At 69.7% G+C, this 114324-nt stretch carries 93 protein-coding genes and 8 pseudogenes (1 of these 101 only partly in view); 52 read left to right on the forward strand and 49 right to left on the reverse strand.

Going from position 1 to position 114324, the window contains the following annotated elements:
* A protein-coding gene (gene rph / locus ACFY5B_RS22380; protein WP_389971814.1) for a rifamycin-inactivating phosphotransferase crosses the window boundary here: on the reverse strand, window positions 1–1268 show its beginning. The gene continues 1339 nt to the left of window position 1, outside the view; the window shows 1268 of its 2607 coding nt (coding positions 1–1268); the start codon lies at window positions 1266–1268; its stop codon lies beyond the left edge, outside the window.
* Between the two features lie 421 nt (window positions 1269–1689).
* Here rph and ACFY5B_RS22385 point away from each other — a divergent pair.
* A pseudogene (locus ACFY5B_RS22385) lies at window positions 1690–2190 on the forward strand (ATP-binding cassette domain-containing protein); the annotation flags it as partial.
* A gap of 131 nt (window positions 2191–2321) precedes the next feature.
* Here the strand turns inward: ACFY5B_RS22385 and ACFY5B_RS22390 are convergent.
* The 3 genes and pseudogenes from ACFY5B_RS22390 to msrA all read right to left on the reverse strand — a co-directional run bounded on the left by ACFY5B_RS22390 (window position 2322) and on the right by msrA (window position 4333).
* The gene (locus tag ACFY5B_RS22390) at window positions 2322–2513 is read right to left on the reverse strand and encodes a hypothetical protein (RefSeq protein ID WP_389972193.1); all 192 of its coding nucleotides are present in this window, start codon (window positions 2511–2513) and stop codon (window positions 2322–2324) included.
* A 104-nt stretch (window positions 2514–2617) separates the two neighbouring features.
* A pseudogene (locus tag ACFY5B_RS22395) lies at window positions 2618–3668 on the reverse strand (aldehyde dehydrogenase family protein).
* Window positions 3669–3823: 155 nt separating this feature from the next.
* Entirely contained in the window at window positions 3824–4333 is a 510-nt protein-coding gene (gene msrA / locus ACFY5B_RS22400) for a peptide-methionine (S)-S-oxide reductase MsrA (protein WP_389971816.1), read from the reverse strand.
* A gap of 259 nt (window positions 4334–4592) precedes the next feature.
* Between msrA and ACFY5B_RS22405 the strand changes: the two genes are divergently transcribed.
* The 11 genes from ACFY5B_RS22405 (at window position 4593) to ACFY5B_RS22455 (ending at window position 16304) form a co-directional block, all read left to right on the forward strand.
* The gene (locus ACFY5B_RS22405) at window positions 4593–5081 is read left to right on the forward strand and encodes a TetR/AcrR family transcriptional regulator (protein WP_389972195.1); all 489 of its coding nucleotides are present in this window, start codon (window positions 4593–4595) and stop codon (window positions 5079–5081) included.
* A 328-nt stretch (window positions 5082–5409) separates the two neighbouring features.
* The gene (locus ACFY5B_RS22410) at window positions 5410–5919 is read left to right on the forward strand and encodes a hypothetical protein (protein WP_389971818.1); all 510 of its coding nucleotides are present in this window, start codon (window positions 5410–5412) and stop codon (window positions 5917–5919) included.
* 399 nt (window positions 5920–6318) lie between these two features.
* On the forward strand, window positions 6319–8448 hold the full coding sequence (locus tag ACFY5B_RS22415; RefSeq protein ID WP_389971820.1) for a hypothetical protein: 2130 nt from the start codon (window positions 6319–6321) through the stop codon (window positions 8446–8448).
* A gap of 97 nt (window positions 8449–8545) precedes the next feature.
* Complete coding sequence (gene pelF, locus ACFY5B_RS22420; protein WP_389971822.1) at window positions 8546–10066, forward strand: GT4 family glycosyltransferase PelF; 1521 nt, start codon at window positions 8546–8548, stop codon at window positions 10064–10066.
* Window positions 10063–11481, forward strand: a complete 1419-nt coding sequence (locus ACFY5B_RS22425) for a hypothetical protein (protein WP_389971824.1) — start codon at window positions 10063–10065, stop codon at window positions 11479–11481. Before pelF ends, ACFY5B_RS22425 begins: the two co-directional genes overlap by 4 nt.
* Before the next feature lie 47 nt (window positions 11482–11528).
* Window positions 11529–12530 carry a GDP-mannose 4,6-dehydratase gene (locus ACFY5B_RS22430; protein WP_389971826.1) on the forward strand — a complete coding sequence of 334 codons (1002 nt, stop codon included), beginning with the start codon at window positions 11529–11531 and terminating at the stop codon, window positions 12528–12530.
* A 68-nt stretch (window positions 12531–12598) separates the two neighbouring features.
* A complete protein-coding gene (locus ACFY5B_RS22435; RefSeq protein WP_389971827.1) occupies window positions 12599–13312 on the forward strand; it encodes an NDP-sugar synthase in 714 nt (237 codons plus the stop codon).
* Window positions 13313–13319: 7 nt separating this feature from the next.
* Window positions 13320–14222: an NAD-dependent epimerase/dehydratase family protein gene (locus ACFY5B_RS22440; protein WP_389971829.1), complete on the forward strand. Its 903-nt coding sequence runs from the start codon at window positions 13320–13322 to the stop codon at window positions 14220–14222.
* Complete coding sequence (locus tag ACFY5B_RS22445; protein ID WP_389971831.1) at window positions 14219–14881, forward strand: spherulation-specific family 4 protein; 663 nt, start codon at window positions 14219–14221, stop codon at window positions 14879–14881. The genes ACFY5B_RS22440 and ACFY5B_RS22445 overlap by 4 nt, the downstream gene beginning before the upstream one ends.
* On the forward strand, window positions 14878–15699 hold the full coding sequence (locus ACFY5B_RS22450; RefSeq protein ID WP_389971833.1) for an endo alpha-1,4 polygalactosaminidase: 822 nt from the start codon (window positions 14878–14880) through the stop codon (window positions 15697–15699). Before ACFY5B_RS22445 ends, ACFY5B_RS22450 begins: the two co-directional genes overlap by 4 nt.
* A gap of 20 nt (window positions 15700–15719) precedes the next feature.
* On the forward strand, window positions 15720–16304 hold the full coding sequence (locus ACFY5B_RS22455) for a hypothetical protein (RefSeq protein ID WP_389971834.1): 585 nt from the start codon (window positions 15720–15722) through the stop codon (window positions 16302–16304).
* 77 nt (window positions 16305–16381) lie between these two features.
* On the opposite strand, the gene ACFY5B_RS22460 is transcribed toward ACFY5B_RS22455, so the two are convergent.
* Window positions 16382–16660 carry a GlsB/YeaQ/YmgE family stress response membrane protein gene (locus ACFY5B_RS22460; RefSeq protein ID WP_389971836.1) on the reverse strand — a complete coding sequence of 93 codons (279 nt, stop codon included), beginning with the start codon at window positions 16658–16660 and terminating at the stop codon, window positions 16382–16384.
* 537 nt (window positions 16661–17197) lie between these two features.
* Here ACFY5B_RS22460 and ACFY5B_RS22465 point away from each other — a divergent pair.
* Complete coding sequence (locus tag ACFY5B_RS22465; protein WP_389971838.1) at window positions 17198–18082, forward strand: NAD-dependent protein deacetylase; 885 nt, start codon at window positions 17198–17200, stop codon at window positions 18080–18082.
* Window positions 18083–18426: 344 nt separating this feature from the next.
* Window positions 18427–19614, forward strand: a complete 1188-nt coding sequence (locus tag ACFY5B_RS22470) for a type III polyketide synthase (protein WP_389971840.1) — start codon at window positions 18427–18429, stop codon at window positions 19612–19614.
* A gap of 83 nt (window positions 19615–19697) precedes the next feature.
* On the opposite strand, the gene ACFY5B_RS22475 is transcribed toward ACFY5B_RS22470, so the two are convergent.
* The 3 genes from ACFY5B_RS22475 to ACFY5B_RS22485 form a co-directional block, all read right to left on the reverse strand.
* Window positions 19698–21848: a SpoIIE family protein phosphatase gene (locus tag ACFY5B_RS22475; protein ID WP_389971842.1), complete on the reverse strand. Its 2151-nt coding sequence runs from the start codon at window positions 21846–21848 to the stop codon at window positions 19698–19700.
* Window positions 21849–22019: 171 nt separating this feature from the next.
* The gene (locus ACFY5B_RS22480) at window positions 22020–24101 is read right to left on the reverse strand and encodes a SpoIIE family protein phosphatase (protein ID WP_389971844.1); all 2082 of its coding nucleotides are present in this window, start codon (window positions 24099–24101) and stop codon (window positions 22020–22022) included.
* 122 nt (window positions 24102–24223) lie between these two features.
* A complete protein-coding gene (locus ACFY5B_RS22485; RefSeq protein ID WP_389971846.1) occupies window positions 24224–25552 on the reverse strand; it encodes an MFS transporter in 1329 nt (442 codons plus the stop codon).
* A gap of 725 nt (window positions 25553–26277) precedes the next feature.
* Here ACFY5B_RS22485 and ACFY5B_RS22490 point away from each other — a divergent pair.
* Entirely contained in the window at window positions 26278–26811 is a 534-nt protein-coding gene (locus ACFY5B_RS22490; protein ID WP_389971848.1) for a GNAT family N-acetyltransferase, read from the forward strand.
* A gap of 87 nt (window positions 26812–26898) precedes the next feature.
* Here the strand turns inward: ACFY5B_RS22490 and ACFY5B_RS22495 are convergent, their stop codons facing one another.
* The gene (locus tag ACFY5B_RS22495) at window positions 26899–27492 is read right to left on the reverse strand and encodes a TetR/AcrR family transcriptional regulator (RefSeq protein ID WP_389972197.1); all 594 of its coding nucleotides are present in this window, start codon (window positions 27490–27492) and stop codon (window positions 26899–26901) included.
* Window positions 27493–27638: 146 nt separating this feature from the next.
* On the opposite strand from ACFY5B_RS22495, the gene ACFY5B_RS22500 reads away from it, so the two are divergent.
* Window positions 27639–28523: an NAD(P)-dependent oxidoreductase gene (locus ACFY5B_RS22500; protein WP_389971850.1), complete on the forward strand. Its 885-nt coding sequence runs from the start codon at window positions 27639–27641 to the stop codon at window positions 28521–28523.
* A 12-nt stretch (window positions 28524–28535) separates the two neighbouring features.
* Here the strand turns inward: ACFY5B_RS22500 and ACFY5B_RS22505 are convergent, their stop codons facing one another.
* From ACFY5B_RS22505 to ACFY5B_RS22515, 3 genes are all read right to left on the reverse strand, one after another.
* Window positions 28536–29390: an acyltransferase gene (locus ACFY5B_RS22505; protein WP_389971852.1), complete on the reverse strand. Its 855-nt coding sequence runs from the start codon at window positions 29388–29390 to the stop codon at window positions 28536–28538.
* A gap of 98 nt (window positions 29391–29488) precedes the next feature.
* On the reverse strand, window positions 29489–30250 hold the full coding sequence (locus tag ACFY5B_RS22510) for a ZIP family metal transporter (protein ID WP_389971854.1): 762 nt from the start codon (window positions 30248–30250) through the stop codon (window positions 29489–29491).
* Window positions 30251–30336: 86 nt separating this feature from the next.
* A complete protein-coding gene (locus tag ACFY5B_RS22515) occupies window positions 30337–31035 on the reverse strand; it encodes a Type 1 glutamine amidotransferase-like domain-containing protein (protein WP_389971856.1) in 699 nt (232 codons plus the stop codon).
* A 279-nt stretch (window positions 31036–31314) separates the two neighbouring features.
* On the opposite strand from ACFY5B_RS22515, the gene ACFY5B_RS22520 reads away from it, so the two are divergent.
* Window positions 31315–31890, forward strand: coding sequence for a dihydrofolate reductase family protein (locus ACFY5B_RS22520; protein WP_389971858.1), 576 nt, complete (start codon window positions 31315–31317; stop codon window positions 31888–31890).
* A gap of 34 nt (window positions 31891–31924) precedes the next feature.
* On the opposite strand, the gene ACFY5B_RS22525 is transcribed toward ACFY5B_RS22520, so the two are convergent.
* Window positions 31925–32218 (reverse strand): hypothetical protein, encoded by a 294-nt coding sequence (locus ACFY5B_RS22525; protein WP_389971860.1) that lies wholly within the window; start codon window positions 32216–32218, stop codon window positions 31925–31927.
* A 172-nt stretch (window positions 32219–32390) separates the two neighbouring features.
* Between ACFY5B_RS22525 and ACFY5B_RS22530 the strand changes: the two genes are divergently transcribed.
* A complete protein-coding gene (locus ACFY5B_RS22530) occupies window positions 32391–34967 on the forward strand; it encodes a hypothetical protein (RefSeq protein ID WP_389971862.1) in 2577 nt (858 codons plus the stop codon).
* A 25-nt stretch (window positions 34968–34992) separates the two neighbouring features.
* On the opposite strand, the gene ACFY5B_RS22535 is transcribed toward ACFY5B_RS22530, so the two are convergent.
* The 3 genes from ACFY5B_RS22535 to ACFY5B_RS22545 all read right to left on the reverse strand — a co-directional run bounded on the left by ACFY5B_RS22535 (window position 34993) and on the right by ACFY5B_RS22545 (window position 37062).
* Window positions 34993–35574 carry a hypothetical protein gene (locus ACFY5B_RS22535; RefSeq protein WP_389971864.1) on the reverse strand — a complete coding sequence of 194 codons (582 nt, stop codon included), beginning with the start codon at window positions 35572–35574 and terminating at the stop codon, window positions 34993–34995.
* 200 nt (window positions 35575–35774) lie between these two features.
* Window positions 35775–36542 carry a class I SAM-dependent methyltransferase gene (locus tag ACFY5B_RS22540; protein ID WP_389971865.1) on the reverse strand — a complete coding sequence of 256 codons (768 nt, stop codon included), beginning with the start codon at window positions 36540–36542 and terminating at the stop codon, window positions 35775–35777.
* Window positions 36543–36765: 223 nt separating this feature from the next.
* Window positions 36766–37062, reverse strand: a complete 297-nt coding sequence (locus ACFY5B_RS22545; protein WP_389971867.1) for a hypothetical protein — start codon at window positions 37060–37062, stop codon at window positions 36766–36768.
* Between the two features lie 103 nt (window positions 37063–37165).
* Between ACFY5B_RS22545 and ACFY5B_RS22550 the strand changes: the two genes are divergently transcribed.
* Complete coding sequence (locus ACFY5B_RS22550) at window positions 37166–37564, forward strand: nuclear transport factor 2 family protein (RefSeq protein WP_389971869.1); 399 nt, start codon at window positions 37166–37168, stop codon at window positions 37562–37564.
* A 60-nt stretch (window positions 37565–37624) separates the two neighbouring features.
* On the opposite strand, the gene ACFY5B_RS22555 is transcribed toward ACFY5B_RS22550, so the two are convergent.
* The 3 genes from ACFY5B_RS22555 to ACFY5B_RS22565 all read right to left on the reverse strand — a co-directional run bounded on the left by ACFY5B_RS22555 (window position 37625) and on the right by ACFY5B_RS22565 (window position 39103).
* Window positions 37625–37972 carry an antibiotic biosynthesis monooxygenase family protein gene (locus tag ACFY5B_RS22555; RefSeq protein WP_389971871.1) on the reverse strand — a complete coding sequence of 116 codons (348 nt, stop codon included), beginning with the start codon at window positions 37970–37972 and terminating at the stop codon, window positions 37625–37627.
* 153 nt (window positions 37973–38125) lie between these two features.
* Window positions 38126–38608: a DUF488 family protein gene (locus ACFY5B_RS22560; protein WP_389971873.1), complete on the reverse strand. Its 483-nt coding sequence runs from the start codon at window positions 38606–38608 to the stop codon at window positions 38126–38128.
* 99 nt (window positions 38609–38707) lie between these two features.
* The gene (locus ACFY5B_RS22565; protein WP_389971875.1) at window positions 38708–39103 is read right to left on the reverse strand and encodes a RidA family protein; all 396 of its coding nucleotides are present in this window, start codon (window positions 39101–39103) and stop codon (window positions 38708–38710) included.
* 136 nt (window positions 39104–39239) lie between these two features.
* Here ACFY5B_RS22565 and ACFY5B_RS22570 point away from each other — a divergent pair, with 136 nt between their 5' ends.
* Both ACFY5B_RS22570 and ACFY5B_RS22575 read left to right on the forward strand, forming a co-directional pair.
* Window positions 39240–40211, forward strand: a complete 972-nt coding sequence (locus ACFY5B_RS22570; protein ID WP_389971877.1) for a helix-turn-helix transcriptional regulator — start codon at window positions 39240–39242, stop codon at window positions 40209–40211.
* Between the two features lie 236 nt (window positions 40212–40447).
* Window positions 40448–40975, forward strand: a complete 528-nt coding sequence (locus ACFY5B_RS22575) for a DUF4232 domain-containing protein (RefSeq protein WP_389971879.1) — start codon at window positions 40448–40450, stop codon at window positions 40973–40975.
* A 78-nt stretch (window positions 40976–41053) separates the two neighbouring features.
* Here ACFY5B_RS22575 and ACFY5B_RS22580 read toward each other — a convergent pair whose 3' ends face one another.
* Window positions 41054–41269 carry a hypothetical protein gene (locus tag ACFY5B_RS22580; RefSeq protein ID WP_389971881.1) on the reverse strand — a complete coding sequence of 72 codons (216 nt, stop codon included), beginning with the start codon at window positions 41267–41269 and terminating at the stop codon, window positions 41054–41056.
* A gap of 506 nt (window positions 41270–41775) precedes the next feature.
* On the opposite strand from ACFY5B_RS22580, the gene ACFY5B_RS22585 reads away from it, so the two are divergent.
* Together ACFY5B_RS22585 and ACFY5B_RS22590 are read left to right on the forward strand one after the other, a co-directional pair.
* A complete protein-coding gene (locus tag ACFY5B_RS22585) occupies window positions 41776–42570 on the forward strand; it encodes a restriction endonuclease (RefSeq protein WP_389971883.1) in 795 nt (264 codons plus the stop codon).
* A gap of 470 nt (window positions 42571–43040) precedes the next feature.
* Entirely contained in the window at window positions 43041–43463 is a 423-nt protein-coding gene (locus ACFY5B_RS22590; RefSeq protein WP_389971885.1) for a DUF6003 family protein, read from the forward strand.
* 244 nt (window positions 43464–43707) lie between these two features.
* Here ACFY5B_RS22590 and ACFY5B_RS22595 read toward each other — a convergent pair whose 3' ends face one another.
* Window positions 43708–44913, reverse strand: coding sequence for a glycoside hydrolase family 64 protein (locus tag ACFY5B_RS22595; protein ID WP_389971887.1), 1206 nt, complete (start codon window positions 44911–44913; stop codon window positions 43708–43710).
* Between the two features lie 91 nt (window positions 44914–45004).
* Window positions 45005–45604, reverse strand: a complete 600-nt coding sequence (locus ACFY5B_RS22600) for a DUF998 domain-containing protein (protein ID WP_389971889.1) — start codon at window positions 45602–45604, stop codon at window positions 45005–45007.
* Between the two features lie 139 nt (window positions 45605–45743).
* On the opposite strand from ACFY5B_RS22600, the gene ACFY5B_RS22605 reads away from it, so the two are divergent.
* The 6 genes from ACFY5B_RS22605 to ACFY5B_RS22630 all read left to right on the forward strand — a co-directional run bounded on the left by ACFY5B_RS22605 (window position 45744) and on the right by ACFY5B_RS22630 (window position 50760).
* Complete coding sequence (locus tag ACFY5B_RS22605; RefSeq protein WP_389971891.1) at window positions 45744–46742, forward strand: anion permease; 999 nt, start codon at window positions 45744–45746, stop codon at window positions 46740–46742.
* Window positions 46743–46760: 18 nt separating this feature from the next.
* On the forward strand, window positions 46761–47375 hold the full coding sequence (locus tag ACFY5B_RS22610; protein ID WP_389971893.1) for a hypothetical protein: 615 nt from the start codon (window positions 46761–46763) through the stop codon (window positions 47373–47375).
* 27 nt (window positions 47376–47402) lie between these two features.
* The gene (locus ACFY5B_RS22615; protein WP_389971895.1) at window positions 47403–48206 is read left to right on the forward strand and encodes a DUF817 domain-containing protein; all 804 of its coding nucleotides are present in this window, start codon (window positions 47403–47405) and stop codon (window positions 48204–48206) included.
* A 124-nt stretch (window positions 48207–48330) separates the two neighbouring features.
* Window positions 48331–49161, forward strand: a complete 831-nt coding sequence (locus ACFY5B_RS22620; RefSeq protein ID WP_389971897.1) for a PP2C family protein-serine/threonine phosphatase — start codon at window positions 48331–48333, stop codon at window positions 49159–49161.
* Window positions 49162–49221: 60 nt separating this feature from the next.
* Window positions 49222–50223 (forward strand): MASE1 domain-containing protein, encoded by a 1002-nt coding sequence (locus ACFY5B_RS22625; RefSeq protein ID WP_389971899.1) that lies wholly within the window; start codon window positions 49222–49224, stop codon window positions 50221–50223.
* A gap of 39 nt (window positions 50224–50262) precedes the next feature.
* Window positions 50263–50760, forward strand: a complete 498-nt coding sequence (locus tag ACFY5B_RS22630; RefSeq protein ID WP_389971901.1) for a molybdenum cofactor biosysynthesis protein — start codon at window positions 50263–50265, stop codon at window positions 50758–50760.
* Window positions 50761–50775: 15 nt separating this feature from the next.
* Here the strand turns inward: ACFY5B_RS22630 and ACFY5B_RS22635 are convergent, their stop codons facing one another.
* From ACFY5B_RS22635 to ACFY5B_RS22645, 3 genes are all read right to left on the reverse strand, one after another.
* Entirely contained in the window at window positions 50776–51432 is a 657-nt protein-coding gene (locus ACFY5B_RS22635; protein WP_389971903.1) for a YceI family protein, read from the reverse strand.
* A 190-nt stretch (window positions 51433–51622) separates the two neighbouring features.
* Window positions 51623–52573, reverse strand: a complete 951-nt coding sequence (locus tag ACFY5B_RS22640) for a transferase (protein ID WP_389971905.1) — start codon at window positions 52571–52573, stop codon at window positions 51623–51625.
* Entirely contained in the window at window positions 52570–53835 is a 1266-nt protein-coding gene (locus tag ACFY5B_RS22645) for a glycosyltransferase family 4 protein (RefSeq protein WP_389971907.1), read from the reverse strand. The genes ACFY5B_RS22640 and ACFY5B_RS22645 overlap by 4 nt, the downstream gene beginning before the upstream one ends.
* Window positions 53836–54052: 217 nt before the next feature.
* Here ACFY5B_RS22645 and ACFY5B_RS22650 point away from each other — a divergent pair, with 217 nt between their 5' ends.
* On the forward strand, window positions 54053–55771 hold the full coding sequence (locus ACFY5B_RS22650; protein WP_389971909.1) for a VanW family protein: 1719 nt from the start codon (window positions 54053–54055) through the stop codon (window positions 55769–55771).
* A 116-nt stretch (window positions 55772–55887) separates the two neighbouring features.
* Complete coding sequence (locus ACFY5B_RS22655) at window positions 55888–57285, forward strand: Tat pathway signal sequence domain protein (RefSeq protein WP_389971911.1); 1398 nt, start codon at window positions 55888–55890, stop codon at window positions 57283–57285.
* 50 nt (window positions 57286–57335) lie between these two features.
* On the opposite strand, the gene ACFY5B_RS22660 is transcribed toward ACFY5B_RS22655, so the two are convergent.
* The 4 genes from ACFY5B_RS22660 to ACFY5B_RS22675 form a co-directional block, all read right to left on the reverse strand.
* Window positions 57336–58121: a carbonic anhydrase gene (locus ACFY5B_RS22660; protein WP_389971913.1), complete on the reverse strand. Its 786-nt coding sequence runs from the start codon at window positions 58119–58121 to the stop codon at window positions 57336–57338.
* A gap of 178 nt (window positions 58122–58299) precedes the next feature.
* Entirely contained in the window at window positions 58300–60525 is a 2226-nt protein-coding gene (katG, locus tag ACFY5B_RS22665; RefSeq protein ID WP_389971915.1) for a catalase/peroxidase HPI, read from the reverse strand.
* Between the two features lie 103 nt (window positions 60526–60628).
* Window positions 60629–61066, reverse strand: coding sequence for a Fur family transcriptional regulator (locus ACFY5B_RS22670; protein WP_053668911.1), 438 nt, complete (start codon window positions 61064–61066; stop codon window positions 60629–60631).
* 211 nt (window positions 61067–61277) lie between these two features.
* Complete coding sequence (locus ACFY5B_RS22675; RefSeq protein WP_389971917.1) at window positions 61278–62144, reverse strand: hypothetical protein; 867 nt, start codon at window positions 62142–62144, stop codon at window positions 61278–61280.
* Between the two features lie 201 nt (window positions 62145–62345).
* On the opposite strand from ACFY5B_RS22675, the gene ACFY5B_RS22680 reads away from it, so the two are divergent.
* A complete protein-coding gene (locus ACFY5B_RS22680; protein WP_389971919.1) occupies window positions 62346–63791 on the forward strand; it encodes a glyceraldehyde-3-phosphate dehydrogenase in 1446 nt (481 codons plus the stop codon).
* 82 nt (window positions 63792–63873) lie between these two features.
* Here ACFY5B_RS22680 and ACFY5B_RS22685 read toward each other — a convergent pair whose 3' ends face one another.
* From ACFY5B_RS22685 to ACFY5B_RS22695, 3 genes are all read right to left on the reverse strand, one after another.
* Window positions 63874–67053, reverse strand: a complete 3180-nt coding sequence (locus ACFY5B_RS22685; RefSeq protein WP_389971921.1) for a glycoside hydrolase — start codon at window positions 67051–67053, stop codon at window positions 63874–63876.
* A 392-nt stretch (window positions 67054–67445) separates the two neighbouring features.
* The gene (locus ACFY5B_RS22690) at window positions 67446–67619 is read right to left on the reverse strand and encodes a CsbD family protein (protein ID WP_389971923.1); all 174 of its coding nucleotides are present in this window, start codon (window positions 67617–67619) and stop codon (window positions 67446–67448) included.
* Window positions 67620–67828: 209 nt separating this feature from the next.
* Window positions 67829–69511: a hypothetical protein gene (locus tag ACFY5B_RS22695; RefSeq protein ID WP_389971925.1), complete on the reverse strand. Its 1683-nt coding sequence runs from the start codon at window positions 69509–69511 to the stop codon at window positions 67829–67831.
* A 137-nt stretch (window positions 69512–69648) separates the two neighbouring features.
* Here ACFY5B_RS22695 and ACFY5B_RS22700 point away from each other — a divergent pair, with 137 nt between their 5' ends.
* Together ACFY5B_RS22700 and ACFY5B_RS22705 are read left to right on the forward strand one after the other, a co-directional pair.
* Window positions 69649–71028 (forward strand): GH1 family beta-glucosidase, encoded by a 1380-nt coding sequence (locus ACFY5B_RS22700; protein ID WP_389971926.1) that lies wholly within the window; start codon window positions 69649–69651, stop codon window positions 71026–71028.
* A gap of 252 nt (window positions 71029–71280) precedes the next feature.
* Entirely contained in the window at window positions 71281–72108 is an 828-nt protein-coding gene (locus tag ACFY5B_RS22705; protein WP_389971928.1) for an SAM-dependent methyltransferase, read from the forward strand.
* 51 nt (window positions 72109–72159) lie between these two features.
* Here the strand turns inward: ACFY5B_RS22705 and ACFY5B_RS22710 are convergent, their stop codons facing one another.
* Entirely contained in the window at window positions 72160–73074 is a 915-nt protein-coding gene (locus ACFY5B_RS22710; RefSeq protein WP_389971930.1) for a helix-turn-helix domain-containing protein, read from the reverse strand.
* Between the two features lie 152 nt (window positions 73075–73226).
* Window positions 73227–73457 carry a DUF397 domain-containing protein gene (locus tag ACFY5B_RS22715; RefSeq protein WP_362043388.1) on the reverse strand — a complete coding sequence of 77 codons (231 nt, stop codon included), beginning with the start codon at window positions 73455–73457 and terminating at the stop codon, window positions 73227–73229.
* Window positions 73458–73687: 230 nt separating this feature from the next.
* Between ACFY5B_RS22715 and ACFY5B_RS22720 the strand changes: the two genes are divergently transcribed.
* The 6 genes from ACFY5B_RS22720 (at window position 73688) to ACFY5B_RS22745 (ending at window position 80924) form a co-directional block, all read left to right on the forward strand.
* Entirely contained in the window at window positions 73688–74272 is a 585-nt protein-coding gene (locus ACFY5B_RS22720; RefSeq protein WP_389971932.1) for an ATP-binding protein, read from the forward strand.
* Between the two features lie 28 nt (window positions 74273–74300).
* Window positions 74301–74846 carry a hypothetical protein gene (locus ACFY5B_RS22725; protein WP_389971934.1) on the forward strand — a complete coding sequence of 182 codons (546 nt, stop codon included), beginning with the start codon at window positions 74301–74303 and terminating at the stop codon, window positions 74844–74846.
* A 130-nt stretch (window positions 74847–74976) separates the two neighbouring features.
* Window positions 74977–77712 carry a SpoIIE family protein phosphatase gene (locus ACFY5B_RS22730; protein ID WP_389971936.1) on the forward strand — a complete coding sequence of 912 codons (2736 nt, stop codon included), beginning with the start codon at window positions 74977–74979 and terminating at the stop codon, window positions 77710–77712.
* A 128-nt stretch (window positions 77713–77840) separates the two neighbouring features.
* Window positions 77841–79205, forward strand: coding sequence for an FAD-dependent oxidoreductase (locus ACFY5B_RS22735; RefSeq protein WP_389971938.1), 1365 nt, complete (start codon window positions 77841–77843; stop codon window positions 79203–79205).
* 156 nt (window positions 79206–79361) lie between these two features.
* Window positions 79362–79856: a lamin tail domain-containing protein gene (locus ACFY5B_RS22740; protein WP_033308899.1), complete on the forward strand. Its 495-nt coding sequence runs from the start codon at window positions 79362–79364 to the stop codon at window positions 79854–79856.
* A 93-nt stretch (window positions 79857–79949) separates the two neighbouring features.
* Window positions 79950–80924: an alpha/beta hydrolase gene (locus ACFY5B_RS22745; RefSeq protein WP_389971940.1), complete on the forward strand. Its 975-nt coding sequence runs from the start codon at window positions 79950–79952 to the stop codon at window positions 80922–80924.
* Here ACFY5B_RS22745 and ACFY5B_RS22750 read toward each other — a convergent pair.
* The 5 genes from ACFY5B_RS22750 to ACFY5B_RS22770 form a co-directional block, all read right to left on the reverse strand.
* Window positions 80921–82435: an FAD-dependent monooxygenase gene (locus tag ACFY5B_RS22750; RefSeq protein WP_389971942.1), complete on the reverse strand. Its 1515-nt coding sequence runs from the start codon at window positions 82433–82435 to the stop codon at window positions 80921–80923. The two genes, ACFY5B_RS22745 and ACFY5B_RS22750, sit on opposite strands and share 4 nt — an antisense overlap.
* 107 nt (window positions 82436–82542) lie before the next feature.
* Window positions 82543–82917: a hypothetical protein gene (locus ACFY5B_RS22755; RefSeq protein ID WP_031136637.1), complete on the reverse strand. Its 375-nt coding sequence runs from the start codon at window positions 82915–82917 to the stop codon at window positions 82543–82545.
* 160 nt (window positions 82918–83077) lie between these two features.
* Window positions 83078–83599: a roadblock/LC7 domain-containing protein gene (locus ACFY5B_RS22760; protein WP_389971945.1), complete on the reverse strand. Its 522-nt coding sequence runs from the start codon at window positions 83597–83599 to the stop codon at window positions 83078–83080.
* A 38-nt stretch (window positions 83600–83637) separates the two neighbouring features.
* Complete coding sequence (locus ACFY5B_RS22765; RefSeq protein WP_389971946.1) at window positions 83638–84474, reverse strand: hypothetical protein; 837 nt, start codon at window positions 84472–84474, stop codon at window positions 83638–83640.
* A complete protein-coding gene (locus ACFY5B_RS22770; RefSeq protein ID WP_389971947.1) occupies window positions 84471–84929 on the reverse strand; it encodes a hypothetical protein in 459 nt (152 codons plus the stop codon). The genes ACFY5B_RS22765 and ACFY5B_RS22770 overlap by 4 nt, the downstream gene beginning before the upstream one ends.
* 1020 nt (window positions 84930–85949) lie before the next feature.
* On the opposite strand from ACFY5B_RS22770, the pseudogene ACFY5B_RS22775 reads away from it, so the two are divergent.
* Window positions 85950–86800 (forward strand): annotated as a pseudogene (locus tag ACFY5B_RS22775) (IS5 family transposase).
* 711 nt (window positions 86801–87511) lie between these two features.
* On the opposite strand, the pseudogene ACFY5B_RS22780 reads toward ACFY5B_RS22775, so the two are convergent.
* Window positions 87512–87667, reverse strand: a pseudogene (locus ACFY5B_RS22780) (pirin family protein); the annotation flags it as partial.
* Window positions 87668–88587: 920 nt separating this feature from the next.
* Here ACFY5B_RS22780 and ACFY5B_RS22785 point away from each other — a divergent pair.
* Window positions 88588–88938, forward strand: coding sequence for a hypothetical protein (locus ACFY5B_RS22785; protein ID WP_389971948.1), 351 nt, complete (start codon window positions 88588–88590; stop codon window positions 88936–88938).
* A 297-nt stretch (window positions 88939–89235) separates the two neighbouring features.
* Window positions 89236–90318, forward strand: coding sequence for a hypothetical protein (locus ACFY5B_RS22790; protein WP_389971950.1), 1083 nt, complete (start codon window positions 89236–89238; stop codon window positions 90316–90318).
* Between the two features lie 1812 nt (window positions 90319–92130).
* Here ACFY5B_RS22790 and ACFY5B_RS22795 read toward each other — a convergent pair.
* From ACFY5B_RS22795 to ACFY5B_RS22805, 3 genes are read right to left on the reverse strand one after another with little or no spacing between them, the layout of a single operon-like run.
* Window positions 92131–93225: a ComEC/Rec2 family competence protein gene (locus tag ACFY5B_RS22795; protein WP_389971951.1), complete on the reverse strand. Its 1095-nt coding sequence runs from the start codon at window positions 93223–93225 to the stop codon at window positions 92131–92133.
* The gene (locus ACFY5B_RS22800; protein WP_389971953.1) at window positions 93222–93932 is read right to left on the reverse strand and encodes a response regulator; all 711 of its coding nucleotides are present in this window, start codon (window positions 93930–93932) and stop codon (window positions 93222–93224) included. Before ACFY5B_RS22800 ends, ACFY5B_RS22795 begins: the two co-directional genes overlap by 4 nt.
* Before the next feature lie 2 nt (window positions 93933–93934).
* Window positions 93935–96142 carry an ATP-binding protein gene (locus tag ACFY5B_RS22805; protein WP_389971955.1) on the reverse strand — a complete coding sequence of 736 codons (2208 nt, stop codon included), beginning with the start codon at window positions 96140–96142 and terminating at the stop codon, window positions 93935–93937.
* 141 nt (window positions 96143–96283) lie between these two features.
* On the opposite strand from ACFY5B_RS22805, the pseudogene ACFY5B_RS22810 reads away from it, so the two are divergent.
* A pseudogene (locus ACFY5B_RS22810) lies at window positions 96284–96564 on the forward strand (IS5/IS1182 family transposase); the annotation flags it as partial.
* Here the strand turns inward: ACFY5B_RS22810 and ACFY5B_RS22815 are convergent.
* Together ACFY5B_RS22815 and ACFY5B_RS22820 are read right to left on the reverse strand one after the other, a co-directional pair.
* Window positions 96533–96811, reverse strand: a complete 279-nt coding sequence (locus ACFY5B_RS22815) for an ankyrin repeat domain-containing protein (protein ID WP_389971957.1) — start codon at window positions 96809–96811, stop codon at window positions 96533–96535. The pseudogene ACFY5B_RS22810 and the gene ACFY5B_RS22815 sit on opposite strands and share 32 nt — an antisense overlap.
* 277 nt (window positions 96812–97088) lie before the next feature.
* Window positions 97089–97408 (reverse strand): annotated as a pseudogene (locus ACFY5B_RS22820) (MBL fold metallo-hydrolase); the annotation flags it as partial.
* A gap of 386 nt (window positions 97409–97794) precedes the next feature.
* Between ACFY5B_RS22820 and ACFY5B_RS22825 the strand changes: the two are divergent.
* A pseudogene (locus ACFY5B_RS22825) lies at window positions 97795–98078 on the forward strand (metallophosphoesterase); the annotation flags it as partial.
* Between the two features lie 228 nt (window positions 98079–98306).
* Here the strand turns inward: ACFY5B_RS22825 and ACFY5B_RS22830 are convergent.
* Together ACFY5B_RS22830 and ACFY5B_RS22835 are read right to left on the reverse strand one after the other, a co-directional pair.
* Window positions 98307–99443, reverse strand: a complete 1137-nt coding sequence (locus tag ACFY5B_RS22830) for a tyrosine-type recombinase/integrase (protein ID WP_389971959.1) — start codon at window positions 99441–99443, stop codon at window positions 98307–98309.
* Between the two features lie 256 nt (window positions 99444–99699).
* Window positions 99700–100140 carry a TetR family transcriptional regulator C-terminal domain-containing protein gene (locus ACFY5B_RS22835; RefSeq protein WP_389972199.1) on the reverse strand — a complete coding sequence of 147 codons (441 nt, stop codon included), beginning with the start codon at window positions 100138–100140 and terminating at the stop codon, window positions 99700–99702.
* On the opposite strand from ACFY5B_RS22835, the gene ACFY5B_RS22840 reads away from it, so the two are divergent.
* From ACFY5B_RS22840 to ACFY5B_RS22850, 3 genes and pseudogenes are all read left to right on the forward strand, one after another.
* Window positions 100024–100368, forward strand: coding sequence for a hypothetical protein (locus ACFY5B_RS22840; RefSeq protein ID WP_389972219.1), 345 nt, complete (start codon window positions 100024–100026; stop codon window positions 100366–100368). The genes ACFY5B_RS22835 and ACFY5B_RS22840 overlap by 117 nt on opposite strands.
* A gap of 96 nt (window positions 100369–100464) precedes the next feature.
* Complete coding sequence (locus tag ACFY5B_RS22845) at window positions 100465–103827, forward strand: discoidin domain-containing protein (RefSeq protein WP_389971961.1); 3363 nt, start codon at window positions 100465–100467, stop codon at window positions 103825–103827.
* 201 nt (window positions 103828–104028) lie between these two features.
* Window positions 104029–104226, forward strand: a pseudogene (locus tag ACFY5B_RS22850) (hypothetical protein); the annotation flags it as partial.
* Window positions 104227–104455: 229 nt separating this feature from the next.
* Here the strand turns inward: ACFY5B_RS22850 and ACFY5B_RS22855 are convergent.
* Window positions 104456–104830, reverse strand: coding sequence for a hypothetical protein (locus ACFY5B_RS22855; protein ID WP_389971963.1), 375 nt, complete (start codon window positions 104828–104830; stop codon window positions 104456–104458).
* A 241-nt stretch (window positions 104831–105071) separates the two neighbouring features.
* On the opposite strand from ACFY5B_RS22855, the gene ACFY5B_RS22860 reads away from it, so the two are divergent.
* Together ACFY5B_RS22860 and ACFY5B_RS22865 are read left to right on the forward strand one after the other, a co-directional pair.
* Window positions 105072–106286, forward strand: a complete 1215-nt coding sequence (locus tag ACFY5B_RS22860) for an NlpC/P60 family protein (protein ID WP_389971965.1) — start codon at window positions 105072–105074, stop codon at window positions 106284–106286.
* A 491-nt stretch (window positions 106287–106777) separates the two neighbouring features.
* Entirely contained in the window at window positions 106778–108091 is a 1314-nt protein-coding gene (locus ACFY5B_RS22865; protein WP_389971967.1) for a Gfo/Idh/MocA family protein, read from the forward strand.
* 339 nt (window positions 108092–108430) lie between these two features.
* Here ACFY5B_RS22865 and ACFY5B_RS22870 read toward each other — a convergent pair whose 3' ends face one another.
* On the reverse strand, window positions 108431–110839 hold the full coding sequence (locus ACFY5B_RS22870; protein ID WP_389971969.1) for a SpoIIE family protein phosphatase: 2409 nt from the start codon (window positions 110837–110839) through the stop codon (window positions 108431–108433).
* Window positions 110840–110991: 152 nt separating this feature from the next.
* On the opposite strand from ACFY5B_RS22870, the gene ACFY5B_RS22875 reads away from it, so the two are divergent.
* Window positions 110992–112455, forward strand: coding sequence for an aldehyde dehydrogenase family protein (locus ACFY5B_RS22875; protein WP_389971971.1), 1464 nt, complete (start codon window positions 110992–110994; stop codon window positions 112453–112455).
* A gap of 186 nt (window positions 112456–112641) precedes the next feature.
* Window positions 112642–114258 carry a glycoside hydrolase 43 family protein gene (locus ACFY5B_RS22880; RefSeq protein WP_389971973.1) on the forward strand — a complete coding sequence of 539 codons (1617 nt, stop codon included), beginning with the start codon at window positions 112642–112644 and terminating at the stop codon, window positions 114256–114258.
* Window positions 114259–114324 lie beyond the last annotated feature (66 nt).

Below are 114324 nucleotides of genomic sequence, written 5' to 3' on the forward strand. Positions count from 1 at the left end.
CGCGGTCCGCCGGGAGCTGGGTCCGGGTCGGGGAGCGAGGGGACGAAGTCGGCACGGTCGAGGACGGTTTCCAGCGCGTCCCTGGTCAGGGGATCGCCCCTCCCCACGAGGTCCAGGAGGCCGGAGCGGCTCGCGGGCGAGGACAGGGCCCGGGTGGCGTCGACGAACAGCCTGCCGCCGGCGTCGGTCATCGGGGCCATGGCCGTCAGCTTCCACACGGAGAGCCCCAGGGGCTTCATGGGGTCGGTCATCATCTGCTGATGGCCGACGGAGACGTAGACGTGGTTGCCCTGATCGTCGGTCTCGGGGATGGGGAAGAGCGTGGTGATCGGCCGGCTCTGAACCATCTGGAAGCCGTCGTCGACGAGGCACCATTCGATGTCCTGGGGGCGGCCGAAGTGCTCCTCGATCCGCCGCCCGAGCTGAACCAGCTGCACGACCTGCGCATCCGTCAGCGCCGGCTCATGCTGCCGCTGCGCATCGACCGCCACCTGCTGCGTGCCGCCGCCGTCCGGCAGGGCCTGAACGGCACGCTGTTTGGCGGCGATCGACCGCTCGACGACCTCGCCGTGGCGCACTTTGTAGACATCCGGGTTCACCAGGCCCGAGACCAGGGCCTCGCCGAGACCGAAGCCCCCGTCCACGGTGGCGACCTTCCGGTTGCCTGTGACGGGGTCGGCCGTGAACAGGATGCCGGACGCGTGCGGGAAGACCATCCGCTGCACGACCACGGCCATGTCGACCATGCGGTGGTCGATGTCGTTTCGCTGACGGTAGGTCACGGCCCGCTCGGTGAAGAGGGAGGCCCAGCACCGGCTGACATGCCGGAGGATTTCCGTCGGCCCCACGACGTTCAGGTAGGTGTCCTGCTGGCCGGCGAAGGAGGCCGTCGGCAGGTCCTCCGCCGTCGCGCTGGACCGGACAGCGCAGGCGACTCGCTCACCGAGTCGGGCGACGGCCCGGGTGATCTCTGCCGCGAGATCGTCCGGGACGGCGATCCCTTCGACGGCCCGGCGGATCTGTGCGCTGAGCGTACCGATCGCCTCCCGGTCGTCCGGGCTCGAGCGCGACAGCTGATCCAGCAGACCCTCGATCGACGGCGATTGCGCCATGATCCGCCGGAAGGCGTCCGTCGTCACGCAGAAGCCGCCCGGCACACCGATGCCCTCGATCCGCGCAAGTGCACCCAGGTGGGCACCCTTGCCGCCGACGACCGCGAGGTGCGTCTCGTCGACCTCCCGGAGATCCAGCACGTACCGCTCGGTCATCGCGATACCTCCTGCTCTGCCGAACCCATGGTCGAGCACGTCCCCATCTCCGACACACACACCTCGTGTCCCCGTTTCCGCAGGTAGTGACTTCGGTCGACGATTCTGCGGCAGAACCCGGGCCTTGCCGCAAGCCCCCCGGTGCGCTATAAGTTAGGAGAGGCAAGGAGAGATCTCCTTGCCTCCGTGCTTTTCCGGACCCCGCTGGAACGTGTCCGTTTCCGGCGAAGCGGCCGTTACGCTGCGAGTGACCTTGACGCTGTATCGAGGAGTCACAGACGTGGTGGGTGAAGACGACATCTCCGGGTGAGACCCGGATCTGACGGCCACCGGACGCGCTGAGGAAGCGCCGCCGACGTGGCCGGTTCGTCGTACCCCCCCTTTCCGCACGTCTGCCCAGGGCAGAGCTCTCTCTGTCAAAGGGGCGGGCAAGTCCACGCTGCTCGCCGTACTCGCCGGCCGCCTTGCGCCCGCGGGCGAGGTGCGCAGGCGGCCCGGACTGACGGTGGGACTGCTCACTCAGGACACCGTGTTCGAACGGCTCGACCGCACGGTCCGGGACACCTATGAGCTGTCAGTGGGCCCGGAGCGGGCGGAGAAGGTTGCCGCTCGGCTCGCTGGGTCTCCTGCACGAGATGGATTTGGACCAAGCCGTCGGGCACCTCTCGGTGGGCCGGCGCCGCCGTCTGGCCCTGGCGCTGCTCGTGGCCCGCCCGCCTCACCTGCTGCTGCTCGACGAGCCCACCAACCACCTCTCCCCTCGGCTGTGCGACGAGCTGGAGGAGGCGCAGGGCACCGACGGCCCGGGGCGGTCGTGGTCGCCGGCCACGATCGCTGGCTGCGCCGACGCTGGCAGGGCCGGGAGTTGCGCCTGGAACCGGATCATGAGTGTGACGCGAGGACGGGGCGCCGAGCCGGGTGATGATCGCGCTCAGCCGGCTCGGCACCACCTGAAGCGGTGACGCTTCCTGCCGTGCCCTGCAGAGATGCACGGCAGGAAGCGCCCGCGGTGCTCAGGTGCTGCACCGGCCCGTCACCAGGCCGAACCCCGGTCTACAGGCCCAAGTCGAGCGCGAGGCACGAGTAGTTCTTCCACGAGCCCTCGGGGTCGTAGGTATTCACCCCACTACGCGGCGCGGCCTCCACCTCTTCGGCCATGTCGGCGAAGCGGATGCGTTCGGGGAGCTTGCCGTAACGCGCCTGGCGTGCCGCTGCGGCGGTGTCGCTCGCCGGTTCCCTGCCCATGACCGGTCTCCCCTTCGGAATCACACTGTTGCCTTGAACGAACAACAGCATGACCTCCCGAGCGTCACCGGTCAAGGCGGTGACACACACGTCGGGTAAGCGTGTCAGACGGTGATGGTCTTGTGCTCGGTGTACGTCCCGAGACCCACCGCGCCGTACTCGCGCCCGATGCCGCTGGCCTTGAATCCCGCCCGTTGCGCATGGAGTTGTCGACATCGGCGAAGACCGTGGGCGTCACGTAGTTACCCTTTTCCAGGCCTTCGGGGATGTGCGGACCGCCGGTGACCAGGCGGGCGCCCTCCTCGATGCCCAGCCGGATGTAGGTGCGCACCCGCTCCTGCTGGTCGGGGCGGATCATCGGGCCGATGAAGGTGTCGGGGTCGGCGGGGTCTCCCACCTTCAGCGACTCGACCAGCTCCTTCAGTGCGGTCACGACCTCCTCGTAGCGGCTGCGCGGGGCGAGAACGCGGGCCTGCGCGATGCACGACTCGCCGTTGTTGAGCAGGGAGCCGAACTTCAGGCTCGCGACCGCCTGCTCGATATCGGCGTCCGGCAGGATGATGGCGGCGGACTTGCCTCCCAACTCCAGGCTGACGAGCTTGAGTTGCTCACCCGCGATCGAGGCGATGCGACGTCCGGACCGCGTCGAGCCGGTAAAGGCGGTCTCGTCGACCTCCCGGTGCGACACGAGGTACTCACCGGTCTCCCGGTCCGCCGGCAGGACGCTGATCACCCTCGCGGACCGGGGACGCCGGATCGGAGGGCGCCAGGGTCTCCTCCCAGCCGAACTCCGCCGCCGCCTCGAGGTAGGCCCGGGCCTGCCGGTTCAGGCCTGGCTGGCCGGCCCGCGTGAACCACCCCGCCGAGCCGTTCTCCAGCGAGATCAGGTGCGCGACGTTCTCCGCGTTCTCCTCGCGCAGGGCGTTGAACCGCCCCAGGACGGAGATGCGCTCACGCGGCGGGGCCGTACGCCACAACGGCACCCGCATCGAACGAAGCCCGCGCCGCCGCGACCGCGCGGTCCACGTCGGCCGGCTGCGCCTGGGCCGCGTGCCCTATCACCGATCGGTCGTGGGGTGACCTGACGGCGAGGAGCTCCGGGCCGCTGGGCTCCACCCAGGGCCCTCCGATGAACAGCCGATCGTACGTGATCATGCCCTGTTCGCCCTTCGGAGAGTCGGAGCACTATCGCTGCCGCCGTCATCTGTCACTTCAATGTAGCGCTTACATCGATTGAAGCCGCATAAGTGCGCCATAAAAACGTGTGGCCGGGAGGGCGACGCCCCTCCCGGCCACACTGACGTGCAAGATCAACCGCGCCTGGGCAGCCGCCAGTTCGGGCGCGGGAAGTGGCAGGTGTACCCCTCCGGGTAGCGCTGGAGGTAGTCCTGATGCTCCGGCTCGGCCTCCCAGAAGGCACCGGCCGGCACGACCTCGGTCACCACCGGGCCCGGCCACAGGCCGGACGCCTCGACATCGGCGATGGTGTCCAGCGCGACGCGCTGCTGCTCGGCGTCGAGGTAGAAGATGGCGGACCGGTAGCTCTCACCGATGTCGTTGCCCTGCCGGTTCCGGGTGGTCGGGTCGTGGATCTGAAAGAAGAACTCCAGAATCGCCCGGTAGTCGGTGGCGGTCGGGTCGAACACGATCTCGATCGACTCCGCGTGCCTGCCGTGGTCACGGTAGGTGGCGTGGGGCTTGTCGTTGTCTCCGCTGTAGCCGACCCGGGTGCGGATCACCCCGGGGAGCGACCGGATCAGCTCCTGCATACCCCAGAAGCAGCCACCCGCCAGCAGCGCCCTCTCCTCGACATCACTCATGGCGCATCACCTTTCTGACCCATAGTCGTCCACACTCGCATGTAGTCACCATCTTGACAGGTGACGAGCTCGGCTGTCACGGCCGGTTCGCTCCGCGCATGATGAGCATGACCTGACGCATTCATGTGGCAGTAAGGAAATCAAGGTGCACATGAGAGAGGCGTCAAGCCTCTCAGGCTCCACAAAGCAGGCTTAGACTCGGCGCGTGAGAGCCGACGCAGCACGCAACCTGGAAGCAGTTCTGACGACCGGAGCGCGCATGCTCGCCACCGACCCCGGCGCGAGCATCGCGAACATCGCCACCGAGGCGGGCGTGGACCGGCGCACCGTCTACCGGCGCTTCGCCTCCCGCGACGACCTCCTGGCCGCGATCTACGCATCCCGCCTCGCGGCCATCGAGCACGCCATCGCGGACGCCCGGCTGCGCGAGGCCCCGGTCACCGTCGCCTTGCACCGCTACGTCGAGAACATCATCGCCGTCAATCGCACCTGGCCGGTCGACCTCGCCCGTATGCTCGCCGACGACAGCGTCCGCGCCCGTCGGGACGCCTGTGTGCGTGAAGTCGACGCCTTTCTCGAACGCGCCACGGACGAGGGGCTTCTGCGCTCCGGCCTTCCCCACGGATGGGCGAGCGCACTGCTGCCCCAGCTCATGCACCTCGTGTCCCGGCAGCTGCCCGACCTGAGCCCCGCACAGGCGGCGGACGTCGTGGTCGACACATTGCTGCGCGGCCTCGGAGCATCCTGAGGATTTCGCCGGTGCGCGCAGGCCGGAAACCGGCGGGTGGCCGAGAATCTCAGGGCGAGCCCGGGAGAGAAAGCGGTCCGGTGGATCCGATATGCGCCAATGTCATCTTCTCGCGCCGGGAGAGCGGCCCGCCCCGTCCGGCCCGCACAGCCGGCCCGGCAAGCACCGACTGCCTGGGACAACGCGAGCCCCATGACGCCTCCATGTTTTCCACACGACTCCCTCACTCCATGAACACTTCCGGCCGAGTGGCGAGCCGCACCTTCCGGAGGGGGCAGACGGTGCGCCCGGCCCCTGCCTAGCCTCCCAGGCCATGCGATCACCCCTGATGAGACGTTTCGGCCTCGGTGCCGTCCTCGCCCTCGCCCTCGCCGTGTTCGGCCTGGCCCCCAGCGCGAGTGCGGCGGCAGCGCCGGCGGAGCTGACCTTCACCACCGACAGCGCCACCACCACGCCCGGCGGCTCGGTCAAGCTGTCGATGACCCTCACCAACAACAACACCTACGACGTCTGGTTCGTGTACCAGACGATCGAGCCGACGTGGCTGACCACCCAGCGCCCCGACCTCAAGTACAGCTTCTCCGGGTGCAGCCTGACCACGGCGAACGGCCCCGCCGCCTGCTCCGGCACCGGCCCGGCCAACCTCGGCGGCAACTACGGCGCCACCATCCCGCCCGGCCAGAGCCGCACGGTCACCCTGACCCTGGACGTCGCCGCCGACTCCGGCTGCAACGGCAACATCGGCTTCTACTCGTACTTCTACGCCGAGTTCAGCGACTCCACGAACGTCAGCGGCGGGCCGGTCTACACGCCCGTGACCCGAGTGCTCTGCTCCTGACGCTCCGTCCGGGCAGCCGGCGGCCGTGACCTGAAAGTTTCGCTGTCCAGGTACCGGCGCCGGTCTGGACCACTGGCACTCCGACCGGCGGGCCCCCCAGGCCCGCCGGTGCGCCGCACAGGGCCCGGACCAGCGCGCCGGGCCCTCGAACCCACCAGGTCCGGCGTCACGCCGGCAGCACGGAACGGCGCGTTTCGCTTTCGGAACCACCTCGTTCGACACCTGCGCTTTTCCGTCATGTTCCGCAACATGACCGCGAAATCTCCACACAGACATCACTATGTGACGCGAACGGATGCGTGACGAACTGGCTTCTGAGGGGGACGCCGGCGGCACGCAAGGGGGTGTCCGCTCCACAGGAGCCGTGCTCACCCCTGCCCGGGGAGGGGACCTCACCGCATGAAGCGGACCTTTCGCACCACCGTGCTCACGGTGAGTGCGCTCATCGCCACGCTGGGCCTTCCGGCCGGCGCGGCACACGCCGACACCACGCCCCGCATCGACCTGCGAGTGCTGGTGGTGAGCGACGGCGGCCCGTCGACCGACGCGATAGCCGCCGAACTGGCGGCGGCCGGAACGCCGTACACCCGCATCGACCTCACCCAGGCCGGCCGGGCCGTGATCGACGCCGGCTTCCTCGCGGACACCGTCGACGGCAGGCCGCGCGCCAAGTTCCAGGCCGTGGTTCTGCCCAACGACAACCCGTTCCCGGCCGGCTCCGCCGAGATGGCGGCACTCGCGGCGTACGAGCGGACGTACGACGTTCCCCAGGTCGACGCCTACACCTACGCGCGTCCCGAAGCCGGTCTGCAGTACCCGGTCTACGGGGGCTACTCCGGCAGCATGGACGGCAAGCGGGCGGAGGTGACCGCCGCCGGCAAGTCCGGCCCCTTCGGCTACCTCGACGGGGCGGTGCCCTTCGAGGACAACGACCCGGCCATCGGGGAGAGTTACGCCTACCTGTCCAGGCCGGTGGCGGGGGCCGACTTCACCCCCTACGTCGAGGCGGCGATCCCCGGGCAGACGGCCAAGGGCACGCTGGTGGGCGAGTACCGGCACGACGGTCGGCGCGAGCTGGTCGTCACCTTCGTCTACAACCAGTACCAACAGCAGTTCCGGCTTCTGGCCCGCGGCATCGTGGAGTGGATGACCGGCGGGGTGCACCTGGGCGCCTCACGGAACTACTTCTCCGTCCACGTGGACGACGTGTTCGCCGCCGACGACCGCTGGAACAGCCAGCTCAACTGCACCCCCGGCGACGTCGACTGCGAGGACCCCGACGCGACGCCCGACCCCATCCGGATGACGCCCGCCGACGTCGACCACGCCGTCGACTGGCAGAACGACGAGAACTTCACCTTCGACTTCGCCTACAACGGCGCCGGCAGCGCCGACCACCGCGAGGACAACAACGGTGCCGACTCGCTCGCCGACCGGCTGATCGCACGGCGGGGCGAGTTCCGCTGGATCAATCACACCTACTCGCACCCGTTCCTCGGCTGTGTGCAGGACACCAGCGTCGTGCCGTGGAAGTGCGCGACCGACGCCGACGGCAGCATCCGCTGGATGAGCCGCAACGACATCTCCGACGAGATCGCCACCAACCGTGTCTGGGGCGAGAGAGCCGCACTGCCCCTGGTCGACGACGAGTTGGTCACCGGCGAGCACTCGGGCATGAAGGTGCTGCCGCAGCAGCCCGAGGACAACCCCAACCTGGCGCTCGCCCTCGACGACAACGACATCGCCTGGCTCGGCTCCGACAACTCCCGTGAGCCCGCCCAGCGTCGGGTCGGTCCTGCCACGACCGTGCCCCGCTACCCGATGAACGTCTTCTACAACGCCGGCCGGGCCGCCGAGCAGGTCGACGAGTACAACTGGATCTACACCAGCCGCGCGCAGGGCGGCAGCGGCATCTGCGAGGACAACCCGGCCACCACCACCTGTCTGCCGGCGCCGCTGAACCCCGCCACCGGCTACGCCGGCCACATCGTCCCGCTGGAGACGCGGACCGCCCTCGGGCACGTCCTGGCCAACGACCCCAAGCCACACTTCATCCACCAGTCGAACCTGGCCGAGGACCGCATCGCCTACCCCGTGCTCAACGGGGTCCTGGACGGCTACAAGGCACTGTTCGCCGAGAACACGCCCGTGGTGAACCCGCGGATGAAGGACATCGGCGTCGAACTCCGGCGCCGGGCCGACTGGCAGGCCGCACTCCGGGCCGGGGAGATCACCGCCTACCGCATCGGCACCACGGTGACGGTCGACGCGCCGAACGGGCTGGCGGTCACCGCGACCCTGCCCACCGGCACCACGCTCGGCGGGGCCGCGTTCGGCGAGGCGTACGCCGGGGCCGTCTCCGGCTGGACGGCCGCCACCGGTACGCCGCTCGCCCTCACTCTGCCGGCCTCCGTCTCAGCTCCGGCCACCGGCAAGGCGGCCGAGCCCGCCCCGGCCACCGGCACCGCACCGCGAACCCGTGTCCCCGCGGGCGTCACCGACCCCGTGGGTCACACCACAGACGGCTGAACGGCGCATCCACCCCAGACCGACCGAAGGTCCCGGCCGCTCCGTAGCGGCCAGGACCGGCCCGAACCACCCCACTCCTCGGCCGTGGAGCACATCGATGCCCGTTCCCCAGGGCGCGCGACATGCCGGAGCAACGCGCGTCACCCTGCTCACCGAAGGCACCTACCCGCACAGCCACGGAGGCGTCAGCGTCTGGTGCGACCAGCTCGTCCAGGGCATGCCCGACCTCGCCTTCGACGTCATCGCCGTCACCGGCACCGGACGTGAGCCGGTCGTGTGGGACCTGCCCGCGCACGTCGCCGGCGTGCTGTCCGTCCCCATGTGGGGCGCCCCGCCCGAGGGACGCCCGCCCCGGGGCAGGTCCCGCAACCGACTCGCCGCCGCCTACGAGCGACTCCTGACCGCGCTGCTCGACCCGCACGCCGAGGACGGGTTCGCGCCCGCCCTGTACACGCTGGCACGGGCCGCCTCGGAGGGGACGCTGAGCCCCTTTCTGCGCGGAGACCGCGCGATCGCGATCCTCGCCGCACTGTGGACCCGTCCCGGCCTCGCCGTACGCGAGGCGCAGCCGACCCTGCACGACGCGCTCACCGCGACCGCCCTGCTGGAGCACGCCCTGCGCCCGCTGGCCGCCCCGGCCCCCGAGACCGGGGTCGCGCACGCGGTCAGCGGCGGGGTCGCCGTCCTGCCCGGCCTCGCCGCCCTCGAACGCCACGGCGTCCCGCTGCTGCTGACCGAGCACGGGGTCTACCTGCGGGAGCGCTACCTCGGCTACCGCACCGCGCCCTACCGCTGGCCGGTGAAGGCCGTGATCCTCGGGTTCTTCCGGCTGCTCGCCCGGGAGAGCTACCGCCGGGCAGCCCTGATCACGCCCGGCAACCGCTACAACCGGCTGTGGGAGGAGGAGGGCGGCGCCGCCCCGGAGTCGATCCGTACCGTCTACAACGGCGTCGACCCCGCCGCGTTCCCGGCCGCAGGGCCCGAACCGGACACCCCCACCCTCAGCTGGGCGGGCCGTGTCGACCCCATCAAGGACCTGGAGACCCTCATCCGGGCCTTCGCCCTGGTGCGCGCCGAGCTCCCGCACGCACGGCTGCGGCTGTTCGGCGGGACGCCACGGGGCGGAGAGGCCTACCGCGAACGCTGCGAAGCCCTGGCCGCCGAACTCGGACACGCCGACGCCGTCACCTTCGAAGGACGCGTCGACGACATCAAGGACGCCTACGCCGCCGGGAACGTCGTGATGCTCTCCAGCATCAGCGAAGGCTTCCCCTTCACTCTCATCGAAGCCATGTCCTGCGGCCGGGCGACCGTCTCCACCGACGTGGGCGGGGTACGCGAAGCCGTCGGGGACACCGGGCTCGTGGTGCCTCCGCGCGATCCGCAGGCGATGGCGACGGCAGCCCTGGAGCTGCTCGGCGACGCCGCGCGGCGCAGGGCCATGGGTGAGGCGGCCCGGCTACGGGTCATCGAGCAGTTCACCCTCCGGCAGACCATTGACACGTTTCGGTCCGTCTATCTGGAACTGGCCCACCCCGAACAGGAGTCGACGGCCATGACCACCACGGTCAGGATCTCCGCCCCGGCCGTCCACAGCACCGGAAGCCTCACCCTGTGAGCGGGCCGATATCCCTCGAACCGGGGGGCTCCGAGCAGGACACGCTGGCCATCCGGCTGGCCGGCACCCGCCCGCCGCGCCGCCGGCCACGGTGGGCCCTGGACGACGCCACGCTCGCCATCCGGCTCCCCCGGAGGGGACCCGACGAGCAGGCGGTCAGTGAGCTCGCCGCTGAGCTCGCCGACCGCATAGGGCCGGCCGTTCACCCCTACGAGGTGGCCGCGCTGCTGGAGGCGGAGGGACTGTCCGCCTCCCTGATCAACGAACGCTACGGTCACCCGAACCTGTTCTCGCTCGCCTCAGCCCTGTACGAGCGGGTGCCGCGCACCTTCCCCGAACCCGCCCCGGCGACCGACCCCTGGCGCCCCGACACCGTGCGCTGTCTGCTGCGGGGCGTGCTGTTCGCCCTGCCGGGTCTCGCCTACCTGCTGACCGCGCCCCTGTGGGACGCCGGCGGGTACGCGTCCGCCCTGATCGTGGCCGGACTCGTCTCGTGGGCGTGGGGGCAGGCACTCGGGCACCGCGCGCACCTGCGGATGGCGGCCGGACGCAGGGAGGCGGGCCGCACCCTCCTGGCCGGTGCGCCCGTGGGGGCGGCGGTGGCCACGGCGGCCGCCGCGCTGCCGGCGGGCGGCGGACCGGTGACCCTGGTGGCGGCCGCGCAGTCCGCGTACCTGGCGGCCGCCGGTGTCCTGCTGGTGCTGGGCCGGGAACGGCTGCTGCTGGCGGCGCTCAGCCCGCTCCTCGCGGGCTCGGCCGTCCTGCCATGGTTAGAGCCCGGCCCCGTGGTCCGGGCGGGTCTGCCCCTGCTGGCGCTGCTCGCGACCCTCGCCGTCACCGGCTGGGTCCTGCGGGGCGCCCTCGCCGTCCCGGCCGCCGTCGGCGCGACCCGGCCGCGTCTGCTGTGGTCACTGCCGTACGGCCTGTTCGGACTGGCCGCCGGGGTGCTGGTACTGCTGGAGGGGCGTGAGGAGCCGTACGCGGTGATCGTGCTGACGCTGAGCATGGGGCCGGCGGAGTGGCTGCTGTACCGCTACCGCGGACTGTCGGTCGCCGCGCTGCGCGCCACCGCCACGCCTGCCGGATTCCTGCTGCGTTCGGCCGGCATCCTCGGGCTCTGCCTGCTCGCCTATCTCGCGCCGCTGCTGCCCGCTGCCCTGCTCACCGGCGCCGACCCCGTCGCCCTGCTCCTGCTCGCGGCAGTCCTGTGGACCGCGCTGCTGCTCCAGGCGTTCGGGGCGGCGTGGTCGTCGGCCGGGATCTGCCTGACGGCGGCCGGCGGGGCGGGAGCGGTCGTCCTGTTCCACCTGCCACCGGGCGCCGCCCTGGCCCTGCCGCTCGGCTGCGGCGCCGCCGCCCTGTGTCTGTCGGCGTGCGCGCTGTGGCTGCTCGGCCGGCCGGCACCGCACGCCTGAGCCCCGCTTCTCCCCGCTCCGTCCATCTCATCGAAGGGACAACTCAGTTGACCTCCGCACCGCTCGCCGCCGTCACCGGGGCCGAGGGCTTCATCGGCTCGCACCTCACCGAGGCGCTGGTCGCCTCCGGACACCGGGTCAGGGCCATGGCGCAGTACAACTCCTTCTCCTCCTACGGCTGGCTGGAGACCCTGCACCCGGACGTCCTCGACCAGGTGGAGATCGTCCTCGGGGACGTCCGGGACCCCGGCTCCGTCCGCGGTCTGCTCGACGGCGCCGACACCGCCTACCACCTGGCCGCCCTCATCGCGATCCCGTACTCCTACCAGGCCCCGCACAGCTACGTGGACACCAACGTCACCGGCACCCTCAACGTGCTGGAAGCCGTGCGGGCCCTCGGCACCCCGCGGCTGGTGCACACCTCCACCAGCGAGACGTACGGCACCGCGCAGACCGTGCCCATCACCGAGGACCACCCCATCAACACCCAGTCCCCGTACGCCGCTTCGAAGGCGGGCGGCGACCGGCTGGCCGACAGCTACCACGCCAGTTTCGACACCCCGGTCGTCACGCTGCGGCCCTTCAACACGTTCGGGCCGCGCCAGTCGATGCGCGCGGTCATCCCCACCGTCATCGGGCAGGTCGCGGCGGGAGAACGCACGATCACCCTCGGCGACCTGCGCCCCACCCGGGACTTCACCTTCGTCAAGGACACCGCGCAGGCCTTCCTCGCCGTCGGTACCGCGCCCGCCGAGCGGGTCGTGGGCCGTACCTTCAACGCCGGAACCGGTGGGGAGATCTCGGTCGGCGACCTGGTCGCGCTGATCGGCAAGGTGATGGACACCGCCCTCGACGTCCGCGAGGACACCGCCCGCATCCGCCCCGCCAACTCCGAGGTGATGCGGCTGGTCGCGGACGCGAGCCGGCTCGGCGCGGCCACCGGCTGGCAGCCCGCGCACACCCTGGAGGAAGGCCTCGCGGCCACCGTGGAATTCTTCCGCGACCCGGCCAACCTGGCCCGGTACAAGACCGGCATCTACAACATCTGACACCGCACAGCGGATCTCGTCCGTCACGTCCGCGCACGTCCACGAAGCGTTCACGAAGGAGGAGCCCCATGCACGCAGTGATCCTGGCGGGAGGCAAGGGCGTCCGGCTGCGGCCGTACACCACCGCGCTGCCCAAGCCGCTCGTGCCCATCGGCGACCAGCACGCCATCCTGGAGATCGTGCTGCGCCAGCTGTCCACGGCCGGCTTCACCAGTTGCACCATCGCCATCGGCCACCTCGGCGAGATCATCCGCGCCTACGTCGGCGACGGCTCTCAGTGGGGCCTGACCGTCGACTACGCCACCGAGGACAGCCCGCTGGGCACCATGGGACCGCTGCTCAACCTGCGCCACCGGCTGCCCGACACCTTCCTGGTGATGAACGGCGACGTCCTCACCGACCTCGACTACGCCGACGTCCTGCGCCGGCACCGCGCGTCCGGTGCCCCGCTGACCATCGCCACATACGCTCGCAAGGTGCACATCGACTTCGGGGTGCTCACCACCGACTCCAGCAGGGTCGTCGCGTTCACCGAGAAGCCGAGCATGGACTACCGGGTCTCCATGGGCGTCTACGGCCTGTCCCGCAGCACCCTTGACGGTTACACGGCCGGACTCCCGCTCGGTTTCGACGAGTTGGTGCTCGACCTGCTCAAGACCGGCAACCAGCCGCACGCGTACGATTTCGACGGGTACTGGCTGGACATCGGACGCCCGGACGACTACGACCGGGCCAACGCCGAGTTCACCACCCGCAAGTCACTGCTGCTCAAGGGAGCCTGAGCACGTCATGCGCATTCTCGTCCTGGGCTTCACCGGCTATCTCGGCACTCATGTCGCCGAGCGGCTGCGCGCCCTGCCGGGCGCGCTGGTGATCGGCGGTGGCCGGTCGCCCGCCGCCGACGTCGACGTCGATCTGGCCCGTGTCCGTCCGGAGCGGCTGGCGAAGGCCCTCGCGTCGGCCGCGCCCGACACCGTCGTCAACTGCGCGGGCGCGACCGGCGGTGACGCCGTCACCCTGGCCGAGGTCAACACCCGCGGTCCCGCGGTGCTGTGCGCCGCCCTGAGTGAGGCGGCGCCCGCGGCGCGCCTGGTGCACCTCGGCTCGGCCGCCGAGTACGGCCCGGGCACGCCCGACGTCCCGGTGACGGAGTCGGCGCCGACCCGCCCGGTCGGTCCCTATGGTGCGACCAAGCTCGCGGGCACGGTCGCGGTGACCGCCTCCGGCTTGGACGCGGTGGTACTGCGGGTGGGCAATCCGGTGGGGCCCGGAGCGCCGCCCTCCGGACTGCCCGGCCGGATCGCCGCACTGCTGCGCGAGGCGGGCTCCGGCCCGGAGGCGGTGCTGCGGCTCGGCGACCTGTCCGCCTGTCGGGACTTCGTCGACGTGCGCGATGTGGCGCGGGCGGCGGTGCTCGCGGCCACGGCCCCGGGCCCGTTGCCCCCGGTGCTCAACATCGGCGGGGGCGGGGCCGTCCCGGTGCGCGACCTGGTGCGCAGGATGGCCGCGCTCGCCGGCTTCCGGGGCCGGATCGAGGAGAGCACCGCGAGTGCGGCGGGCTCGGCCCGTTCCGCGCAGGTGTCGTGGCAGTGTTCCGACATCACCGCCGCCGGGCAGGCCCTCGGCTGGCGTCCGGCGCACTCCCTCGACGACGCGCTGACCGCCCTGTGGGAAGGTGGCCGCACGCCGTGAGCCTGCTGATTCCGCTGTACGTCCATCCGGCCGAGGACCCTGGTGCCTGGCACCGGCTGATCACCGCCGCGACCCGCACCTACGGTGTCGTCCTCAACCCGGCGAGCGGGCCGGGCGAAGTGCCCGACCCGGCGTTCACCGCGGCGGCGGGTGCGCTGCGGGCCGCGGGAGCTCGTCTGCTCGGTTACGTCGACACCGACTACGGGGTGCGCGAGCCGGCGGACGTCGCCGAGGACGTGCGCCGGCACCGGGAGTGGTACGAGGCGGACGGCTGTTTCCTGGACCGGGTGACGGCGACCGCGGACGGACTGCCGGCCTGCCGCAGGCTGGTGCGGGCGGTGCGCAGGCTGGGTGCGGGGACGGTCGTCCTCAACCCCGGGGTCCATCCTGCGCCGGGGTACGCCCGCCTCGCCGACCTGACCGTCACCTTCGAGGGCCACTGGTCGACGTACGTCTCGGCCTTCAGCCGGCCGGCTTGGGCCGCACGGCACTCACCCGAGCGGCTGTGCCACCTCGTCTACGGCGTGCCCGAGGCCCTCGTTCCCCTCGCCGTTCGCACCGCGCACGAACGCGGAGCGGCGGTCTGCGGTCCGGTGACGGGTGAACCACCCAACCCCTGGGACCGGTTGACACCCGCGCTCACCGGGGCGGGGCGATGAGCAGGCCGGCGATGTGGTGCGCGGCTCTGCTGACCGCTGTGGGGGCCGCGGCGCTGACGGGCTGTTCCGGCAGCGCCGAGCGGCCCGCCGACGGGCACGGTACGGCGTCACCCGCTCGGGCCGTGTGGAAGCCCCGTCCGGGCCTCGCCTGGCAGTGGCAACTCGACGGCAGGGTGGACGCGTCGGCCGACGTGCCGGTCTACGACATCGACGGCTTCGAGAACTCCGCGGCGGACGTGGCACGGCTGCACCGCGCGGGAAGGAAGGTCATCTGTTACGTCAACGTCGGCGCATGGGAGGACTTCCGGCCGGACCGGGACGCTTTCCCTCGCTCGGTGCTCGGCGAGCCCAACGGGTGGTCGGGCGAGCGGTGGCTGGACATCCGGCAGCTGACCGTGCTGCGGCCGATCATGGAACGCCGCTTCGACATGTGCCGCGACAAGGGCTTCGACGCGGTGGAACCGGATCTGGTGGAGGGCTACGGAAATGACACCGGCTTTCCGCTGACCGCACGCGACCAGCTCAGGTACAACCGGATGATCGCGGCCCTCGCCCATGAGCGGGGGCTGTCGGTGGGGCTGAAGAACGACCTCCCCCAAATTCCGCAGCTCGTGGATGATTTCGACTTCGCGGTCAACGAGGAGTGCGCCCAGTTCGACGAGTGCGGCGAGCTCTCCCCGTTCATCGCGGCGGGCAAGGCGGTGTTCCATGTGGAGTACGCGGAGCCGCGGAGCGCTTTCTGTGCCGAGTCCCGCCGACTGGGGTTGTCGTCGATGCGGAAGAAACCGGAACTCGGGGTGTGGCGGAGCTCCTGCTGAGCATGTTGCATGATCAGAGCATGTCGAATCCTGCTGCATTCCGTGACCAGTCGAACTGGTCCGGCGGTTACTACGAACTGGCCATCGAGGTCGGATCGACTGCTGACGCCGACATACAGGCGCTGCTGAGCGCTGTGTGGTCCGCAGCGGATGTGCGGGGCTGCTACGCGTTCACCGATCGTGAGCCCGACGAGCAGGAGCCGGTGCCGTGCACGGTTGCCTCCCTCACGGAGTACGGCCACCTTCATGGTCAGGTGCGCTTGCCCACCGGCCAACTGGCCGTGTGCGGTTGCGTGTCGATACGCGGAGGTGACGACAGCAGCGACTGGCTGGACTTCTACATCCCCGATGGTGCACTGGACAACGCGGGGATCGCCCACTGGGACGGCCGGCCCTTCTTCAGGTCTGCCGTCATGGACGACTGGCTCGCGGCCATCGGGAGGGCGGTCTTCGATCGGGTGCGCTTCAGCCTCGGCGTGATCGGCTGGGAGGTTTCCGGGTGCACCGATGCGGCGAGGCTGGCGGGCAGGCTGCCCGAGGAGCGCTCGATCGGATACCTGCTTCCGCGAGAGGGAGGCCTGCAGTACGGGGCTGCCAACGACTGAGCAAAGCTCGACGGCTCCTCCCTCGTGAGAGGAAGGAGCCGTCGGAATGTGTTCAGAGGCGTTCGCCTTCTACGGGGTCAGGCGTGCCGATGCGAGTGCCGGTTGCCGGTGACGACGCGGTAGAGGGCGAGCAGGATGAGGGAGCCGACGATCGCGGCGATCCACGTGGAGAGCTCGAAGAACCCGTCGATGGAGTCCACGCCGAAGATGACCTTGCCGAGCCAGCCGCCGAGCAGACCGCCGACGATACCGATGAGCATCGTGATGATGATGCCGCCGGGGTCCTTGCCCGGCATCAGGGCCTTGGCGATGGCGCCGGCGAGGAGCCCGATGATGATCCAAGCAATGATGCCCATGGTGCGTCTCCGCTTCCTCGTATAAGGATTCTGTTAAGTCATCGGGTACGCCGATCGCGCCCGGTCAAACGTCTCCTTCTGATATCGCCTCTGTCGGCCCTGATGCGGAACGGGTTCAGCGACGGCGTACCGCACCGGGACGGTGATGCCGTCGCGCACGGGTCCCAACTCACGCTCGCGGGACCGCTTGCCGAGCTCGATGCCGCTGTTCGCCTGTTCGTCGGGAGTCATGCGCGGGGCCAGACCCGTGGGGGCCGGGTCCGCCCGAGTCGGTGACGGCCAGGGCCGTGTCCTCGACCGGCACCATCCCGGCCCAGTGCTTCTGGTTCGGGGAGGTGTTGTTGCTCTTCGGTCATCTCCTGCTCCTGCTCCTGCTCGCGTGAGGGGGTGCCGGGCCGGGATTCGCGTGTGGCTTCATTTCCAATGACGGAAAGCTCCGTTGCGTTTCGTGCCGCTTAACGCAACGGAGCCATCCACCTCGTTGCAATGAAGTGAAGGTGAACGCTTTGCCGGGCTGCCGTTCCGTACCCTGACGGCATGCGCATGCGTCCCACCTTGAGCTGGACCCCTGCCGAGGACCTGCCGCCGGGCACCACGGATCTCGAGCCGGTCGTGGATGCGCTGCGCAACGGCGGAGTACTGGTGCTCAGCGGCGCGGGCATCTCCACGGAATCGGGTATCCCCGACTACCGGGGCGAGGGAGGGAGCCTCAGCCGGCACACTCCGATGACCTACCAGGACTTCACCGCCGCCGCCCAGGCCCGGCGCCGGTACTGGGCACGCAGCCACCTCGGCTGGCGCACCTTCGGCGGTGCCCGCCCCAATGCCGGGCACCGGGCCGTGGCGGCCTTCGGACGGCACGGCCTCCTCGCGGGTGTCGTCACCCAGAACGTGGACGGCCTGCACCAAGCCGCCGGCAGCGAGGACGTCGTGGAGCTGCACGGAACCCTGGCCCGGGTGGTCTGTCTTTCCTGCGGCGCCTACGTCCCGCGCCGCGAACTCGCGGCGCGGCTCGAGGAGGCGAACCCGGGGTTCGAGCCCGTGGCCGCGGGAATCAACCCCGACGGGGACGCCGATCTCACGGACGACCAGGTCGCGGGCTTCCGCGTGGTCCCCTGCGCGGAATGCGGCGGCATCCTCAAACCGGACGTCGTGTTCTTCGGCGAATCCGTCCCGCCGCAGCGAGTCGAGCACTGCCGCGAGTTGGTCCGGGCGGCGACCTCCCTGCTGGTCCTGGGCTCCTCGCTGACCGTGATGTCCGGACTCCGCTTCGTCCGCCAAGCGGCTCTGGCCGGGAAGCCGGTACTCATCGTCAACCGGGATCAGACCCGCGGCGACCACCTCGCCCTCACCAGGGTTTCTCTCCCGTTGGGCGCAGCTCTGAGCTCCGCCTCGCTGCGGCTGGGCATTCCCGTCGACTGAGCGTCGCAGACCGTCCTCGGCCGACGCGCCCCAGGAGATTGAACAGCCCCTGCTCCTGCGCCACTTCAGCCGCAAGCCGGAGCCCGTCCGGTAGCCGGACGGCAGCTCGCGGCCCGGGGCGCGGCCGAGTACCAACTCGACGGCGTGGGCCGTGTCACACCGACCAAAGTCCGCCTTAGTTGTCTGCATCACAGCGGAAATGTCCCTTTGGCGTCCATGCTCGAAACGGATGACCCCCCGTGAAGTGGGGCTCATCCGCGATCTCTTGGGCGCGAATTCACAAAGTGACCCATGACACAGCGCTGCCCACATTCTCCCCGTAACCCCCCGGAAGGTGCCCCCTCATGGTCGCTTACCTCTGCCCGCCAGCCGTGATACACGGCGAGCACGCCGTGAAGACCAGCCAGATCGTGGCGGAGGTGAGCGACCGGCACCCGCATGCGGCGTGGGCGCCGCGGATCGAGGGCATCGCCGCCAGTACGGGCATCGAGACCCGCGGCTGGATGCTGCCGCTGGAGACCGCCGTCGCGCCCGGCGAGGGCGGCTCTCTGCACGCTGTGGGCATCGAGCCGGCCCAAGAGGCGCTTGCACGCGAGGGGTTCGCACAGCAGGACGTGGACCGCGTGATCGCCGCCCTGGAGTCCGTACCCGCCCCGCAGACCGTCCAGGAGCGCACGGCGCCTGCCTGGGAGGCCGTGCAGTCCTACGGAGAGCGTGCGGCGCGCGGGGCGCTGCAGACAGCCGGGCTGGATGCCGCGGACGTCGACTGCCTGATCACCAGTCACTCCACCACCCCGGCGCTGCCGGGCCTGGACGTCGCCCTGGCCAACAGGCTGTCGCTCCGCGGCGACACGCTGCTGCTCCCGGCGACACAGTGGGCGTGCATCGCGGGGACGCGCTCCCTGGCACTGGCGGCTGAGCTGGTCGCCGCGGACCCCGACCGGGTGGTGCTGGTCGTCATCTCGGAGGCGCTGAGCACCACCTACCAGCCCGGGGACGACACGCTCGAGTCCTTGATCGTCCGGCTGCTGTTCGCGGACACCGCGGTCGCCGCGGTGGTCACGGGCCGCCAGAGGCCCGAGTCGGTGCTGCGGCTGGACGCGGCCTGGCACCACACCCTGCCCGGCACCCAGGACCTGCACCGTCTGGAGACACGCGCGGACGGCACCCACTTCGTGATGGACCGGCGTGGGCCGCGTGCCGTACAGGAGACGGTCACCGCGATGTGGGAGTGGCTGCGCACCCGGTACCAGAACGACCCCGACTCCTGGCACCCCGACGTACTGCTCGCGCACCCCGGTGGGACCCGCGTGCTGGAGTACATGGAGCAGACGATGCCCGACGGATGGCCGTCGGGGCTGCTGGACTACAGCCGGGACAGCTACACCAGCGGCAACCGCGGAGGCGCGGCGGTGTTCGACATCCTGCGGCGGGCCCATGACGCGGGACAGCTGAAGGCGGGGCATCGCGCGGTTCTGTACGCGGCGGCACCGGGACTGACCGCGACCGCCCTGGAGGGGCAGTGGCTCTAGTGCGCCGGAGAGGGTCGTCCGCTCGGTCGGCGGGGGCCGGGGCGCACGCCTGACCTTCGCCGCACTCCCCTAGGCCGGCCGCGTCACCTCGCGACCTCCGCCCAGACGACCTTCCCGTTGTCCGTCCACCGCACCCCCCACCGGGTGGTCAGCCGGTGCACGATGCTCAGGCCACGACCGCCGTTGTCGAGCAGGTCGCCGCGCCTCAGGCGTGGCCTGCCGTTGCCGGTGTCGCCCACCTCGCACAGCAGGCCGTGACCGGACCTGATCAGCCGTACCGTGACGGGTCCGGTGGCGAAGCGCACGGCGTTCGTGACCAGCTCGCTGACCAGCAGCAGCGTCCTGTCCATGGTGTCGTCCCTGGTGCCCCACTGCCTCAGCAGCGCGGCGACCCGCTCCCGGGCATGGGCGGGGGCATCGCTGCGGGCGGGCAGCCGCCAGGTCGCCGTGTCCCCCTTGCGGTAGCCGATCATCCGTGCGAGCAGCAGGGTCACGTCGTCGCGCTGGGGCGCGGGCGCCAGCGCGGAGACGACGTCCCGTGCCGTCTGCTGCAGGGCGTCCCAGGGGTGGACCGTGGAGACGACGTCCGCCAGCCGGTCGATGCCCTCGTCGATCGAGAGTGCGGGATCCTCCACCAGCCCGTCGGTGTACAGGGCGAGCATGGAGCCCGGAGGTACGCCGATGGTGTACACGTCGAACGGCTCGCGCAGCGCGAACTCGGCGCCCAGGCCGGGGTGAGGGCGGATTGCGAGCGCCCCCGCGTGACCGTCCGGGGAGACCAGGACCGGGGGGAGATGCCCGGCGCTGGACAGCGTCACGTGGTGGCCCACCGGGTCGTACAGGGCGATGCAGCAGGTCGATCCCAGGGCGCTGTAGCCGGCCGCCAGCCCTGACTCCGCGTCGTCCAGCAGGGTCACGGTCTCGTCCAGGTGCTCCAGCACCTGGTCGGGCGCGAGCCCCGCGGACAGCAGCGCGCGGGCCTCCATGCTCAGCTGCCCCATGGTCGCGGCGGCTCCCAGTCCGTGCCCGACGACGTCGCCGACCACCAGGGCGGTACGGCCGTCGGGCAGCGGGAAACTGTTCACCCAGTCGCCGCCGACGCCGGCGCTGTCGGGGGTGGCGGGCTGGTAGACGCTGGCGATCTCGATGGTGTCGCCGCCGGACCGGGGCAGGAGCCGGCGCTGCAGGGCCAGCACCTGGGTGTGTTCGCGCTGATGCTGGCGGGCCAGGTCGACGTGGTGGGCGGTTCTGGCCACCAGTTCCTGCAGGTCGAACAGCTCGCTGTCGCGGAAGGGGCAGTCCGCCCGCCGCCACACCTCCGCCACGCCCAGTACGACGGGCGGCGCGCCGTCCAGGACCAAGGGGATGCACGCCACGCCCGCCGACCGGCCGCCGGGCACCAGGGCACGTACCACCCGGGGGCTGCCGAAGACCCGCTCGACCGCCTGGCGGTCGGGGATGACGATGGTCTGCGGAGCATCGTCCCGCAGGACCGCCTGCGCCAGCAGCCGGCTCGCGTCGCCGGGAAGATCGTCGCCCGGGGTCATGTAGCCCTCGGGCCACACCCGGTCCGGGACCAGGGCCGCGCGCCGGAGGTGGATACGCCCCTGGGCCTTGCCGGTGACTCCCTCGCCCGTCCACACGGCGAAGTCGAGGTCGACGGCGGCGACGTCTCCCCAGGCCAGCAGGGACTCCGCCAGCGACTGCGCGGTCTCTCCGATGTCCAGCGAGGTGCCGATCGCTGTCTCGGCGGCGTAGAGGTGCAGCCGCCTGGCCATGGCGATCAGGGAGACGGTCAGGCCATCCTCCGGCGACGCGGCGGGCAGGATGCTCATCGACACGACCAGCTCGGATCCGTCGCCGCGCCTCAGCCGCTGAATCCGGGCGACGTGCGCCTCACCGCTCTCCACGACCTGTCGCAGCCTGCGGGTGACCGTCGGGACGTCGCCCGGAGGGAGGAGATCGACGAACGGCTTCCCGGCGCCCGCCTCCAGGCCCGCGAACACCGGGGCGTCGAGGTTGCAGCGGGTGATGATCAGATCTGTGTCGAGGTTGACCGCGCCGAGGATCTGCTCCTGCTGTCCGGCCGCCGGAGGGTCGGGAACCCGCTGACGGGCGGCACGCTCCCCCCGCGCGTCGGCCGCCGACGCACCACCCTGGGGGATGTAGCGGCCAAGGGCGCGGCTGACCAGCTCGAACGCCGAGGAGGACGAGGGCGAGGGTGTGGAGTCCATGCGGCTCTCTCAGCAATCCCCGGCGCGGTTGCCGGGGCTTTGTCCGGACCCGTGCGGTGGGGCCCCGAGTCCCTGACCGCACACCTCATTGAATAACACCGGGGGCCGCTTCGCACATATCAGCGAGTGCTCGAGCACCCGGGGGCGGGGCGACGGGGACCCGTCCCCTGCTCAAACCGAGGTCAGTGGCCGTGCATGAGCGATGAGCAGCGCGACATCGTCATGGTCGGCGGGCTTGCGCAGTTCCCGGAGCAACCGGTCGCAGGTCTCCTCGGCGGACCGGCACGGCGGGGACAGCAGACGCAGGAGCTCGTCCAGACGCCTGTCGATGGGGTCGTCCCGGGTCTCGACCAGTCCGTCGGTGTACAGGACGAGTTGATCACCGGGGTTCATGTCGACGGTGGAGGTCTCGAAAGGACCGCTGCCCACTCCCAGCGGGGTCCCGGTGGGCAGGTCGAGCAGTTCGGGGGGCCGGCCGGCCCGCACCAGGACCGGGGGCAGGTGGCCCGCACAGGCCACCTGCAAGCGGCCGGCGTGCGGATCGTGGACGGCGTACACGCACGTGGCGATGTAGGGGTCCAGCCCCTGTGTGATCTTGTCGAGATGGGTGAGGATGCGGCTCGGCGCGAGGTCGAGGTCGGCGAGGGTGGAGGTCGCGGTGCGCAACCGGCCCATGGCGGTGGCCGCCGGGATACCGCTGCCCATGACGTCGCCCACGGCCAGAGCGGTTCGGTCGCCGCTGAGCGGGATGATGTCGTACCAGTCGCCGCCGACCTCGCTGAAGGCCTGTGCGGGCCGGTACCGGGCGGCGATCTCCAGGCCGGGGCGGCGTGGCGAGGGGCGGGGCAGCAGGCTGCGCTGCAGGGTTTCGGCGGCGCTGCGGATGTGCTGGTGCAGGACGGCGTTGTCGATGCTCAGCGCGGCGGAGGAGGCCAGCTCGCAGGCGAGGGTGAGATCGTCCTCGCCGAAGGGCTGCGGGTTGCGCGCCCGGGCCAGGCCCATCACGCCGATGATCTGTCCGCGGGCGATGAGGGGGACGGCCATGTCGGTGTGGACACCGGCCTGGGCCAGCAGTCCGGCCGCGGCGTCGTCGGCCGCGATACGGCCGAGGTCGCCGCTGTCGAGGTGGGTGATCAGCAGCGGTTTGCGGGTGCGCAGGCAGTGGGCCGCCGGATGGTCCGCGTGGTAGGTGGTGAGGTGGCCGGGCGCGATGATCGCCTCGGAGGCCCCGGTGGGGTAGGCGGTCTTCACCGCCAGCGCCCGGAACAGCGCCGGGCCGTCCCCACGGTCCGGGCGGCCCGTCCGCAGGACGGAGTCCAGGATGTCCACCGCGATCATGTCGGCCAGGTCGGGCACCAGGACGTCCGCCAGTTCCTGGGCGGTCCGCTCCACCTCCAGGGTGGTCCCGATGCGCGCCGAGCCGTCGGCCATCAGGCGCAGGCGCTGCTGGGCCCGGTCGGCCTGCCTGGCTGCCTCGTACCGGTCGGTCACGTCCACCACCACGTTGGCGATCCCCAGCACGTGCCCGCTCTGGTCCTCCAGCCGGTAGAGCGACACGGCCCAGGCGTGGTCGTGGTCCGGGTCGGCCCGGGTCCGGCCCACCACCTGCTCGTCCACCAGGGGCATGCCGGTCTCCAGGACCTCCCGCATCTGGTTCTCAGCGGTCGTGAAGGGCGCGCCGGGCAGGATCTCCCGGAAGTGGCGGCCCACGTGGTCGGCCTCGGGGACGCCGTGCATCGAGGCCAGGGCGCCGTTGACCGCCACGTACCGCAACTCGGTGTCCAGGACGGACAGTCCGATCGGCGCCTGCGTGACCAGTTGGCTGGAGAGGGCCACCTTGCGTTCCACCTGCCGCACCGTGGCCCGGTCGGTGGCGAGCCCGAGCGCGTAGTGATCGCCGAGGTTGTCCGTCAGCCGCATGTTGCGGAACTCAACCGTCCGCGTACTGCCGTCCTTGAGCCGGACGGGAAACGGCCCGGCCCAGCCCCGGCCGGTCGCCATCACCTCGGCGAACAGCCCCATCCCCGCTTCCCGGTGTTCGGGATGCAGCAGCAGGGCGGACGCGTACTGCCCGACCGCTTCGTCACCGGTGTAGCCGAACAGTTCCTCGGCCTGCGGACTCCACATGTCGATCCGGCCGCCGGCCTCCACCAGCACCGCGGCGACACCCAGCAGGTCCATCAGCCCGCTCGGGTCGGATGCCGGATCCGGCGGATCACCCGCCCGCTCCGAAGACTGGTTCGCTCGGCTCATCACATTCGCCCTTCAGGCCTGTCGACCCCACCGGCGCACCCGTCTGCCCGAGCAGATGCTCACGGCGGCCGGTCACTGGTCGGCAGCCGTTCACGATCCGGGTCCGGCTCGCAGGTCGGTTCTTACCCGTCCAGCCTTCCACAGGTCTCGGCTTCGACCGAGGAGATCGGCAGCCCGTCGTGCGGAGTGGGGAGCCGCCGCCCCAGGCGTGCGAGCGGGGACAGGGCCATGACCACGGGCGACAGCATCATGCCTGCGGCGGTCACCAACAGGCCGGTACGCAGCCCCCACTCCCCCGCGAGGAACCCGCCGGCCAGGGACCCGATCGGGGTCAGCCCCATGCCCGCACACGTGATCGTCGCCGCTGCGCGGCCCTGCATCCCGACCGGGGTGACGGCCTGCCGGACAGCCATGAGCGTGACGTTCACCAGCTGGCCGCCCAGCCCGAACACGAAGCCCACGGCGAGGAGCACGGGAACCGTGACGGCAGAGGAGCCGTCCAGGGCGGGCACGCACAGGAACACGCCGTCGCCGAGGGCCGCCGCACACATGACCACCGTGCCATGACCGAACCGGCCCGGCAGTCGGGCGGCCAGCAGCGAGCCCAGGAGCGCGCCCGGCCCCGCCGCCGCGAGCGCCAGCCCCACGACGGTGGCCGGCAGGTGCAGTTCCCGGGGCAGGAACAAGAGGTAGACGGTCATCATGGCCGCGAAGGAGAACTGGAACGCTGCCGAGGCCAGGCAAACGGCTCTGAGGAAGGTGTCGCCGACGACGAAACGCAGGCCCTCATGGATGCGCCGCCAGACCCGCGGGGGCTTCTCCTGACGCGCCGGCATCGATTCGGCTCGGCGGATGCGCCGGATCGACAGGAACGACAACGCGAAGAACAGCGCACCGGAGGCGGCGGCAAGGGGCGCCGACAGCAGGGACACCAGCGCACCCCCCAGAGCCGGACCGCCGATCTGGGCCGCGGACCGGCTGCCCTCGAGCGCGCCGTTGCCCCGCACCAGTTGATCGCGTTCCACCAGTCGCACGAGAGACGCCTGGTACGCCACGTCGAAGAACACGGACAGGGCCCCGACGGTGAAGGTGAGCGTGAGCAGGCCTGGCATTCCGAGCCCGCCGACGAGGGCGGCCAGGGCGACAGCGCCCAGAGCCAGGGCCCGGCCGGCGTCGGCGAGCACCATCGTCGTGCGGGTACGCCATCGGTCGACCCACGCACCGACGAACAGCGAGAGCAACAGGATCGGCGCCTGCCCCACCGCGCGGAGGACGCCCAGCCGGCCGGCACCGGCGTCCAGCGTCAGGACGGCAAGGAGCGGCAGGATCACCAGGGTTGCGTGCTCGCCGACTTGGGACGCTGTCTGCCCCCACCAGAGTCTGCGGAAGTCGGCGTCCCGCCACAGACCGGACGGAGCGGGTCGAGCGGAACCGGATGCAGCCGACGGCATGGGAATCCTTTGTGTTGCCGACAACGAGGCCCGCCACCGGGCCCGGGAACAGGCTCCTCGGCGGTTCGGGCGGGAGAAGGCTCGCTGTGCCGCAACATCAAAGGCAGCACGCGATGACAGGCCGTCATACGGTCTACGACGTCAACGCGCGCTCGGGAAACCGACCATGTCTCAGCTCCTCGTGAGTGACCGGCTGCGCCCACACCCTAACCGGCAGAGGGCCGGCGCAGAAGGCGGCGACCTTCGCCGTGGTGGCAGGGGCTGGACGGCACCGGCCGGTAGCCCGCCCGTAGCCATCGGTCGCGTGTCCCGGACGGGGCCCGGTGCCCGGCCGTCGGGGCTGATTCACACTGGATGACGGCGAAGCAGCGCGTGGCCAGGACGCGCTGGACAGCCACCGTGGGCGGAATCTTCACCGGCGGTGTGCTCGGCACGCTGTTGCTGGTGCCGCTGGGGCACGGGGCGAGCGCTGCTCGTCATCGCGGCGACGGTGCTGCTCCTCGCGGTGGCGGGCATGGTCGCACCGCCCGGTGGGGCGGAACCGGCCAGGGCCGGATGAGAGGAGCGGACGAAGCCGCGGCGTGGCCAAGGCCGGTTGAGAGGGGCGGACGAAGCCGCGGCGTGGCCAAGCCCGGTTGAGAGGGGCGGACGAAGCCGCGGCGTGGCATGAGTTGAAGGCGGTCCCTGATTCGCGCTCCCCCTGCCGCGTCGGCAGGATGTAGGCCATGACCGAGATCCGCACACCCCGTCTCCTGCTGCGCCGATGGCTCGACGACGACCTCGTCCCCCTGTCCGAGATCCACGCCGATCCGGTGGTGATGCAACGCATCGGCGACGGCTCGCCGCGCTCCCTGGAACAGACCGCCGAGGACATCGAGGCCTGGGAGGAGGAGTGGGACGAGGAAGGCTTCGGGATGTTCGCCGTCGAGCTCCTGGGATCCGGTGAGCTGGCGGGCGCCGTCGGCCTCTCGGTGGCTGACTCGCCGGCCGAGATCTCCGGCAGGGTCGCGATCAGCTGGCGACTCGGGCGGGTGTTCTGGGGCCAGGGATACGCCTCCGAAGCGGCGCACGCCACCCTGGAGTTCGCCGTGCAGGACCGCGGCCTCGACCGGGTGGTGGCCGTCTGCCGCACGGGCGACAGAGCTTCCGCGAACGTACTCGACAAGCTCGGCATGCAGACGGAGGGAGTCGCGCGGCATCCGGACCACGATCACGACCTCGCGGTGTACGGCATCGACCTCACGCAGTACCAGGGATAGCACCCGCGGCCGGTCCCCGGCCCGGGTCGTCGGCGACCGGGCACACAGCCGGTTCCGACGGAGCCATATGTGAACGGGTGTCGGCCGTCAGCGGGCCCGCACGGCCGCGTCGAGCAGAGGGCCCAGTTCCCGGGCCACGGTCGTCAGGGCCTGGACGTCCTGCTCGGCGCGGGCGAGCAGGATCGCCCCCTCCAGGCTGCTGATCATGAGCGTGGCCAGTGCGCCGGCCCGTTCCGCGGGCACACCCATCTCGGTCAGGGCCTCGGCGACCGCCCCGGTCCACGTCGCGAAAGCCGCGGACGCGGCCGTCCGCGTGGAGGGGACCGACTCCGCGCAGTCCACCGTGGCGGCCGCCACCGGGCATCCGCCGGCGAAGCCGGCTGTCTCGTACTCGTCGGTCCACTGACGCACCATCGCGGCGAAGAGTCCGCTCGGCGTCGGCTCGGGCAACGAGGCCAGGAAACGGGCGATACGGCCCGCCGCGTATCCGCCTGCCCAGCCCACCGCCTCGTCGACCAGCTGCGTCTTGCCGCCGGGGAAGTAGTGCTGGAGGGATCCGCGTGGTGCTGCGGCGTCGACGGCGACCTCGCGCATACCGGTGGAGTGGACGCCGTCGCGGCGAATGAGCTGGGCCGCGCTGAAGACCATCCGCTCACGCGGTCCCCGTTCGGCCTTCGCCATCTCGGCCTCCATCCGTTCGCTCGCGCCTCGTTCCCGGGCCATCAGTCTATGACCGCGGTCATAACCAGGGCTACTATGACCGTCGTCATAGTCGAGGGCCGGGGGTGGCGGCTCGACCCCGCGCCGGCCCGGGAAGGCGGTACGTCATGTACGTCGGTTTCATCGGTCTGGGGGTCATGGGGCAGCCCATGGCGCTGAACCTCGCCCGGGCCGGGACACGTCTGGTGGTCTGGAACCGCACTGCCGAGCGATGTGAAGTGCTGCGCGCCGCCGGCGCCGAGGTGGCGGCGGACACTGCCGAGGTCTTCCACCGGGCGGCGAACGTGTTCCTCATGCTGGCCGACGAGGAGGCCGTGGACGTGGTGCTGGGGCGTGGCACACCGGACTTCGCCCGGCGCGTCGCCGGCCACGCCGTCGTCCACATGGGCACGACCTCGGCTACGTACTCCCACGGCCTCCAGGAAGACATCCGGGCCGCGGGCGGGCGTTACGTCGAGGCCCCGGTCTCCGGCAGCCGTGTCCCCGCCGAGCGTGGCGAACTCGTGGGGATGCTGGCGGGCGACGACGACGCCTTGGCGACCGTACGGCCCCTGCTCACTCCGATGTGCCGTGAGACGTTCGCATGCGGAGCCGTCCCGGGCGCGCTGCTGCTGAAATTCTCGGTGAACCTGTTCCTGATCACCCTGGTCACGGGGCTTGCCGAGGCGTTCCATTTCGCCGAGCGGCACGGGCTCGACCAGCGTCTCCTCCGGGACGTCCTGGACGCCGGGCCCATGGCCAGTGCCGTCTCCAGGGGCAAGGCACCGAAGTTGCTGGAGCGTGACTTCTCCGTGCAAGCGGCCGCCGCGGACGTCCTGAAGAACAACCGCCTGATCGCCGAGGCCGCCCGCACGGCAGACCTGACGTCACCGCTCCTTGACGTGTGTCACGCCCTGTACGACGAGACCGTCCGGCAGGGCCATGGTGACGAGGACATGGTGGCCGTCCTGCGCGCCTTGGAGGCCCGGACCGCGAAAGGGCGACGCTGCTGAGCGAACGTCGATTCAGGTCCGCATCCCGAACAGGAAACGTGTCACGCGCAGCCGGCGCACCAGAAGTTCGTAGGCGAGCAGGGTCAGGGCGAGGGACATCGCCACCAGCACCACGTACTCGACCGCGATCGGCGCGGACCAACCCACGACGACATGGGCGACGGCGACGACGATCGGCTGGTGAAGAACGTAGAGCGGCAGTACGGCGGCGGCGAGGTAGCCGTAGACGTGCTGACGCCGGGTCCGATCCGCTGACGTCACCGGGGTCGTCTGCGTGAAGGGGTCGTCTGCTGTGGTGAAGCCGGCAGCAGCCGAGATGAACAGCAGCACGCCGAGGCAGGCCGCCGGGCGCGCCTCACGCCGCATGGCGGTACGGAAGCGGTCGTCGGCGGCCAGGAGAAAGCCGGCGGCGAAGAAGAGCAGGTACGACCAACGGTGCCAGCCCGCATAGTCCTCCTCCATGCCGACGAAGGCGCAGACAGCGGCGAAGAGGAGGGCCGGGACCAGCAGCACGCCCCGCCGGTGCAGCGTCGCGGCCGCCACGCGATCCACGGCGCGTCGGGCAGACTCGTGCGGCAGCCGGCGAGGGAGAGGGGCCAGCATGAGGGAGAACGTCAGCAGGAGCACGTGCCAGGCCCCCAGGCCGGAGATCAGGAACAGCAGCGGCATCGCCCAGACCACACCGAACCCGGCGATGACGGTGACGACTTCCGTGGTCTCGGAGTTCGTGACGTAGAAGTCGCCCTCGGTCGCGAACATCAGTGCCGAGTGGAAGAAGATCAGTCCGATCACCACCAGCATGCGTATCGCGTCCAGCTCCGGCCGCCGCTCCGACGATCCGGACGGTGATTCCGTGGGCGCCGCCATGCCGCGTCCTCCCCCGACTCGCGTCCGTGGCACCCATGGTGGCGGGGAAGGCCGTCGAGGACCATACCCGCACACGCGAGTCGTTCGAGGGGGTGACGTCAGGCGTGGGACAGGGCGAAGGAGACCAGGAAGCCGCTGACCGTGACCAGCCCGATCGCCAGCTGAGCCTCCCGGAACGCCTCGGGGATCATCGTGTCGGCGATCATGGCCAGGATCGCACCTGCGGCCACGGCCGTCACCCCTGCGATCACCGTGGACGAGAAGCCTCCCAGGACGGCGTAGCCGAGGACGGCGGACACGGTGCTCGCGACCGCGATGGCGCCCCACACGGCGAAGACGTATCCCTTGCCGCGTCCGGCCTTCTTCATTCCGGCCGAGCTGGACAGACCTTCCGGGATGTTGCTGATGAACACGGCCGCGACGGTCACGAGGCTGACTGCCCCACCGTCGAGCAGGCTGACGCCGATCACCGCCGACTCGGGCACTCCGTCCAGCAGTGCGCCCAGCGCCAGGGCCAGGCCCGAGCCGCTCTGCTGCTCCTCGGACGGCTGCGTCTGGTCCGTGTGATGGCCCGACCGCTTGCGATGGCGAGCGCCTCGGCCCGCCAGCCAGAGATTGCCCCCCGTGTAGGCCGCCGCTCCGGCCAGAGTCCCCACAGCCGCCGGGCCCATCCCGCCCTGTTCGTAGGCCTCGCCGACCAGTTCGAAGGAGACGGCCGAGAGAAGCACGCCGGCGCCGAAGGCCATCACCAGTGCGATGACCTTCTGCGACACGCGCATCCCGTAGCCGATCGCCGCTCCCAGCAGGAGAGCACTTCCTGCCAGCAACCCCCAACCACCTGCTTGAATCACCTCGGACATGCCGCGCGTGTACCCACGAGAGTGTGATCGGCACCTTGTGGCCGAGCCGATCCCTCGGTCGAGCAGATACACATCTCCGCTACGCGTCAGCCGGATCCGGTGAGGAGCCGGCACGGTAGCGCCCGCTCACCGGACCCGTCGCCTCCATCTGCCTCCACCCTGTACAGGCGGGCACTCGGTGTCGTACTGACCGCTTCCTCGAGACGTCCGTCGAGGAACAGGGCCCCCACCCCGTCCTCGACCGCCCACCCGGGGGGCAGCATCCCGGCAGCCACTGCCTCCCGGTAACCCGTGCGGCGCCCTGGTTCGCTGTCGTAGTGCGGGCATACCGAACCCGGCAGGAGGCCCAGTCCGTCCCGCAGGAATGTCAGCGGGCCGAAGGAGTCGGTGTGCGAGCCCTCGGCCCAGCAGTTGGCACCGGCACTGATTCCGCACAGCAGCGTTCCGCGGTCATAGGCGTCGCGCAGTATCCGGTCGACTCCGTGCGCGCGCCACACCGCCAGCAGGTTTGCGGTGTTGCCTCCCCCGACGTAGACGACGTCCTGGCTGAGCAGAGACGTCCGCAGAGAATCGTCGTCCAGTTCTCGCCGGAACAGCGGCAGGACGGAGGGCTCGCAGTCGCGCGGCTCGAACGCCCGCCAGAACTGATCGATGTACGCGGGCGCGTCGCCGCTGGCCGTGGGGACGAAGCACACCTTGGGGCGGTCACCCCTCGCGTTGTCGAGCAGCCAGTCGTCCAGCAGGCCGTCCTCGTCCGTCGAAAAGCCTCCCCCGAGGAGAGCCACCCGACGAACTGTCGTGACCACCACCAGTGCCTCCCGAAGGGTGGGTGCTGCGATACGAGTTACGCGCACAGTGCCGTGGGACGAGGACCGTCGGCAACCGGATTGCCGCCCGCCCTGTGTCTTCCGCCGTTCGAGGGATTCGAGACCACGTGTGGTGGTCGTGGCGATGAGTTCTGCGAGCGCGCCGGGTCCATGGGTGCAACGGTCGCCGCACAACAGACGGAGAAAGAGATCACCGGTTCCTGCTCACACCGGTCAACCGCTCACAAGGAGATCGACATGGCCGCCACCTACACCTTCGACGTCTTCTCCAGCCTCGACGGCTACGGCGCCGCCGGCGCCAACTGGACCGGCTACTGGGGCAAGCAAGGACCCGAGCTGCTCGACCACCGCCTCGCCCAGTACAGCGAGGAGCAGCGGATGGTCTACGGGGCCAACACCTATCGGGCCTTCGTGCAGATGCTGGCCACGAGCACCGAGGGGTCCGACGTGCGAGACCCCTGGGTGACGCGGATGAGGAACCTGCCGACGACCGTGGTGTCGAGGACGCTCGAAGGCCCCCTCGACTGGCCGGACGCGACCGTCGCGAACGGTGATGCCGTCGACGTCGTCGCCCGGCTGAAGGAGGAGTCCGATGTGCCGCTGCGTTCGCACGGCAGCCTGTCGATGAACCGGGCGCTGATGGCCGCCGGCCTGGTCGACCGCTTGCAGGTGACGCTCTTCCCCGTCATCACCGGTCGGACCGGGCTGGACCCGGTCTTCCGGGATGCGGCGGACTTCGACCTGGAGCTGGTGGAGCACCGGACGCTCGACGGTCACATCCAGGAGCTCGTCTACCGCCCCACGCTGCATTGACGCCTCGTGCGGCGGTAGCCCCCGGCGGCCTGCCTCAGGCGTTGGCGTGGCGACGCCACGCCGTCCTGCGCGGAGCGGCGTGGTGTACGGGCTCGTCCTTCTGGTCGGCCTCCTGCCGCCTCAGCCACAGGGATGTCATGGCCAGCAACGAGGCGAACACCACCAGGAGCGCCACCGACACCCACATCTGCCTGCTTCCCGGGTCGGCCCACCCCACCGTTGCGGCCGAAGCGGCCCACAGGACGGCTCCCCCGGTGTAGAAGGTGCGCATCCGGCGCAGCTGCCGCAGGGCTCGTACGGACTCAGCGTGATCAGTTTCCGAAGCCATGCCGACGCAGGTACCCCGATCCGCGCCGCCTATCAGCCTTCGGTCATACGCCCCCCCAGGGCGGCATCGAGCTCGGATCGGATCGAAAGTCTCCTGACCTGTTGGCGGGTGGGTCATAGTTAAGGGTTGCCATGGAGGGGCCGGGGCGTCCGGCCAGGGGGGCCGGGGGCCTGTGAGCGAATTTGACCGAATCTTCGAACCTCGGTACTCCGCGACCGAGTTGTTCACCAACCGGGTCGACGAGTACACGGCCTTCGCCACGGCACTTCGTGTGCACGGCGAACGCGTCCGCTCCGGCTCCGCGATCTTGAGTCATGCCGCTCGCCGGAACGTCATGTCCTTCTACGGCGTCGGCGGCATCGGAAAGACGGAGCTGTCCCGGCGCCTGGAGTCGTGGGCGCGGGACGAGCTGCCCGATCCCGGGGAGTGGTCGGGGAACGTTCCGCCTGAGGGCCCTCTGCACTCGGTGCGGATCGACTTCCACGGGAGCCGGGCCGTCAACGCGGTGGACATCGTGCTGCGTCTGCGCGCGGCGGTCGCCGCCCGGGGACGTCGTTTTCCCGCCTTCGACCTCGGTCTGGCCGCCTGGTGGTCGCTGGCGCGCCCGGGGACAGCACTGCCCGACGTGTCGGCCGGCGGATTCGACGTGCGGGGGCAGATCACCGACACCCTCAATGAGACGCTCAGTGATGCCGGGGCGAGCTTCGGGCTCGGCCCTCTGACGGTCCGCACCGGGATCCGCATCGTGGAGGCGGTACGGGAAAACCGGCTCCGCAACCGCACCCTGCGCAGGTGCGAGCCGCTCGTCCACATCGTGAACCAGACACAGCAGGACCCGTCGGACTATGTCGCGGCGACGCTCGCCGGGCTGTTGTCGTGGGACCTGGAGAACCTTGCCGCCGACAGGCGGCCCGTCGCCGTGGCCTTCGCCGACGCCGCCGAGTACGTCCAGGGCGACGACCGCACCCAGGAACGTCTGTTCAACCGCATCGTGCATCTCACGCCGGGCGTGCTGTGGGTGGTCACCTCCCGCAACCGGCTGGACTGGGATTCCCCTCATCTCAACCAGCTCCTCCCGGCGACAGGGCCGCAGACCTGGCCGGGTCTGCGGCTGGAGACGCAGGAGGACCCCCGTCAGCATCTCGTGGGCAAGCTCTCCGACTCCGATGTCGAGCAGTACCTGCGCACCGCGTCGGGCACGGCGGGCAACCCCGAGCTGTCCCCCGATGTCATCGCCCGTATCCGCAGCGGGGCACACGGCCTCCCTCTGTACCTCAGCCTGTCCCTGTCCATCGCCCGGTCCGGGCACGGAGATCCGCTCACGGCGGCGGCTTTCGGCGGCCCCCTACCGGAACTCGCCACCCGGGTCTTCGCCAACCTCCCCGAGCGGGAACGCGAAATCGCCCGTGCCGCCAGCCTCGTCCCCCGCTTCGACGAGGATCTCATCAACCAGGCCACGGACGGACTGCTCGGGGACACGCACCGATTCTGCGGGCGCACGCTGGTCACCCGGGACGACCACCCGCTGTTCCCCTACCGGTTGCACGACGCGGTCCGCGCGGCCATCGCCCACGAGCCGGTCACCGAGCCGGGAGCCTGGGCTCCCGACGACCGTACGGCCATGGCCCGGCGACTCGTGGACGCCCTGGGACGGCGCAGCAGGGCGCTGCTGGGAGACAGCAACCGACGGCTGGACGTACTGGAACTCGCAGCCGGCCTGTGTGCGGAGCACGATCTGATCGCGCCCTGGCTGGCCGACGCCCTCACGGACCTGCCGGGTTTCGCCCGGACCGCCGAACGACTGCCGCCTCCTGCGCAGGAAACCTGGATGGGGCAGCTGTCCGGCATGTTCGACGCGTGGCGTCACGGCAGAGCCGGGCTACGGCGGATCGCCTGCCTGGAAGAGTTCCTCACGAGACCCCTGCGGGCCGATGTCCGAGCCCGTGCGGAGCTCCGGCTGGCCTATCTGCACAGGAACCGCTCCGCCTTCGACCCATCCCTGCGGTTGTTGAAGGGTCTGCTGGCCGAGAACCCGCAGTCGCAGTTCTTGCGCTACCAGGTCGCGCGCGGGCTGCAGGCCAAGGGTGACTTCGCCGCCCTGCACCTGCACCTGTCCGACTACCCCCTGGTCGATCCCACCGCGGCAGTGCGCATCGAGAGCGACCTGGCCTACGTTCGTGGCCTCCTGGACGAATCCGTCGTCGGGCCGGTGACCCGCGGCGCCTACCTCCGTGAGCAGGGCAAGCACCAGCTGGCGCTGGACAACGACGCCACGGTCCTGTGGCGCAGGACTCTGATGGGCCGCAGCACGGTGGACGAATGCGATGCCGTTCTCTCCGAGGCCGACCGGTACGGCGAAACACTCACCATGCGCACCGCCCTCGCCGCCAAATTGATCTGGCAGGCGGGCGACACCGCCGCGGCCCAGGACGTCATCGCCCAGACGGACAGCGTCATCCGGACCGCCTCGGGTCTTCGCGGTTGGCGCGAATGGACGAGCAGAACGCTGTTCGGCCTCTGCCAGGGCGACCGCGCCTACCTCGATGAGCTCCATGAGACATGGCTGTCGCGGGACACCCCCTGGAGTATCAACTCACGCGTGGTCGATCGCTTCTTCGTGTTCGCCGGCTACTCCCCCCGTTACGAGCCCTTGCGGGTCACCGCCACGGAGGACCCCGCGACGGCCGATGAGCGATGGCACGCCACGATCGCCTCCCTTGTGGAGACCTCGCGGCAGGGGCCGGGCTGACGGCCTGCTCGGGTTGGTCCGTGCTTCACAGTCCAGCCGCCTGGGTCAGCCAGGCCCGTTCGTCCTCGCCCAGCCGAAGGTCGGCCAGCAGTTCACCGTCGGCCAGGAGACGCCGCACCCATACCGCGTCGGCGACAAATGCCGCGCGGCACAGGGCCCGTTCAGGATGGTCCTCCTCAAGGCCGCCGACCGCCATGTCCCACCGGCTGTCCGGATCGGTCGGTGCGGACAGGGCGGCGGCCACGAGCACGAGTCCGAACAGCTCGTTGCGGCGCGGAGTCGATGGGTCGGCGGCCAGCCGCAGCAGGTACGGGACGACCGCCGGCATCGTGGCACTGATGGACATCGGTCCTGACATCACGAGCCAGTCCAGTGCTCGTTCGGCCATCTCGGCCGCATCCGCATCGAGCAGCCCGCGCAGGACGACCGGGACGTCGACCGGGCAGCCGGGAATGGACGACCACTCCACGTCCTCGCATCCTTGCAGCGCCGGATGCGGAGCAGCCTCTCGCGTCAGATGTGGGTAGGCCGCCGTCAGAGCCGCTGTCGCGGCCACCGCCGCGGCCTCGTGATCCACCGTGCACACCAGCATGCCTCCCGCGAGCATCCATGTTCACATCAAGTGTGCCTGCTGAGACGGCGATGAGGTTCACGTCGACGGATATCGGGTTGAGGGCCCGGAGAGTTCGGCCAGGTCCTCCGCGCCGTAGCAGTGCGTGCACCCGGAGACGGGGAAGGGCTCTTGTCACGAAGGTCGCAGGCTCGGTCCCCGGTGTGCCGGCGAACCCCGGCGATCCGCGGTCGTGATCAATCCTCGGAGCGCCGACGCGCGAGATGGACGGTGATGTCGGCGGTCATCTCGACGCGCTCCGGAAGAACCCGCATGATCCGGCTGAACACCTGCTCTTGCTCCGAGGCCGGCAGGACGAGATAGGCAGAGATGGTGGAGAGGTGCCCGATGTAGTCGCGCGCGCTCGTCGTCAAGCGCCGTTCGATCGTGGACTGCCGGGTGTCGCTGAACCACTGGGACCGCTGCAGCTCGGTACCCGGCCACTGCATCTCTTGTTCCGGAGGCGTACCGTCGGGCGACGGTATCTCGTCGCTCTCCAGGAACGGTGCCCTCGCCGCGCGAACGGCTTCCTCCACGGCCGGGTCGGCCAGCCGGAACGGGCCGCCGAACGAGGCGAACACACCACCCGGCTCCAGCAGCGCGGCGATGCGTGACCACCGGCCCTCGGGGTTCGTCCAGTGCAGCGCGGCGGCGGCGTAGACCAGCCCGTACCGCTCGCCCGGTCGCAGGTCCTCGAACGCGGCCTGCAGCGTCCCGACGGTGGCCGGTACGTGCTTGCGCAGCTCGGCGAGCATGGACCCGTCGGGCTCCGTCGCGGTGACCACGACCCCCCGCCGGGCGAAGAGCCGGGTCGCTTTGCCGGTCCCGGCGCCGATCTCGAGGGCGGTCCGGACCGGATGGCCCGCGTACCCCATCACCATGTCGAACAGCTCCACGGGATACTCCGGCCTGAACCGTTCGTATGCTTCCGCCGCCACTCCGAAGCTCAACGCACGATCAGACATGCCGGGCATCCTGACACGAGCCGCACCGCCGGTGATGGTCTTTTGCACAGTCTGGACCAAGGCCGGCGGTCCAGGCTTCAGGTGCGTTGCGTGTGGTGGTCCACGCTCGTCCAGCCTGCGGTCACGGTCCACCGGCCTCGTCCCGCCCTCGCCCGGTGGACCGCGGGAGGCACCCCTCGGACGGAGGCGCACCGGCCTGTCGGCCCGCCGTGGCCGGGAGCGGTCAAGGAGCGTCCCCGCGGTAGTGGAAGCGGCACGTCACTCCGGGGCCCGGTGCGTTCGGTGCGCCGGGGCCGGGGTCGTACAGCGCGCGGCCGCCGGGGAACTGCCCGAGCTCGGTGGGCAGGGCGGCCCCGGTGCCGATCTCGTCCGGCGTCCAACCCGTGACGTCCAGGAGCAGCCCGTCCAGCGGCCCTCCGATGAGCTGGGCGTAGGTCCGCCCGGAGCGGGGGCCCGGATCGGGGTCGTCGTGGTCGTGGCCGTAGACCCGGCCGCGCAGCAGTTGCTCGTCGCCGTTCATCCGTTCAGCCTCTCAGCCGCCACTGACAACGCGGTCCGTGGAGCCACCGCGTGCCACGGGTCGAATGCGGGGGCATCTCGCGCGCCGGGGCCATGATGAGCGTATGCCCGATCGTGACGAATTCCTGGAGTGGGTCAGGACCGCCCTGTACGAGGCGGAGCTTGCACTGCACAACGGAGATGCGGCTCCCCGCCGCGCGCTCTGGTCGCGCCACGAGCCTGTGAGTGTCCTGGGTGCGTGGCGCGACGCCCACGGGCAAGAGGAGCTGGACAGCCTCTTCACGACCCTCGGGAGGAGCTTTTCCGACTGCACGTCGTACCTGTTCGAGTTGCAGGCGTACGACGTCTCAGGAGACATGGCCTACACGGCCGGCCTCGAGCACACCTCCGCCTCCGTCGACGGAGAACCACGTACCTACACGTTGCGGGCCACCCAGGTGTACCGCCGTGAAGACGGCGAGTGGAGGGTGGCCCACCGTCATGGCGACACGGTGAGCGAGTGACCGTGCCCAGTGCGGCTTTCACACCCCGCGCTGTCGGCGGGCCGGGAGGCGCGGCGCCCCTCACACGTCCGCCGGGCGGGTGAAGCCGTAGGCCCGCTCGACCTTTGCCACATGGAGCGAGAACGATGCGTACCACTGCTCGCGGCCGCGCGCACGGGCCAGTGTGTGCTCTGCGTGTTCCCGCCAAGCGGCGATCGAGCTCTCGTCCCTCCAGTACGACACCGTGATCCCCAGGCCGTTCGCACCGCGTGCGGAATCGACGCCGAGGAACCCGAGCTGGTCGGCGGCCAGTTTCATCAGCCGCTCGTCCGCCTCCGCATAGCCGTTGTCGCCGGGGATTCGCACTGCGGTGAACACCTCGGCGTAGTAGGGCGGGGCGGGCAGCGAAGCGGGCGCGGGATCGGTCACGTAGGTCCTCCAGCAGACGGCATGGCGGCATCGCCTCAAAGATCTCGCGCCCCCGCCTGCACCCCAGCCTGCCGACCGTTTCCGGACCGTCGCGATCGGCGGCCGCCCAGCGATCTTCACGGCAGTGTCACCGGGGAGTCGTGACCTGGCCCTTCACGGGCGAAGGTGCTCGATCGTGACGCCGTGCCGCTCGGCCAACCGCTGGGCGATCAACGAGCGGTGACATGCCCCGGGGTCGCGCTCGACACAGAAGAGCGCTGCCGTTCCGCTTCCCGGCAGCGCCGACACGATCGGCGTGAGGTCGGCGCGGTCGAGGATCTCGGTGGTGTAGCGGCGGCTGTACTCGGCGGCGAGCTCGTGGCGCGAGCGCTTGCCGACCCCTCGGCGGTCGTCCTCGGCGTACTGAAGCCGGCGGAGTTCGGTGGTCGGGGCGAGCTCGGGGTGGTGCTCGTAGGCGATCCGGGCGCGGGCGAGGGCCGCCTGAAGCCGAAGGGAGTTCGCCCAGGCGTACTCGGGTCCGCGGACGCCGCGGCGCTGACGGACGTCGAGCAGAAGACGGACGTCGGCCTGCCGCAGCCGTTGCAGGAAGGACTCGCCGTCGAAGCCGTAGACGCCGATCGTCACCACTCTGAGCATCGGATGTCACCGTTCTGAGCATCGGACATCACCCACCACCCGTCTGCCTGCCGCTCGTGCCGGTACGTCCGGCACGAGCAGCGAGGCGGCGAGGGCGCGTCACGCGACGGCGGTCCCCTCGAGTTCGACCATCTGGCCCGGGACGGCCAACCGTGTCACTCCGAGCAGCGTGGTGGTCGGTGCCACTCCGGCGGCGCCCAGCCGCGACGCCAGCACGCCGTAGTGCGGGAGCAGCAGATCGACGTCGGTGGTGTAGACGTTGAGCCGGACAAGGTTCGCGAGGGACATGCCGGCCTCGCCGAGCACGGCTTCCACGTTGTCGAGGCTCAGCGCCAGCTGTGCGGCCATGTCACCGTCATGGCGGGGCGTGCCGTCGCCGCTCATCGCGGTCTGTCCGGAGCAGTAGAGGGTCCGGGTGTGGCCTGAGACGATCTCGCCCTGGTTGAACCCCATCGCCATCGACCACGTCACCGGGTTGACCGCTGTTCGTTCCACTTCCACATCAGCTCCGTTCACGTCACGGGAAATCACGCGCGCCGGTCGAGGCGGCAGCCGCCCTCTCCGACTTGGTGCTGATGAGCCTGCCGGAAAATCATGACACCCTCGGTCATGTATTCGATACGGTTCTCGAATGCGCGCCGATCGGCTGGTATCGCTGGTACTGCTGCTGCGTCAGCGTGGTCGGTTGACCGCCGAGACCCTGGCCCGCGAGTTGGAGGTGTCCACCCGTACCGTGCTGCGCGACATCGAGGCGTTGTCCGCGGCCGGCGTCCCGGTCTACGCCGAACGCGGACGGCGCGGCGGATTCGCGCTGTTGCCCGGGTTCCGGACCGAGCTCACCGGGCTGAACCACGACGAGGCCCTTGCTCTACTGACCGCCGGCTCGGGGCGCGGCGAGCAGGCGTTCGGTCTCGGGCCGGCCCTCGATTCGGCGCTGCGCAAAGTGGCTGACGCACTGCCCGAGAACCATCGGGCCACCGCGAACGACGCCGCCCGGCGCCTTCTCGTCGAGCCGGAGACCGACCTGCTCTCACGCCGGCTGGTCGCGGAGGACGTGCCCGGCAGGACGATGACCGAGATCCGGCGCGCGGTGCTCGCGGGGCACAAACTGCGCATCCACTACGCCGCCACGGACCGGACGCCGCAGTGGCGCACGGTGGATCCGATCGGCCTGGTGACCGTACGCGACCGAGGTTATCTGCTGGCCACGAGATCCGGCGCGGACCGCACCTACCGGCTGTCGCGGGTGCTGGCCGCCGAAGAGCTGCCCGAACCGGCCCAGCGCCCCCGTCAGGTCGATCTGGACCGGGTCTGGCGGGAGCGCTGTGCGCGGTTTCTGTCCACTGATCACATCGCCGTACGGGTGCGGGTGCTCCCGGCGCGGCGAGAGGAACTGCTGAGCAGTGCGGTAGCCGTGCGCGCCGCGGAACGCGATGCCGACGGCTGGTTGCGGCTGGAGGTGACGTTCGAGGACCTGCGGCACGCCGAGTGGGCGCTGTGGCAGCTCGGCACGGACGCGGAAGCCCTGGCCCCGGTGGCGCTGCGCGCCTCTTTGCGCGAACGGGCCGCCGCGATGTCGACCCAGTACGCAGACCCCTTCTGACAGGTGCAGGTGGCTGCCGGCTTTTGGTCTGCTCGGTGGTGGAAGGCCGCTTCCACACGCCCTCCGCGTCCCGGTACATCGTTCCAGGCTGCCGGCGTCCGTGCTGGTCAGCACGCGTTCCCGTGTTCCAGCGTCCCGAACCGACCGCGTGTTGTGGCAGACGGGACGAAACACGGCACAGGCTGAGGCCGTCCGAGCAGCCCGCTGGACAACACCTTCGCACCATGGAGATCTCGATGCGTTCGCGCTTTGCCGCCCCCTCCACCCGCCTCGCCCTGGCCGCGGTCGCCGCGGTGGCCGTCACCGCCACCGCGACCACCACGGCGGCGGCCACGACCGACCACCGCAGCAACGCCGTGCGGGCCTGTGCAACCAAGGACCTGAGCTTCAAGGTCAGCCTCAAGACGCAGGCGGGCGGCTACTTCCTCGTCACCGCCAAGGCCAAGTCCGGCATCACCTGTTACCTGGAAGGCCTCTTCCCCGCCGCCTCCTTCGGCTCCTCCGCGGACACCGAGGTGGCGCCGGCCGAGCACAGCGTCAGCGAACGGGTCACTCTGTCCGGCTCCGCCGCCGCGTACGCCGGCATCAACCCCAAGACCACGAACGGCGATCACGGCAAGCAGTTCGACTTCCTGCACCTGTCGGTCGCCGGTGACGAGGCCAACGCCGTCACCCTCACCCTTCCGGAGACCGCCACGGTCGACCGGCCCGTCGCCACCAACTGGCACGCCGATCCCGCCGACGCCGTTCCCTTCGCGAACTGACGCCGCACCGGACTCCCCGGCAGACAGACACCGTCGGCCGGGGGGTTCGGCGCGTCTTCGGCCCCGCTGCGGCTGTGGCTATGCGTGCCACAGCGCGCTGCGCCGATGACGCGCCGGCGGGATGTCCACCGAGTCCACGGCGTCGAGGGCGAGTTCGTCGACGCAGTCATGCACCAACCCCATCAGAGTCCCCACCTGGGCTCGCAGCCGCTGCCGCGCCCGGCGTTCCTCCAGCGCGGACCACTCGGCGATGAAGCGGTCCCTCCGTCGCCGGGCGAACGCGTAGACCTCCACCGTGCGACGGACGGGGCGAGGTCGAGGCCTTCGGGACTCTCGCGCCGCGTCGGTGAAGCTGCGTGCGCTGTACCTCAGGCCGTGGAGAACCACCGAACGCCAGGGGGCTCCTGACGGGAAGTCGTGTCCACTCCGGCCGGGTGAGCCGAGTGAAGGGGGCAGATGGTGGGCGGTGCGTGTCACGGGGCTCCGATCGCAGCCACCGCCAGGCGTCTCCTGGCGGGCTACCTGAAACCCGTCGGACCGGTCGAACGTGCGTTTCCCATACGGGCAACCCTATCCCGCTGCTTGAGATTGCGGGCCTGTCACGGCGATCCCCGGCGTCGCACGGGCGGTTCATGCTGTCCCGTTCTCTTGCTCTTGCCGCGGTGTTCTGTTGCAGCGGTGTTGCGTGCCGCGGTGCCGGTGTCGACGCCTGTGCCCCCATGAAGGTGGTGATCTTGGGAAGACGGTGGGGGTGATCTTGCTGTCGGCTCCATGAGGGGGCTCCGATGAGGGGGGATGTCGTGACAACGCCTCTGCGTCGTACGCCGTTGGTGAAGCGGCGCCGTTACAGGTTCGATCTTCGGTCGACGGCCCTGTTCTTCGTTTTTCTCGCCGTGATCGTGAGCGTCCTGGGACTCGCCGCTCGCGTGGCGGCGGGCGCCGTCGAGCGGCGTCCCGCCTGGGTGTTCGTGCTGGTCGCGATAGCTGTGGCGGGCTGCCTGGGCCTGCGGCGCCGCTGGCGCTTGAGGGGGGTGGCGCGCCGGGCCGCGACAGCGCTCGACGAGGCGGCCAGGGAAGCGGCCGAGGTACTGGAAACTCCCGTGGTCCCCACCCAGCGGGAGCCGGCCTCCGCTCGCGCCGACGCCGACACCGTGGCCGTGGCCGTCGACTACGACGCCCTGACGCCGGAGGAGTTCGAGGAGGCGATCGCCGGACTCTGCGAACGCGACGGCTGCACCGAGGTCGAGGTGGTCGGCGGCGCAGGGGACTTGGGCGCCGACGTCCTGGCCGTGACACCCGACGGGCGCCGGGTCGTCGTCCAGTGCAAGCACTACGGCGAGTCGCATCGGGTCGGATCCCAGGACCTGCAGCGCTTCGGCGGGACCTGCTTCACCGTGCACGAAGCCGATGTCGCCGTACTGGTCAGCACGAGCGACTTCACTGCGCCGGCGGTGGAGTACGCCGAGCAGTGCGGCATCGTGTGCGTGAACCGGGATGCCTTGGAGGCGTGGACGGACCGCACCGGCCCGCGCCCCTGGGACGCCACCTTCGAAGGCGGGGAAGCAGGGTGGGAGACCGCCGGAGCCGGGATCTGAACGGGGGGCGGACTGGCGGGCTGGGAGGGCCCCTTGTCCGCATGCACGGTGAGGGCTGGGCGGGCCCTTGTCCGCACGCACGGAGAGGGCTGGGCGGGCCCTTGTCCGCACGCACGGAGAGGGCTGGGCGGGCCCCTTGTCCGCACGCACGGAGAGGGCTGGGCGGGCCCCTTGTCCGCACGCACGGAGGTCGGTGCGGCTCGTCGGCAATTCGCTTGATCGTGCCCGGGAGGGGTGCGGCAGGCCGGAGGGGCGATATCTGCGCCGGCCCCTGGGTTTCTGAGCTGGGACGAGGTTCACGCCGACGAACCCCGGGACGCCCTCACCCTGGCCTCGCACATCGACCTCCACACCAGCGAGACCCGGCGTCGTGCCGTCTCACTCGATTGAGTGCCTGGTGATCCGGCGGTATTCCGGGCCCGGCGGGGTAATGGGATGTCGTTCAACACCCTGTGGAGAAGGAGCCGAGGATGACCGACGACGCCTACCTGTTCCTGCTTGACGACGCGTCCGCGCAGCTCGGTGTGTCACCGGCCGCCGTCGGTGAACTGGCGTGCATGGAAACTCCCGCCGTCCGCGCCTGGCTCGACGCCCAGGGAAGCACGCCGACCTCGCCCCACCTGCGCCTGCTGCCGCCGGAGGAGACGGCGGCCGTGCCCGAGGGAGCGGAACGGCTGCCCGTCCCGCTGAGCGAGGAGGAGCTGAGCCGCCTGCGCCACCAGATGGTCCCGGAGCCGCTGGCCCGGGTCGAGCAGGAGCTGCTCGCCTACCGTGACTGCGCCGACGGGCGGGACGGCCTGATCGGTAAGGCACTCGCCGCCGGTGTGGCACCGCACCGCATCGTCGAGTTGACCGGGGTGGACCCCGCGACCGTGACCGCCGCGAGCAGGTGACACACCGCGGGCCTCCCGCCCCGCCCGCCCTCTTCCCTCGGCCCCGCCGGGCGAGAACCGTCCGGCGGGGCCGATCGGCGTGGCCCGAAGCGTAGACATGGTGAGCCCCACCACAGCAGTGCGGACGGACCCGATCAGCGGCTTCGGTGAGCGAGGTCGCGTTATCGACGGCCTTGGTCAGGCCCATGCGTAAAGCCGCTGGCCCCACGATCAGTTCGTGGCACCAGCGGCACGGGGAGGCGGGTCAGTCGAGGGGTTCGAGCGTGAGATAGGCCTGCCGGGGGTTGCCGTCGTGGACGAGCGATTCATGGTGGCCGACGTCGTCGAAGGCGAAGGCGTAAGCCTTTCCGTCCGCCATCTGCGCGTGGATCTTGCGCGCGTAGTGATTGGTGACGTCGTCCTTGTAGAAGTCGGTGGCGCCGGTATCAGGCTGGTTGGGGTTGATCAGCAGGGTGGAACGGTTGAATCCGGCGCACAGCGTGCGGGAAATCGGTCCGCGCACCTGGTCGTTCGGGGCGCCGAGCCTTCCGTGGCAGCCGAAGACGGAGGAGGCGTCCGGCTTCTGAAAGCTGGTGACGACCGCTCCGGCGCTGTTGGTGAAGTTCATGACGCCGCCGGAGACCCGGCCGTAGTACTTGATGCCGGGCCGGTCGGCGAACGGGGTGACCGTCAGGGTCGAGGTGGTGTACCTCTGCCAGACGCGGTTGATGTAGTCGTCCATGACCGTGGCCGGCAGAGCGCCGGTCTCCAGACCGTACTGCGGCGACAGGGCACGCAGTACGGTGCCGTCCGGACGGGTCTGGATCAGATCGGCCCAGCCTCCGGGCTGCCCCCTGAGGGCGTTGAAGAAGCCGTTGTACCCGCCGGCCTTGAGCCGTCCGGTGCTCGCGGTGCTGCCGTCGGCTCTCTGCACTCCCACCGCGTAGGGAGCGGAGAACATGTCGACCTGTGTGCTGTTGATCCACAGGCCCGAGTCGTTGAGTGTGTACTCCGACCAGTTGAACAGGATGTTCCGGTTGGGGTCGGTCGGATTCTGCACGGCGGGCTGGACCAGGCCTCCGGTGGTGAGCTTGAAGACCAGTTTCTGGCCGTAGGAGAAGTACACGCGTCCGGAGAACTTCGGCATGCGGATCGTGGTCGACTGCCCTGCCGCCGGGCCCGGGATCGAGGCGTCGGGGGCGGGAGTCGGCGGGTTGCCGCCGGCCGGCCAGGGGTGGAAGGTGCCGCCCGCGTCGGCCCAGCCCTGCCGTCCGGTCGAGAGGTCCGTGCCGAGGTTGTAGACGTACAACCGCTCGCCGCGGGCCGAATTGTTGGTGATCTTCAGAGGGATCGTCGCCGGGACGGCGGCATGAGCCGGCGCACCCGTTCCGGTCGCCAGCAGTGAGCCGGCGAGGACCGTGGCGAGGGACAGCCCCGCGGCCGCGGCCCGGCGCCTGAGAGTTCGCAACACGCTCTGCCTCCGTTTCGACAGTCGACCGAATCTGAGAGCGCTCTCAGAGTTGCGCTTTGGTCCGTACCTGTCAACACATCGGTGCGCTCGGTCAGCTCGGGCACCCGTCGCGCAGGGGCCCGCGCAGACAGGAGACGACCACCACGAAGGGCCAGACCGACTGAAGGGTCGTCACGGCGCGCTCGGCCACGCCGGCCACGCCATGGAGGTGCAACTCGATCAGGAACCAGGCCGCGCCGGCCGCCATGACGGCGGTCGCCCCCAGGGAGGGAAAGGGGCGCAGGGCCCACGGCACGGCGGTACCGGCCCGGGCTGCCAGCACGGGCCAGGCCGCCAGGACGGCGAAGCCCACGGCGGCGACCGAACCGTGGCTCAGCGAACCACCGCTGCTCGGCGCCGGGAACACGGCCACCGCGAGCGCCGACACACCTCCGGCCGCCAGGGCCATCCGCCCGGCCGTCGCGGCCGGGCGCAGACCCCAGGCCGTCAGCAGGTGACAGAACCCGAGGGCGACGAACGCCGCCGTCATCACCCAGGACCCCGAGTTGCCGGGAGCCGCCAGGACGCTGATCGTCTGGGCGGCGGGATCGTACGGGTGCCCCTGCAACGATGCCGCCAACAGCCAGCCCATGATCAGGAAGACCGGGGCACACCCCGACGACACCAGCGCCCAGGTAGGTACAGATCGCATCGGAACACCGTAAAGCCGGGCCCCCGTGTCCTCCGGGTTCCGTCCCGCGGGCCGCCTCACGTGGCGTAGTCGCACAGCCCGCTCCGCCCCGGAAGCGCACGATGGAACCGTGCGGCCGGGCGTCGAAAGGTGATCGGGCATGGAGCTCACTCTCGTGGTGTTGATCATCATCGTGGGTCTGACGTTCGACTTCACCAACGGCTTCCACGACGCCGCGAACGCGATCGCCACCTCCATCTCCACCAGGGCCCTGACGCCCCGCGTGGCGCTGGCCATGGCCGCGGTGATGAACTTCTGCGGCGCCTTCCTGGGAACCGGGGTCGCCCAGACCGTCGGCAGCGGCATCATCGGGGCGCCCGAGGCGACCTCCGGGCTGCTGCTCGTCCTGTGCGCGCTCCTGGGCGCCATCGGGTGGAACGTATTCACCTGGTGGCGCGGGCTGCCCACCTCGTCCTCGCACGCCCTGATCGGCGGGCTGGTCGGTGCCGCTCTCGCCGCGTCCGCGACAGTGCACTGGTCGGGCATCCTGGACAAGGTCGTCCTGCCGATGCTGCTGTCCCCGCTGGTCGGCGTGGTGCTGGGGTATTTCCTGCACACGGGCATCCTGTGGGTGTTCCGGCGTTCGGCACCCCGGCGCACCATGCGGCGCTTCCGTGCGGCGCAGACCGTCTCGGCCGCCGCGATGGGGCTCGGCCACGGGTTGCAGGACGCGCAGAAGACCATGGGGGTCATCGTGCTGGCGCTGGTCACTGCCGGCTGGCAGGACGACTTCTCGGTGCCGGTGTGGGTGATCGCCGCCGTGGCGGCCGCCATGGCGGCCGGTACCTACACCGGCGGGCGTCGCATCATCACCACCCTGGGGCGGCGCATCGTGCACCTCGATCCGCCGCGCGGTTTCGCCGCCGAGACCGCTGCCGCGGCCGTCCTCTACACGACCGCGTTCCTGGTGAAGGCGCCGATCTCCACCACCCAGACGATCACCGCGGCCATTCTCGGCGCCGGTGCCACCCGGCGCTTCTCCGCCGTACGCTGGCAGGTGGCCCGTTCGATCGGTACCGCCTGGATCCTCACCTTTCCCGGCGCGGGGATCCCGGCAGCGGCGCTCTATCTGCTCCTGCACGCCGCCACCGGTCTGTGATCACAACCGGAGGCGTCCATGACCGCTCTTCCCGGCCGTCGGTGGCCCGTGATGTCCGCTGCCGCGGCCCCGGACGGCCTTCCGTCGCCGGGGCGCTTCGCCCATCTGCACCCGGACGACGGTGCCTGTCTGATGGAGGCCGCGGCCCTGCTGGCCTCCGGCCGGTTCACCGACAGCCCGGCCGGGACGCATCCGGCGCTCGCGGCCCTGGCCCGCGTGGTCTACGACAGCGTCGGTGACGGCGCCCGGCACGCCTTGTGGCCGCTGGGCGCCGACCTCGCGGACGCCCACCCTCCGGGCCGCGACTACGCACCGCTGCTGGTCGGCACGGTGGTGGACGCGGCCCGCCTGGTGCGCCCCTCGTCGCGGCCTCTGGCGCGGTACGGCCGCGCGTGCCGCGGAAGGGCGGAGAGAGTCAGCCACGCGTCGGCGGGAGGTGCGGCGGTCCGGATCGCCGATCTGCTGTGGTGGCGCGGGCCCGGGCGTCGCCACCTGGAACACGCCCTCCGGGTGCTGTGCGCCGCCCCGGACGCCGAGCAGCGGCTGTCCAGGCTGTTGCGGCAGGCCGTGGGGCAGGCGCGGGAGCAGCCGGACGAGCGGGCTCGGGGCAGAGAGGTTCCCTGCAACCGCTAGGCACGAGGGGCCGTCCTACAGGGCACCATGATCCCTGCCGACATCACCGGCCCCTCGGCCACACCGGTTCGCCGGCTGCTCGCCTTCGCCTGGACCCAGACGCGCGCCTGCGCCTTCGCCCTCGCCCTGCTGTCCGGCGTGGCCGTCTCCGCGCTGCTGCCCGACCTGCCCGTGGCGCGCTACGACCTACTCGTCGTCTACGGCGTGCTGCTCACGCTGGTGTTCTGGGCGCGCGGCCGGGAGAGCGGGCGGGACATCGCCGTCATCACCGTCTGCCATGTCATCGGTCTGGCCTTCGAACTGGTGAAGGTGTCGCTCGGCTCGTGGAGCTACCCGGAACCGGCCGTGCTGAAGTTCGCCGGGGTCCCGCTGTACGGCGGGTTCCTGTACGCGGCGGTGGGCAGCTACGTCTGCAGGGCCTGGCACCTGTTCGACCTGGAGCTCGTGCGCTACCGGCCGCGTGCGACCGCCGTGGTCGCCGCGGCCGTGTACGTCAACTTCTTCACCCATCACTGGCTGCCCGACGTCCGCTGGGTGCTGGCCGGGCTGCTCGTCCTGGTGACCCTGGGGACGTCGGTGCGGTTCACGGTGCGCGGGGTGCGCCTGCGGATGCCGCTGGCGCTGTCGTTCGTGCTGATCGGGTTCTTCCTGTGGGTGGCGGAGAATCTGGCGACCTTGGCCGGCGCATGGCGGTACCCGCATCAGGAGCACGGCTGGGAACCGGTGGGGGTGGAGAAGTTCGGAGCGTGGGCGTTGCTCATCAGCGTGACGTTCGTGCTGGCGGCGGTGGGGCGGCGTAGGTATTCCGCGGCTTCGCCGGAAGGGAGCTGAGGGCTGCCGGAGCCCGTGGAGTCGTCGTTGCGGCGTTCGCCTGAGTATCATCCTATGGACGTAAATCGGGTGATTTGCCTTCTCGGGTCGTCACCTACCGTGGCCATCCTCGCCGGAGTGAACCATGTCCCGCACCGGCACGACGGACGACGGCGACGAGCTGCTGACCAGGCTCGGGGCCCTGACGGCTCAGGCGCGTGCGCAGGCCGAGATGCAGAGGTCCCGGGTCGAGCTGGCGATCGCGCTGCAGCGCGGCATGTTGCCGCGGGACCTGCCCATGGCCCGCCGACTGCATCTGGCCGTGCGGTACGCGCCCGCGTACCGGGGCCTCAACGTGGGCGGCGACTGGTACGACGCCTTCACCCTGGGGGACGGCCGGATCGGTCTGTCCATCGGCGACGTCCAGGGGCACAACATCGAGGCCGCTGCCTTCATGGGGCAGGTGCGGGCCGGACTGCGGGCACTGGCGTCGGTCACCAGTGACCCGGGGCAGGTGCTGGCCCGGACCAACGATCTACTGCTGTCCCTGGGCTCCGACCTCTTCGCCACCTGCACGTTCATGCGGCTCGACCCGTGTGCCGGGGTACTGGAGAGTGCCCGGGCCGGGCATCTGCCCTGCGTCTGGGCCACAGCGGACGGGAAGTCCGGCCTCACCGAGGACGAGGGCGGGCCGCCCCTCGGCGTGCAGGCCGGGACGCGCTACCCGGTGAGCCGGTACGAGCTCACGACGGGCGGCGTGTTCGTGCTGCTGACAGACGGTGTCGTGGAGGGGCCGTCCATGCGGCTGGAGGAGGGCCTCGACCAGGTGGTACGGCTCGCGGGCATCGCTGCCGTGGCCGGCATGGACGTCGACGCGCTCGCGGCCGCCGTGATCAAGGGCGCCGAGCGCGTGGGGCACGACGACGACGCCGCCGTCCTGGTGGTCGGTCTCGACGGGCCTGACGCTCAGCCATAGGGCGGCACGAGGCCCGCTCCCGCCTCGCCGAGGCGTCGGCCCCGGTGTCTCATGGCTGCTGTGGTGGGTAGCCAGGATCTGCGTACGCCGGCCGTCGTCGCTCTGCAGACGCTGGCCGTCGCCGCCTGCTACTACGTGTCCGCGCAACTGGGGCTGCTGCGGGAACTGGTCGTCGAGGGCGCGGTCGTCACGCCCATCTGGCCTCCCACCGGCGTCTCCGTGGCCTGCCTGCTGATCCTCGGACTGCGCTGCTGGCCCGGGATCGCCCTCGGTGCCTTCTTCGTCATCCTGTCCCTCACCTCCCTGACGCCCTCGGCTCTCTGTGTCCTGGCGGGCAACACGGCCGCCCCCGTGGCCGGGTACCTGCTGCTCCGGAGGGCCGGCTTCCGCACCGACCTCGCACGGCTGCGGGACGGTCTCGCCCTGGTCTTCCTGGGCGCCTTCACCGCCATGCTGATCAGCTCGACCACGGGCGCCGGCATCCTGATCGCCACGGACAAGATCGAGTGGCCCGGCTTCTGGGCGGTGTGGCTGGCCTGGTGGGTCGGTGACGCGATGGGCGTGCTCATCGTCACGCCGGTGCTGCTCCTGCTGTCCCGGGTGCGCCTCCCGCTGCCCCTGTCGCGCTGGAAGGAGGCCACGGGGCTGGCGGTCATCGCCTGCTGTCTCGTGCCGGTGGCCGCGCACAGCTCGATCAGTCTCCTGTTCCTCGTCTACCCCCTGCTGATCTGGGCGGCCCTGCGGTTCCAGCTGGCGGGCAGCCTGCTGTGCGCTCTCTTCGCCTCGGTCATGACCACGGTGGCGGCGACCGACCGGGTCGGACCGTTCGAACGGCTGACCCGGGTCGAGGTGATGATGAAACTGCAGGCCTTCAACGGGGCGATGGCACTCACCGCTCTGATCCTCTCGGCGGTGATCACCGAGCAGATCTACACACGGCGTTCCGTGGAGCGCGCCTGCCAGGAGCTCGTCGAGGTACTGGAGCACCTCACCGCGGGTGAGACGGCGGACGGCCGGGCCCCCGTGGATGAGGGCGGGCTCGGGCGACGGCCGGAGGAGTGACCGCCGACCCGCTGATCCCGAGGACCTAGGCTGGGCGTCATGACCCAGGTCGAGGTGCTGCAGCTGCTGGTCTCGCCCGCGCACCGGCTGGCCGGGCGGCCGTCCGACGGGCCCTCCCCCGGCCCGTCCGACGAGCGCGTCACCCGGGTGGAGGTACGCCGTGAGCTGGGGCTGGTCGGCGACCGCTACTACGCCCGCCCCGCCCACCGGAACGCGGCGGTGACCATCATGGCCGCCGAAAGTCTCCCGGCCGACGCCGATCTGCGACACACCCGCCGGAACATCCTGCTCAGGGGCGTCGACATCGACTCCCGCGTCGGTGCGACGATCTCACTCGACTGCGGTACCGGGCCGGTGGTGTTCGCCGTGAAGCGTCCGGCACGGCCCTGTGCCTGGATGGACGTGACCATCGGCCCCGGCGCGCAGCGCGCCCTGCGCGGGCGTGGCGGTGTGCGGTGCACGCCGCTGAGCGACGGGGTGCTCATGCTCGGCCCGGCCACGTTCCGGGTCGTGGCCGGGGCCGACGCGGGGTCCTGAGGGGTCCTGGGGCGGTCAGCCGCCCGAAGGTGGCGTGCGGATGGCAGCGATGTCGAGCTGCAGACGCACCTTCTCGCTCACCATCGCGCCGCCCTCGGCCAGCCTGCTGTTGTAGGTCAGGCCCCAGTCCGAGCGGTTGATCGTGGTCGTGCCGTCGAAGCCGACCCGGTCGTAGCCGAAGGGGTCGGTGACATTTCCGATGTACGTCATGTCGAGTACCACCGGGCGGGAGACGCCCTTGATGGTCAGCTCGCCCGACATGCTGAACAGGTCGGCGCCCGTCTGCTCCACCGCCGTGCTGGTGAAGCGCATACGCGGATAGGTCGCGGCATCGAGGAAGTCACGGCCGACCAGATGCGCATCCCGCTGTTCCACGCCGGTGTCGACGCTGGAGGTGAACAGAGTGATATCGGCCCGTGACCGTGCGGGGTCGTGCGCGTCGAAGTAGAGGCGACTTTCGTACTCCAGGAAACAACCGCGCACGGTGGTCACCATGGCATGCCGGACGGAGAAGCCGATCCTGCTGTGCGCGGGGTCGACGACCCATTCACCGGACAGATTCGCCAGGTGAGGGTCCGGCAGCACGGCAGTGGATGCCGGTGCGCCGGTGGGGCGTTGTGGGGGGAGCGGTGCCTGCCGGCGGGACGGCACAACGCGGTTGAACAGGTTCATGATTCATCTAGGTACTTGAGTTTGGTTATAGCCGCAAGTCCCCTTCCGTTTTGCGGCTGTTGAGAACGAGCCCCTGCCCCCTTTTGCCGCCGCTTCGCACAGAATCCACACACGACTGTCGCGACGCATCACCGAAACGACCATCCGAAACTCCAGGAATATCCATGTCGGGCATTTCGGCGAATCGGTCTTACGTCGCCTCTATCGCGAGGTCGTTGTCGACGGTGTAGTAAGGGCGAAGAGTGCGGCCGTCCGCCTCGACCGGCGGATAGACGTACACGTGCTTGCGGTCCGCCACGTCGTCGAGCAGCCGGCCGACTCTGACGGGCCGCGCCTCGGATGTGGGACGGACGAAGACGTCCCAGATCCGGGTCGCTCCCCCGCCGTCGCCCGTCAGGTCCCCGGGGCCGGCGGTGAAGGAGAAGCCCCTGCCGTCGCCGTCGAGCCGGGGGGCCAGGGTCCGCACGGTGTCGGTGCCTCGCAGGCACAGACGCACGGTGGCGTCCTCGTGGAGCTCGGCACCGTGCAGGCGGGCCGTGATCGTCATGGTCCGGTCCGTGAGATCGATACCGCGGGCCTCCGCGTGGGCGGTGCGCCGCCATGCCCTGAGGGCGAGGAAGCCGTCCTTCGTGGCGTACGGGATCCGGACCGCGACCGGCGAGGGGCGGTCACGCAGGTGGCCGTCGACGAGGGTGCGCAGGTCCCGCAGGCCGGGGCGCAGCCGTCGGCGTTCGGCTGCGGGTTCCGACAGCAGGTACACGTCCCAGCGGCCCTCGTCGAGGACCGGGTGCGTTTCCAGGACGGCGTGCCGGTGGCCGTCGTCCCGGCCGGTCTCCAGGTCGATGACGTGGACGGTGGTCTCGGGCAGGCCCTTCTTGGGCCGCAGCCGCAGGAGCAGTCGGGGGTGTGCGGCGGAGGTCGGCGGCAGCCGGAAGGTGATCCGGCCGTCGGTGTCGATCGTGCAGTCCGCCCGCGGGTGGGTGTCGTGCTGCGGGCTCGGCATCGTGTTCTCCGACGCGCCCTCGCGCGGCGTGCCCACGGGTGTGCCCTCGCGTGGCGCGGCCGGCATCGTGCCCCCGTGCGACGCACTCGACGTCGTGTCCTCGGGCGTGCGGGTCGGCTTGTCCTCCGGGGTGCTCATCGGCGTCCCTTCCGTATCGAGCGCAGTACGCCGGCGGCAGCGGCGTGGGCGGCGTCGCGGGCCGCGTGGCCCCGGCCGACCAGGGGGCTTGGGGTGCGGTGGTCCTGCGGGGTGGCCGTGCGGCCGGTGCTCCTGGCCACGGCGGCGGTCTCCAGCAGGCGTTCGGCCTGCGCGACGACGGGGCCGGGGGCGAAGCGGCGCGCGTTGTCCAGGGCGGCCCGGCTCATGCGGCGACGCCGCTCGTCGTCGCCGACGAGTTCCAACAGGGCCGCGGCGAGCGCGTCGCGGTCCCCGACCGGTACGAGCCGGCCGTCGGTGCCGTCCTCGATGATCTCTCCGGGACCGTAGGGGCAGTCGGTGCTGACGACGGGCAGCCCGCAGCGCATCGCCTCGACGATGGTCATGCCGAACGGCTCGAAGTCGGACGCGGCCGCACCGATCGACCCCTTGGCCCACTCGGCCTCCATGGGGGTGGCGGCCCCCATCAGGAACACGTTGTTCCACAGTCCGAGCCGCTCGATGAGCCGGCGCAGATCAGCCTGCTTCTCGCCCTTGCCGTAGATGCGCAGCTGCCAGTCCGGGTGCGCCGCGGCCACCTGGGCGAACGCCTGGATGAGGAGGTCGTAGCGCTTGACCGGAACCAGGCGGCCCGCGGCGATCACCACCTTGGCGGTGCTGTCCGCGGGAGGCAGGCCGGGGTCGGGGACGCTGTTGGGGAGGGCCTCGACGTGGACGCCGGGCAGCCACATCTTGCGCCGGTAGGCGGCGGCGTCCGCTTCCGTGACGGTGGTGATCACGTCGAGTCGGCGGTAGGCGCGGCGCAGGGCGGTGCGCAGCCGCGGCGAGTGGTTGTCCAGCGTGAGGTGCTCCTGGCCGACACGCAGGACGTGCCGCGGGGCCTGGCGGGCTATGTGCACGTTGAGGCCCGGGCGGGTGCCGATGACGACGTCGGCGTCGAGCGCCTCGAGGTACTCGCCGATACGCCGGTCGGTCAGCTCGCTGTACTGGTGGTGGCGGTACTCGGCGGGCGGGAACACCTTCGCCGGTCTCCGGTGGAGCGGGTCGTCCGCCTCCTTGCGCAGGTCCACCAGCGCCCGCAACCGCACCCGTGGGTCCAGGACGAGGTTGGGGCGTTCCCGGTGACGTAACGCGGAGACGATCTCCACGTCGTGCCGCTCGGCCAGGGCCCCGGCCAGGTTGAACGTGGTGGTGATCGTGCCTCCGATTCCGTAGGCGTTGTGGATCAGGAAAGAGATCTTCATGGTGGCCTAGACCGTGTCAACGCCCCGTTCGTTGTTCGTCGTTACCACTCTGTGGCCGTGCCGTGCCGCCGGGCCGGATTCGCCGATTCCGGAATGATCTCGGACATAAGTGGTCTGGGCCATATCGGTTTGCCCCTGATGTGTGGATAGCTTGATGTGTTTGCCCGCGCATCGTCGCGTCCTCGGGTGCACCCTCGTATCGATCTTCAGGAGACCCATGCGCCCCCGTACAGCCTTCGCCCCGCGCATCACCTCCCTCCCGCCCGTCGCCCTGGCCGGCGGCGCGCTGGCCGTGGGGGTCGGCGGCCTGTATCTCGCCGGGCTGCTCCTCACGGGCGGCCACATCGACTCCGGAACGACCGTGCGTGGGGTGGACATCGGAGGGCTGAGCCGCGCGGAGGCGGTGGCGAAGCTGGAACGAGAGCTGGGTGCGGCAGGCGCCCGGGAGCTGCCCGTGAAGGTCGGCGACCGCACCGGCGGGCTCGATCCGGAGCGTGCGGGGCTCTCCTACGACGTCCGGGAGACCGTCGACCGGGCAGCGCGCACCGGCGCCGATCCGTTCAGCGTGTTCGGCGGGTTCTTCCGCTCGGGCGGGTACATCGAACCGGTCGTGCACCTCGACGAGGGAAAAGCCCGGACGGCCCTCGGGCAGCTGGCGAAAGCGCTCGACCAGAAGGTCAGGGACGGTGCCGTGACCTTCGACGACGGGCACGTGAAGACCGTCGCTCCCCGGACGGGGTACGCGCTGGACGTGAACGCCGCGGTAGGGCCGCTGCGCGACTCCTTCCTGCGGGGCGGCACCGGCACGGCCACTCCCCTGCCCACCCGTGAGACCCGGCCGAAGGTCACTGCCGGCGAGGTACAGCGGGCGGTGCGCACCTTCGCGGAGCCGGCCATGTCGGGTCCCGTCACGCTCACCGCGGCCGGCAAGCGGTTCACCGTCGGCCCGGACGCGCTGGGCGAGCATCTGACCCTGCGGCCGGACGGCGGCGGCAGGCTCGGACCGGAACTCGACGCGAAGGGCCTGCGCGCCGAGCCCGCCGTGGCCGGCCCGCTGGCCGACATCACCACGACCGCCGAGAACGCGAAGCTGCGGCCGGAGGGCGACAAGGCGGTGGTGGTGCAGGACGCCACGGTGGGTCAGTCGGTCACGGACAAGGCCCTGGGGAAGGCCGTACTGCCCCTGCTCACCAAGTCGGGCGCCGGCCGCGCCGGTGAGGTGGAGGTACGCCGGACCCAGCCGGAGGTGACCCGCGAGAACGCCGCGCGGCTGGGGCTGACGGAGAAGATGTCCTCCTTCACCGTCCACTTCGAACCGGCCGAGTACCGCACGAAGAACATAGGCCGGGCCGTGGAGCTCATCAACGGCTCCGTCGTCGAGCCGGACGAGACCTGGAGCTTCAACCGGACCGTCGGTGAGCGCACCAAGGCCAACGGCTTCATGGACGGCATCATCATCCTCGACGACAAGTTCACCAAGGCGTCCGGCGGCGGGGTCTCGTCGGTGGCGACGACCGTGTACAACGCGCTGTTCTTCGCCGGGGTCAAGCCCGTGGAGCACGGAGCGCACTCGTTCTACATCGAGCGCTACCCGGAAGGCCGCGAGGCGACGGTCGCCTGGGGCAGCCTGGACCTGCGGTTCACCAACGACTCCGGCAAGGCCATCTACATCCAGGCCGAGTCCACCGACACCTCCGTCACCGTCTCCTTCCTCGGCACCCGCAAGTACGACGAGATCAAGTCCGTCACGGGCCCGCGCACCGAGGTGAAGCAGCCGGAGAAGAAGGTGAGAGACGACAAGGAGTGCGTGCCGCAGACACCGCTCGAAGGGTTCGACGTCACCGTGGAGCGGGTCTTCTACGACGACGGCGAGGAAGTGAAGCGGGAGCCGTACCGCACGCACTACACGCCGCGTGACGAGATCGTCTGCGAGTGATCCGCTCCCCTGTCGTCCGGATCCACAACTCTCCCTTCCGAAGCAAGCGTTGACCCGGCCCCGGAGCGCCAGCACAATGAGCGCCCATTGGTTGAGAGCGCTCTCAAGGGAGACCCATGACTGGCAGACAAGGCCCGGCGCTCAGCCGGCGTTCGCTCATCGGTGCCGGACTCGGCATCAGTGCCGCAGGGCTCACCGCCGCCGCCTCGGGACAGGCCTTCGCGGCCGGCTCCACCAGGTCCCGCCCCGCACCGGCCCCGGCCCCGGCCCGAGGGCACGCCTTTCTCGCCGCCGCCATGGACGCCTACCCCGACCACGGCCGGCTCCGCCTGACGCAGAGCTACACCGACCAGGCCGGACTGTTCAGCACCGCGTTCACCTACGACAACGCCCTGGCGCTCCTGGCCCACCTCGCGGCTTGGACCCCGGCCGGTCTGACCAGGGCCAAGGCGCTGGGCGACGCCCTGCTCCACGCCCAGGGTCACGACCCGGCGTACGACGACGGCAGGCTCCGGCAGGCGTACAACGTCGGGCCGTACACCTTCTACGACGGCTCGCTCCAGCCCGACGGCTTCGTACGGGCCGACGGCACCGCCAACGTCGGCACGCAGTTCGGCTTCACCGGAACGGCCGTGGGCGACATGGCCTGGGCGGGCATCGCCCTCGGCGCCCTGGCCCGCCGCACCGGGGCGCGCCGCTTCCTCGACGGTGCCGTGCGGATCGGCGAGTGGATCGAGCGGACCGGCCGGACCGACGAGCCCCTCGGCGGCTACAAGTTCGGGGTGGACGGGGCGAATCAGAAGCTGCCGTTCACCTCGACCGAGCACAACACCGACCTGGTCTGCCTGTTCGGCCGGCTCGCCCGGCTGACCGGCGACCGGGTGTGGCTGGAGCGGCGCGGGCGGGCCGAGGCGTTCGTGCGCCGGATGTGGGAGCCGTCAGGGGGCTTCTTCTACACCGGCACGAACGACGGTGTGACGGTCAACAAGTCCCCGATCCCGGAGGACACCCAGACCTGGACGCACCTCGCACTGGACTCCCGCCGCCACTCCCGTTCGCTGGACTGGGCCGTGGCCGAGCTGGCCGTCCTGGACCACTCCGGGCGCACGAACAGCACCGTGCCCGCGGGGCAGTCGTACGAGGGGGTCACCTTCAGTTCGGCGAGCCTGCTGGCGAACGAGGACGCCCCGATCGCCGACGGGCAGCCGAGGCCCGACCGCAACGGGGTGTGGTTCGAAGGGACGGCACATCTCGCGCTCGCCCTGCGCGATCGCGGGGCACGTGGTGACGAGGCGGGCGCCCGGCGCCTGCTCGCCTCGATCGAGCGGGCGCAGGACCTCCTGGGCGACGGCCAGACCGTCGGGGGGAAAGCCCTGCCCGAGCGCAGTGGTGTCGTGTCCGCCAGCAGTCCGCTGGACACGGGCTTCGGCTTCGGTTACTACCCGTACCGGCACACCGGGGCGACGGCCTGGTACCTGATGGCCGCGGCCCGGTTCAATCCGCTCCGGGTGTGACGGGACGGCCCGGTCCGCCGACGTGCACGGCGGACCGGGCCGGCTGTCCCTCAGGCGAGGCGGTGGACCGCCTGGGTCGTGAGCTCGTAGCGGGCGCCGATGATCGCCAGCCTGCCGTTGCCGATCATGGCGGCGAGTTCAGGTTCCGCGGCCAAGCGGGAGTGCACGAGCCGGACGTTGGCGCTCACGGTCGCGTCGATCCGGGCGTCCCCTTCCCGGCCGTGGTCTATGGCGGGACTTATCTGGTCGACGAGGTACTGCATGTGGGCGGGCAGTCGCTCTCCCGACTGCTCCGCCGACACGGCGGCACGCACCGCGCCGCACGACTGGTGGCCGAGGACGACGATCAGCGGTATGCCGAGCTCCAGGACGCCGTAGGCGACGCTGCCGAGCACGGCCTCGTCGAGGACCTCGCCGGCGGTACGCACGGTCATCAGATCGCCCAGGCCCTGGTCGAAGACCAGTTCCGGGGGGACTCGCGAGTCGATGCAGCCGAGCACGACCGCGAAGGGATGCTGCGCGGTGGCCAACGTCCGCCTCATGGCCGGGTTCTCGTGCGGGTGGCGTTCCCGGAAGGCGCGCCAGCGGCGGTTGCCCGCGGCCAGCTCCCTCCAGGCCTGCTCCGGGGTGCCGGGTCGCGGCTCCGCGGGTCGGGAGTCGGTCGGGGCGGCGGTGGCCGTGCGCGCGACGCCGAGACCCGCGCCCAGGGCCGCGGCCCCGGTCAGCGCGGTGCGCAGAAGGGTCCGGCGGACGGTGCCGCCGGCGGGGGGCCGTGAACCGGCGAAGGGGTGCGGTTCAGGGCCGGTGCCTCTGTGGGAGGTGGCATGTGAGTTCACGGGCCGAAACGTATGCCCGAATGCGCGGACGGCCGCCGTCCTTGCCGTTTCATGGTGAGAGTTGGGTAAGTGATGTTCTTACCTTGAACGGTTTTTGACGATCCCTCAGGCAACGCTGCCGGGACAACGCGGGACGCCCCGGGCCGAGGGCCCGGGGCGTCCTGTCATGCGGAGGTGATCAGACCAGGTCGAACCGGTCCAGGTTCATGACCTTGACCCACGCCGCGACGAAGTCGTTGACGAACTTCTCCTTCGCGTCGTCGCTCGCGTAGACCTCGGCCAGCGCGCGCAGCTCGGAGTTCGAGCCGAAGACCAGGTCGGCACGGGAGCCGGCCCACTTGACCTCGCCGGTGGCGGCGTCGCGGCCCTCGAACGTGGTCTGGTCCTCGGTCGTCGACTTCCACTCGATGCCCAGGTCGAGCAGGTTGACGAAGAAGTCGTTGGTCAGCGAGCCGGGCGTCTTGGTGAAGGCGCCGAGCTGGGACTGCTGGTAGTTGGCGCCCAGCACCCGCAGACCGCCGACCAGGACGGTCATCTCGGGGGCGCTCAGGGTGAGCAGGTTCGCCCGGTCCAGCAGCAGGAACTCGGCCGGCAGGCGGTTGCCCTTGCCGTGGTAGTTGCGGAACCCGTCGGCGGTCGGCTCCAGCGCCTCGAACGACTCGGCGTCGGTGTGCTCCTCCGTGGCGTCCACACGGCCCGCGGCGAAGGGAACCTGCACCTGGAAGCCGGCTTCCTTGGCGGCCTTCTCGACGGCGGCGGTGCCGCCGAGGACGATCAGGTCGGCCAGGGAGACCTTCTTGGCGCCGGCGCCGGAGTTGAACTCCTGCTGGATACCCTCCAGGACCCGCAGGACCTGGGCCAGCTCGTCGGGCTCGTTGACCTCCCAGCCGCGCTGCGGCTCCAGGCGGATACGGGCGCCGTTGGCACCGCCGCGCTTGTCGCTGCCGCGGAAGGTGGACGCCGAGGCCCACGCGGTGGACACCAGCTGCGAGACCGACAGACCCGACTCCAGGAGCTTGGTCTTGAGGGTCTCGACGTCGCCGGCGTCGATGGTCTCGCCCTCGGCCTCAGGCAGCGGGTCCTGCCACACCAGCGTCTCCGCCGGGACCTCCGGGCCGAGGTACAGGGACTTCGGGCCCATGTCACGGTGGGTCAGCTTGAACCAGGCGCGGGCGAAGGCGTCCGCGAACTCCTGCGGGTTCTCGTAGAACCGGCGGGAGATGGGCTCGTAGATCGGGTCGAAGCGCAGCGCCAGGTCCGTGGTGAGCATCTTCGGACGGTGCTTCTTCGAGGAGTCGTGCGCGTCCGGGACGATCTCCGGGGCGTCCTTCGCCACCCACTGGTTGGCGCCGGCCGGGCTCTGCTCCAGCTCGTACTCGAACTCGAAGAGGTTCTTGAAGAAGCCGTTGCTCCACTGGGTGGGCGTGCTCGTCCAGGTGACCTCCAGGCCGGAGGTGATGGCGTCGCCGCCCTTGCCGGTGCCGTAGGTGCTGCGCCAGCCCAGGCCCTGCTCCTCCATGGAGGCGGCCTCGGGGTCGGCGCCGACGTTGTCGGCCGGGCCGGCACCGTGCGTCTTGCCGAAGGTGTGGCCGCCGGCGATCAGGGCGACGGTCTCCTCGTCGTTCATCGCCATGCGGCGGAACGTCTCACGGATGTCACGGGCCGCGGCGAGCGGGTCCGGGTTGCCGTTCGGGCCCTCGGGGTTGACGTAGATGAGGCCCATCTGGACGGCGCCGAGCGGGTTCTCCAGCTCGCGGTCGCCCGTGTAGCGCTTGTCGTCGAGCCAGGTGGTCTCGGGGCCCCAGTACACGTCCTCCTCGGGCTCCCAGACGTCCTTGCGGCCGCCGGCGAAGCCGAAGGTCTCAAAGCCCATCTGCTCCAGCGCGACGTTGCCGGTGAGGATCATGAGGTCGGCCCAGGAGATGGACTGGCCGTACTTCTTCTTCACGGGCCACAGCAGCCGGCGCGCCTTGTCGAGGTTGCCGTTGTCCGGCCAGCTGTTGAGCGGGGCGAAGCGCTGCTGGCCGGCGCCGGCGCCGCCGCGGCCGTCGCTGATCCGGTACGTACCGGCGCTGTGCCAGGCCATACGGACCATCAGGGGGCCGTAGTTGCCGAAGTCGGCAGGCCACCAGTCCTGCGAGGTGGTGAGCACCTCGGCGATGTCCTGCTTGACGGCGTCGAGGTCGAGGTTCTTGAAGGCCTCGGCGTAGTCGAAGTCCTCACCGAGGGGGTTGGCGACCTCGGGGTTCTTGGCGAGGATCTTCAGGTTGAGCCGCTCGGGCCACCACTGCCGGTTGCCGCCGCCCTGGGTCGGGTGCAGGGCGCGGCCGTGCGCCACGGGGCAGCCGCCTCCCGTCTCCTCCGACTTCGAGTCGGTGACGATCGCGTCGTGGTTCTCAGTCATGGAAATCCTTCCGGACGGGGTGGATCACGGTGCTCGGGTGAATCACGTGCTCGGAACGCTCGGGTGGATCAGGTGCTCGGGAACGCTCGGGGGGATCACGTGCTCAGGTACTGCGGGCGGTGGAGCAGGCGGGGCACAGGCCCCAGTAGATGACCTCTGCCTCGTCGACGGCGAAGCCACGGTCGTCGGACGCGGTCAGGCAGGGGGCGTGGCCGACCGCGCAGTCGACGTCGGCGACGGCGCCGCACGAGCGGCACACGAGGTGGTGGTGGTTGTCGCCGACCCGCCCCTCGTAGAGCGCCGGGCTGCCGGGGGGATCGAGGCGGCGTATGAGCCCTGCCGCGGTGAGGGCGTGCAGCCCCTCGTAGACGGCTTGGACGGAGATGTGGCCCACGCGGCCGCGCACCTCGGAGGCGATCGCCTCGGCGCCGAGGTGGTCACCGTCCCGCACGGCCTCGAGCAGCGCGACACGGGCGGCCGTCACCCTCAGGCCTGCGCCTCGCAGCTCCTCGGCGGTGGTCGGGTTCCCGGTTGCGGTCATGAGATCAACCTAGCCACACAAACACGATTGATTCAAGAAAACGAACGGTTCAATTTTGGTGTCGGGAGCGTGAGGGCTTGTGGGACGGCTTACTTGAGGCCTGTGAGCTCAGTCACATCCACAGGATCGCCCCCTCGCGGATGTGAGGCGTCGCGCATCGCCGTTCCGCGTTGCGGGTCACGCGTCCGGCGAGCTCAGCCGTCCGGCGCGGTCACACGTCCGGTGACATCAGGCGTTCGAGCTGGGCGGCGGCTGTCGCGGCTTTATGGCCCGCCTCGCGGGCCCGGCGGTCGGCGGTGCGCACCCGTTCCCGGGCGGCCCGTTCGGCGAAGCGGGCCTGCTGGTGGTCGTTCCTGGCGCGTTCCAGTTCCCCGGTGAGTTCGTCCACGCGCTGTTGCGCGCCGTCGACCTGCTGTTTCGCCTCCGCCGCCGCCCGGCCCGCCGTCTCCGCCTCGTCCTGCAGCTCCCGCAGCTCGCGTTCGGCGGCTTCGGCGTCCTTGCGGGCGCGGTCCAGCCGGCGCCGCTGCTGCTCGCTCACCTTCCCGCCCGGACGGGAAAGCGCGGCTGCGGGTGCGGGGCGCTGCGGCCGGGCGCCCTCGGCGACGGCGGGGAAGCCGGCCGTCGCGCTCAGCGGCCTGGTCAGGCGACCGCCGGCCCAGGCCCGGGCGGCCTCGGGGTCGGCCAGCACGGCGTGCAGGGTGTTCTCGACCTCACGCTGCACGCTCTCGCCGATCGGATGCCCGGCCTCCTTCGCGAGCTGCCGTGCCTGCAGGGACAGGGCTCGGATGAGTGCGTGCTGCCGGCGGCTCAGCTCGCGCAGCTGTGCGCCGTCCAGGTCCTGGTGGGCCTGCCGCAGCCCCTCCCCCAGGCGCAGCAGGGGCTCGACCTCTCCGGGACTGCTGCGGACCAGGAGGTTGCCGACCCAGGCGGCGAGGCTGGGCTTGCGCAACGTGCCGACCCGCTCGGCGAGTTCCCGGTCGCCGGCGGTTCGAGCGGCGGCCATGGCGGAGGCGCGGGCGGCGGTGAACTCCTCCGGGCGCAGGGAGTACAGCTCGTCGGCCACTGAGTCGTAGTCCATGGGCACCCCTTTCGTGATCCATGGGCACCCCCTTCGCGCCATTCGCGTGGAAGACCCGCCGATGACCCGCTTTCGATCGTCTCAGGAGCCGCCCTTCGGGGCGCGCGGAGCGGCCGCTGAACACATCGGAGGCACCCCGTTCACGACCCGGAAAGTGGACGGTTTAACATATGAGCGCCGCCTAGCTCGAAAGATGGATTCGTGACTGTCAACGACGACTCGTTCACCAACTGGAAGATCCGCGAGGAGATCGCGGAGTCGATGATCCCGATCATCGGGAAGCTGCACCGGGAGCGGGACGTGACGGTCCTGCTGCACAGCCGCTCCCTGGTGAACAAGTCGGTGGTCAGCATCCTCAAAACCCACCGGTTCGCCCGGCAGATCGCCGGTGCGGAGCTCTCGGTCACCGAGACGCTGCCGTTCCTGCAGACCCTCGCCGAGCTCGACCTCGGCCCGTCGCAGATCGACATCGGCATGCTCGCCGCGACGTACCGCGAGGACGACCGCGGTCTGTCGGTGGCGGAGTTCACCGCGGAGGCCGTCGCCGGCGCCACGGGCGCCGACAAGATCGAGCGCCGTGAGGGCCGGGACGTCGTCCTGTACGGCTTCGGCCGCATCGGCCGGCTCGTGGCGCGGCTGCTCATCGAGAAGTCCGGCTCGGGCAACGGTCTGCGGCTGCGGGCCATCGTGGTGCGCGGGGGCGGCGAGCAGGACATCGTCAAGCGCGCCTCGCTGCTGCGCCGCGACTCGATCCACGGCCAGTTCCAGGGCACGATCACCGTCGACGAGGCGAGCAGCACGATCGTCGCCAACGGCAACGCCATCAAGGTGATCTACGCGAACGACCCGTCCGAGGTCGACTACACGGCGTACGGCATCAAGGACGCCATCCTGATCGACAACACCGGCAAGTGGCGCGACCGCCAGGGCCTGTCCGAGCACCTGCGCCCCGGCATCGACAAGGTCGTGCTGACCGCGCCCGGCAAGGGCGACGTCCCCAACATCGTGCACGGCGTCAACCACGACACGATCAAGCCGGACGAGCAGATCCTGTCCTGCGCGTCCTGCACCACGAACGCGATCGTGCCGCCGCTGAAGGCGATGGACGACGAGTTCGGGGTCCTGCGCGGCCACGTCGAGACGGTTCACTCGTTCACCAACGACCAGAACCTGCTGGACAACTACCACAAGGCCGACCGTCGCGGCCGGTCCGCGCCGCTCAACATGGTCATCACCGAGACCGGTGCCGCCTCCGCCGTCGCCAAGGCGCTTCCCGACCTCAAGGCGCCGATCACCGGCAGCTCGATCCGCGTCCCGGTCCCGGACGTCTCGATCGCGATCCTCAGCCTGCGGCTCGGCCGTGAGACCACCCGCGAGGAGGTCCTCGACCACCTCCGCGACGTCTCCCTGACCTCGCCGCTCAAGCGTCAGATCGACTTCACCACGGCTCCCGACGCGGTCTCCAGCGACTTCATCGGCTCGCGCCACGCCTCGATCGTCGACGCCGGAGCCACCAAGGTCGACGGCGACAACGCGATCCTCTACCTGTGGTACGACAACGAGTTCGGCTACTCGTGCCAGGTCATCCGCGTCGTGCAGCACGTGTCCGGCGTGGAGTACCCGACGTACCCGGCCCCGGCGGTCTGATCCGGTCTGATCCGGTCTGATCCGGTCCGATGACGGAAGCGCGGGGCGTGCGGGCCCCGCGCTTCCGTGTGTCTTCGGTGGGTCAGCGGCGGGTCAGCTCGATCCTGTACTCCCGGGTCTGTGAGCCGTCTTCGCCGGTCACGGAGACGATGTGGGCCGTCCTGCCCCCGGCGGTGTCCGTCCGGACCGTCACCTTCGCGTACGGGTCACGCGGCGTGGCGGTGATCCGGGCCCGGTCCGGGCGGTCGACGGCCACCCGGTAGCTCGTCCGGTCCGGGTCGAAGCCGGCCAGGGGCGCACCGTCCAGCTCGACCGAGGCGGCAGCCGCGTCCGCGGAAACGCCCGGCGCCTTCGCGTAGACCTCGATCTCGCCGAGGGTGATGTAGCCGCCCGGCCGGGCCGTCATCACGACCCGCACGCCCGTCGAGGGGCCGATCGCCCGCACCGGGACGTCGGCCACGGGAGCCCCCTCGGCGCCGACGGCGACCTGGTCGCTCGCGTCGGACCATGTGCCGTCGGAACCTCGCACCTGCACCTTGAGGGACTCCGCGAAGCTGACGTTGGCGCCGTCACGGTGGAAGTGGGTCACGACCCGGGTCAGATCGTGTGCTTCGGGCAGGGTGAAGGTGATGGTGTCGGACGGGTTCTTCGTGCCGGACCTCCAGTTCGACCAGGCCTTCTCGGACGTGGTGCCGTTGCGCAGGCCCTCGGCGGAGTAGCCGCTCTCGGTGTAGGTCGCACCGACCGCCACGCCCTCGTCGCGCGCGGCGTTGGTCTCCTCGGGCGTGGTGACCTGGACGCGTACGCTCGCCGCTGCCGTGTCTCCGCCGGGGATCCGGGCGGTGCCGCGCAGGCTCACCACACCGGTGTCGTCGAAGGCTCCCCCGGGCACGGGGTTCCACGTGACCGGAAGGTCCGCGGTTCCGCCGTGCCGTCCCACGCCGGTGACCGTGGCGGGCAGGTCGGGCAGGCCGCCGGTGTAGGTCTTGGCGCGGGCGGGCACGGTGGCGGCGATGGTGTCCACGGTGACGACCGCCTCGGCCGGGACGGTCCGGCCGAGGGCATCGGTGGCCCGGCCCTTCACGCGTACCGTCCCGGGTTTGCGCCAGCGTGAGTCGGAGGGCAGCGTCCACTCGACGGGAAGCGCGCCCCGGGCGCCGTCCGGGAACACGGGCTTCACGGTCCTGGGCAGTTCGGGGGCGCGCCCGGGGACGGTGAAGGCCTCGGCCGGCTCCGTGCTGAGCACCGTCTCATCGCTCACCCCCCAGCGCTGGTTGGCGTTGGAGGTCGGGAGGTGGGCCGAGACCCGGGCGCCGTCGGCCGTCGACTGGCCGACGACATCGAGGAGACGGCCCGTCGCGGCGTTCACGAAGGTCCAACTGCCGTCCCCGGTGGTCGACATGATCCAGTGTGCGGCCGGTGTGTCCCCGTCTTCGAGCACGGCCTCGTCGTCCCGCACGGCGAGGTGCCTGCCGTCCGCGGCGTTGACGAGGGCGTAGCGGTCACGGTTGCCGTTGCCGCGCGTCAGCCGCTCGACGGACCAGAGTTGCGACGTGGCGGCCGGGTCGGCCGTGCGCACGACGACGCCGTCGCCCTCGGCGGACGGCGTCAGGGACTTGCCGCTCTGGGTGCCCTGGAGGCGGTAGACATGACCGGCCTCGACCAGCGCGGCGCCCTTCGCGGTGCCGGACACGCCGTCGACGACGAGGGTGGTCACCGACTTGGCGGGGACCGTCACGGTGGCGGAGTGGTCCTCGACCTTCACGGGTGCCCCGCGGACCAGGGCACCGTCGTTGCTGGTCACCACGGGCGTCACGGTGGCCCCGCGGGCGACCCGCCGGAACTTCGTCAGGTCCAGGGTCACGGTACGGGGAGCGGTGCCGCTGTTGACGTGCACCACCGTCGCTCCGCGGCCGGACTTGCGTACGGCGGCGACGCTGGAGGGATCGTCGACCTTGACGAAGTGGTCGCCGGGGCGGATGTGATGGGTGAAGTTGCGCAGGGTGTGAAACTTCGTGTTGGCCTTGATCGGGCAGCTCTCCAAGGTGTCCTTGGAGGTGCAGTTGAACGGGATGTGGATACTGCCCCAGTTCTTGCCGGCCTGCGCCTGGGGGATCGAGTCCTCGACCGGCTGCCACAACACCCAGGCGGACGGCTCCAGTTCACGGATGTCCTCGACGACCCGCGTGGCGATCCCGAGCCCGGGTTCCATGCCGGTGAAGTCGGTGCCGGTCCCCCAGGTGCCCTCGACCTCGCTCATCCAGAACGGCTTGCCGGCGGCCTTGGCGCTGTCGCGGGCGCTGGTGCGCATGCCGGTGCCGTAGGTGTGCACGTTGAGCTGGTCGACGGCGGCCCGGGCTGAGCTGTCGTAGGCGTTCCAGTTGCGGACGAAGGTGTCGGGGTTGGTCTCGTCCATCGCGGAGATCGTGGCGCGCGTCCTCGCCTTGTCCAGGGCGCGTTGCAGGGCCAGGACGACTTTCTGCTGGAGCTCCGGACCGGCGTGCGCGCCTTCCTGACGGCCGCCGGTGGGCTGTCCGTCGGCGCCGATCCGGGTGCCCCAGTAGTTGGTGTTGGGCTCGTTGAGCGGGGCGATGGTGTCGAACGAGATGCGGTGCTTCTTCTCCAGCCGGTCGGTCACCTTCACCAGGTAGGTGGCGAAGTCGTCGACGCGGTCCGCCCGTATCTGGTCGGTGCCCGCGTCGAAGCCGCCCGAGACGTAGCCGCTCACGGTCTGGAACCAGGGCGGCGAGTTGCTGAACGCCTCCCAGCGGGTCACCTTGCTCTTGACGCGGTCCACCCACCAGCGCTGGCCCGCGTCGGCGGACCAGTCCCAGTGCCCGGGGTCGTCCGGGTTCCACCAGTCGGTGTCCTCCCGGGTGGTGCCCTCGGGAGCCTTCCAGAAGCCGTCCATCGTCGCGCCGGTCTTCATGTAGTCCTTGCGGACGTCGGGGGCGTTGCCGCCGCCGATGTTGTAGCGCGCGATGTTGAGGCGGAGTCCGTCCTCGCCGAACAGCATGTCGGCGAGCTTCTGCCGGATGGGCTCCGGGTAGCGGCCGGTGATGTTGGCGAACCAGACGAGGCTCGTCCCCCACCCTTCGAACTCCTGCTGCCGGTAGGACGGATCGATCCGTACCGTGACCGCGCTCGCCGGCGGATCCGCGGCAGCAGCGGTGACAGGAGGCACGGCGACGAGGCCCGCGCCGAGTGTTAAGGGGACGGTGATCGCCAGTGCCGTTCGGGCGAGGCGATGTCTGCTGGACATGGATTCCCTTCGGGAGCGAACAGAACCGCGCAGAGTCGATCGAGCTTCCCGAATGTTTTAGGACGGCAATCAACACGTCAAGAGGTGAGGCGAGTTGGGAACCCGGTGGGTGCCGCTGCGCAACGTGTGCGTGCGGGAGCGAGAACGTACGGCCCGTGCACCGAAAAGGGAGGGGGTCGGCGGCGGCGCGGCTGCCTGCTGCGCTTGTTGTGTGCGGGTGGTGCATCCCGGATTGGTGATCGCATCCCGCCGGGGCCGCTGGGCGCCGAGGGCGCACTCACGCGGAGCCGGTGCCCTGGGACCGGCCGACGGCTGACGGCTGACCGGCCGACGGCTGACCTACACGCGAAGGTGCCGCGTCCCGCCACGGGGACGCGGCACCGCATGTGACCTCAGTGCTTGAAGACGTCCTTGGTCTTCTCCTTGGCCTGACGGGCGTCACCCTTGGACTGCTCCGCCTTGCCCTCGGCCGTCAGGCGCTCGTTGCCCACCGCACGGCCGATCGCCTCCTTGGCCTTGCCCTTGGCCTGCTCGGCTTTGGCCTTGCCCTTCTGCTCTCCAGCCACGGTTCGTTCACTCCATGTCGTGTCCGACTACGGGGTCACCGCACCGAGTGACCAGGAAAGCGGCAGCTCAAACGTGCGCTGCGGTCGTCGGGCCCGGGATGCCCACGGCTGCGGGGTGCCGTGGGCGCGCTGGGCACGACGAAGGGGCTGCGTGGACGACTCCGGACGCACATGGTGGAGCCGAGAACCACCTCTGTGATTGCCCGCGGTCAGTGACAGCACCCGTCGGCCGCCTGGGGGCCTGGGGTGGTGTCGAGGCGGCAGAAGCAGGACGCCCGGACGGGCACGTCCGCCAGCGCGGTCGCGAGCTTGAGCTGGTGGGCCACGAGGGCCGCCTCGCCGGTCTTGCCACTGCGCAGCAGGCACTCGTGGAAGCCGTGCAGGGCCCAGACGTTGCCCGGGTGCTGGAGGGGGCGGGGCAGGGTGTCGTCGAGGCCGAGGTCGGCACGGTAGACGGCCTCGGCCTCCGCCACGCGGCCCTGCTCCAGCAGCAGTGCGCCGTAGGCGTGGCGGGTGGGCTGCATCCACCCCCAGGGCTCGTCGTAGGGCAGGTTGTCGTCCAGCACGATGGAGCGCTCCAGGGCCGCGAAGGCGAGGTCGTACTCGCCCCTCCGGTATGCGAGTTCGCCGTCCAGCATGGCGGAGGCGATGGCGAGGATGTCGTGGCAGGTGTTGTTGAACAGCATCCGGGTCTCGGGCACCCTGCTGACCGCCTCGCGGAAGAGTTCGCGTTCGGTCTCCGCCCGGTCGACCTGGCCGGTGGCGGAGAGGGCGACGCCCCGGGCGTAGTGCCGCATGGCGACGGTCGTCGCGTAGAGCTCCTGGTCGGCGGGGGCGGGCAGTGCCAGGATCTCGGTCCAGCGGCCGAAGCGGATCAGGACGTGGACGCGCATCGCCAGGAACGCCTCCAGCCAGTCGGCCATCGGCGGGCTCTGGACCCGGAGCAGGTCTTCGGGGATGGCGGCCTCCAGCTGGGCGGCGGTGTCCAGGGCGACCTGCGCCTGCCCGAGGAACATCGCGCCGTAGATCTTGAAGTGGTGGTTGTGCGCCCGGTAGAGGGTGTAGAAGTTCATCGCGCCGGCCTGCCGGTGGTACTTCTCGTCGGCGGCGATCGCGGCGCTGTTGGCGGAGACGACCTGGCGGTAGTCGCCGCACAGAACGTCCAGGTGTGAGGGCATGTGGAGCAGGTGTCCGGCGTCGGGCACGAGGCCGCGCAGACGGTCGGCGACGGTGAGGGCCTGCTCCGGCGTCGGGGACATCTCCATCAGGTGGATGTACAGGTGCAGGACGCCGGGATGCCGGAAGCCGCCCTCGGTGGCGAGGGCGGCTTCCAGCACGGCCCTGGCCTCGGTGGTCCGGGCACCCTCGGCCGGCCGGCCGGTCTTGAGGTCCCACAGCTGCCACGGGGTGAGGTTCATCGCTGCGTCGGCGTGCAGGGTGGCGACGTCCGGGTCGCCGGGAGCCAGTTCGTAGACGACGCGCATGGCGTCCGCGTAGGGCTCGTTCCACACCGAGCAGTCCTCGACGGCCTGCGACTGCGGATAGCGCGCCCGCAGTGCGCCGATGAGGGCCTGCTCGACCGGGGTGGCGCGGGCGGCCTTCTCATGGGCCCTTTCCACGGCCCTGTGCGTGCGCTCGACGGTTTGCGCCAGTTCTTCGCCGTCGAAGAATTCCCAGGGCTTGTTGTAGTTCGGGCCGAGCGCGTAGGCGATACCCCAATGGGCCATGGCGCAGTCCGGGTCGGCCTCGGCCGCCTTCTCGAAGCAGGCGACGGCTTCCTCATGGTGGAACGCGTACGTCCACATCAGACCGCGGTCGAACCAGAGTTGAGCATCGGGCGAGGACGTGGTGACGGGACGGCGGTGCGTGCCGAGATCGTAATAGTCGCCCATGAGTTTCTCCTGGGAAAGCGGCCGGGGCCGCGAGAATAGCGGTTGCGGACACGCCTGAAGACTTTCGATAAATTCTCGTATATCCAGATTAGCGGTTCTCATCACGGCTGCCCGCGGCCCCGGGCATGGTGGAAGCCATGACTGACTTTCCGAGTTTTCCGCCCGGCTTCGTGTTCGGGGCCGCGACCGCCTCGTACCAGATCGAGGGGGCGGCGCAGGAGGACGGACGCGGGCCGTCCATCTGGGACACCTACAGCCACACCCCGGGGCTGGTGGCGAACGGGGACACCGGCGATGTCGCCTGTGATCACTACCACCGGTACCCGGAGGATGTCGCCCTGCTGCGTGAGCTGGGCGTGGACTCGTACCGCTTCTCGATCGCCTGGCCGCGGATCGTGCCGGACGGGTCCGGCCCGGTGAACGTCAAGGGGCTGGACTTCTACTCTCGGCTGGTCGACGAGCTCCTGGACGCGGGGATCGAGCCCGCCGCCACCCTCTACCACTGGGATCTTCCGCAGGCGCTGGAGGACCGCGGCGGCTGGCGGGTACGGGAGACCGCCGAGCGGTTCGGTGAGTACGCGGCCGTCGTCGCGGAGCACCTGGGCGACCGCGTGCCGCGCTGGATCACCCTCAACGAACCCTGGTGCAGTGCCTTCCTCGGGTACTCCGTCGGCCGGCATGCCCCGGGCGCCCGCGAGGGCCGTGGCGCGCTGGCCGCCGCCCACCACCTGCTGGTCGGGCACGGCCTGGCCGTACGGGCCCTGCGGGCGGCCGGGGTGCGCGAGGTGGGCATCACCCTCAACCTCGACCACCACCTGCCCGCGACCGGCTCCCCCGCCGACCGGGCCGCCGTCACCCGCGCGGACACCCTGCACAACCTGGTGTGGACCGAGCCGCTTCTCGCAGGCCGCTACCCGGCGGCCGAGGAGGAGACGTGGGGTGAGCTGATCAGCGGTCAGGACTTCCGGCAGGACGGTGACCTCGAGCTGGTCTCCCGGCCTCTGGACTTCCTCGGCATCAACTACTACCGGCCGATCGTGGTGACCGACGCCCCCTACCGTGAGAGCGACCCGTCGCGACGCGTCGCGACCGACAACCGGTACGCGGAGGTACCCATGCCCGGCGTGCGGCGCACCGCCATGGGCTGGGCCGTCGCGCCCCACACGTTCACCGATCTGCTCGTGGGGCTCAGGGAGCGGTACGGCCAGGCCCTGCCGCCCGTCCTCATCACCGAGAACGGCTCCGCGGAGGACGACGAGGCCGGCCCGGACGGGGCCGTCCACGACCCGGACCGGATCGCCTACCTGCGCGACCATCTCACCGCGCTGCGGGCCGCGATGGACGCCGGGGTGGAGGTGCGCGGCTACTACGTGTGGTCACTCCTGGACAACTTCGAATGGGCCTTCGGATACGACAAGCGCTTCGGGATCGTTCGCGTCGACTACGCCACCCAGCAGCGGACACCGAAGGACAGCTACCACTGGTACCGGTCCATGATCGCCGCACAGCGGCGGTGACCGGGGTGGTGCCCATCGCGTCCGAGTGCAGCAGCGAGGACGACACTGTGGCCCGCGAGGGCCCGTCCGAGCGCTTGTGACACAAAGCACACAGATCGCCACATAGGGCACACGCGGCAGGGTGGACACCCATCATCTTGTCGTTCGATCGGGGGGCACCTTGCCCAGTGGGCTGGCCCGCCCAACTCCCGCTCCCTAGGATGTACTTCCTGTCCAGCCAGTCCGTTGGCGCGGCACCTTGCAGGGGGAACGATGCACTCCGAGAAGCAGCTGTCCACCGAGATCGACGCGAACGTGCCGACGGCAGCGCGCATGTACGACCACTACCTGGGCGGCAAGGACAACTACGCGGCCGACCGCGCGGCGTGCGAGGAACTCGACAAGGTCGTGCCCAGCACGCGCCGCCTGGCCCTGAACAACCGGCGCTTCCTCCAGCGGGTGGTGAAGACCCTCTCCGAGGAGTACGGCATCCGCCAGTACCTGGACCACGGGTCAGGTCTGCCGACGCAGGACAACGTGCACCAGGTCGCCCAGCGCATCGAGCCCACGACCCACGTGGTCTACGTGGACAACGACCCGATGGTGCTGGTCCACGGCCGTGCGCTGCTGGAGCAGGACGAGCGCACGACCGTCATCCACGCGGACATGCGCGAAACCGACCTGATCTTCGGCCACGCGGACACCAAGCGGCTCATCGATTTCGACGAGCCGGTGTGCGTGCTCTTCAACTCGGTGTTCCACTGCATCCCGGACAGCGACACCGACGGGCCGCTCGCGGTGGCCCGCCGCGTACGGGAGCGGCTCGCGCCCGGGAGCTTCATGGTGATGTGCCAGCTGGTCAGCGAGGACCCGGAGGTCCGCGCCTTCGTCACGAACTTCATGGACCAGGCGACCCAGGGCCACTGGGGCCGCGTGCGGGAACCGAAGGACGTGGAGACGTACTTCGAGGGTCTGGAGATTCTCCAGCCCGGGCTCGTGGAGGTGTCGACCTGGCGGCCGGACACCGAGGTGGCGCCCCGTCAGCTCACGCACGAGTGGATCGAGTTCGGCGGAGTCGGGCGGGTTCCCCTGGAGAAGTGACCGTGGTGTCCGGCGCGGGGCGGTCGTCGTCCCGCGCCCGGCATCCTCGCGTCAGGGGTAGCGCTGCTCCATCGTCTGCCGCAGCAGCTCCAACGAGTCACGGGGCTTGAGCGCCTCGTCCGCGAGCCGGTCCAGCGCGATCCGGTACTCCTCGGTCTCGTCGCGGTCCTCGAGGAAGTTCGCGCTCTTGATGTGCTCCAGGTAGACCACGTCGGGCAGATCGAGGCCGCCGAAGCGCAGATACGTGATCGGGATGGCAGGTGCCGAGGCGTTGGTGACGCTCAGCGGCACGATCTGCAGCGTCACGTTGGGACGTTCGGCCATTTCCACGAGGTGCGCGAGCTGCTCCCGCATCACCTCGGTGCTGCCCAGGACGCGCAGCAGCACGGACTCGTCGATGATCGCCCACAGCTGCGGGGCGTCCGTCCGCGACACCAACCGGGCGCGGTGTCTGCGCAGTTCGACGCGTCGCTCGACCTCACCGGCCGGCGCGTTCGGCAGGCCGCGCTCCACCACGGCCCTGGTGTAGGCGGGGGTCTGCAACAGGCCGGGCACGTACTGGATCTCGAAGGTACGGATGGTGGCGGCAGCCTCCTGCAGTCCGACCAGCCGGTCGAACCACTCGGGCATCAGCCGCTTGTCGTACCGCTGCCACCAGCCCGGCTCACCGGCCCGCTGCAGCAGTTTGAGCAGTACCGAGGCCTCGTAGTCGTCGGTGCCGTACAGCTCGAGCAGGGTGCGGACGTCGTTCTCCGTCGGCGGGCGGCGGCCCTTGCCCGACTCGATGCGGGACAACTTCGCGGCACTGAACCCGGCAGCGCGCGCCGCCTGGTCCTGGGCGAGCCCGGCGTCCTCTCGGAAGCCGGCGAGCTGTACACCGACCAGCATCTTCAACAGAGTCGGCGCCGGCTCGGGCCTGTCCAGGTAGGGTTCCAGGCGGGAGATGCGATGTGACGCGGCGGACATCCTGACTCCCAGCAGACCGGCACAAGGGCGATTTACACTATCGCACTTCACCAGGTCTTCACGCATCCACCCAAGCAGCCCGACATAAGTGGGGAGTTGGGCTCCACTTGCTCCCCCAGAGCGGGACACCGCACGCGAGACGCCACCGCCCCTCAGAGCAGGTGGTCGAACTCGCCGTCCTTCGCGCCCGCCAGGAAGGCCGCCACCTCCGCCGACGTGTAGACCAGGGCGGGACCGTCGGGGTCACGGGAGTTGCGCACGGCGATCCCGCCGTCCACGAGGGGGGCGACTTCGACGCAGTTGCCCTCGGCGTTGCTGTGCCGGCTCTTGATCCAGCAGGCGTCCAACGAGCTTGCCTGCACTCCGTTCCGCACTGGTGGCACCGCAGTCTCCTTGCTGTTCTCGTTCCCCGCCGCGCACGGTGTGCCCGGCCGTTCCCCCGAGTGCGGCCGCGTTCCTCCGACCGCACTCGTCCCGGCTTGCGTACCCACAACGGCTGGATTCTCACGCAATTTCTCGTGCAATTGCACGCGAGCGCCTTCAGCGTGGATAATAGCCGCGGCGTCAACCCCCGGGCCGACGCCGTGTCCTGACGTCGCATCGGGGAGATGCCGTGTCATCACCTGCGCAGCACGTGCTCCGGCCGCCGAGTGGGGCTGCGGCACACGCAGGCGCCCCCGGAGCGACTCCTACCGCGCCGGCCGGCCCGCACACGGTCACGCCGTACGGGATCCCGCCCTCGGTGCCGAAGACACTGCCGCAGTTCTCAGGTGCCCTGTCCGCCTCGGCCGCCCTGCGGGTCGAGTGCAGCCGGGAGGGGTTCGCTCGAGTCCGGTCCTTCACCCGCGACACCCTGCACGGCTGGTCGCTCGACCACCGCTGCGACGACGCGACCCTCGTCATCACCGAGCTCGCCGCCAACGCCGCGACACACGCGGCGCCGAGAACCCCCGGTGTGCCGGAGATTCGCCTCGGATTCCTCCTTGATCCCGGCCACCTGCTGGTCACCGTCTTCGACCTCGACGACCACCCGCCCGTGTTCGCGCCGACCGGCGTCGCCCTGGAGGAGCACGGCCGGGGGTTGTGCATCGTCGACGCCCTGTCCGAGGAGTGGGGCTGGTCCCCCGGCGCTCCGGCGGGCAAGACGGTCTGGGCCCGGTTGTCGACCCGGCCGGCCGCACCCTGTCCACCCATCTGACACGACTGCCGCGGAAAGGCCCCTCGCCATGCGCAGCGCTTCGACGGAACACCCGAGCAGCGAGCGCCCCGAGCGCCCCGACGCCCCCACCGGGACGGCCCGGAACACGCCGCTCACGGCACTGGACCGTGTGCCGTGGGGCGACATCCAGGACTCCACCGGCTCGGCGGCGGCCATTCCCCTCCTGCTCAACGGCATCGCCGCGGGTGATGCCGACACCGCCCGCTCCGCCCTCGACGATCTGCGGAAACGGATCTGCCAGTTCGGTTTCGTCGTGGAGCAGGCGACGGCGGCCACGGTTCCGTTCCTGTGGGAGCTGGCCAAGCTGCCACAGGTGACGTGCCGTGCCCAGATCATCCGGCTGCTCAAGAGCATCGCCGACGCCCGGCAGTGGGAGAGCACCGCCGCCGTCTATCCGAAACTGCTGAACCATCGGGAGAACCCGGTCGTGTGGGAGCGTGCGGCCCGCCAGGCCGTGCGGGCCCGGCGCGGCGAGCTCGGCCGGCTGCTGGCGGACGACGACCGTGAGATCGCCCGTGCCACGAACGAGCTGGCCCGCTCGCTCGGCGCCTGAAATCGTCGTACGTTGTGCGGTGGGCAGGGGGCCCCGCGCAGGTCCTCGGACGTGATGAAACGGTGAGAACCCCCTGTCACCTTGGGTGATGCCCCTCGCCTCCCGGAGCCGGGCAGTGTAGACATGGCACATGGTCCGACTCGTGGGTCGATCCGGGACTCGATCGCCCCTGCGGCCCGGCGCTGCGCCGTCGGCACGGCAGCCGCGGGAGGCGGGCCCGTCGCGGTGGCAACCGGCGGCGGGGCTGCGGTCGGTGCTGGGCGGACGCAGCGTCGCCGGACAGGTGTTCCTGCTCGTCGTGGTGATCGTGCTGCTGCTGGTCGTGGCGGCCGTCGTGGCGCTGGTGCTCCAGGTGCGGCACGACACGACGCAGGAGGCCCGCAACCGTTCGCTCGCCGTCGCGGAGACCTTCGCCAACGCGCCGGGCACCGTCGAGGCGCTGCAGGGTCCCGATCCCACCGCCGTGCTCCAGCCACGTGCCGAAGCCACCCGTGAGCGGTCGAAGGTCGACTTCGTCGTCGTCATGGACACCGACGGGATCCGCTACACCCACCCCAAGCCGGACCGGATCGGGAAGAAGTTCGTCGGGACGATCGCGCCGGCGCTGGCCGGGAAGTCGTTCACCGAGGAGGTCGACGGCACCATCGGCCCGCTCGTCCAGGCCGTCGTACCGGTCAAGGACCAGGACGGCCGGGTCGTGGGCCTGGTCTCGGCGGGGATCACGACCAAGAACGTGGGCGGGACCGCCGACCGCCAGCTGCCGCTCGTGCTCGCGGCCGCCGCCGCGGCGCTCGCCCTGGCGACGGCGGGTGCCGCGCTGGTGAGCCGGCGGCTGCTGCGCCAGACCCACGGTCTCGGGCCGCACGAGATGACCCGGATGTACGAACACCACGACGCCGTGCTGCACGCCGTGCGCGAGGGCGTGCTGATCGTCGACGACGGGGGCACCCTGCTGCTCGCCAACGACGAGGCGCACCGCCTGCTCGGGCTGCCCGCCGACGCCGAGGGCCGGCTCGTCCTCGGTCTGGGTCTCGACCCGGGCATCGCCGAGCTGTTGGCCTCGGGACGGGTCGCCACGGACGAGGTGCACCTGGTCGGGGACCGGCTCCTCGCCGTCAACCAGCGGACCACGGACCGTGCGGGTGTCCCGCCCGGCAGCGTCGCCACGCTGCGCGACTCCACGGAGCTGCGGGCCCTGTCCGGGCGGGCCGAGACCGCGCGCGAGCGGCTCAACATGCTGTACGACGCCGGAGTGGGCATCGGGACCAGCCTGGACGTGACCCGCACCGCCGAGGAGCTCACCGAGCTGGCCGTGCCCCGGTTCGCGGACTTCGTCACCGTGGACCTGTTCGACGCCGTACTGGGCGGCGGGCAGCCGAACGCCGCGGCCGCGCTCAGCCGGACCGCGGTGAGCGGGATCCGCAAGGACGCGCCGCTCTATCCGGCCGGGGAGCGGATCAGGTTCGTCGAGTCCTCTCCTCAGGGCCGCAGCCTCGCCACGGGCAGCCCCGTCCTGGAGCCCCGGCTGGGCGAGGCCCCGGGCTGGCAGGCGCAGGACCTGGAGCGCTCCGCGCAGATCGTCTCGTACGGCATCCACTCGCTGATCACGGTGCCGCTGCGGGCCGGCACCCTGATACTCGGCGTGGTCAGCTTCTGGCGCTACGAGAAGCAGGAGCCCTTCGACCCGGACGAGCTGGCCCTGGCGGAGGAGCTGGTCGCACGGGCCGCCGTCTCCATCGACAACGCCCGCCGCTACACCCGCGAGCACAGCATGGCGGTGACGCTCCAGCGCAGCCTGCTTCCCCGCAACCTGCCCGAGCAGGACGCCTTGGAGATCGCCTACCGCTATCTGCCGGCGCAGGCCGGTGTGGGCGGCGACTGGTTCGACGTGCTGCCGCTGTCGGGGGCCAGGGTCGCGCTCGTGGTCGGGGACGTCGTCGGTCACGGGCTGCACGCGGCGGCCACGATGGGGCGGCTGCGCACCGCGGTGCACAACTTCTCCGCCCTCGATCTGCCACCCGAGGAACTGATCGCCCTGCTGGACGAGTTGGTCGGCCGGATCGACCAGGACGAGACGGAGGAGGACGGCAGCGCCCCGGTCACCGGCGCGACCTGTCTGTACGCCGTCTACGACCCGGTCTCCCGGCGGTGCACCGTCGCGCGGGCCGGGCATCCCCCGCCGGCGCTGATCCACCCGGACGGCACGGTGGAGTTCCTCGACGTGCCCGCCGGTCCCCCGCTGGGGCTCGGTGGCCTGCCGTTCGAGACGGCGGAGCTGGAACTGGCGGAGGGCAGTCGGCTCGTCCTCTACACCGACGGGCTGGTCGAGGACCGGGAGCGGGACATCGACGAGGGGCTGGAGATGCTGCGCGAGGCGCTGGGCCGGGCCGGGCAGTCCCCGGAGGACACCTGCCGGGTCGTGCTCGACTCGCAGCTCACGGCCCGCTCCAGCGACGACATCGCGCTGATCGTGGCCCGTACCCGGGCGCTGACCGCCGACCACGTCGCGGAGTGGCCGGTGCCGGCCGACCCGGCCGCCGTGGGCCAGGTGCGGGCGGCGGTCAGCCGGCAGCTGGCCGAGTGGGGCCTGGAGGATCTGACGTTCAGCACGGAACTGATCCTGAGCGAGCTGGTCACCAACGCGCTGCGGTACGGCGGCGGTCCCATGCGCGTGCGGGTGCTGCGGGACCGCAACCTGATCTGCGAGGTGTTCGACAGCAGCAGCACCTCGCCGCACCTGCGGTACGCGACCATGACGGACGAGGGCGGGCGGGGCCTGTTTCTCGTGGCGCAGCTCGCGGAGCGCTGGGGGACGCGCTATCTGCCCGCGGGGAAGGTGATCTGGGCGGAGCAGCCCCTGCCATAAGGGCGACCAGGGGCTCCCCATAAAGCAGCCTTATGAGCTCATAGACCGGACCCTCGTACCGGGTTAGGCATACCTTAGTTTAAGCTTCCCGTTGAGATCGCTTGTCGCCGCTCGAAGGGAACCTGACCATGCCCCGCCCCCTGCGGGTAGCCATCGTCGGATCCGGCCCCGCCGGGATCTACGCCGCCGACGCCCTGCTCAAGTCCGAGGTGGCCGCCGAACCCGGTGTGTCCATAGACATCTTCGAGCGTATGCCGGCGCCGTTCGGACTGATCCGTTACGGCGTCGCCCCGGACCACCCGCGGATCAAGGGCATCATCACCGCCCTGCACCAGGTGCTCGACAAACCGCAGATCCGGCTCTTCGGCAACGTGGACTACGGCACGGACATCGGCCTGGACGACCTGCGCGCGTTCTACGACGGCGTGATCTTCGCCACCGGCGCGACGGCAGACCGGGCGCTCTCGCTGCCGGGCATCGACCTGGACGGCTCGTACGGCGCCGCGGACTTCGTGTCCTGGTACGACGGTCACCCGGATGTCCCGCGCACCTGGCCGCTGGAGGCGGAGAAGGTCGCCGTGCTCGGCGTCGGCAACGTCGCGCTCGACGTCGCGCGCATCCTGGCCAAGACGGCGGACGAGCTGCTGCCGACCGAGATCCCGGCCAACGTCTACGAGGGTCTGAAGGCCAACCGGGCCAAGGAGATCCACGTGTTCGGCCGACGGGGCCCGGCGCAGGCGAAGTTCAGCCCGATGGAGCTGCGGGAGCTGGACCACTCCCCCAACATCGAGGTCATCGTCGACCCCGAGGACATCGACTACGACGAGGGCTCGATCACCACGCGGCGCGGCAACAAGCAGGCCGACATGGTGGCCAAGACCCTGGAGAACTGGGCGATCCGCGACGTCGGTGACCGGCCCCACAAGCTCTTCCTGCACTTCTTCGAGTCGCCGGTTGAGGTCCTCGGCGAGGACGGCAAGGTCGTGGGCCTGCGCACCGAGCGCACGGAACTCGACGGCACCGGCAACGTCAAGGGCACCGGCACGTTCAACACCTGGGACGTCGGCGCGGTGTACCGCGCGGTCGGCTACCTGTCCGACAAGCTCCCCAAGCTGCCCTGGGACCTCGACTCCGGCACCGTTCCGGACGAGGGCGGCCGGGTCATGCAGGAGTCGGGCGAGCACCTGCAGTCCACGTACGTCACCGGCTGGATCCGGCGCGGCCCCATCGGCCTCATCGGGCACACCAAGGGCGACGCCAACGAGACGGTGAAGAACCTGCTGGAGGACTACGCGGGCGGTAAATTGCACACGCCCGCCACCCCGGACCCCGAGGCCGTGGACGCGTTCCTCGCCGAGCGCGACATCCGCTTCACCACCTGGGACGGCTGGTACAAGCTGGACGCCGCGGAGAAGGCTCTTGGCGACCCCGAGGGCCGCGAGCGCGTGAAGATCGTCGAGCGTGAGGACATGCTGCGGGCCAGCGGCGCCTGACACATCACACCTGACGTCTCACCTGCCGCGGGGCGGGTTCGGTGGCAATGTCACCGAACCCGCCCTTCTGCGTACTTGAAGCGTGTACGATCCGGATGCTTCACCGAACCATCACATCGCCTTCACCTGAAGGCCATGCAGGGGGGACGAACGTCCATGCGCATACGCCTTGTCGCCACCACGGCCCTCGCCGCCGGAGCCCTGACCGCCCTGTCGGCGGTGCCGGCCCAGGCCGCCGAGTACGACTCCGCGCTGAAGATCCGGGGCATCCAGTACGACGCTCCCGGCAGCGACTCCAACCGCTGCTCGGGCGGGAACACCGCCGAGGAGTACCTGACCATCAAGAACTACTCGCGCTCCACGACGGTGAACCTCAAGGGGTACGTCGTGAAGGACGCGGCGGGGAACAAGTTCACCTTCACCGCGAGCCACACCCTCCAGCCGGGTGACTACGTGAAGCTGCGCGGCGGCAACGGGACCGACTCCGACACCAGGAACGTCGTCTACCGCGACAACTGCAACTTCATGTGGAACAACGACAAGGACACCATCTACGTGTACAAGCCGTCCGGCAGCCGTGCCGACGTGCACTCGTACACCAAGAGCGGCTCCGACCCGGACCGCAACGGGTACATCACCTTCCACGGCTGAGCCTTTTGCCGATCCGGCAACAGGCTTGGCGTGCGGCGCGGCGGACGCTGGATGATCGGTGGACCGAACGCCCTTCGGATCGCGGGAGGATCCATGCCGCAGACGTCCGCCGCCGACCGCGCACATCGCCTGGTGCCCACACCGGCCGGCCGCACCCACCTCGTGGAGCAGGGCGCCGGACCGCTCGTCCTCCTGCTGCACGGGTTCCCCGAGTCCTGGTACTCCTGGCGCCACCAGTTGCCCGCTCTGGCAGCGGCCGGCTACCGCGCGGTCGCCTTGGACGTACGCGGTTACGGGCGCTCGTCCCGGCCCCCGGAGGTGGACGCGTACCGGATGCTCGATCTGGTGGAGGACAACGTCGCCGTGGTGGAGGCGCTGGGCGAGCCGTCCGCCGTGCTCGTCGGGCACGACTGGGGCGCGACCATCGCGGCGACCTCCGCCCTGGTCCGGCCGGAGATCTTCCGCGCGGTGGGGCTGCTGAGCGTGCCCTACACTCCGCCCGGCGGGCCGCGACCGAGTGAGGTCTTCGCGCGGATGGGGGGTGACGAGGAGTTCTACGTCTCCTACTTCCAGGAGCCGGGCCGGGCCGAGGCGGAGATCGAGCCCGACGTGCGCGGCTGGCTGGCGGGCTTCTACGCGGCCCTGTCGGCGGACACGCTGCCCGAGGCCGACCCCCATTTCGTGGCCCGCGGCGGTCGGTTGCGCGACCGGTTCCCCGCCGGGCGGCTGCCGGAGTGGCTGAGTGAGGCCGACCTCGACGTCTATGCCGCGGAGTTCGAACGCACCGGACTGACGGGGGCGCTGAACCGGTACCGGAACATGGATCGCGACTGGCGGGACCTGGCGGACTTCGCCGGTGCCCCTGTCACCCAGCCGTCGCTGTTCATCGGAGGCACCCTGGACGCGTCCACGACCTGGCTGGCCGACGCGATCGCGGCGTACCCGACCACGCTGCCCGGGCTGAGGGGCTCGCACCTTCTGGACGGCTGCGGTCACTTCGTTCAGCAGGAGCGTCCCGCCGACACCAACCGCCTCCTGACCGAGTGGCTCGCCGGCCTTCCGGCCTAGGGGGTCGGCAGCCAGCGGTGCAGGTAGGCACGCAGGCCCGTGAGGTCGGTGCCGCGTGCCACGTAACCCAGGTATCCGTCGGGCCGTACGAGGGCGTGGTGGACACCGGGCCAGGGGCTGCGCGTGCCCAGCCGGTGCACGCTCAGCAGTCCGTGCCGTTCGCCCAGCCGCGGGTCGTCGGGCCAGAGGTGGGCGGGGCCGGTGAGCAGCATGTGGTAGCCCGGCCCGGTGACGCGCCGCTGGAGGCCGGACGGAGTGTCGGGCAGACGGTCTCCCGCCCGTGGGCCCCGGCGCGGCCGGAGGGGTCCGGTGACGGAGGCGGGGCCCCGGCGGTAGTGGATGCCGAGTTCGGAGACCGTGCGGAAGAGTCGCGCCCGGGCACCGGTCGCCCGCAGGAGCAGGGGGGCCACGTGCGGGGCGAACCACGTCCGTGCCAGCCGCAGGGCCGGATGGCTGCTCGTACCCGCGGTGAACGCACGGTCGGTGAGGCGGCGCACGGAGTGCCCGACCGGGGCGCGTTCGGCCTCGTACGTCCCCAGCAGGTCCTCCGGTGCCGCGCCGCGGCAGACATGGGCGAGCTTCCAGCCCAGGTTGAGCGCGTCCTGGACGCCGGTGTTCATGCCCTGTCCCCCGGCCGGGCTGTGGATGTGCGCCGCGTCGCCGGCGAGGAAGAAGGGGCCTCTGCGGTAATGGGTGGCGCCGCGGTTGTGGATGCGGAAGCTCGTCATCCAGGCCGGATCGCGCAGGGAGAGCCTGTCGGGCGTCCAGTCGTCCGCGATCCGCTGGAGGAGGGCCAGGCTCACCTTGTCGCCGGGGGCGCCCGGCGGATGCATCGCGATCATCCGCCAGGTGGCCGGAGAGCCCAGCGGGAAGAAGAGCAACAGTCCGGCCGCGGTCATGTACGTGTGCGCGGCGCCCGGCTCGAGTCCGTCGGCCTCCAAATCCGCGAGCAGGAACGTCTGCGGGTAGGCGTACCCCTCGAAGCCGATGCCCGCCTGGGAGCGCACGGTGCTGTGTGCGCCGTCGCAGCCGACCACGTAGCGGGCCCGTACGGTCTCCTCGGTTCCGTCCCGGTGTCGCAGGCGGCAGGTGACGTGCTCGCCCCCGGTTTCGGCGCTCAGCAGTTCCGTGCCGCGCTCGACCGTCACGTCCCGCGCGGCCAGATGAGCCGTCAGGGTGGCTTCCGTCTCCGACTGCGGGAGGAAGAGCAGGAACGGGTACGGCGTGTCGTCGCAGCCGACGTCGAACAGCGGGACGCGCAGCACCCGCCGGGGCAGGTGCAGGTGCAGCCCGACCGCCGCGTTGCCCCGGCCGACGAGGTCGTCCGCCACACCGAACGCGGACAGCATCTCCAGGGTCCGGGGCTGGATCGCCGGGGCGCGCGACTCCCGGGCGCGGTCCGGTGAGCGGTCCACGACCCGGAACGGGGTGCCGTAGGCGCGCAGTTGGGTCGCGAGCGCGAGTCCGGTGGGGCCCGCGCCCACCACGAGCACGTCCAGGGGTGCCGTCATGACACACACCGTAGACGCGACCGGCTGGAGCATGTCGTCGCCGTGCGGCGTGCCGGGGCCCTCCGCGACGCGTGCGTGGCGGAGGGCTCCCGTCCGGTGGTGCCGGTTCAGACCTCCAGGTCGGCTTCGATACGGCGCAGCTGGTGCCGGGCCATGGCGAGGTTGGCCCTGCTCCCGTCGAGCACGAGGTAGAGGAAGAGTCCGCTGCCTCCGCGCCCCTTCAGGAGGCGGATGAGGTGGTACTGGGTGTTGAGCGTGATCAGGATGTCCTCGATCTCCTCCTTCAGGCCCAGGTGCTCCATGGTGCGCAGCTTCGACCGCACGACGTCGGTGTTGCCCGCGGCGGCGACTTCCAGGTTGAAGTCCTTGCCGCCGCCGAGGGTGCCGAGGGCCATGCCGCTGGTGTAGTCGACGAGGGCGACGGCCGTCGCTCCGTCGATGGAGCTCAGGCATTCCTTCAGCGCGGTCTCCGTGTTGGCCATGCGCTCGGTTCCTTTCCTTCGGTCTTCTGCTTCGGTGGGTCGGGAGGTTTGGTGGGTCGGGAGGTTTGGTGGGTCTGGAGGTTTGGTGGGTCTGGAGGTTTGGTGGGTCGGGAGGTTTGGTGGGTCGGGAGGTTCGGTGGGTCTGGTGGTCCGGGTGGGCTCAGAGGCCGGTCTGCGGGCGTGGCTGGTGCGTGGGTCGCTGCGGGGTCCGTACCGGGAGGGTGCCGATGGGGCGGTCGCCGGCCGGGGGCACGGTCGCGAGGTGCTCTTCGGGCGCCGGCCGGTCGGCGTGGCGGCCGGTGCCCGGGCCCACGCGAGTGGCCAGCAGGTCGGCGATCCGGGCGCCGCTGCGCCGGCCTTCGAGGTGGAGGCGGCCGACGTTGACGCGGTCCTCGGCGAGGAGGGTGAGTACGGCGGTGGTTCCGGCGGCGTAGGTGGCGACGTAGCCACCGGAGCCCCGCACCAGCAGTTCGCGGAAGTCGCCGCGGGCGGCGGCGTCGGTCATGCGGTAGGCGACGCCGAGGGCGGCGGCGGTGAGCGCCGCGAGTCCCTCCGGTTCGGTGTCCGGCACGTCGTGGGCGAGGACGAGTCCGTCGACGGTGGCCGCGAGGGAGCCCGTCAGCCGGGGTATGCGGGTGCGGAGCCGACGCAGTTCGTCCAGGACGTCGGTCTCGACGGCCATGAGCAGTCTCCTTTCGGCACGCTGTCTTCGCGCGCGGATCACAGTGCCTCCAAGGCGTGCAGGAGCCGTCGCAGCAGTGCGGTGTCGGGCTCGTCCGGTGCGGCGGGACGAGGAGGGGGGCCCGGCTCGGCGGGCACGGGAGCGGGGGCTGGGGTGGGGGCGGGGGTCGGGGCTGGAGTGGGGGCGGGGACCAGGGGGGCCGCGGGAGCCACCAGTCCGGCGGCGGCGAGGCGGCGGAGTTCGACGAGGGTGTGGAAGGTGCGGCAGGCGAGGGCCGTGGCGATCTGGGCGGCGGTACGGACGCCGTCGACCTGGGCGAGGGTCCGGCCGCGGCGGGCCGGCAGGTCGGCGGCGTCCGGCCCGGGCACGCGGGCGAGGGGCGCGCGGTCGACGGCTGGTTCGGGCCATATGCGGTGCAGCAGTTCGCGGCGGCGTCTGGACTCGCGCAGGACGGTGTCCACCGGTACGGACCGGACCGCGCCGAGCCAGTGTGCGGCTCCGGGGCGGAACCGGAGAGCCGGTCCGTCGTGGGCGAGGACGAAGTACGCCGCGTCGAAGAGGGCGCCCAGGTGGCACAGTTCCAGCGCGCCGACGGGGAGCTGACCGTTGTCCACCAGCTGCCGTCCGACGCGGCAGCGGCGCCCGGCCTGGTCGATCGCCTCCCACCAGCCGTCCGGGGCGAGCGCACCGCTGTGGGTGAGCAGGTCACCGAGGTCGGGTGTGACGGCGGACTCGACGTGGACGACGTGTCCTGTAGCGAGGTAGACGATCCCCGACTCGGTGGACAGGGCACCGGTCGCCCCCTGCGCGGCGAGGGTGCTCAGCAGGGCCGAGGCGGGTTCGTCCGTGCGCGGGGCCCGGGTAGGTGTGGTCATCCGAGCACCAGCCGGTCTGTCAGCTCTGCCAGACGGATGCGGGCCAGCGCCAGGTTCCCTTCGCTGCGGTCGAGCCATAAGTGCACGAACACGGTGCTGTCGAAGGTCGTCGTGACGAACCTGAGCAGGTGGTACGAGTCGGCGTTAGTGATGATCAGGTCCTGTACTGGGGGTTCCTTGCCGGACGGCCCGTCGAGGCCGCCGGGGCCGCCGGGGCCGCCGCCGGGCGATGCGCCTGCGCCGTCACCCGACGGTCCGCCGGTGAGGGCGAGGGCGCCGCTCTCGGTGGCGAGGCGGGCGAGTTCGGCGGTTTCCGCAGCCGTCGCCTCCGCGTCGCCACCGGGTGCCGCACCCACCGCACCCAGGGCAAGACCACTGATCCAGTCGACCACCGACGCCCCTCGAGCACCTGGCAAGCGCATGGCTTCCAGCAGACTCTCGTCGATTCCGGGCACGCCGAATCCCCTTCCCCCTGCACGGCCGTTCCCGCGAACGTGAGCACGACACTACGGAAAGTGGTGGGCGCAGGTGAACGCTTTGGCATTTTCCAAAGGAATGTGCAGGGAAGCGGGCGGGGGGCGAGCGGGGTTGATCGGAAGCGGGCAGGATGGATCGCGGGGCACCACAGGGCGGTTAGCCACTCACCCTGACCTGCACCTTCACGACTTAAACACGCCAGGGCACCCTCGCGGCGATTCGCAGGTTCGGCAAGCCTTCGCAGGCTTCAGCAGGACTCATGCTGACCACTTGCTGACTTTACTGACGGGTAATCAGGTTGATGTGCACGACCTCGCCTCGCGCTGTCACGCATCCGCCCCAGCGATGTCGGCCGACCAAGGCAACGGCTCCTGTGCCCCGCCTGCGGGCTCAGGCGGACGTCGTCAAGGGACCGTCGCAGCGCCACAGGGCCCAACCCACTGGCCTACGGCCGATTGCGGGCTGCAGCACATACTCATCTGCCGACGTCGGCTCCTCAGACCGGGGGAGGCGGAACATAGCCGCGAACCGCCGGTTGGCCAAACCGGCGGTTTTTCCCACCATTGGAACTAGCCCCGCCAGCCACTCTGAGGCGAGGCTCTCGCCGTTCAGGAACCCAGCCATTCACGCCACGACGAGACCTGTCCAAGTTCAAGGAGCGACCCTGACCGAAAACCAGCGCACGTCAGCAAACGAAACAGGCCTCGCGCGAATTCCTCAATCGAGCCGCCGGTCGGCTGAGTCTGTACTCATGGACACCTCCGAAGTCGCCGCAACGCTCAATATGTCCACCAGTTGGATGTACAAGGAGGCTGCAAAGCTAGGCCTACGGGGTTACAAGCTCGGACGAGGCAGGAACGCCAAGGTGCTGTACAAGAGGAGTGAGATCTTCAGGTGGCTGGAACAACAGAGAATTCACTAAGAGGGCATCTGATCTAGGTAGTTGGTGTTCTGGGATGCTTTTGTGACTGGCGGCGTTGGCGGTCGTTGCACGGTGCGTGAGTGCTCGTCGTCCGTACCGCAGTGATGTGTCCGATGCCCGCTGGGCTCTGATCGAGCCGGTCTTCGCCGCCTGGCGGGCGAGACGGACCGTCCCGGCACGGCGGCCCGCGTGCATGACTTGCGGGAGATCGTCAACGCGATCCTGTACGTCAACCGCACCGGCATCCCGTGGGAGTACCTGCCCCACGACTTCCCGCCGTACAAGACCGTCTACGACTACTACGCGAAGTGGGAAGCGGACGGCACTACCCAGCAGGTGCATGACCTGTTACGTGACAAGACCCGCCGAGCCCACGGCCGCAGAGCCGAGCCGACCGCGGCCGTGATCGACGCGCAGAGCGTGAAGACCTCGGCAAACGTGGCCGAGACCAGCCAGGGCATCGACGCCGGCAAGAAGATCAAAGGACGTAAACGGCACCTGATCACGGACACGCTCGGTCTCGTGCTGGCCGTCGTCATCACCGCCGCGAACGTGCAGGACACCACCGGCGGCAAGCTCCTGCTCAACGACGTGGCTGCGAACCACCCAAGCGTGTCCAAGGTCTGGGCCGACGGCGGATACCAGAACAGCATCTTCAACCACGGCGCCCTCCTCGGCATCGACTTGGAAGTCGTGCAGCGACCTCGAGCGAAGGGGTTCGAGCCCCTGCCAAAACGGTGGGTGATCGAGCGGACCTTCGGCTGGCTGATGCAGCACCGCCGCCTGGCCCGGGACTACGAAGCCCTGCCCCAGAGATCTCGAGCAATGATCCACTGGGCGATGGCTAACAAAATGTCCCGCGAACTGACGGGAGAATCCGCGCCAACCTGGCGAATCGAAACGGACATGACTACCACAACGGCCTGAACGTTGATCAGATGCCCTCTTAGGGCAGGCCGCGGGCCCACCACCTCACCCTCGATCCCGGATAACCAGCGTCCGGGCAGCCAATCCCCTGCCCCGTTCGGTCCCGATCGTCCCCAACCCCTCCCACTGCAGCCGCAGCAGGACCCGAACCCGCGTTGCCAGACCAAGATCCGGACCATTTCCGGACCAGCCCCTCGACGGAAGGCCGCGCCGAATACCGTTTTGCCTGGTCAGCGTGGGTGCTGTTGCTGTACCACCAGCAGACTAAGAACCTGCTAGTCACACCACGGCGCAGCACCCTTCAGATCGGACGCAAGCGGCGCTGCCGACAGACAGCGGTGGCATCGGAGTCTTGTGGAGTCTCAACAAGGCGACATTGTGAGCGACGCCGTCCCTCCGCAACGCCTGACTCAACCGCCAGCCAAGTCAGCATCGGTCCGGACATCACTGACCCTGCAAACGCCTACGCAAGCGCCGAAGCTTGGAAAAGAGCCCCTTACCCGAGCCTGACGAGGCGTCAGCAAAGTCAGCATTAGGTCAGCAAGAGTCCTGCCACAGCCGCCCACAGACAGCCACACCGTGGAATCGCCAACCGCACCAGCCTGAGCCAGCGGGCCGTTTGGACGCCTTCCGGCAAGCAAATGGAAGACCGCGAGAGTCACCCGCCCACCTTCCACCTCGCGGCCACCAACGCCGACGCGTTTCCGCAGGTCAGCGCACTCTTCCCCGCCGTTTCAACGGCACCGGCGGCAGTTCCGGTGCGGGCAGTGGAGCCCCGTCGTACCCCTTCACTTCTCCGAACCGGGAGCCTTCCATCCAATCCTGACGGGCCTGTACGATCTCTTCCTGAGTCCGCCCGATCCAGTTTAGAACAAGTGGAGCAGGCTTGGATGCACGAGCACGGCAATCTCCCAGTCCCGTACGGCGCTTTCGTGTGTGGGTCGGCACGGTCGAAACGACGTTGCCGAACCGATAGCAGCTGACGGTCACGGCACCAGAACTGTTACCAGCCCCAGTGAGGGCGGCAGGCTGTTTCAATCACGCCCCCCGTACGGCGATAGCCCGTGGGGCCTCGCACCGTCCTGAAGAACGCGGCCATCATCCACCTCGCCCACATCTCCGGGCTCAACTCCGCGCAGGACCAGAAGGCAACCTCTGCCCGATCAGTCCCAGATGACGGGGTTCAACGGAGCGTAGTCAGCACCAAGTCAGCACGGGAGGGGGTGAGAACGGGTGATGACGTGGGCCTTTAGTCAGCACCAAACCAGCACGGGAGTCAGCACCGTACCGTCAAATCACCCCGAACTACGCGTCCCGGACAGCGCTCATTTCGCCCATCTTCGAGCCCCTGAACCGCCCTTCTGTGAGCTGACATGGTGGGCACAGGCATAGCCAGCCCCCGAACTATGTTGCCCCGCCACATGTGCGCCTGACCTGCATGTTTCTACCGTGTGCCGACACGTACCCGTCCCCACCGCACATGAGGAAGTGGCGCCCATGGCCTCCGGAACCACCGCTCCCCCACCCCCCGCCAACCTCAAACGCATCGTCACCGCCAGCCTCATCGGCACCACCATCGAGTGGTACGACAACTCATTCGATCGGGGCTAGGACCTGTGGGTTTCCTTGATTCGGGCCATCGAAGTCAGCACGTAACCAGCACGGGGTTGGTGGCGTGCTGACTCGGCACTGGCAGACCAGCGGCACGGCACGTTCCAACGAGCTCAGGGACATTGAGGCGCGGTTACACAACGTTGCGAAAGGTGTCGGCCTACACACTCCTTGGTGTGGCTTCGTCAGACGTCGGCAAGGCAGCGGCGATGAGCACGGTGCTGGTACGTGAACTCAGCCATGACACGCTTTGCCAACTGGTCGGCTACGGCGCGCTCGATATTGAGGATGGCCAGCGGCTCGGATTCACCGGTACCCAGCTCAGCGCAGGCCTCTCCTTCAACCGAGCCCAGCAGTACGCCCGCGAACACGCCGAACAGGAAGCCATCGGCACGGATATAACTGCTACCGCCGAGGGTCTCGTTCCAATGGGGACCATCCCCGCGCGTGCGGGGAGGACGCGTGGATGTCCACCGCTTTCTGCGGTGTACTGCTGCCCTCCAAAGGCCGCATCGAACCAGCCTTAGGCCAGCTCGCCCACGTGCCGCTCGGAAATATCGAGAATGACGCCGAGCGACGTCGCACTGTTGCCGATCTTGTGCGCCGCCCGGAAAGTCTCCAGCGCATCGGGAACCAGCTCGTAACTTCGGCCCCGTCACCCACTTCTGGTTCCGTCGCCGCCGCACGTCGTACAGCCCTGCGGTGAGGCCCGCTGCCCCGCCCGCAAACGCTCGCGTCCTTCCAAACTGATCCGCCTTACCGGGCTACTCGACCCCCGCGTCTTCCGCCGAGTTGCACCCCGCCTGGATCCGTACCGTTCCCTCATGCCACGAACCGCACCGAGCCGTGCAGATCAGCATCTGATGACCGCGGCAGCCGCCGCCGGACACCCGGTCAGCGCCGCCCAACTCGAACGCTGGAGACAGCACGGCCTCCTCCCCCGGCCTCGGGTCGACTACCTGGGCCGGGCCGGCACCAGGACGGAGTACCCGCCCGGCACCGAGGAACTGGTGCTCTCACTCGCCCGACATGCCGGTCCACGCCGCAGCATGGACGACTTGGCCCTGATGGCATTCTTCGACGGCGCTGCCGTACCCGAGCTCGCGCTCAAACTCGCCCTGGCCCGCACCTACTTCACCAGCCGCTTCTCCCAGGAGGATGGGGTCGCGAAAGTCGCGGCATCCGTGCCTCAAGAATGGCGAGGCGAACTGACGCCGCAATACGAAGAAGCTGAAGCCGAGGCCCGCCTCGACCTCGAACGCGGAGGCAGAGCCATCCGGCAGATGCGCATCAACCTGCGTCGCCTTCCCGAACTCTCCCGCGCGCCCCGAGCGGAAGTCGACGAGCGCCTCCTCGGAGTACTCACCGGCCTCAACCTCCCGGAGTTACCCGAAGACGACCTCGCGTTCATGGCCGACCTGGAAGCGGCCCTGGCCCTTGACTCGGATGTGGAGAGCGACGACTCCTTACCGGTCTGGGAAATGGCCGCCATCAGCCATGCGTCCCAGATGGCGCGTCGGGAAGAGACCTCGCCTGAGGAGCGACTGGATCGCCTCGTCCACGCAAGCATGGACGAACTCGACGCTCTGCGTCACGAGGTTCGAACGGCGCTCGACCAGACCTGGACGCGGGCAACCGGCGGCCGAGAGGACCAGGCCCGTCTCGACCGGCCCCGGACCGCACGTGGGGCAGGCTCCACTCTGGTGGAGTGGATGAGCGCGAGGCTCACACACCCACCGGGGTCGTCGCTCTCCGACCGGTACTTCATCGAAAGTCTGGCCGACCTGGGGCTGCGCTGCTTCATCGCCACTGCCCGTCGCATGTCAGACGGCTCAGCCACGGGAGAGGGGAGAGCAGTGTTCATTGCCCGCACGTCCGGGGCAACCGGCAGACACCGACGACAATGACCGTCGTCTGTCTGACTGCCTTCGCTTCACGCCTTGCTGGGACAGGCGCCTTGGAGGTGGACAGCGCAGATCAGCAATGCGCAACTACCTGTGCCAACACCGCTCCCCGGCGTGCGGTTTGCCCGTCAAGGGGAGGTACCAGCTGGCGACCTTTCGGGTGCAGGGAACGCCTGTACCCGGACGTCCAGTTGCGCTGTACCAACCCCGGCAGCACGCGCCTGAACTGCTTGCCCACCGACAGCAGACTGCCGCTGCTCCAGTGGGCCCTGTGCATCATGAAAAATGCACGTCAGATGGCCTGGTGTGCGTAGGCGTCGGGAGGCTGGGGTGGGTCCGGAGCGGTAGTCCACCGACAAGGTCATCCGTCCGCGATGCCCCGCTGTCAGTGCCCGCCCGTAGCCTCGCAGAGGCAATCGTGCTGAAGGGGGCCCCATGGCAGTCCGACCCTGTTCCAGGTGTGGCAAGAATGAGAGCGCCAATCGCAAAGGCAAGCCAGGACGCTGTGTTGAGTGTATCGATGCGATCTACCGTGCACTCAAGGTAGATCCAGAGGGGACGTTTGTATCTCCTGGGGCCCCGAGGAACTACCGGTGCCAGACCTGTGGCAGGCCCGGGGCGATTCCGTACAAGGAGATCCAGTCGCGAAGTATTGAACTCTGCAACTGGTGCGTCAGTCGCCGCATGTATGAGGACGGCCTGGCGCGGGACCCAGAGCACTGGCTGATGGACCAGAGCGACGTGGCCCGAATGGCCCGCGAAGCGGGTTTTGAAATGGTGGATGGGGCTGGGAGGACGCTTCCCGAGAGTCAAATGGTCTGCCGTATCGGGGAAGTTTGGGAGTCGATCGATGTCGTGTGCATACTCTGTGCTGCCCCGAACACCTTCAACGCCGTCCATATACTTTCGAGTTCGAGTAAGCCATGGACGCATTGCTATGCATGCTTCACATCAAAGTTCGCTGGTTGGCAAAACGAGTTCTATGGCAAGTTCGGATTGATTCGAGAGCACGATGGGTATGCGAAGCTATCGGACCCAGTCTCTGCGCACTGTGCTGAGCCCGACTGTGGTGCGAGCAGGAAAGTCTCCATCTGTGCGCTCGCTGCTGGCGCCCCTCCTTGCTTGCGATGCGCAGAGGGGGTCGACCCGGATCTCCCTCACTGGGTATATCTGATCCACTTTCTACCCCTTGGGCTGATCAAGGTCGGAATCACGCATAGCGAGCCGAGGGTGTATGACCGCGTCGCTGCCCACATCTCTCGGGGCGGTGTCCTGATTGATCGGTGCCTCGTTCCGAATCGGGAGGCTGCTCGTACTGTCGAGGATTGGGTATTGGAGTCGATGCGCCAGCACCTACGGTCTGGGGATCCGAGAGACTTCCCTCAAGGAGGGTGGACTGAGACCTGGGTCGACAGTGCCCCCTCTTTAGACCTCGGCGCGGTGATTGATGAAATCGCTACCCAGAAGGCCCCTGGATTCGATCGAGGGTCAAGGGTGGAAGCCTTCCCTTCTTCGCCGGCAGTGGACAGCAGCATGCACGGTAGGTTCGTGTTCTCCGAGGAGGTGTCGGAGAGTGGAGAGGTCACTCATACCGTGACCTTTGTTCATCCACTGCTTGAGTAATCAATTTCTGAACGGTCACGTGACCTGTTCTACGCCTGCTACGCGCGAGCCCAGAAGGGCCGCTGACCGGGCGCGTTCGGTCAGCGGCCCCAGCGGCTGGAGGGAGCTACGCGGCCTCCACCACCGCTTCGAACTGGAGCGGCAGATTGAAACGGTCTGGGCCGAGACATAACTGACTTCGTCCACCTGCTGTTATCTAACGCTGTTGTCAGTCGAAGGGTTCGGGATCGGCGACGCTCCCACGCGACATAACGGCAACGTTCTTGTCTCCGTCCCTGACGCCAGTGCGAGCACGAATTCGCCATGACGAGGCAGCGGCGGCGCGTACTGGAAGCCGTTCTCGGTGCGAGTGATCACGATGCTGCCTGCGCAGCAGCGATTCGCGGAGCGGCCACGGGCCATGGCCTTGGAGAGGTGTCCTTCGGGTGGCGGCGGAGAGCCCACCTCGTGGCAGTGGACCGACAGCTGCGTGCAGGCGATGTGTGCGTCGGGTGCCGCCGCCCGTACCCCTTGGATGATTTCTGGTCGCGGATTGGCTGTCCGGCCGCTCGTCCCCATCGAGAAGATCACCATGCGCGGGTCAACCGCGGACGTGAGCGAGCGCGCGAACTCCACCGGATTCATAGCCCCGGGAAGGCCACCGTGATGCGGGAAGACGAGAACATCTGCGCAGAGTTGCTTACTCCGGCGGTCCAAGATGTCCCTCAAGCCGACGCCGTCGATGTCGCTGGCGAGGAGCACGGCAGCCGCGCCGTCGAGATGAATCCGGATGACGGCGGACATGGTGTTGCTCGTCACCGTGCCGAACCGGGCATCGCGCGTGCGTGGACCTGAGAGCGCCATCAACGGCCGAGGATGACACACTTCGAGCTCCGCCCGGCCCACCCGGATGGGCAGGCCCGTATCCGTGTACACCGGCAGGATGCCCGTGATGCGCTCGTCGTCCGACACGAGCTGCAGAGTTTCCTGCAGGTGCCGCCACGCCCGACTGTCTTTGGACGCGTCAGCGTTGACCCGGACGCGGCCGAGCGACCACCGCGGGTCCAGGAGGAGTCTGTTCATTCCCGCGATGTGATCGTTGTCGACGTGCGAGACGATGACCTCTTCAAGGTCCGTGCAGCCGAGTCTTTCGAGTTCGGCGTGTGTGGTGTCGTCCGCGGCGTCGACAACCGCGCACCGTTTTCCGTCGCGCACGATGGCGGAGTTGCCATGACCGACATCCAGGATCGTGACCGCTAGATCGCCCTCGGGGGATGCGCTCTGACGGGGGACAAAAGCAGCGGTCACAGGGCGCTGACTTCCTCGGACAGTTGGGGGGCCAGGGAGATGTGTGCGAAGCAGAGGTCCTCAGCCCGAGGGGCGTAGCAGTTGACCTCGGCCCGTAACCAGGTGCCTGGCAGCAGGGCGTCGGCCGGGATCCCGGTGTCCTCCTCGAAGCGTAGGAGTGGCAGGTGCGCCACCTGCGTCAGACTCCAGCCGCTGACCAGCACCTCGGCATACGGCGTTGCGCCTGCCGGGTACACGGCGAGGACCTCGACCGGGGTGCGGAACCGGCTCCGCTCTCGTGACCACTTGCCGGCCGCCTCTTCGAGGGCGTATCGGACGGCGCCGAGGACTTCTTCTTCGTCGGCCTGCTTGGGGACGACCGCGGGGATGTCGGCCCGCCAACGGTGGATGGAGGATGCCTCGTGGGTGCCTACATGCGAACTCATAACGATGGCTGGAAGCTTGTGAGGGCTGCTGTTGGCCCTGGCAGCGAGCTCCGCTCCCGTGAACGCGACCGGCCAGCTGTTGCTCAGCTGGTGGTCGCAGACGAGTACGTCTAGAGGGGGGAGCGTCGACAGATACTCCTCCGCCGTGGCCCGGGGCTGCGGCCGGGGCATGATCAGAGCCTGCATGTCGAAGTCTTCGAAGAGCCGACCAAGGGCTTCCGCGTCGGCCTTCACATCGTCCACGATGCCGACCTTGCGGACACCCTCAAGGTACAGAGCCATCGTCACTCCTCCCGTTCGTCGTTCGCGGTCTTGGCGGCGAGGGTTGCCGTCGAGGCAGGCAACTCGACCAGGAGCCGGGCGCCTCCCAAAGGACCGTTTTTGAGCGCCTCCTGACGGCCCAGCATGTCGCCGACAGTGTCACGGACGATGGTCAGCCCCAAGCCTGTCCCGCCGTCTCGCGTCGTGAATCCGGGAACCCAGATCTCTTCGATTGAGGCATCCTGGATACCTGGGCCCGAGTCATCCACGATGAGGCGAATCCATGGGGTGTCCTTGTCGACGAAGGAGCGCGTCGCGAGATGGATCCTGCGCTCGGACCCGCCGTCCGTACGCGTCAGCGCGTGGATGGAGTTGACGAGCAGATTGGAGACGATGGATTCGACCGCAGCCTCGTAGGTTCGTACGCGAAGGTTCTGGCAGCCGAGGTCCTGGGTGACGTGAATGCCGCGGTCACTTAGGAAGTTGTGGAACAGCCGCAATGTGGCCAGACACACTTCGTCGATGTCCACGTATGTCAGATCGCGCTTCTTGCGGACAAGGAGTTCCAAGGGGAGCTTCGCAAAAATCTGCAAGGTGCGGGCCCCATCCGTGATGGCGCTCAGGGACGGTTTGTAGCGATCGTCGACGGTCGCCGGATCCAGGTCCCGACGCACCCTTCTGTCGACCGTGCGCACTTCCTGGAGGATGCGATCAGCGGGCTGCTGCGCCTCGTGGGCGAACACGGCGGTACTCGTTCCCACGGTAGCGAGGGCCCGGTAGAGGAGCAGCTCGGAGTGGAGATCCTTGATCTCTCGCAGACGCTGGTCCGCGAGGAGCTGCGAGGTGGTCAGGATGCGCTGTACCGACGCACGGTCGAAGTTGCCGTCCAGACGTCCCTGGTTGTCCGCAAGTTGCTCTTCAAGGGCCTTCTTGGCCTCGGTGAATTCGGCCTCGGCGTCGGCCGTCTGCGTCTTCGCGCGCTTGCGTTGTTCCTGCCGTTCGGCCTCGCGAATCTGGCGACGGCGCTGTGACGCCCACTCGATCGCGGACCGGGCGAACTCACGTAGCTCACCGAAGGCCGCGTTCTGGACGAAACCGCTACGGTCCGTCTTCGGCTGGAGGCGATCTTCTGGGTCGTTGACGACCAGCGCCCCTACGGAGTTGTTCGTGTAGGGCCGGAATTCGGAAAGCACAGCACGGCGGACGTTGATGCTCAGCCAGTCGTCGTCAGGGTCACCGTAGGGCTGGACGCGCAGCCCGTGGTGATACAGGTGCACACCGCCGACGTCTGCGAGCCAGCTCTTGATCTCCGGTGTCGGCTGAATCGAGTCACGCAGGGCGACCGAATGCCTCGGGTTGAGGTTAAACATCCACAGATCGAACCTGGCCGCAGGGGCACTGGTGAAGAGACGTTGGCCGTCGTCGGTGGTGATTCGGCGTCGCCCTCCTGTGGCTACAGACCGAAGATCATCCGCCGTTGCGGTGCCGATCAGATGCCCATGGTGATCCCTGAGTTCCGCCGACTGGCTACCATCTACACCCAGCCGCCCCGACAGGTGGAACTCGGCCCACTGCAAATGTTCATCCGTCACGGCCGAGGTGAGGTCCTCGTATCCGAACGCCGTTTGATTCCAGCGAATCTTGAAGGTCGACTCGGTCTGAAACGGGCCCGTGAGCAGCGTGAGCGAGCGCGTCAGCCGCTCGACATCGGCGACGCTCAAACCCTGCCGGAGATCGTGTATCTCGATACGAGTTCCCACGCGGGCGTGAGGCAGGACGTCGCGGAGTTCGAGCGCTACGTCCTCCACCGCCTGAGCGGAGTCTAGTTCGTCCCAGTCGATACCCAGGGTGTACTGCACCCCTGGGCTCGCCGCTGATCGTGTCGTGACCTTCACGCGCCGGCCCAGGCGAAGCGCCGCAAGACGCCCGAGCCCCTTCTCGCCGACCCGCCTTCGACCGCTGCTGGTGAACGGCGACGACGGTTTCCTGGAACTGCCGATGAGCAGGAAGTCGGAGGTGAGCTCGGCATCAGTCATACCGTGCCCGTCGTCCGAAACGATGATCGAGCCACCAGGGCGCGCGGAGTCGACCAACTCGATGCTGCACTCGGTGGCGTCGGCGTCGTACGCGTTGCGTACCAACTCCATGATCCCCATGTCCGGATGCGGAACGAGCTCTTCACCGAGACGCGTGAGGATCTTGGGCGCGAAGCGCAGATAATGCCTGGCCAACCGGCGCCACCTCTCATCAGCAGTGGGATTCCAGCATGCTAGCTGCATAATGACCGTGCAAGCGAAGCCTTCTGACGTTACGTCACAATAGGGTGCCGCCCAGGCTCGCTGAACTGTTGCATGCTCTGGTGTTCCCGCCGCGGTCGGCGGCGACTCAGGCCGGCCAAGCTTCACGCAGACAAGGGTTACAACTAGCTTCACCTGCGCCGATGGTTACGCGTGCGTGGCATCAAGCAGCGCATCGCCCGAGGGGGGATCGAGACCTCGCAGTGGCTCGGCCGCCTCCGCTCGACCATTGAGCGCACCATGGCCTGGCTCGCCGGCGCCTGCACCGCCGCTATGAACGCAAGGCCGAGCACTTCCTCGCCTTCACGAGCATCGCCTGCACTCTCATCTGCTGTAGTGATCGGCCATGTCCATGAGGGTGCGGCCATGTGGGTCTGCGAGTTCCGGATCCGCCCCGAAGGCCAGCAACACGGCCGTGGTGTGCACAGTCAACGCCTGCCCGCTCTGCAGGGAGCCATCACCCTCGACGTCGATCGCGTGCGTCAGCAGCGTCATCTTGCTGAAGACCTCGTCGGGCTCGGAACCAGTGGCCAGCAACCGGGCCAGGGTCTCAGCATCCTCCTGCTCGACCGCTTGATGCGCGGGTGTCCAGTAGTCGCTCACCACGACATTCAACGGTCCCGACAGCACGCCTGCCAGCGACTATCGACGCCATCAGACACCAGTGGAGATGACGTCTTAGTTCAGCGCACCAAGATGCGTGTTCGGACGACAACCCGAGGCGAGCCGTCTAGGGACGGCAAGGGTGTGAATCGCTGAGCAGTGGCTTCACGCTCCGCACGAGGCGCCCCGTCCAAGGCTCCCAGCACACGATCCTGCTGCTCAGGCGTGAGACGTTCCAGCATCCGGGCCATCGCGCCGAGCTCATCCCCGACCGACGTCACCGCTCACCGGCGAGGTCGAGATCACCCTTGCCCGTCTCGGCCACACCCTCAGCGATCCGGGGACGCCGCCAGGGGTGCGCGATCGGGCCGGAGACCGCCCGCCACCACGGCTCGACCTGAAGCTTTCCCGCCGGCTCGAACGGCTCCCCCGGCCGCGGGAACGCCACTGCCTGGACTCACCCGGCTCCGCCCACGCATGGAAAGCCAGGTTGAACGTCCCCCAGTGGATCAGCAGCAGAACCCCGCCCGGACCGCCTCCCTGCAGGTCAAGATGTGCCTGCACCACCTGGGCCGGCGACATGTGAATGTCTGGCCACGCCCCGGGCAGCGGCGTATAGTCCGTGTAGTTCTTGGGCGACACCCAGTTGAGCGCTTCTGCCACGAACTGCGCCGGTATCGCAATTTCGTCCACCCACGCGCCGAGATTCGCGAGGCTCATGCCCCAGACCGCGAATCACTGAACATGTGCTGGCCTGTGGTCAACGCGGTCCTGAACGACCTCGCCGACTCCCAGGGCAAGGCAACTTGACCAACGTGAACCAGCTCCGCCGCGCGCGTAGCACGTCATGCGAGTCTGAGCACGGGGCGACTGTCCGGCATCCGCTGCACACTGGCCCCCACCCCACACACAATGGGGCCCGCTGCGTCATTCGCTGACGTCGACGCCGCAGCCCCGGGCCAGGCGCGCCCTGAACGGCAGACGACCCCGACCTACCCGTCCTGCTCCTGGCTCACCAGCCCAAGTTCGTCGACCGGGCGGCGGCCGCTGGCATCGACCTCCGGCTCTCCGGCCACACCCACGGCGGCCAGATCTGGCCCTTCCACCACTTGGACCGCATCGACCAGCCCGCCCTCGCCAGCCTCAGCCACCACGGTCCCCGCACCCTCCTCTACACCAACCGCGGCACCGGCTTCTGGGCCCGCCGTTCCGCGTCTTCGCCCCCAGCGAGATCACCCTGCTCGTGCTCCGCTCCCCACACCTGCCCATCGCGCCGCAGCAGAGGGCGGGCCAACACATCCGCTTTCAAGTGTCCTTGAGCTGGGGCGCGGCGGCGACAGATAACCAGGCTCGTCTCGCCGAGGACAAGATCCGGGCCATTCCCGGCCCGACGGCCACAACGAGCAACACGTGGCCACGTTTTACGCAGGGCAGCGACGTTTGACGCCAGTACCACCAGCAGACGAAGAACCTGCTGGTTGGCTCAGCACCACAGTCAGGCAGCAGCCCAAAGACCGGCGTCCAGAATGCGCGCAGCCTTCGTGATGCTTCCCGGCATCAGGTGCCGGTAAGTCCGATATGTCTCCTCGATCGATTTGTGATCCATCCACTCGGCTACGTCGGTGACCGGTATACCGTTACTGAGGGCGTTCGACGCAAAGAAGTGACGGAAGCTGTACATACCAACCCCCTCTTCTGGCGGCAACTGCTTGAACAGTTTCTGTACGCGATAGTGTTCCATTCCTTGTGTGTAATATCCGCTCGGGCCACGAAGAAGGTACCCCTCCGAAGTCACCGGACGCCTCTTTGCGAACTTCTCCATTTCCTCACGCACCGTACGAGGTAGGGGAACCTCCCGAAACTCACCCACTTTTCGGTGCTTCAACTTCGCCGGCCTATTCAACCTGGCATGTATCTGCTCGTGTACACGGTAGACATCGTCTGCAACGATGTTGTTCAGGTTGACAGCCCGAGCTTCGCCGTTTCGCAGACCGCAGCCGACCATCATAGTGATTTCCAGGGCAAGGTCCTCATGAGCTATTGACAGCGCCTTTTCTATGTAACCCAACGTGGGGATACTCACCCTGTCGCGCACGTACTCCGGCCCTTGCACGCCCTTCACAGGGTTACTCGGAATGGCTCCCTTCTCATGGGCATCCAAGAGGATCGACTTGAGGACCCGGAAGATGCTCACCTGGTTACCCCGACCGACACCGTTCGCCTCCAGGTCATCGAGAAACTGCTCCACCACGGTCGGTGTCACTGAGTTCAATTTCCTCGACCCCAGCGTCGGGTTGATGTGCACGTTAAGAGAGCTGAGCACGTTCTCCTTCGTAGAGTATTCCGTCATTCTGCGTTGCCGGGGCAGCCACGTTTCCGAGTACTCCCTGATGGTCTGTTGGCCCAATTCTCGACGGGCCTCCGCCAGCGCGGGTGCCGTCGCCTTCTTCTCGGCATACAACTTCGAAAGTCGCTCGATCGCATCATCCTGGGAAGTGAAGCCCCTCTCCTCACGCTGTTTCCCCAGCGCATCCCGGAAACGAATGGTGTACCGGTGGGGGCAACGAGTGGGCTTGACGCAGGAGCAGTCCTTGAAAAACGAACCCATGCCGCGGGCGAGCTGGCGTGCCACGAATGAAACCTTCCGAACAAGAGCAGGTCCGCCCCTTGGGGCGTCAGCGACGGACCGAGGGGCAGCGGTGCAGTACTCAGCCATGCCTCTTGCTGACCATTTGCTGACCTGGACCTGATCATCATGCCTCTGACCTGCGGAGATGACCAAGCATCAGATTTTCCAAAGGAATGTGCAGGGAAGCGGGCGGGGGGTGAACGGGGTTGATCGGAAGCGGGCAGGATGGATCACAGGGCACCACAGGGAGGTTGGCCATTCACCCTGACCTGCACGACTTACGCACACCAGGGCGCCCCCGCGGCGACTCGATCCGCAAGGACACCAAGCTGCAGGCCGTCGGCACCAACCGGTTCTTGATCCCGCAACTCTTCCTTGAACCCGCGACTATTCCTTCTTCTCGGCGAGGGGCAGAAGATGCTCGCCGGTCAGATGCAGCACCTCGCGGCTCCTCGCTCTTGCGGTCGACCAGCCAGCGCAGGATCAGGCCGTCCAATACCGCGTTGAGATAGCGGGTGAGGACCGGTAGAGGAACAGTCCAACGGATCCCCTCGGCCTCGGCAGCCTCCGCGAGGAGACCCAGGTGGACTTCCAGGCAGCTCTGGTGCTGTCGGCGAGCCAGTTCCTCGAAGCCGGCCTGCCGCAAGGCGTAATGCGTGAGCTCATAGGTCACCCGGTGCTCTCCCGGACCGAGTTCCACACCGTCCCAGAAAGCGCCCAGGCCCTCGGACATCCTCGTACCGAGATCGCCACCCTCCCGGAGGGCATTCCGCGCCGCTTCGGCACTCCTTGCGGTGAAGCGGGTGAGGACTTCCCGGAGGAGTTCCTCCCGAGAGCTGAAGCGGTGACGGAGCCGGACAGCGACTGCACGGGCCTTGACACCCCCTGGCGCGACGCCGAACAATTCCCGCTGCAAGCACGCGAATGAAACGATTCAAAAAGTCGTCCCGCAGACCGCGCTCTTCCCCCGGTTTCCAGGGCGCCCCCTCCCTAGCATCACCGCACATCGTCAGCAGGAGCCCGCATGTCCTCTGCAACGCGTCGGTCTGTCCTGCGCTCGGCCATAGCCGTGGCGCTCACGCCCACCCTCGGCTCGGTGCTTCTACCGGGGCTCGCTCCCCCGGCGTCGGCCGCCGTCTCCTGGACCGCAAAGTGGATCTGGGCTCCGTCCAGCTCGGCGAACCAGTGGGTGGCGTTCCGTAGATCGTTCACCTTGGGCTCCGCGCCGTCCAAGGCGGTGACGCAGATCGCGGCGGACTCCAAGTACTGGCTGTGGGTCAACGGCACACTCGTCGTGTTCGACGGGCAGCTCAAGCGCGGCCCCAGCCGCACCGGCACCTACTACGACGAGATCGACCTCGCCCCTCACCTGAAGAGCGGCAGCAACACGGTGGCGCTGCTGGTGTGGTACTTCGGCAAGCAGGGCTTCTCGCACAACAGCAGCGGCAAGGGCGGCCTGCTGTTCCAGTCCGACATCACCACCGGTTCCACCACCACCCGGGTCGTCAGCGACACCAGCTGGAAGCACACCGTCCACCGGGGCTACTCCGACAACACCAGCGGCACCCAGGTCAACTTCCGCCTGCCCGAGTCGAACATCTACTACGACGCCCGCAACGCCACCGCCCTGACCGCCTGGGAGTCGGCCGGCTTCGACGACAGCGCATGGAGTGCTCCCACCGACTTCGGAGCCGCCGGCAGCGCGCCCTGGAACGATCTCGTCCAGCGACCGGTCCCGCAGTTCCGGTACTCGGGCCCGAAGTCCTACAGCAACGCGTCGTCGCTGCCGTCCACGGGACAGGGCGCCACCGCCATCACGGCCACTTTGCCCTCCAACCTCCAGGTCACGCCGTACCTGAAGGTGGACGCTCCGGCCGGCGCGGTGATCGGCATGCAGACCGACCACTACTCCGACGGCGATGGCCTGACCGGCCTCACACCCGGGGCGGAAAACAACATTCGCGCCACCTACGTCTGCAGGGGCGGGGTCCAGGAGTTCGAGGCGCTGGCATGGATGAGCGGCACGGCCGTGCGGTACACTATCCCGGCGGGCGTCACCATCCTGGATCTGAAGTACCGGGAGTCCGGCTACGACACCGACTTCGCCGGGTCGTTCAGCAGCAGCGACGCCTTCCTGGACACCCTGTGGACCAAGGCCGCCCGCACCATGTACGTCAACATGCGCGACAACTACATGGACTGCCCCACCCGCGAGCGCGCCCAGTGGTGGGGCGATGTGGTCAACCAGCTCAAAGAAGGCTTCTACACCTTCGACACCCGCTCCCACGCCCTCGGCGCCAAGGCCATCGCCGAGCTGACCGCCTGGCAGAAGCCCGGCGGCGCGCTCTACTCGCCGATCCCGTCCACCATCTGGACCGCGGAACTGCCCGTTCAGATGCTCGCCTCGGTATGGGCCTTCGGCACCTATCACCTCTACACCGGCAAGACCGACGCCGTCACCAGCGCCTACCCGGCGGTGAAGACATACCTGAACCTGTGGAGCCTGGACGCCGACGGACTGGTCAACCACCGCGCCGGGGACTGGGACTGGGAGGACTGGGGCAGCAACATCGACGCCCGCGTCCTGGACAACTGCTGGTACTACCTGGCCCTCGACACGGCCATCACCCTCGCCGGTCTCAGCGGCAACAGCGGCGACGTCACCGCCTGGCAGACCAAGCGCGACAGCATCAAGGCCAACTTCGACCGCGTTCTGTGGAACTCCTCGAGGAACGAGTACCGCTCACCCGGCTACAGCGGTGACACCGACGACCGCGCCAATGGTCTCGCCGTCGTCGCCGGCCTCGCGCCCGTCTCCCGCCACCGGGCGGTCACCGCGGTACTGCGCACCCACCTCAACGCCAGCCCGTACATGGAGTTCTACGTCCTGGAAGCGCTCTACCTCATGGGCGCGGCCACCGTCGCCGAGGAGCGGATGCGCAACCGCTACGCCGCCCAGGTCGCCGACCCCGCCTGCTACACCCTGTGGGAGATATGGGAAAAGTCGGGCGGCACCGACAACCACGCCTGGAACGGCGGCTCTCTGTACACCCTGTCCGCCTACGCCGCCGGTGTCCGCCCCACCAAGCCCGGCTGGACCACGTACGACGTCGTCCCGCAGACCGGCACTCTCACGCAGGTCAACACGGTGACACCGACCGTCAGGGGCAACATCCGCGTCGGCATCACCCGCGACGGCACCCAGGTGACGCTGACCCTCACCTCCCCGAGCGGCACGACCGCGCGGGTGGGGGTGCCGACCTATGGCGGCTCCTCGCCGGTCATCAAGGCGAACGGCACCACCATCTTCACGGGCGGCTCCGCCACCGGCAGCGTCTCCGGCCTCGGTTACGCGGGCAAGGACACCTCGTACGTCTACTTCACCCTGCAGCCGGGCAGCTGGACGTTCACGGTCAGCGGCGCCGGCCGACTCGACAACCTCGCGCTGGGCCGGCCCGTCACCAGCAACAGCAGCCTCGAGAACAGCGACTGGGGCAGGAACCGGCTCACCGACGGCAAGCTCACCAGCGTGGCCGGTGCCAAGGGCTACACCAGCATCGACTTCCCCTCCGCCGACGTCAGCGCCAACCCGGTCTGGGTCGAGATCGACCTCGGCGCCGACACCGACCTCGACGCCGTACGCCTCTTCCCCCGCACGGACACCCCGGCGGCCGGCGGCGGCACCGCGGGATTCCCCGTCGACTTCACCATCCAGACCCGCCCCGATGGAGCCGGCACCTACACCACCGCCCGTACCATCACCGCCGAGCCCAACCCGGGCGGGCTGGTGCAGACGTACGGCTTCAAGACCACCACCGCCCGTTACGTACGCCTCCAGGCCACCAAACTCGGTACGCCCCCCGTGGACGAGACCACCAAGTACCGCCTCCAGCTCGCCGAGCTCACCGTCCCCACCGCCGCGACGACCGTCACCGCCAACTACACGCTGGAGAACGGCGACTGGGGCAAGACCCGGGTGCTCGACGGCACAACCACCAGCGTGACCGGCTCCAAGGGCTTCACCAGCATCGACTTCCCCTCCGCCGACGTCACCGCCACCCCGGTCTGGATCGAGATCGACCTCGGCGCCGACCGGGCCATCCGCTCCGTCACCCTCCACCCCCGCACCGACGCCGGCGCGGTCGGCGGCGGCACCGCGGGCTTCCCCGTCGACTTCACCATCCAGACCCGCCCCGATGGAGCCGGCACCTACACCACCGCCCGTACCATCACCGCCGAGCCCAACCCGGGCGGAGCCGCACAGACCTACACCCTCACATCCGCCACCGGCCGCTACGTACGCCTGAAGGTCTCGAAACTCGGCAAGCCCGCCTCGGACGAGACCACGAGGTACCGCCTCCAACTCGCCGAGATCCGTATCAAGTAGCAGGCCATCCCGAAACGGGCGGCGGTGCAGGTCATTCACCACGGCCTCACCGCCGCGGATCGGGTCGAGCGGTTCAACGATCAGCGTCTCCACACAATTCGGTACAGGCCCGAGCCTCCACCGATCCCGGAGCGCTCCACCCCTGCCGGGTCACCATCGCCGCCGCCCTCGGCGTCGAGGGCGGCGACCGGATCGTGCTGCGCGCCGCCGACGGTCTACCAGCGCGGCCGTATCCAGGACGAGTCGATGCTCCACGAGCAGCGCAAGCACGACGGCACCCCGCCCGTCATCGGCGTCAACACCTTCCGCGACCCCCACGCGGAGAGCACCGGGCCGGGCGCCATCGAGCCGGCTCGCGCCACCGAGGAGGAGAAGCAGTCCCGGCTGCGGCGCGTGCGCACCTGTCGTCAACGCCCTCCTGGTGCCCTACCTGCTCAGCGCGGTACGGATGGTGGAGTCCGGGCTCCGCCCCACGACGCTCGACATGCAAGCCCAGAGGGCCGGCGCCTGTCAGCGTGGCCTGGCCGGGGCGGCGCACAGGCCTGGCGATGTGACGAAGCCTCCACCCGGCGACCGGGAGGAGGCTTCGAGCCCGGCCTCCAGCGTCGCGCAGGCCATCCCCGACCTTCTAGTTGTAGTGCGGCCTCAGATGCAGCGAGTTGATGGGCGTCAGGTCCCGGTACTCGCCGTGTTCGGCCGCGATCGACGACGTGCAGTCGTTCGCGTTGTAACTGAGGCACAGCTCGACCACCGCGCCGTCGTACTGGTTGTTCAGCACCCAGTGGTTACCCACCTGGTTGCTGAGGTTGTGGGCGCCGTAGGTCCAGTAGATGTGGCTCGGCGACACGGCCGGGTTCTGGTTCTGCGGGTAGACGCAGACTGCGCCGTACGGGCAACCTGCCCAGGTGTCGGCCGGCTTGGCCTGTGCGGTGCCCGTCGCGACGACGGCCGCGGTCACGCCGGCGAAGGCCAGCGCGGCGGCGCGCCTCAGCTTGGTGCGCATGGAAGGTGACTCCTCCACTGTGGGATCGGGTGATGACCGGAGACCTTACGGAGCGGGTGGGCGTGGCAGGTCCTGACAGATGTCAGGGCCCGGCAGGCAGGGCGAGTGCGTACGTTCGCGGGAGACCACCGAGACCAGGGGGAGTGCCGTGGACAGAGTGCGCAGATCATGGGGAACGGGGAGAGCGTGGCGGAGTGAGCGGCCATGGGGTCGCCGGGTACGGCTATGGCTGGCCGCGCTCGTGACGGTGGTGAGTCTCGGCCTGCCGGTCGCCTCGGCCGCTCCGGCGACCGCCGCCCCGGGATGCGCGCCGTTGCAGTCCGGTGCGAGCCAGGCCGCGCAGGCGGCCGTCCAGGTTGCGTGCCGATACGTCGGGCAGCAGTACGCCTGGGGCGGCGGTCACGCGCAGGGGATGCCCGGTCCCAGTCAAGGCATGTACGACCGCTTCTACCCGGAAACCGCCGCGGACCCGGCCTACTGGAGCTTCGACTGCATCGGCCTGGTGCGCTGGGCCTGGTACAAGGCGACCGGCCGGGACATCATCACAGAGCGCACGACGCAGGCGACCTTCGCGACACCGGGATACGCGCACACGAAGCTGCTGAAGTCGCAGGGGTCGGCCGTGCTGCTGCCCGGCGACATCATGTACTTCGGCCGGGACGGCTTCGGTCCGACGCACGTCGCGCTCTACCTCGGCAATGGACTGATGGTCGAGGCACCGGAATCCGGCGCGAAAATCCAGGTCAACTCCATCAGCGCCCGCTGGGACCGCTACCAGGGCGCGTTCCGCCCGCACGCCGACGCCGTGCCGATGGTCTGGACATGGGACGGCCGCGGTTCGTACCACAAGACATGGGGCCAGCCCAATCTGCGGCAGGACTCGAACACCGGCAGCCACATCAACTTCACCAACGGCAACGGCATCTCCGTGCAGGTGCGGGTGCTGTGCCAGCGGGTGGGCGAGCGAGCCACGGTCGACGGCATGGTGAACAACGTCTGGTCGTACCTGCCGGACTACCACAGCTGGATCAGCAATCTCTTCGTCCAGGGGCCGGCGTTGCTCAAGGACGTACCGTCCTGCGGTGACTTTCCGGCGATCGGCGGAACTCTGGCCGGCGCAGAGAACAACACGTCCTGCGGCGACGGCACTCAGCCCGACTCCGCGGGTGCATGGACGGCCAAGTCGACCACCGTCTTCGGCCGTACCGTGGAGCTCCGCTACAACGGCACCACCCAGTGCGCCTGGGGCCGCATCACCGGGGGCACGGTCGGCGACGAGATCTGGGTGGACCGCAGTGCCGACGGAGGGAAAACCTGGGACTCGATGCTGGGCTACACCACCGTCACCTCGGGCAACGACGCGTACACCACCCAGTGGAACGACGCCGGCCTCGTGATGCGAGCCTGCGGCACCAACGGCCGGGGCGGCAGCATCGAATGCACCGGCTGGTTCTGACTGACAGCGCTCACGCGGCGAACGGCCCCGGCGCTGAAAAGGTGATCACGCCGTGCCGCCCCCCTGTGCGGCGGCGCAAGCACAGCCCCGGGCGCGTCGGATCATGAGTCTGAGCCCTGATCGAGCGCCCGGCCTTCCCCCATGGGGCCGGGCGCTCGTGTGCGGGTCAGCGGTGGACCCGGATGGTCATCCGGTTCCGGCCGAGCAGCACACTCACCGCCTGCGTCCAAGGAGCCGGAAGGCCGCCTGCCCGCCTTCGATCGCGAGGCATACCGTCGAGTTGTGCATCAACCGCATGGCCGTACCGGCGGCCCGAGTCGAGTGCCGTGGCGGCGGGACTGCGGTGCGCGGCCGACTGGCGGGAGGGCGTCTCCTGGCGGGGATCGTCATGGCGGCGCGCCCCGGAGTCGTTCCGCTCGACGGCCTCTCCTTTCCGTCTCTCCTCCCCCGCTCGCCGAGTCGTCCTCCAACTGAACCGAAACGGAGACCGCATGCCTTCCGACACCGCACGCCGCCGCTGCGCCGTGGTGGGACTGGGCGCCCGCGCCCGGCTGTTCACCACGGCGCTCGCCGGTCCCTACGCGGACCGGATCGACCTGGTGGGTTTCTGCGACGTCAATCCCCACCGGATGGCCGTGCACAACGAGTGGATCGGCGCCTCGGTACCCGCCTACCCCGCCGAGGACTTCGCTCTGATGCTGCGCCGCGAGCGCGTCGATCTCGTCGTCGTCTGCACGGTGGACCGGACTCACGACCACTACATCGTCGAGGCTCTGGAGGCCGGCTGCGACGTGGTCACCGAGAAGCCGATGACGACGGACGCGGACCGTGCCCGCCGCATCCTCGACGCACAGCGGCGCACCGGCCGTCAGGTGCGGGTCGCCTTCAACTACCGTTACAACCCGGTGCACGCCGCCGTCCGGGAGACCCTCGCGGCCGGAGAGATCGGCGAAGTGGGCTCCGTGCACTTCGAATGGCTGCTCGACCTGCGGCACGGCGCCGACTACTTCCGGCGCTGGCACCGAGAGAAGGCCAACTCCGGGGGTCTGATGGTGCACAAGGCCACCCACCATTTCGACCTGGTCAACTGGTGGCTGGGCACCGAGCCCCAGACGGTGTACGCGCAGGGCGGGCTGTTCTTCTACGGCGACGAGGCGGGCACACGCCGCGGCCTGGCCCGTGACTACGCGAGGGCGCACGGCTCGCCGGCCGCTGCGGACGACCCGTTCGCCGTGCGGATGGCCGACTCGCCGCTGCTCTCCGCGCTGTACCTGGACGCGGAGTCCGAGGACGGCTACCACCGGGATCAGAACGTCTTCGGACCAGGGGTGACGATCGAGGACGACATGGCGGTGCTGGTCCGCTACGCGACCGGCTCCACGCTGACCTACCACCTCACCGCCTATGCCCCTTGGGAGGGGTACCGGATCGCCTTCAACGGCAGCGGAGGCCGCCTCGAACTGCTGGTGGAGGAGTCCACCTGGACCCGGCCCCGGGCACGGATCCAGGGCGCGAGTGCCGTGCTGCACGGAGAGTCGGTGGGCGACACGGTGGGACGCACGGAGCTGATGCTGCGCCGGTTCTGGGAACCGCCGCGCGAACTGAAGGTCCCGACCGGCGAGGGCGGCCACGGCGGCGGGGACGTGCGCATGCTCGAGGATCTCTTCGGCGAACCCGTGGCCGACCCGCTGGGCCGGGCGGCGGACGCGGTCGACGGGGCGCGCTCACTGGTCACGGGCCTCGCCGCGAACCGGTCCTTCGCGTCGGGGAGCCCGGTGCGCACGCGGGCCCTGCTCGATGTGTGACGGGCCCGCCCCGGCGAGGATGACGATCGTTATAGAGCAGGTGCAAGGCCGGCCTATAACGACTGTCATAGGAGGTGACCGACGACCATCATCACCGTGAACCCGCCACAGGGGCGTCTGACCCTGGAGCAGCCCCGCAGGCTGGCCGGGACACTCACGGACGCGGTGCTCGTGCCCGAGGTCGGCATCGAGGAAGGCAGCTAGGGCTCGCGCGGTGGCGTGCTGTCCATCCTCACCCTGTTGGACAGTGGCGTTTTCTCACAGGAGAAGGCCGAGCGGATCCGAGCGGCGATCGGCGCCTGAGCCGACGACGGTGGGGCAGGGTGACCTGCCGTTACGTCAGGGAAGTGCCTGCTCCGCCCAGATGACCTTGCCGTTGGTGGTGTGCCGGGCGCCCCAGCCCTGGCACGTCTGGGCCACGAGGAGCAGGCCGCGTCCGCCCTCGTCGTAGGTGCGGGCCCGCCGCATGTGCGGGGCGGTGGTACTGCCGTCCGACACCTCGCAGATGAGGGACCGGTCGTAGATCAGTCTCAGCTCGATGGGGGGTTCGGCGTGCCGGATGGCGTTGGTGACGAGCTCGCTGACCACCAGTTCGGTGACGAACGCGCACGCGTCGAGGCCCCATTCGGCCAGTTGCCGGCTCGCGTTCTTGCGTGCCTGGGCGACCGCGGCGGTGTCGGGTGGTACCTCCCAGGCGGCCACGTGGAAGGCGTCCAGGGCGCGGGTGCGGGCCACGAGCAGAGCGACGTCGTCGGCAGGCCGTTCCGGAAGCATGCTCCGCAGCACCGCGTCGCAGGTGCCCTCGAGTGAGGCGTCGGAGGTCTGCAGTGTGCGCAGCAGGGTGTCCATGCCGTCGTCGATGTCACGGAACCCCGCCTCGACGAGACCGTCGGTGTACAGCGCGAGCACGCTGCCCTCGGGCAGCTCTCGTTCGACGGCTTCGAAGGGCAGACCGCCGAGGCCCAGGGGGAGCCCCGCGGGTACGTCGAGGAACTCGGCCCGCCCGCCGGGTGTGAGCAGCGCCGGGACGGGATGCCCCGCGCGCGCCAGGGAGCACCGGCGGGAGACCGGGTCGTACACGGCGTACAGGCAGGTGGCTCCGATGTCGCCGGTGCCGTCGGCGTCCGCGGCCAGGTGGCTGACCAGGTCGTCCAGGTGGGTGAGCAGCTCGTCGGGAGGGAGGTCGACGTCGGCCAGGGTTCGGACGGCGGTCCGCAGCCGCCCCATGGTGGCCGAGGCCTGGATGCCGTGGCCGACGACATCGCCGACGACGAGTGCGACGCGGGCGCCGGACAGCGGGATGACGTCGAACCAGTCCCCGCCCACCCCCGCCTGGGCGCTGGCGGGCAGGTAGCGGGAGGCGACGTCGAGGGCGGACTGCTCGGGCAGCCGTTGCGGCAGGAGGCTGCTCTGCAGAGTCAGGGAGGTGGCGCGCTCTCGCGTGAACCGGCGGGCGTTGTCGATGCAGAGGCCGGCTCTGTCGGTGATCTCCTGGCCGAGCAGCAGGTCGTCCTGTTCGAAGGCTTCGGGGTTGCGGTGGCGGGAGAAGGTGGCCACCCCCAGGGTGAGGCCGCGAGCGCGCATGGGCACGGCCAGCACGGAGTGGAAACCGAAACGGCGCATCCGTTCTCCGCGCTCGGGGGTCTGGCGCAGCACGTCCTCCATGGCCTCGGGGGTGACCTGCTGGATCAGTGGCCGGCCGGCCGCCAGGCACTCGGCCGCGGCCGACCTGTGCGGATAGACGGCCACGGTCCCGTTCGGGACCACGGCCTCGGGACAGCCTTCGAGGACCGACTGGTGGGCGACGCGGCGCAGCCGCACGGGGCCGCGGGGGGAGCCCGTGGGCGGGTCGTCGCCGTCGTCGATGGAGGGCAACAGGTCGACGGTGACGAAGTCGGCGAGCCGCGGTACCGCCACGTCGGCGAGTTCCTGTGCGGTGCGGACCAGGTCGAGCGTGCTGCCGATGCGCAGGCTCGCCTCGTTCAGCAGGGCCAGCCGCTGCCGGGCCTGGTGCTGCTCGGTCATGTCGTGCGCCGAGAGCAGCACCCCTTGCGTCCGGCCGTCCCCCGCCCGGACCGGGGCGAGGGAGACGGTCCACACGCTCGGGCGTTCATGGCCCGCGAGCTGCAGCGAGACCTGGAGGTCCTGCCGCTCGCCGGTGTCCAGCGCTCGCCGCATGGCCTGCTCGGTGAGGTCGGACTGCGGGTGGTGCACGATTTCCGAGACACGCAGTCCGCGCATCGCCTCCTCGGGGAGGCCGATCACCCGTTCCATGTCGGCGTTGGCTCTGACCAGCCGCAAGCCGGTGTCGTACAGCGCCGTCGTACAGGTGGACTGGGTGAAGCTCCTCCTGAGGAAGGCGTCGTCGTCGGGGCTCACGCCGAGGCGGCTGACCGCCGTGAGCAGCAGCCACTCCCTGTGGCCGCCGTCGTTGCGCCGGAGGTGGGCCAGGAGGTTCACGGTCAGGGGGTGTCCCTCGCGGTGCAGGAGCGCCGCCGCGCCGTTCCACCTGGGGAGGGTGAGCAGGGAACGCAGGAGACCGGGCGGGGGCTCGTCGGCGAGCAGCGCGGACCCGGGCCGGCCGACCACTTCCGAGGCCGGGTAGCCGAGCAGCCTGCGCGCTCCTTCGTTCCATCCCGTGACGACGCCGCGCTCGTCCACCACGGCCTTCGCGGTGAGGGCGTCGTCCGCGAGGCCCTCAGGCGGTGCCCCGCTGCCCTCACCCGGGACGGACGCAGATCTCGCCATTGGCCCCTCGACCCGCCTCACCCACTAGGCATCCTTACTACTTGATTCTGATATGCCCCAAGAATGACAGATATCTCCTGCGCCAGGTTGAATGGCCAGGAACGCTGGTAAGAGCGTGCGCATCACCACCGACCAGGGCGGAGGTCGTGACCATGTCTGTCGAAGGCGAGCGGACCTGGCCGGACGCGGCCGAGTGGACCGGGAAGATCTACAGCGAGGGCTGGCGGACCGCCGAGGGCGGCACGCGCCGGATCGTCGAACCGGCCACCGGGGAGGCGCTGGCGGAGGTGGGTCTGGCTTCTCCGTCCGATGTCGAACGGGCGGCTGCCCGGGCTGCCCGGGCCGCGCCGGAGTGGGCGGCGACCACCGCGTCCGACCGCGTCGACGTACTGATGCGCGCGGATCGTGCCCTGCGTGAGCGCAGCGGAGCGGTTCGTGAATGGATCGTCCGGGAGACAGGGGGCGTTCCGGCCAAGGGCGACTACGAGATCGCGGCCGGTCTCGCTCAGTTGCGGCACGCGATCGGGCTCGCGTCACAGCCCCCGGGCGAGGTCCTCGTACCCCAGGTTCCCGGCGGTACGAGTCTGGCGTGGCGGGTGCCGCTCGGGGTCGTGGGGGTCATCACCCCGTGGAACGCGCCGCTGCTGTTCGCGATGCGGGCGCTGTCACCGGCGCTGGCCCTGGGCAACACCGCCCTCCTCAAGCCCGATCCCCTCACCCCGGTCTCGGGCGGGGTCCTGGTCGCGCAGCTGTTCGCGGAGGCCGGGCTGCCCGAGGGCGTGCTGCACGTCCTGCCGGGCGACGCGGTGACCGGGCGCGCGGTCGCGGCCGACCGCCATGTCGCGATGATCTCGTTCACCGGCTCCACCGAGGCGGGGCGGGAGGTGGCCCGGATCGCCGGCGAGGGACTCAAGCGCGTGTCCCTGGAGCTGGGCGGCAAGAACTCGATCGTCGTCCTGGAGGACGCGGACGTGGAGGCGGCCGCCGCGGCCGGGGCCATGAGTTCCTTCGGATACCAAGGCCAGGCCTGTGTCGCGGCCGGACGTCATGTCGTGCACGCGGATGTCGTCGAGGCGTACACCGAGGCGCTGGTCCGGCAGGCGAAGGCGCTGCCGCTGGGCGACCCGCGTGACGAGGGTGTGGCGCTCGGTCCGGTCATCAGCGAACGGCAGGCGGCCCGGATCGCACGGATCGTGGACGAGAGCGTGGACGCCGGAGCACGCGTGCTGACCGGAGGCACCCGCGAGGGGCTCTTCTACCCGCCCACCGTGCTGGACCGGGTCGACCGGGCCATGCCCGCCTTCCAGGAGGAGATCTTCGGACCGGTCGCACCCGTCATCCCGTTCCGCCACGAGGACGAGGCCGTGGAGATCGCCAACGACACGGCGTACGGCTTGACCGCCGCCGTCCACTCCCGGTCCGCACCCCGGGCGACCGCACTCGCGCAGCGGTTGCGCACAGGCATGATCCACATCAACGACGTGTCCGCCAAGGACGCCGCGAACGCGCCCTTCGGCGGCATGGGGATCTCCGGCAACACCACCCGCATCGGCGGCACCGCCAGCCTGGAAGCGTTCACGCAGTGGCGCTGGATGACGGCACCCGGGCCGTCGTGACCCCGCCCCGGGGCGGAGCGAAATCTTTCGACCTCGGCACCGAATGCTGCGAGACCTATTGACGACCCGTCAGGTGCCGCTCATATCATCCAGGACGTTCGGTAGGACAGTCGGCGTTCGGCATACAGAACGCAGCCCCCGCCCGCCCTTCATGGCAGCGCCCCTCATCCCCAAGGCGGATCTCGAATGACATGGACAGGTCATACAGTCAGTCGCCGTGCGGCCCTTGCCACGACCAGCGGCCTGGCGGTCGGCGCCCTGCTGCCCCACGGAACGGCGGGAGCCGCCGCGGCCGGAGCGGCCGCGAGTTACACGAACCCCGTGATCTGGCAGGACTTCGCGGACATCGACATCATCCGCGTCGAGAACACCTACTACTGCTCCGCCTCGACGATGCACTACTCGCCGGGCGCCCCCGTCCTGCGCTCGTTCGACCTGGTCAACTGGGAGATCGCCGGTCACGCGGTGCCGGTCCTCGACTTCGGAGCCAAGTACGACCTGAGCGGCGGACGCGGCTACGTCAGGGGAATCTGGGCCTCGTCCCTGGCGTACCGTCCCGCCGACCGGACGTTCTACTGGCTCGGCCAGATCGATTTCGCCCGGACCTACGTGTACACCGCCAGATCCGTCGAGGGGCCGTGGAGCAGGCACGCGACGCTCCCTCAGGTGTATTACGACGCGGGGTTGCTGGTGGACGACGACAACACCCTGTACGTGGCGTACGGCAACGGCACGATCAGCGTGGCCCAGTTGTCCGCTGACGGCCGCAGCCAGGTGCGGACCCAGCAGGTGTTCAGCACCCCGTCGAGCATCGGCACTCTGGAGGGCTCCCGCTTCTACAAGATCAACGGAAGCTACTACATCTTCCTGACCCGCCCGGCCAACGGCCAGTACATCCTGCGGTCCACCAGCGGCCCCTTCGGCCCCTACGCCCTGCGGCAGGTCCTGCTCGACCTGCCCGGGCCGATCTCCGGCGGAGGCGTTCCGCACCAGGGCGGGCTGGTGCGGACCCAGAGCGGTGCCTGGTACTACATGGCCTTCATCGACGCCTACCCCGGCGGCCGTATGCCCGCCCTGGCGCCCGTCACCTGGACCTCGGACGGCTGGCCGGTCGTCCAGCTCGTGAACGGCGCGTGGGGCAGGTCGTACCCCGGCCCGGTCGTACCCCCGCCACCCCGGCAGGTCACTCCCCTGACCGGTGCCGACACCTTCGACGGAACGGTCCTCAAGCCCAGGTGGGAGTGGAACCACAACCCGGACAACGGCAAGTGGTCGGTGAACAACGGCCTGACCCTGCGCACCGCCACCGTCACCGACGACCTGTACTGGGCGCGCAACACCCTCACCCACCGCATCCAGGGACCCACGTCCACGGCGACGGTCCAGCTCGACCACTCCGCGATGCGGGACGGCGACCGGGCCGGACTCGCGCTGCTGCGCAACTCCTCCGCCTGGATCGGCCTGAAGCGGGACGGCGGTGCGACGCGGGTGGTCATGGTCGACGGACTGACCATGGACGGCAACTGGAACACCACCGGCACGGGGATCGAGCGGGCAAGTGCGAGCGTGCCGGGCGGACGCCTCTGGCTGCGGGCGAACGCCGACATCCGTCCTGGAGCGTCCCGGCCCGGCACCTTCTCCTACAGCACCGACGGCGTCACCTTCACCCGCCTGGGCCCCGCCTTCGCCATGGGCAACGACTGGCGGTTCTTCATGGGCTACCGGTTCGCCCTCTTCAACCACGCCACGCAGGCGCTGGGCGGCTCGGTCCGCGTGGCACGGTTCGAACTGTCCACCCCCTGAACGACCCGCCCTGCCGCTGCCGCCCCACCGCTCGCCTCACCCGCAGTCAACCGACGAGGAGGCAGG

Origin of the sequence: Streptomyces sp. NPDC013187, from assembly GCF_042899705.1 — a bacterium.
Taxonomy (GTDB): Bacteria; Actinomycetota; Actinomycetes; order Streptomycetales; family Streptomycetaceae; genus Streptomyces; species Streptomyces hawaiiensis_A.

Excerpts from the sequence above, each read along its gene's own strand:
- ACFY5B_RS22390 (WP_389972193.1), bottom strand. The coding sequence starts at position 2,513 with ATGGGCAGGGAACCGGCGAGCGACACCGCCGCAGCGGCACGCCAGGCG.
- msrA (WP_389971816.1), bottom strand. The coding sequence starts at position 4,333 with ATGAGTGATGTCGAGGAGAGGGCGCTGCTGGCGGGTGGCTGCTTCTGG.
- ACFY5B_RS22405 (WP_389972195.1), top strand. The coding sequence starts at position 4,593 with ATGCTCGCCACCGACCCCGGCGCGAGCATCGCGAACATCGCCACCGAG.
- ACFY5B_RS22410 (WP_389971818.1), top strand. The coding sequence starts at position 5,410 with ATGAGACGTTTCGGCCTCGGTGCCGTCCTCGCCCTCGCCCTCGCCGTG.
- ACFY5B_RS22415 (WP_389971820.1), top strand. The coding sequence starts at position 6,319 with ATGAAGCGGACCTTTCGCACCACCGTGCTCACGGTGAGTGCGCTCATC.
- pelF (WP_389971822.1), top strand. The coding sequence starts at position 8,546 with ATGCCCGTTCCCCAGGGCGCGCGACATGCCGGAGCAACGCGCGTCACC.
- ACFY5B_RS22435 (WP_389971827.1), top strand. The coding sequence starts at position 12,599 with ATGCACGCAGTGATCCTGGCGGGAGGCAAGGGCGTCCGGCTGCGGCCG.
- ACFY5B_RS22440 (WP_389971829.1), top strand. The coding sequence starts at position 13,320 with ATGCGCATTCTCGTCCTGGGCTTCACCGGCTATCTCGGCACTCATGTC.
- ACFY5B_RS22450 (WP_389971833.1), top strand. The coding sequence starts at position 14,878 with ATGAGCAGGCCGGCGATGTGGTGCGCGGCTCTGCTGACCGCTGTGGGG.
- ACFY5B_RS22455 (WP_389971834.1), top strand. The coding sequence starts at position 15,720 with ATGTCGAATCCTGCTGCATTCCGTGACCAGTCGAACTGGTCCGGCGGT.
- ACFY5B_RS22460 (WP_389971836.1), bottom strand. The coding sequence starts at position 16,660 with ATGGGCATCATTGCTTGGATCATCATCGGGCTCCTCGCCGGCGCCATC.
- ACFY5B_RS22465 (WP_389971838.1), top strand. The coding sequence starts at position 17,198 with ATGCGCATGCGTCCCACCTTGAGCTGGACCCCTGCCGAGGACCTGCCG.
- ACFY5B_RS22470 (WP_389971840.1), top strand. The coding sequence starts at position 18,427 with ATGGTCGCTTACCTCTGCCCGCCAGCCGTGATACACGGCGAGCACGCC.
- ACFY5B_RS22475 (WP_389971842.1), bottom strand. The coding sequence starts at position 21,848 with ATGGACTCCACACCCTCGCCCTCGTCCTCCTCGGCGTTCGAGCTGGTC.
- ACFY5B_RS22480 (WP_389971844.1), bottom strand. The coding sequence starts at position 24,101 with ATGAGCCGAGCGAACCAGTCTTCGGAGCGGGCGGGTGATCCGCCGGAT.
- ACFY5B_RS22485 (WP_389971846.1), bottom strand. The coding sequence starts at position 25,552 with ATGCCGTCGGCTGCATCCGGTTCCGCTCGACCCGCTCCGTCCGGTCTG.
- ACFY5B_RS22490 (WP_389971848.1), top strand. The coding sequence starts at position 26,278 with ATGACCGAGATCCGCACACCCCGTCTCCTGCTGCGCCGATGGCTCGAC.
- ACFY5B_RS22495 (WP_389972197.1), bottom strand. The coding sequence starts at position 27,492 with ATGGCGAAGGCCGAACGGGGACCGCGTGAGCGGATGGTCTTCAGCGCG.
- ACFY5B_RS22500 (WP_389971850.1), top strand. The coding sequence starts at position 27,639 with ATGTACGTCGGTTTCATCGGTCTGGGGGTCATGGGGCAGCCCATGGCG.
- ACFY5B_RS22505 (WP_389971852.1), bottom strand. The coding sequence starts at position 29,390 with ATGGCGGCGCCCACGGAATCACCGTCCGGATCGTCGGAGCGGCGGCCG.
- ACFY5B_RS22510 (WP_389971854.1), bottom strand. The coding sequence starts at position 30,250 with ATGTCCGAGGTGATTCAAGCAGGTGGTTGGGGGTTGCTGGCAGGAAGT.
- ACFY5B_RS22520 (WP_389971858.1), top strand. The coding sequence starts at position 31,315 with ATGGCCGCCACCTACACCTTCGACGTCTTCTCCAGCCTCGACGGCTAC.
- ACFY5B_RS22525 (WP_389971860.1), bottom strand. The coding sequence starts at position 32,218 with ATGGCTTCGGAAACTGATCACGCTGAGTCCGTACGAGCCCTGCGGCAG.
- ACFY5B_RS22535 (WP_389971864.1), bottom strand. The coding sequence starts at position 35,574 with ATGCTCGCGGGAGGCATGCTGGTGTGCACGGTGGATCACGAGGCCGCG.
- ACFY5B_RS22540 (WP_389971865.1), bottom strand. The coding sequence starts at position 36,542 with ATGTCTGATCGTGCGTTGAGCTTCGGAGTGGCGGCGGAAGCATACGAA.
- ACFY5B_RS22545 (WP_389971867.1), bottom strand. The coding sequence starts at position 37,062 with ATGAACGGCGACGAGCAACTGCTGCGCGGCCGGGTCTACGGCCACGAC.
- ACFY5B_RS22550 (WP_389971869.1), top strand. The coding sequence starts at position 37,166 with ATGCCCGATCGTGACGAATTCCTGGAGTGGGTCAGGACCGCCCTGTAC.
- ACFY5B_RS22560 (WP_389971873.1), bottom strand. The coding sequence starts at position 38,608 with ATGCTCAGAGTGGTGACGATCGGCGTCTACGGCTTCGACGGCGAGTCC.
- ACFY5B_RS22570 (WP_389971877.1), top strand. The coding sequence starts at position 39,240 with ATGCGCGCCGATCGGCTGGTATCGCTGGTACTGCTGCTGCGTCAGCGT.
- ACFY5B_RS22575 (WP_389971879.1), top strand. The coding sequence starts at position 40,448 with ATGCGTTCGCGCTTTGCCGCCCCCTCCACCCGCCTCGCCCTGGCCGCG.
- ACFY5B_RS22590 (WP_389971885.1), top strand. The coding sequence starts at position 43,041 with ATGACCGACGACGCCTACCTGTTCCTGCTTGACGACGCGTCCGCGCAG.
- ACFY5B_RS22600 (WP_389971889.1), bottom strand. The coding sequence starts at position 45,604 with ATGCGATCTGTACCTACCTGGGCGCTGGTGTCGTCGGGGTGTGCCCCG.
- ACFY5B_RS22605 (WP_389971891.1), top strand. The coding sequence starts at position 45,744 with ATGGAGCTCACTCTCGTGGTGTTGATCATCATCGTGGGTCTGACGTTC.
- ACFY5B_RS22610 (WP_389971893.1), top strand. The coding sequence starts at position 46,761 with ATGACCGCTCTTCCCGGCCGTCGGTGGCCCGTGATGTCCGCTGCCGCG.
- ACFY5B_RS22615 (WP_389971895.1), top strand. The coding sequence starts at position 47,403 with ATGATCCCTGCCGACATCACCGGCCCCTCGGCCACACCGGTTCGCCGG.
- ACFY5B_RS22620 (WP_389971897.1), top strand. The coding sequence starts at position 48,331 with ATGTCCCGCACCGGCACGACGGACGACGGCGACGAGCTGCTGACCAGG.
- ACFY5B_RS22630 (WP_389971901.1), top strand. The coding sequence starts at position 50,263 with ATGACCCAGGTCGAGGTGCTGCAGCTGCTGGTCTCGCCCGCGCACCGG.
- ACFY5B_RS22635 (WP_389971903.1), bottom strand. The coding sequence starts at position 51,432 with ATGAACCTGTTCAACCGCGTTGTGCCGTCCCGCCGGCAGGCACCGCTC.
- ACFY5B_RS22640 (WP_389971905.1), bottom strand. The coding sequence starts at position 52,573 with ATGAGCACCCCGGAGGACAAGCCGACCCGCACGCCCGAGGACACGACG.
- ACFY5B_RS22645 (WP_389971907.1), bottom strand. The coding sequence starts at position 53,835 with ATGAAGATCTCTTTCCTGATCCACAACGCCTACGGAATCGGAGGCACG.
- ACFY5B_RS22650 (WP_389971909.1), top strand. The coding sequence starts at position 54,053 with ATGCGCCCCCGTACAGCCTTCGCCCCGCGCATCACCTCCCTCCCGCCC.
- ACFY5B_RS22655 (WP_389971911.1), top strand. The coding sequence starts at position 55,888 with ATGACTGGCAGACAAGGCCCGGCGCTCAGCCGGCGTTCGCTCATCGGT.
- katG (WP_389971915.1), bottom strand. The coding sequence starts at position 60,525 with ATGACTGAGAACCACGACGCGATCGTCACCGACTCGAAGTCGGAGGAG.
- ACFY5B_RS22670 (WP_053668911.1), bottom strand. The coding sequence starts at position 61,066 with ATGACCGCAACCGGGAACCCGACCACCGCCGAGGAGCTGCGAGGCGCA.
- ACFY5B_RS22675 (WP_389971917.1), bottom strand. The coding sequence starts at position 62,144 with ATGGACTACGACTCAGTGGCCGACGAGCTGTACTCCCTGCGCCCGGAG.
- ACFY5B_RS22685 (WP_389971921.1), bottom strand. The coding sequence starts at position 67,053 with ATGTCCAGCAGACATCGCCTCGCCCGAACGGCACTGGCGATCACCGTC.
- ACFY5B_RS22695 (WP_389971925.1), bottom strand. The coding sequence starts at position 69,511 with ATGGGCGACTATTACGATCTCGGCACGCACCGCCGTCCCGTCACCACG.
- ACFY5B_RS22700 (WP_389971926.1), top strand. The coding sequence starts at position 69,649 with ATGACTGACTTTCCGAGTTTTCCGCCCGGCTTCGTGTTCGGGGCCGCG.
- ACFY5B_RS22705 (WP_389971928.1), top strand. The coding sequence starts at position 71,281 with ATGCACTCCGAGAAGCAGCTGTCCACCGAGATCGACGCGAACGTGCCG.
- ACFY5B_RS22710 (WP_389971930.1), bottom strand. The coding sequence starts at position 73,074 with ATGTCCGCCGCGTCACATCGCATCTCCCGCCTGGAACCCTACCTGGAC.
- ACFY5B_RS22725 (WP_389971934.1), top strand. The coding sequence starts at position 74,301 with ATGCGCAGCGCTTCGACGGAACACCCGAGCAGCGAGCGCCCCGAGCGC.
- ACFY5B_RS22730 (WP_389971936.1), top strand. The coding sequence starts at position 74,977 with ATGGTCCGACTCGTGGGTCGATCCGGGACTCGATCGCCCCTGCGGCCC.
- ACFY5B_RS22735 (WP_389971938.1), top strand. The coding sequence starts at position 77,841 with ATGCCCCGCCCCCTGCGGGTAGCCATCGTCGGATCCGGCCCCGCCGGG.
- ACFY5B_RS22740 (WP_033308899.1), top strand. The coding sequence starts at position 79,362 with ATGCGCATACGCCTTGTCGCCACCACGGCCCTCGCCGCCGGAGCCCTG.
- ACFY5B_RS22745 (WP_389971940.1), top strand. The coding sequence starts at position 79,950 with ATGCCGCAGACGTCCGCCGCCGACCGCGCACATCGCCTGGTGCCCACA.
- ACFY5B_RS22750 (WP_389971942.1), bottom strand. The coding sequence starts at position 82,435 with ATGACGGCACCCCTGGACGTGCTCGTGGTGGGCGCGGGCCCCACCGGA.
- ACFY5B_RS22755 (WP_031136637.1), bottom strand. The coding sequence starts at position 82,917 with ATGGCCAACACGGAGACCGCGCTGAAGGAATGCCTGAGCTCCATCGAC.
- ACFY5B_RS22760 (WP_389971945.1), bottom strand. The coding sequence starts at position 83,599 with ATGGCCGTCGAGACCGACGTCCTGGACGAACTGCGTCGGCTCCGCACC.
- ACFY5B_RS22765 (WP_389971946.1), bottom strand. The coding sequence starts at position 84,474 with ATGACCACACCTACCCGGGCCCCGCGCACGGACGAACCCGCCTCGGCC.
- ACFY5B_RS22790 (WP_389971950.1), top strand. The coding sequence starts at position 89,236 with ATGCCACGAACCGCACCGAGCCGTGCAGATCAGCATCTGATGACCGCG.
- ACFY5B_RS22800 (WP_389971953.1), bottom strand. The coding sequence starts at position 93,932 with ATGGCTCTGTACCTTGAGGGTGTCCGCAAGGTCGGCATCGTGGACGAT.
- ACFY5B_RS22845 (WP_389971961.1), top strand. The coding sequence starts at position 100,465 with ATGTCCTCTGCAACGCGTCGGTCTGTCCTGCGCTCGGCCATAGCCGTG.
- ACFY5B_RS22855 (WP_389971963.1), bottom strand. The coding sequence starts at position 104,830 with ATGCGCACCAAGCTGAGGCGCGCCGCCGCGCTGGCCTTCGCCGGCGTG.
- ACFY5B_RS22865 (WP_389971967.1), top strand. The coding sequence starts at position 106,778 with ATGCCTTCCGACACCGCACGCCGCCGCTGCGCCGTGGTGGGACTGGGC.
- ACFY5B_RS22870 (WP_389971969.1), bottom strand. The coding sequence starts at position 110,839 with ATGGCGAGATCTGCGTCCGTCCCGGGTGAGGGCAGCGGGGCACCGCCT.
- ACFY5B_RS22875 (WP_389971971.1), top strand. The coding sequence starts at position 110,992 with ATGTCTGTCGAAGGCGAGCGGACCTGGCCGGACGCGGCCGAGTGGACC.
- ACFY5B_RS22880 (WP_389971973.1), top strand. The coding sequence starts at position 112,642 with ATGACATGGACAGGTCATACAGTCAGTCGCCGTGCGGCCCTTGCCACG.